116 protein-coding genes, 2 pseudogenes and 1 riboswitch are annotated in these 104569 nt (G+C 37.7%); of the genes and pseudogenes, 28 read left to right on the top strand and 90 right to left on the bottom strand.

Annotated elements, in window-relative coordinates:
• The first annotated feature begins 97 nt into the window (after nucleotides 1–97).
• The gene (ligD, locus tag AR328_RS18285) at nucleotides 98–1381 is read left to right on the top strand and encodes a DNA ligase D (RefSeq protein WP_082677313.1); all 1284 of its coding nucleotides are present in this window, start codon (nucleotides 98–100) and stop codon (nucleotides 1379–1381) included.
• A gap of 19 nt (nucleotides 1382–1400) precedes the next feature.
• Here ligD and AR328_RS23340 read toward each other — a convergent pair whose 3' ends face one another.
• The 4 genes from AR328_RS23340 to ribE all read right to left on the bottom strand — a co-directional run bounded on the left by AR328_RS23340 (nucleotide 1401) and on the right by ribE (nucleotide 5166).
• Nucleotides 1401–2648 carry an EAL and HDOD domain-containing protein gene (locus AR328_RS23340; RefSeq protein ID WP_066299431.1) on the bottom strand — a complete coding sequence of 416 codons (1248 nt, stop codon included), beginning with the start codon at nucleotides 2646–2648 and terminating at the stop codon, nucleotides 1401–1403.
• Between the two features lie 146 nt (nucleotides 2649–2794).
• Nucleotides 2795–3265, bottom strand: coding sequence for a 6,7-dimethyl-8-ribityllumazine synthase (ribH, locus tag AR328_RS18295; RefSeq protein ID WP_066299441.1), 471 nt, complete (start codon nucleotides 3263–3265; stop codon nucleotides 2795–2797).
• Nucleotides 3266–3280: 15 nt separating this feature from the next.
• Nucleotides 3281–4474: a bifunctional 3,4-dihydroxy-2-butanone-4-phosphate synthase/GTP cyclohydrolase II gene (locus AR328_RS18300; RefSeq protein ID WP_066299445.1), complete on the bottom strand. Its 1194-nt coding sequence runs from the start codon at nucleotides 4472–4474 to the stop codon at nucleotides 3281–3283.
• 38 nt (nucleotides 4475–4512) lie between these two features.
• On the bottom strand, nucleotides 4513–5166 hold the full coding sequence (gene ribE / locus AR328_RS18305; protein WP_066299447.1) for a riboflavin synthase: 654 nt from the start codon (nucleotides 5164–5166) through the stop codon (nucleotides 4513–4515).
• A 116-nt stretch (nucleotides 5167–5282) separates the two neighbouring features.
• Nucleotides 5283–5428: riboswitch (FMN riboswitch) on the bottom strand.
• Nucleotides 5429–5561: 133 nt separating this feature from the next.
• On the opposite strand from ribE, the gene AR328_RS18310 reads away from it, so the two are divergent.
• Nucleotides 5562–6389 carry an EcsC family protein gene (locus AR328_RS18310; protein ID WP_066299449.1) on the top strand — a complete coding sequence of 276 codons (828 nt, stop codon included), beginning with the start codon at nucleotides 5562–5564 and terminating at the stop codon, nucleotides 6387–6389.
• A gap of 33 nt (nucleotides 6390–6422) precedes the next feature.
• Here the strand turns inward: AR328_RS18310 and AR328_RS18315 are convergent, their stop codons facing one another.
• The 6 genes from AR328_RS18315 to AR328_RS18340 all read right to left on the bottom strand — a co-directional run bounded on the left by AR328_RS18315 (nucleotide 6423) and on the right by AR328_RS18340 (nucleotide 10360).
• Nucleotides 6423–6992 (bottom strand): peroxiredoxin family protein, encoded by a 570-nt coding sequence (locus AR328_RS18315; protein ID WP_066299451.1) that lies wholly within the window; start codon nucleotides 6990–6992, stop codon nucleotides 6423–6425.
• A 105-nt stretch (nucleotides 6993–7097) separates the two neighbouring features.
• Nucleotides 7098–7877, bottom strand: a complete 780-nt coding sequence (locus AR328_RS18320) for a hypothetical protein (RefSeq protein WP_066299453.1) — start codon at nucleotides 7875–7877, stop codon at nucleotides 7098–7100.
• Between the two features lie 159 nt (nucleotides 7878–8036).
• Complete coding sequence (locus tag AR328_RS18325) at nucleotides 8037–8813, bottom strand: ABC transporter permease (protein WP_066299462.1); 777 nt, start codon at nucleotides 8811–8813, stop codon at nucleotides 8037–8039.
• A complete protein-coding gene (locus AR328_RS18330) occupies nucleotides 8810–9715 on the bottom strand; it encodes an ABC transporter ATP-binding protein (protein WP_066299464.1) in 906 nt (301 codons plus the stop codon). The genes AR328_RS18325 and AR328_RS18330 overlap by 4 nt, the downstream gene beginning before the upstream one ends.
• Complete coding sequence (locus tag AR328_RS18335; protein WP_066299468.1) at nucleotides 9715–9915, bottom strand: PLDc N-terminal domain-containing protein; 201 nt, start codon at nucleotides 9913–9915, stop codon at nucleotides 9715–9717. The genes AR328_RS18330 and AR328_RS18335 overlap by 1 nt, the downstream gene beginning before the upstream one ends.
• A 121-nt stretch (nucleotides 9916–10036) precedes the next feature.
• A complete protein-coding gene (locus AR328_RS18340; RefSeq protein ID WP_231735000.1) occupies nucleotides 10037–10360 on the bottom strand; it encodes a DUF4870 domain-containing protein in 324 nt (107 codons plus the stop codon).
• 257 nt (nucleotides 10361–10617) lie between these two features.
• Between AR328_RS18340 and AR328_RS18345 the strand changes: the two genes are divergently transcribed.
• The 4 genes from AR328_RS18345 (at nucleotide 10618) to AR328_RS18360 (ending at nucleotide 14119) form a co-directional block, all read left to right on the top strand.
• The gene (locus AR328_RS18345) at nucleotides 10618–11397 is read left to right on the top strand and encodes an undecaprenyl-diphosphate phosphatase (protein ID WP_066299473.1); all 780 of its coding nucleotides are present in this window, start codon (nucleotides 10618–10620) and stop codon (nucleotides 11395–11397) included.
• Nucleotides 11398–11432: 35 nt separating this feature from the next.
• A complete protein-coding gene (locus AR328_RS18350) occupies nucleotides 11433–12023 on the top strand; it encodes a DedA family protein (RefSeq protein ID WP_066299476.1) in 591 nt (196 codons plus the stop codon).
• 107 nt (nucleotides 12024–12130) lie between these two features.
• Nucleotides 12131–13255, top strand: coding sequence for an amidohydrolase (locus AR328_RS18355; protein ID WP_066299853.1), 1125 nt, complete (start codon nucleotides 12131–12133; stop codon nucleotides 13253–13255).
• A 300-nt stretch (nucleotides 13256–13555) separates the two neighbouring features.
• Nucleotides 13556–14119 (top strand): GNAT family N-acetyltransferase, encoded by a 564-nt coding sequence (locus tag AR328_RS18360; protein ID WP_066299481.1) that lies wholly within the window; start codon nucleotides 13556–13558, stop codon nucleotides 14117–14119.
• A 73-nt stretch (nucleotides 14120–14192) separates the two neighbouring features.
• Here AR328_RS18360 and AR328_RS22920 read toward each other — a convergent pair whose 3' ends face one another.
• Nucleotides 14193–14351, bottom strand: coding sequence for a hypothetical protein (locus AR328_RS22920; protein ID WP_191969152.1), 159 nt, complete (start codon nucleotides 14349–14351; stop codon nucleotides 14193–14195).
• 219 nt (nucleotides 14352–14570) lie between these two features.
• On the opposite strand from AR328_RS22920, the gene AR328_RS18370 reads away from it, so the two are divergent.
• Nucleotides 14571–15929: an MATE family efflux transporter gene (locus tag AR328_RS18370; protein WP_066299489.1), complete on the top strand. Its 1359-nt coding sequence runs from the start codon at nucleotides 14571–14573 to the stop codon at nucleotides 15927–15929.
• Between the two features lie 47 nt (nucleotides 15930–15976).
• Here the strand turns inward: AR328_RS18370 and AR328_RS18375 are convergent, their stop codons facing one another.
• Nucleotides 15977–16750 (bottom strand): SDR family oxidoreductase, encoded by a 774-nt coding sequence (locus tag AR328_RS18375; RefSeq protein WP_066299491.1) that lies wholly within the window; start codon nucleotides 16748–16750, stop codon nucleotides 15977–15979.
• A 179-nt stretch (nucleotides 16751–16929) separates the two neighbouring features.
• Between AR328_RS18375 and AR328_RS18380 the strand changes: the two genes are divergently transcribed.
• Genes AR328_RS18380 through AR328_RS18395 form a run of 4 tightly spaced genes read left to right on the top strand, consistent with a single transcriptional unit; the run spans nucleotide 16930 to nucleotide 18489 of the window.
• Complete coding sequence (locus AR328_RS18380) at nucleotides 16930–17172, top strand: spore germination protein (RefSeq protein WP_066299494.1); 243 nt, start codon at nucleotides 16930–16932, stop codon at nucleotides 17170–17172.
• Between the two features lie 15 nt (nucleotides 17173–17187).
• Nucleotides 17188–17430 carry a spore germination protein gene (locus AR328_RS18385; RefSeq protein ID WP_066299501.1) on the top strand — a complete coding sequence of 81 codons (243 nt, stop codon included), beginning with the start codon at nucleotides 17188–17190 and terminating at the stop codon, nucleotides 17428–17430.
• A gap of 56 nt (nucleotides 17431–17486) precedes the next feature.
• On the top strand, nucleotides 17487–17963 hold the full coding sequence (locus tag AR328_RS18390; protein WP_066299505.1) for an Hsp20/alpha crystallin family protein: 477 nt from the start codon (nucleotides 17487–17489) through the stop codon (nucleotides 17961–17963).
• Nucleotides 17964–18009: 46 nt separating this feature from the next.
• Entirely contained in the window at nucleotides 18010–18489 is a 480-nt protein-coding gene (locus AR328_RS18395) for an Hsp20/alpha crystallin family protein (protein ID WP_066299506.1), read from the top strand.
• A gap of 50 nt (nucleotides 18490–18539) precedes the next feature.
• On the opposite strand, the gene AR328_RS18400 is transcribed toward AR328_RS18395, so the two are convergent.
• The 5 genes from AR328_RS18400 to AR328_RS18420 form a co-directional block, all read right to left on the bottom strand.
• Nucleotides 18540–19322: a CAP domain-containing protein gene (locus AR328_RS18400; protein ID WP_066299507.1), complete on the bottom strand. Its 783-nt coding sequence runs from the start codon at nucleotides 19320–19322 to the stop codon at nucleotides 18540–18542.
• 340 nt (nucleotides 19323–19662) lie between these two features.
• The gene (locus AR328_RS18405; RefSeq protein ID WP_066299515.1) at nucleotides 19663–21063 is read right to left on the bottom strand and encodes a sensor histidine kinase; all 1401 of its coding nucleotides are present in this window, start codon (nucleotides 21061–21063) and stop codon (nucleotides 19663–19665) included.
• A complete protein-coding gene (locus tag AR328_RS18410) occupies nucleotides 21060–21737 on the bottom strand; it encodes a response regulator transcription factor (RefSeq protein WP_066299519.1) in 678 nt (225 codons plus the stop codon). Before AR328_RS18410 ends, AR328_RS18405 begins: the two co-directional genes overlap by 4 nt.
• Before the next feature lie 177 nt (nucleotides 21738–21914).
• Nucleotides 21915–22898 carry a YncE family protein gene (locus tag AR328_RS18415; protein ID WP_231735003.1) on the bottom strand — a complete coding sequence of 328 codons (984 nt, stop codon included), beginning with the start codon at nucleotides 22896–22898 and terminating at the stop codon, nucleotides 21915–21917.
• Nucleotides 22899–22963: 65 nt separating this feature from the next.
• On the bottom strand, nucleotides 22964–23242 hold the full coding sequence (locus AR328_RS18420; RefSeq protein ID WP_066299528.1) for a hypothetical protein: 279 nt from the start codon (nucleotides 23240–23242) through the stop codon (nucleotides 22964–22966).
• A gap of 113 nt (nucleotides 23243–23355) precedes the next feature.
• Here AR328_RS18420 and AR328_RS18425 point away from each other — a divergent pair, with 113 nt between their 5' ends.
• The gene (locus AR328_RS18425; protein ID WP_066299535.1) at nucleotides 23356–23595 is read left to right on the top strand and encodes a DNA alkylation repair protein; all 240 of its coding nucleotides are present in this window, start codon (nucleotides 23356–23358) and stop codon (nucleotides 23593–23595) included.
• A 27-nt stretch (nucleotides 23596–23622) separates the two neighbouring features.
• Here the strand turns inward: AR328_RS18425 and AR328_RS18430 are convergent, their stop codons facing one another.
• From AR328_RS18430 to deoD, 7 genes are all read right to left on the bottom strand, one after another.
• Nucleotides 23623–24441: a hypothetical protein gene (locus AR328_RS18430; RefSeq protein WP_066299537.1), complete on the bottom strand. Its 819-nt coding sequence runs from the start codon at nucleotides 24439–24441 to the stop codon at nucleotides 23623–23625.
• 110 nt (nucleotides 24442–24551) lie between these two features.
• On the bottom strand, nucleotides 24552–25484 hold the full coding sequence (locus tag AR328_RS18435; protein ID WP_066299543.1) for a CobW family GTP-binding protein: 933 nt from the start codon (nucleotides 25482–25484) through the stop codon (nucleotides 24552–24554).
• Nucleotides 25481–25882: a hypothetical protein gene (locus tag AR328_RS18440; RefSeq protein WP_066299546.1), complete on the bottom strand. Its 402-nt coding sequence runs from the start codon at nucleotides 25880–25882 to the stop codon at nucleotides 25481–25483. The genes AR328_RS18435 and AR328_RS18440 overlap by 4 nt, the downstream gene beginning before the upstream one ends.
• A gap of 107 nt (nucleotides 25883–25989) precedes the next feature.
• Nucleotides 25990–26931, bottom strand: coding sequence for an LCP family protein (locus AR328_RS18445; protein WP_442854464.1), 942 nt, complete (start codon nucleotides 26929–26931; stop codon nucleotides 25990–25992).
• Between the two features lie 151 nt (nucleotides 26932–27082).
• The gene (locus tag AR328_RS18450; RefSeq protein ID WP_082677319.1) at nucleotides 27083–28495 is read right to left on the bottom strand and encodes a S41 family peptidase; all 1413 of its coding nucleotides are present in this window, start codon (nucleotides 28493–28495) and stop codon (nucleotides 27083–27085) included.
• Between the two features lie 201 nt (nucleotides 28496–28696).
• Nucleotides 28697–29542 carry a M15 family metallopeptidase gene (locus AR328_RS18455; protein ID WP_066299557.1) on the bottom strand — a complete coding sequence of 282 codons (846 nt, stop codon included), beginning with the start codon at nucleotides 29540–29542 and terminating at the stop codon, nucleotides 28697–28699.
• Nucleotides 29543–29678: 136 nt separating this feature from the next.
• A complete protein-coding gene (gene deoD, locus AR328_RS18460; protein ID WP_066299559.1) occupies nucleotides 29679–30383 on the bottom strand; it encodes a purine-nucleoside phosphorylase in 705 nt (234 codons plus the stop codon).
• Between the two features lie 151 nt (nucleotides 30384–30534).
• Here deoD and AR328_RS23345 point away from each other — a divergent pair, with 151 nt between their 5' ends.
• Both AR328_RS23345 and AR328_RS22925 read left to right on the top strand, forming a co-directional pair.
• Nucleotides 30535–30663, top strand: a complete 129-nt coding sequence (locus AR328_RS23345) for a hypothetical protein (protein ID WP_269433530.1) — start codon at nucleotides 30535–30537, stop codon at nucleotides 30661–30663.
• Between the two features lie 17 nt (nucleotides 30664–30680).
• Complete coding sequence (locus AR328_RS22925; protein ID WP_197414494.1) at nucleotides 30681–30827, top strand: hypothetical protein; 147 nt, start codon at nucleotides 30681–30683, stop codon at nucleotides 30825–30827.
• Between the two features lie 23 nt (nucleotides 30828–30850).
• Here the strand turns inward: AR328_RS22925 and AR328_RS18465 are convergent, their stop codons facing one another.
• Nucleotides 30851–31159: a YodL domain-containing protein gene (locus AR328_RS18465; protein ID WP_066299563.1), complete on the bottom strand. Its 309-nt coding sequence runs from the start codon at nucleotides 31157–31159 to the stop codon at nucleotides 30851–30853.
• Between the two features lie 247 nt (nucleotides 31160–31406).
• Between AR328_RS18465 and AR328_RS18470 the strand changes: the two genes are divergently transcribed.
• On the top strand, nucleotides 31407–32264 hold the full coding sequence (locus tag AR328_RS18470) for a glycerophosphodiester phosphodiesterase (protein WP_066299569.1): 858 nt from the start codon (nucleotides 31407–31409) through the stop codon (nucleotides 32262–32264).
• Nucleotides 32265–32328: 64 nt separating this feature from the next.
• Here the strand turns inward: AR328_RS18470 and AR328_RS18475 are convergent, their stop codons facing one another.
• Complete coding sequence (locus AR328_RS18475) at nucleotides 32329–33099, bottom strand: sporulation protein (protein WP_066299578.1); 771 nt, start codon at nucleotides 33097–33099, stop codon at nucleotides 32329–32331.
• Between the two features lie 180 nt (nucleotides 33100–33279).
• On the opposite strand from AR328_RS18475, the gene AR328_RS18480 reads away from it, so the two are divergent.
• A complete protein-coding gene (locus tag AR328_RS18480) occupies nucleotides 33280–34275 on the top strand; it encodes a 2-hydroxyacid dehydrogenase (RefSeq protein ID WP_066299581.1) in 996 nt (331 codons plus the stop codon).
• 75 nt (nucleotides 34276–34350) lie between these two features.
• Here AR328_RS18480 and AR328_RS22375 read toward each other — a convergent pair whose 3' ends face one another.
• Entirely contained in the window at nucleotides 34351–34524 is a 174-nt protein-coding gene (locus AR328_RS22375; RefSeq protein WP_082677315.1) for a YozD family protein, read from the bottom strand.
• A 184-nt stretch (nucleotides 34525–34708) separates the two neighbouring features.
• Between AR328_RS22375 and AR328_RS22690 the strand changes: the two genes are divergently transcribed.
• Nucleotides 34709–34876, top strand: a complete 168-nt coding sequence (locus tag AR328_RS22690; protein WP_156422751.1) for a hypothetical protein — start codon at nucleotides 34709–34711, stop codon at nucleotides 34874–34876.
• On the opposite strand, the gene AR328_RS18485 is transcribed toward AR328_RS22690, so the two are convergent.
• From AR328_RS18485 to rsgA, 13 genes are all read right to left on the bottom strand, one after another.
• The gene (locus AR328_RS18485) at nucleotides 34873–35577 is read right to left on the bottom strand and encodes a hypothetical protein (RefSeq protein ID WP_066299583.1); all 705 of its coding nucleotides are present in this window, start codon (nucleotides 35575–35577) and stop codon (nucleotides 34873–34875) included. The genes AR328_RS22690 and AR328_RS18485 overlap by 4 nt on opposite strands.
• Nucleotides 35578–35838: 261 nt before the next feature.
• Nucleotides 35839–36060: a YozE family protein gene (locus tag AR328_RS18490; protein ID WP_066299589.1), complete on the bottom strand. Its 222-nt coding sequence runs from the start codon at nucleotides 36058–36060 to the stop codon at nucleotides 35839–35841.
• Between the two features lie 156 nt (nucleotides 36061–36216).
• Nucleotides 36217–36411, bottom strand: coding sequence for a hypothetical protein (locus AR328_RS18495; protein ID WP_231735009.1), 195 nt, complete (start codon nucleotides 36409–36411; stop codon nucleotides 36217–36219).
• Nucleotides 36412–36719: 308 nt separating this feature from the next.
• Nucleotides 36720–37004 (bottom strand): YokU family protein, encoded by a 285-nt coding sequence (locus AR328_RS18500; protein WP_066299592.1) that lies wholly within the window; start codon nucleotides 37002–37004, stop codon nucleotides 36720–36722.
• A 12-nt stretch (nucleotides 37005–37016) separates the two neighbouring features.
• On the bottom strand, nucleotides 37017–38441 hold the full coding sequence (gene ablA, locus AR328_RS18505) for a lysine 2,3-aminomutase (protein ID WP_066299595.1): 1425 nt from the start codon (nucleotides 38439–38441) through the stop codon (nucleotides 37017–37019).
• 210 nt (nucleotides 38442–38651) lie between these two features.
• Nucleotides 38652–40067, bottom strand: a complete 1416-nt coding sequence (locus AR328_RS18510; RefSeq protein ID WP_066299598.1) for a sigma-54 interaction domain-containing protein — start codon at nucleotides 40065–40067, stop codon at nucleotides 38652–38654.
• 101 nt (nucleotides 40068–40168) lie between these two features.
• The gene (gene ablB / locus AR328_RS18515) at nucleotides 40169–41026 is read right to left on the bottom strand and encodes a putative beta-lysine N-acetyltransferase (protein ID WP_066299605.1); all 858 of its coding nucleotides are present in this window, start codon (nucleotides 41024–41026) and stop codon (nucleotides 40169–40171) included.
• A 44-nt stretch (nucleotides 41027–41070) separates the two neighbouring features.
• Nucleotides 41071–42339 carry a peptidase gene (locus AR328_RS18520; RefSeq protein ID WP_066299609.1) on the bottom strand — a complete coding sequence of 423 codons (1269 nt, stop codon included), beginning with the start codon at nucleotides 42337–42339 and terminating at the stop codon, nucleotides 41071–41073.
• 42 nt (nucleotides 42340–42381) lie between these two features.
• A complete protein-coding gene (locus tag AR328_RS18525; RefSeq protein ID WP_066299612.1) occupies nucleotides 42382–43044 on the bottom strand; it encodes a 3-oxoacid CoA-transferase subunit B in 663 nt (220 codons plus the stop codon).
• Entirely contained in the window at nucleotides 43029–43721 is a 693-nt protein-coding gene (locus AR328_RS18530; RefSeq protein ID WP_066299615.1) for a CoA transferase subunit A, read from the bottom strand. The genes AR328_RS18525 and AR328_RS18530 overlap by 16 nt, the downstream gene beginning before the upstream one ends.
• A complete protein-coding gene (locus AR328_RS18535; protein ID WP_066299618.1) occupies nucleotides 43721–45076 on the bottom strand; it encodes an aspartate aminotransferase family protein in 1356 nt (451 codons plus the stop codon). The genes AR328_RS18530 and AR328_RS18535 overlap by 1 nt, the downstream gene beginning before the upstream one ends.
• 185 nt (nucleotides 45077–45261) lie before the next feature.
• Complete coding sequence (locus AR328_RS18540; RefSeq protein WP_066299624.1) at nucleotides 45262–45450, bottom strand: YjcZ family sporulation protein; 189 nt, start codon at nucleotides 45448–45450, stop codon at nucleotides 45262–45264.
• Between the two features lie 171 nt (nucleotides 45451–45621).
• Nucleotides 45622–46689 carry a ribosome small subunit-dependent GTPase A gene (rsgA, locus tag AR328_RS18545; protein WP_066299873.1) on the bottom strand — a complete coding sequence of 356 codons (1068 nt, stop codon included), beginning with the start codon at nucleotides 46687–46689 and terminating at the stop codon, nucleotides 45622–45624.
• 335 nt (nucleotides 46690–47024) lie between these two features.
• On the opposite strand from rsgA, the gene AR328_RS18550 reads away from it, so the two are divergent.
• On the top strand, nucleotides 47025–47789 hold the full coding sequence (locus tag AR328_RS18550) for a DUF4397 domain-containing protein (protein ID WP_066299625.1): 765 nt from the start codon (nucleotides 47025–47027) through the stop codon (nucleotides 47787–47789).
• A gap of 57 nt (nucleotides 47790–47846) precedes the next feature.
• Here AR328_RS18550 and AR328_RS18555 read toward each other — a convergent pair whose 3' ends face one another.
• The 5 genes from AR328_RS18555 to AR328_RS18575 form a co-directional block, all read right to left on the bottom strand.
• Entirely contained in the window at nucleotides 47847–48428 is a 582-nt protein-coding gene (locus tag AR328_RS18555) for a YpmS family protein (protein ID WP_066299626.1), read from the bottom strand.
• A gap of 2 nt (nucleotides 48429–48430) precedes the next feature.
• On the bottom strand, nucleotides 48431–49264 hold the full coding sequence (locus AR328_RS18560) for an SGNH/GDSL hydrolase family protein (protein WP_066299633.1): 834 nt from the start codon (nucleotides 49262–49264) through the stop codon (nucleotides 48431–48433).
• A gap of 120 nt (nucleotides 49265–49384) precedes the next feature.
• On the bottom strand, nucleotides 49385–49966 hold the full coding sequence (locus tag AR328_RS18565; protein ID WP_066299646.1) for an SCO family protein: 582 nt from the start codon (nucleotides 49964–49966) through the stop codon (nucleotides 49385–49387).
• A gap of 103 nt (nucleotides 49967–50069) precedes the next feature.
• The gene (locus tag AR328_RS18570; protein ID WP_066299649.1) at nucleotides 50070–51056 is read right to left on the bottom strand and encodes a nucleoside hydrolase; all 987 of its coding nucleotides are present in this window, start codon (nucleotides 51054–51056) and stop codon (nucleotides 50070–50072) included.
• Between the two features lie 100 nt (nucleotides 51057–51156).
• Entirely contained in the window at nucleotides 51157–52782 is a 1626-nt protein-coding gene (locus tag AR328_RS18575) for an ATP-binding protein (protein WP_066299652.1), read from the bottom strand.
• Between the two features lie 222 nt (nucleotides 52783–53004).
• Here AR328_RS18575 and AR328_RS18580 point away from each other — a divergent pair, with 222 nt between their 5' ends.
• Nucleotides 53005–53514 (top strand): PCYCGC motif-containing (lipo)protein, encoded by a 510-nt coding sequence (locus AR328_RS18580; protein ID WP_082677316.1) that lies wholly within the window; start codon nucleotides 53005–53007, stop codon nucleotides 53512–53514.
• Between the two features lie 80 nt (nucleotides 53515–53594).
• On the opposite strand, the gene AR328_RS18585 is transcribed toward AR328_RS18580, so the two are convergent.
• The 4 genes from AR328_RS18585 to ilvA all read right to left on the bottom strand — a co-directional run bounded on the left by AR328_RS18585 (nucleotide 53595) and on the right by ilvA (nucleotide 56425).
• The gene (locus tag AR328_RS18585; protein WP_066299658.1) at nucleotides 53595–53849 is read right to left on the bottom strand and encodes a DUF2535 family protein; all 255 of its coding nucleotides are present in this window, start codon (nucleotides 53847–53849) and stop codon (nucleotides 53595–53597) included.
• Between the two features lie 99 nt (nucleotides 53850–53948).
• Nucleotides 53949–54707 carry a twin-arginine translocase subunit TatC gene (gene tatC / locus AR328_RS18590; RefSeq protein ID WP_066299664.1) on the bottom strand — a complete coding sequence of 253 codons (759 nt, stop codon included), beginning with the start codon at nucleotides 54705–54707 and terminating at the stop codon, nucleotides 53949–53951.
• Nucleotides 54708–54783: 76 nt separating this feature from the next.
• Nucleotides 54784–54978, bottom strand: a complete 195-nt coding sequence (locus tag AR328_RS18595; protein WP_066299667.1) for a twin-arginine translocase TatA/TatE family subunit — start codon at nucleotides 54976–54978, stop codon at nucleotides 54784–54786.
• A gap of 178 nt (nucleotides 54979–55156) precedes the next feature.
• Nucleotides 55157–56425 (bottom strand): threonine ammonia-lyase IlvA, encoded by a 1269-nt coding sequence (ilvA, locus tag AR328_RS18600; RefSeq protein WP_066299670.1) that lies wholly within the window; start codon nucleotides 56423–56425, stop codon nucleotides 55157–55159.
• Between the two features lie 219 nt (nucleotides 56426–56644).
• On the opposite strand from ilvA, the gene AR328_RS18605 reads away from it, so the two are divergent.
• Nucleotides 56645–56881 (top strand): threonine dehydratase, encoded by a 237-nt coding sequence (locus AR328_RS18605; protein WP_066299674.1) that lies wholly within the window; start codon nucleotides 56645–56647, stop codon nucleotides 56879–56881.
• Between the two features lie 166 nt (nucleotides 56882–57047).
• On the opposite strand, the gene AR328_RS18610 is transcribed toward AR328_RS18605, so the two are convergent.
• The 6 genes from AR328_RS18610 to AR328_RS18635 all read right to left on the bottom strand — a co-directional run bounded on the left by AR328_RS18610 (nucleotide 57048) and on the right by AR328_RS18635 (nucleotide 62917).
• Nucleotides 57048–57530, bottom strand: a complete 483-nt coding sequence (locus tag AR328_RS18610) for a dihydrofolate reductase (protein WP_066299676.1) — start codon at nucleotides 57528–57530, stop codon at nucleotides 57048–57050.
• A 16-nt stretch (nucleotides 57531–57546) separates the two neighbouring features.
• Nucleotides 57547–58497, bottom strand: a complete 951-nt coding sequence (locus tag AR328_RS18615; RefSeq protein WP_442854466.1) for a thymidylate synthase — start codon at nucleotides 58495–58497, stop codon at nucleotides 57547–57549.
• A gap of 72 nt (nucleotides 58498–58569) precedes the next feature.
• Nucleotides 58570–59271 carry an anthrax toxin lethal factor-related metalloendopeptidase gene (locus AR328_RS18620; RefSeq protein ID WP_066299683.1) on the bottom strand — a complete coding sequence of 234 codons (702 nt, stop codon included), beginning with the start codon at nucleotides 59269–59271 and terminating at the stop codon, nucleotides 58570–58572.
• Nucleotides 59272–59454: 183 nt separating this feature from the next.
• Nucleotides 59455–60066, bottom strand: a complete 612-nt coding sequence (locus AR328_RS18625; RefSeq protein WP_066299684.1) for a TerD family protein — start codon at nucleotides 60064–60066, stop codon at nucleotides 59455–59457.
• 96 nt (nucleotides 60067–60162) lie between these two features.
• A complete protein-coding gene (locus AR328_RS18630; RefSeq protein WP_066299686.1) occupies nucleotides 60163–61275 on the bottom strand; it encodes a toxic anion resistance protein in 1113 nt (370 codons plus the stop codon).
• A 4-nt stretch (nucleotides 61276–61279) separates the two neighbouring features.
• A complete protein-coding gene (locus AR328_RS18635) occupies nucleotides 61280–62917 on the bottom strand; it encodes a YceG family protein (RefSeq protein ID WP_066299690.1) in 1638 nt (545 codons plus the stop codon).
• A 243-nt stretch (nucleotides 62918–63160) separates the two neighbouring features.
• Here AR328_RS18635 and AR328_RS18640 point away from each other — a divergent pair, with 243 nt between their 5' ends.
• The gene (locus AR328_RS18640) at nucleotides 63161–63400 is read left to right on the top strand and encodes a hypothetical protein (RefSeq protein WP_066299695.1); all 240 of its coding nucleotides are present in this window, start codon (nucleotides 63161–63163) and stop codon (nucleotides 63398–63400) included.
• Here AR328_RS18640 and AR328_RS18645 read toward each other — a convergent pair.
• From AR328_RS18645 to AR328_RS18705, 13 genes are all read right to left on the bottom strand, one after another.
• On the bottom strand, nucleotides 63397–64206 hold the full coding sequence (locus tag AR328_RS18645; protein WP_066299697.1) for an HAD family hydrolase: 810 nt from the start codon (nucleotides 64204–64206) through the stop codon (nucleotides 63397–63399). The genes AR328_RS18640 and AR328_RS18645 overlap by 4 nt on opposite strands.
• Nucleotides 64206–65321: a cysteine protease StiP family protein gene (locus AR328_RS18650; protein WP_442854465.1), complete on the bottom strand. Its 1116-nt coding sequence runs from the start codon at nucleotides 65319–65321 to the stop codon at nucleotides 64206–64208. The genes AR328_RS18645 and AR328_RS18650 overlap by 1 nt, the downstream gene beginning before the upstream one ends.
• 1 nt (nucleotide 65322) lies before the next feature.
• The gene (locus tag AR328_RS18655; protein WP_066299700.1) at nucleotides 65323–66696 is read right to left on the bottom strand and encodes a phosphoribosyltransferase family protein; all 1374 of its coding nucleotides are present in this window, start codon (nucleotides 66694–66696) and stop codon (nucleotides 65323–65325) included.
• Nucleotides 66623–67834: an HpcH/HpaI aldolase/citrate lyase family protein gene (locus tag AR328_RS18660; protein ID WP_066299702.1), complete on the bottom strand. Its 1212-nt coding sequence runs from the start codon at nucleotides 67832–67834 to the stop codon at nucleotides 66623–66625. Before AR328_RS18660 ends, AR328_RS18655 begins: the two co-directional genes overlap by 74 nt.
• 99 nt (nucleotides 67835–67933) lie before the next feature.
• Nucleotides 67934–68704 (bottom strand): TerC family protein, encoded by a 771-nt coding sequence (locus AR328_RS18665; RefSeq protein ID WP_066299705.1) that lies wholly within the window; start codon nucleotides 68702–68704, stop codon nucleotides 67934–67936.
• 154 nt (nucleotides 68705–68858) lie between these two features.
• Nucleotides 68859–69440, bottom strand: coding sequence for a TerD family protein (locus tag AR328_RS18670; RefSeq protein ID WP_066299707.1), 582 nt, complete (start codon nucleotides 69438–69440; stop codon nucleotides 68859–68861).
• A gap of 86 nt (nucleotides 69441–69526) precedes the next feature.
• Nucleotides 69527–70132: a YpjP family protein gene (locus AR328_RS18675; protein ID WP_066299709.1), complete on the bottom strand. Its 606-nt coding sequence runs from the start codon at nucleotides 70130–70132 to the stop codon at nucleotides 69527–69529.
• Between the two features lie 19 nt (nucleotides 70133–70151).
• Nucleotides 70152–71333, bottom strand: a complete 1182-nt coding sequence (locus tag AR328_RS18680; protein ID WP_066299875.1) for an LL-diaminopimelate aminotransferase — start codon at nucleotides 71331–71333, stop codon at nucleotides 70152–70154.
• 370 nt (nucleotides 71334–71703) lie between these two features.
• Entirely contained in the window at nucleotides 71704–72480 is a 777-nt protein-coding gene (locus AR328_RS18685; protein ID WP_066299710.1) for a class I SAM-dependent methyltransferase, read from the bottom strand.
• Between the two features lie 60 nt (nucleotides 72481–72540).
• Nucleotides 72541–72975, bottom strand: a complete 435-nt coding sequence (locus tag AR328_RS18690) for a BrxA/BrxB family bacilliredoxin (RefSeq protein WP_066299714.1) — start codon at nucleotides 72973–72975, stop codon at nucleotides 72541–72543.
• Nucleotides 72976–73059: 84 nt separating this feature from the next.
• Nucleotides 73060–74187 (bottom strand): conserved virulence factor C family protein, encoded by a 1128-nt coding sequence (locus AR328_RS18695; protein WP_066299717.1) that lies wholly within the window; start codon nucleotides 74185–74187, stop codon nucleotides 73060–73062.
• 130 nt (nucleotides 74188–74317) lie between these two features.
• Nucleotides 74318–76195, bottom strand: coding sequence for an ABC-F family ATP-binding cassette domain-containing protein (locus AR328_RS18700; protein ID WP_066299882.1), 1878 nt, complete (start codon nucleotides 76193–76195; stop codon nucleotides 74318–74320).
• On the bottom strand, nucleotides 76192–76836 hold the full coding sequence (locus AR328_RS18705; RefSeq protein WP_197414495.1) for an HD domain-containing protein: 645 nt from the start codon (nucleotides 76834–76836) through the stop codon (nucleotides 76192–76194). Before AR328_RS18705 ends, AR328_RS18700 begins: the two co-directional genes overlap by 4 nt.
• Before the next feature lie 206 nt (nucleotides 76837–77042).
• Here AR328_RS18705 and cysK point away from each other — a divergent pair, with 206 nt between their 5' ends.
• From cysK to AR328_RS18725, 4 genes are all read left to right on the top strand, one after another.
• Nucleotides 77043–77969 (top strand): cysteine synthase A, encoded by a 927-nt coding sequence (cysK, locus tag AR328_RS18710; RefSeq protein WP_066299720.1) that lies wholly within the window; start codon nucleotides 77043–77045, stop codon nucleotides 77967–77969.
• A 282-nt stretch (nucleotides 77970–78251) separates the two neighbouring features.
• Nucleotides 78252–79094: an ABC transporter ATP-binding protein gene (locus AR328_RS18715; protein ID WP_066299725.1), complete on the top strand. Its 843-nt coding sequence runs from the start codon at nucleotides 78252–78254 to the stop codon at nucleotides 79092–79094.
• The gene (locus AR328_RS18720; RefSeq protein ID WP_066299732.1) at nucleotides 79027–79779 is read left to right on the top strand and encodes an ABC transporter permease; all 753 of its coding nucleotides are present in this window, start codon (nucleotides 79027–79029) and stop codon (nucleotides 79777–79779) included. Before AR328_RS18715 ends, AR328_RS18720 begins: the two co-directional genes overlap by 68 nt.
• Nucleotides 79780–79809: 30 nt before the next feature.
• On the top strand, nucleotides 79810–80817 hold the full coding sequence (locus AR328_RS18725; protein WP_066299735.1) for an aliphatic sulfonate ABC transporter substrate-binding protein: 1008 nt from the start codon (nucleotides 79810–79812) through the stop codon (nucleotides 80815–80817).
• A gap of 67 nt (nucleotides 80818–80884) precedes the next feature.
• Here AR328_RS18725 and AR328_RS18730 read toward each other — a convergent pair whose 3' ends face one another.
• The 4 genes from AR328_RS18730 to AR328_RS18745 all read right to left on the bottom strand — a co-directional run bounded on the left by AR328_RS18730 (nucleotide 80885) and on the right by AR328_RS18745 (nucleotide 85145).
• Nucleotides 80885–81730, bottom strand: coding sequence for a DegV family protein (locus AR328_RS18730; protein ID WP_066299741.1), 846 nt, complete (start codon nucleotides 81728–81730; stop codon nucleotides 80885–80887).
• A 96-nt stretch (nucleotides 81731–81826) separates the two neighbouring features.
• On the bottom strand, nucleotides 81827–82705 hold the full coding sequence (locus AR328_RS18735) for an amidohydrolase family protein (protein WP_066299748.1): 879 nt from the start codon (nucleotides 82703–82705) through the stop codon (nucleotides 81827–81829).
• 212 nt (nucleotides 82706–82917) lie between these two features.
• Nucleotides 82918–83445, bottom strand: a complete 528-nt coding sequence (locus AR328_RS18740; protein WP_066299751.1) for a hypothetical protein — start codon at nucleotides 83443–83445, stop codon at nucleotides 82918–82920.
• Nucleotides 83446–83456: 11 nt separating this feature from the next.
• On the bottom strand, nucleotides 83457–85145 hold the full coding sequence (locus tag AR328_RS18745; RefSeq protein WP_066299754.1) for a formate--tetrahydrofolate ligase: 1689 nt from the start codon (nucleotides 85143–85145) through the stop codon (nucleotides 83457–83459).
• 184 nt (nucleotides 85146–85329) lie between these two features.
• Between AR328_RS18745 and metA the strand changes: the two genes are divergently transcribed.
• Nucleotides 85330–86238, top strand: a complete 909-nt coding sequence (gene metA, locus AR328_RS18750; protein ID WP_066299760.1) for a homoserine O-acetyltransferase MetA — start codon at nucleotides 85330–85332, stop codon at nucleotides 86236–86238.
• Nucleotides 86239–86280: 42 nt separating this feature from the next.
• Here the strand turns inward: metA and AR328_RS18755 are convergent, their stop codons facing one another.
• The 16 genes and pseudogenes from AR328_RS18755 to AR328_RS18835 all read right to left on the bottom strand — a co-directional run bounded on the left by AR328_RS18755 (nucleotide 86281) and on the right by AR328_RS18835 (nucleotide 102497).
• Entirely contained in the window at nucleotides 86281–86973 is a 693-nt protein-coding gene (locus AR328_RS18755; protein WP_066299765.1) for an AIM24 family protein, read from the bottom strand.
• On the bottom strand, nucleotides 86970–87674 hold the full coding sequence (locus AR328_RS18760; RefSeq protein ID WP_066299769.1) for a class I SAM-dependent methyltransferase: 705 nt from the start codon (nucleotides 87672–87674) through the stop codon (nucleotides 86970–86972). Before AR328_RS18760 ends, AR328_RS18755 begins: the two co-directional genes overlap by 4 nt.
• 462 nt (nucleotides 87675–88136) lie before the next feature.
• Nucleotides 88137–88562: pseudogene (gene mntR / locus AR328_RS18765) on the bottom strand (transcriptional regulator MntR); the annotation flags it as partial.
• A gap of 198 nt (nucleotides 88563–88760) precedes the next feature.
• Complete coding sequence (locus tag AR328_RS18770) at nucleotides 88761–90914, bottom strand: DNA topoisomerase III (RefSeq protein ID WP_066299782.1); 2154 nt, start codon at nucleotides 90912–90914, stop codon at nucleotides 88761–88763.
• Nucleotides 90915–91036: 122 nt separating this feature from the next.
• A pseudogene (locus AR328_RS23185) lies at nucleotides 91037–91285 on the bottom strand (glycosyltransferase family 2 protein); the annotation flags it as partial.
• A gap of 188 nt (nucleotides 91286–91473) precedes the next feature.
• A complete protein-coding gene (locus AR328_RS18780) occupies nucleotides 91474–91917 on the bottom strand; it encodes a MarR family winged helix-turn-helix transcriptional regulator (RefSeq protein ID WP_066299795.1) in 444 nt (147 codons plus the stop codon).
• 291 nt (nucleotides 91918–92208) lie between these two features.
• Nucleotides 92209–92841: an FMN-dependent NADH-azoreductase gene (locus tag AR328_RS18785; protein ID WP_066299798.1), complete on the bottom strand. Its 633-nt coding sequence runs from the start codon at nucleotides 92839–92841 to the stop codon at nucleotides 92209–92211.
• A gap of 393 nt (nucleotides 92842–93234) precedes the next feature.
• The gene (locus AR328_RS18795) at nucleotides 93235–94329 is read right to left on the bottom strand and encodes a GerAB/ArcD/ProY family transporter (protein WP_066299806.1); all 1095 of its coding nucleotides are present in this window, start codon (nucleotides 94327–94329) and stop codon (nucleotides 93235–93237) included.
• Between the two features lie 81 nt (nucleotides 94330–94410).
• Nucleotides 94411–95496, bottom strand: a complete 1086-nt coding sequence (locus AR328_RS18800) for a GerAB/ArcD/ProY family transporter (protein ID WP_066299808.1) — start codon at nucleotides 95494–95496, stop codon at nucleotides 94411–94413.
• Between the two features lie 32 nt (nucleotides 95497–95528).
• Nucleotides 95529–96740, bottom strand: a complete 1212-nt coding sequence (locus AR328_RS18805) for a Ger(x)C family spore germination protein (RefSeq protein WP_066299810.1) — start codon at nucleotides 96738–96740, stop codon at nucleotides 95529–95531.
• 20 nt (nucleotides 96741–96760) lie between these two features.
• Nucleotides 96761–98371, bottom strand: coding sequence for a spore germination protein (locus AR328_RS18810; RefSeq protein ID WP_082677318.1), 1611 nt, complete (start codon nucleotides 98369–98371; stop codon nucleotides 96761–96763).
• 155 nt (nucleotides 98372–98526) lie between these two features.
• Nucleotides 98527–99405 (bottom strand): metal ABC transporter permease, encoded by an 879-nt coding sequence (locus tag AR328_RS18815; RefSeq protein WP_066299813.1) that lies wholly within the window; start codon nucleotides 99403–99405, stop codon nucleotides 98527–98529.
• Complete coding sequence (locus AR328_RS18820) at nucleotides 99402–100337, bottom strand: iron chelate uptake ABC transporter family permease subunit (protein WP_066299815.1); 936 nt, start codon at nucleotides 100335–100337, stop codon at nucleotides 99402–99404. Before AR328_RS18820 ends, AR328_RS18815 begins: the two co-directional genes overlap by 4 nt.
• 5 nt (nucleotides 100338–100342) lie before the next feature.
• Nucleotides 100343–101098 carry a metal ABC transporter ATP-binding protein gene (locus AR328_RS18825; protein WP_066299818.1) on the bottom strand — a complete coding sequence of 252 codons (756 nt, stop codon included), beginning with the start codon at nucleotides 101096–101098 and terminating at the stop codon, nucleotides 100343–100345.
• Between the two features lie 8 nt (nucleotides 101099–101106).
• Nucleotides 101107–102033 (bottom strand): metal ABC transporter solute-binding protein, Zn/Mn family, encoded by a 927-nt coding sequence (locus AR328_RS18830; RefSeq protein WP_066299821.1) that lies wholly within the window; start codon nucleotides 102031–102033, stop codon nucleotides 101107–101109.
• A gap of 179 nt (nucleotides 102034–102212) precedes the next feature.
• Nucleotides 102213–102497, bottom strand: coding sequence for a hypothetical protein (locus AR328_RS18835; protein WP_066299826.1), 285 nt, complete (start codon nucleotides 102495–102497; stop codon nucleotides 102213–102215).
• Between the two features lie 343 nt (nucleotides 102498–102840).
• Here AR328_RS18835 and cspD point away from each other — a divergent pair, with 343 nt between their 5' ends.
• Nucleotides 102841–103041 (top strand): cold-shock protein CspD, encoded by a 201-nt coding sequence (gene cspD, locus AR328_RS18840; RefSeq protein ID WP_009791749.1) that lies wholly within the window; start codon nucleotides 102841–102843, stop codon nucleotides 103039–103041.
• A gap of 55 nt (nucleotides 103042–103096) precedes the next feature.
• Here the strand turns inward: cspD and AR328_RS18845 are convergent, their stop codons facing one another.
• Together AR328_RS18845 and AR328_RS18850 are read right to left on the bottom strand one after the other, a co-directional pair.
• Nucleotides 103097–103279 (bottom strand): zinc-finger domain-containing protein, encoded by a 183-nt coding sequence (locus AR328_RS18845; protein ID WP_066299832.1) that lies wholly within the window; start codon nucleotides 103277–103279, stop codon nucleotides 103097–103099.
• 28 nt (nucleotides 103280–103307) lie between these two features.
• On the bottom strand, nucleotides 103308–103964 hold the full coding sequence (locus AR328_RS18850) for a reverse transcriptase-like protein (RefSeq protein ID WP_066299839.1): 657 nt from the start codon (nucleotides 103962–103964) through the stop codon (nucleotides 103308–103310).
• Between the two features lie 105 nt (nucleotides 103965–104069).
• On the opposite strand from AR328_RS18850, the gene AR328_RS18855 reads away from it, so the two are divergent.
• Entirely contained in the window at nucleotides 104070–104456 is a 387-nt protein-coding gene (locus AR328_RS18855; protein WP_066299846.1) for a reverse transcriptase-like protein, read from the top strand.
• The last annotated feature ends 113 nt before the right edge of the window (nucleotides 104457–104569 follow it).

The following is a 104569-nucleotide window of genomic DNA, read 5'->3' on the forward strand; positions in this document are numbered from 1 at the left end:
TTTTTTGTACAACAGATTATTATGGAAGATACCATTGGTTTATAGCCATTTGGATAATATTTAAATAGTTATGTACGTTTATTTTATGTAGATACTTATGAAACAGGAATTTAATAAATGGGAGGAAGGGAAAAGAACATCATTATGGATCAAATATAAGAATTGGAAATATGTTTCTTGTTTCATTACTGCTTATGAAAAAACGAACGGTTATTTCTATGCTGGCGTTTTTCAAAATAATCAAGTTCATCCAATTGGACAATTTCTATTCGGATTGAAGCCGGACGAAAAAAAAGCCCTATTTGAAACGATTAAGGCAAATAAAATAAGTGAAGATGATCAATTTTTTTATGTCGAACCTGGAATATGTGTGGAAGTGAAATATTTAGAAATTTATGAAGAGCAGATGAGGGAGCCCCACTTTCACAGATTCCGCTTTGATCTAAAGCCTGAGGATTGCAAGTTTGAACAATTTATCCAAAAGCAGAAAAATTTGCCTTCAGATATTGAAGTGACACATCCTGACAAACCATTATGGGAAGATCCGCCTATACAGAAAATCGATTATATTCATTATTTACGAGAGATTTCTCCGTATATGCTCCCTTTTCTCAAAAATCGTCTCCTAACTGTGATCCGTTACCCGCATGGCATTTTCGGTGATCCCTTTTATCAAAAGAATTGTCCTGAATATGCGCCTGAATTTGTAGAAACGAGCTTGTCTGAAGGCATTAATTATATCGTGTGCAATCATTTAAAAACATTTCTCTGGCTTGGAAATCAGCTCTCATTTGAATTTCATATTCCCTTTCAAACTATTAACAGTAAAGGGCCAAGTGAAATTGTTTTTGACCTGGATCCGCCATCAAGAAAAGAGTTCGCACTTGCTATTAAAGCGGCTCTATTAATCAAAGACGTATTAGACCAGCTTAAATTGATCAGCTTTGTGAAAATATCCGGGAATAAAGGGCTGCAAATCTATATCCCTTTGCCAGAAAATACGTTTTCTTATGAGGATACAAGATTATTCACCTCTTTTATAGCTGAATATTTAATTTCTAACAATCCCGATTCTTTTACAATTGAGCGCATGAAAAAGAACAGAGGAAACCGGCTTTATGTTGATTATATTCAACATGCAGAAGGGAAAACGATTGTTTGCCCCTATTCTCCACGCGGGACAAAAGAGGCTACGGTGGCGGCGCCCCTTTATTGGGAGGAAGTAAGTAAAACGTTAAGAGTCGAGGACTTTCAAATTCCGCATATTATGAAACGAATCAATCAGCACGGTGATCCGTTTAAAACATATTTTGAAACGAAAGATAAGCAAAATTTTGAACCTATATTGCAATTTTTAAAGAATAAAAAACCTGCCTTCTAAATAATGGCAGGTTTCCTTTTTATAGCGAGAATTTTTCCTCTGACACAAGTTCATTTGACCAGTTTAATGATTCTGCATACAATTTGAATAGATCTTTTTCATCAATGCTCATTTCTTTGCATTTTTCACTAATGACGTTCCACTGGGCAGTTTCCACAGCAAGAACGAGATCAAGAACATCCTTCAATTGATTTGATCGACCATTTAATGCGTCACAAATCTCTTCTTCAAGAGGAAGCTCCTTTAGTACCATGTTCATTGGCATCGATAAAATCGAATCCATGATGGAAAACATGCCTGTCATAAAATAACTTCGTGAAGGCGCCCTTTTCACTTTCATCTTTGCAATTTCTTCACATAATTTTGCTCTCGTGAGACTAATTTGAATGGTCTCTTGAGAAATTGATCTCTTCTCAATCGTTGATTCCCGCACAGCCAAAACATATATCCATTTCTCCAATTCAATTAAGCCTAGCAATACGACTGCTTGTTTAATCGAATTTATTTTTTGCTTAGGCCTAAATGCGGGGGAATTAATTAATTTTAATAATTTGTAGGATAAGGAAATATCCCTTTCAATCAGTTCTGTAATTCGATCAATACTCGGTTCATTTGTTGCAAAGTTTTGGATCATTTCATAGTAAGAGTGAAAATACGCTGGAATATCACGAGTAGATAAAATACTTGGCTTAGCAAAGAAATATCCTTGGAAATAGTGATACCCTCTTTTCCGAGCCTCGTTAAATTCCTCTCTCGTTTCAACCTTCTCAGCTACTAATTTCAGATTCATTGACTTTACAATCCATTCAATTTTCTCACGCATTTCAGCTGTAGTGGAAAGAAAATCGACTTTTACAAAATCCGCATATTTAAGAAGATCATATGAATATTTATTTTCTTCATTGAAAACAAAATCATCCAATGCAATCTGATAGCCCAATTCCTTCAGCTCTTTACAAATTTCCACTAATTCAGCACTTGGTTCAATGGATTCCAAAATTTCAACAACTATTTCACGCGGTCGAAAATAAGTAGGAAGCCTAAGTTTAAGCAGTTTTTCAGTAAAATTAATAAAACAAGGCTTACCATTAGAAAGCTTATCAATCCCAATATTTAAAAAACTATTAACGATCAGTTCTGTTGTCGCTTGATCACCGTCAATATTAGGAAATGCATTCACTTTCTCATTCCTGCGATAAAGAAGCTCATATCCGAATACTTCTTCATTAGCATTTAGAATTGGCTGCCTCGCAACAAAAACCTCCATATATTACCTCCGACAATACTACATAATATATAATTGTCACTATTGTATACAAAAATTTTCATTTAGTTTGTCGAAATATGCAAAAATTGAAAATTTTTATGTTTATTTAACGTTTTAAAGCGCAAACAGAAAATCGCAATCAATTTTTATTGAGAAATTTGTTTATATAAATTACCCATCTCAATAGCACCGACCGCTGCATCCCAGCCTTTATTTCCAGCCTTAGTACCTGCACGTTCAATTGCCTGTTCAATCGTATCAGTCGTTAATACGCCAAATATAATAGGGATTCCGCTCTGCATTCCGATTGAAGCAACCCCTTTAGCAACTTCATTACTAACAAAATCAAAGTGTGGTGTTGCACCTCTTATCACTGTACCTAATGTAATAATCGCATCATATCCACCAACTTCAGCAAGCTTTTTCGCTGTTAATGGGATTTCGAACGCTCCTGGAACCCAAACTACAGTTACATCCTCTTCCTTTACACCGTGTCGTTTAAGGGCATCCTCAGCACCAGTTAATAATTTTCCAGTAATAAATTCATTAAATCTTCCTACGACAATCCCAATCTTTAATCCAGTCCCGACTAAATGTCCTTCAATTACTTTTTTCATTATTCATCTCTCCTATTAAAATTTTAATAAATGGCCAAGCTTCGTTTGCTTCGTTTTTAAATACGCTTCATTTTCAGTTTTTGCAGGCATTTGCAATTGGACACGTTCTAAAACCTCTAACCCATACCCTGCCAATCCGGCAATTTTCCTCGGGTTATTTGTTAAGAGCCGCATTTTTTTCACACCTAAATCCCGCAAAATTTGGGCTCCAACTCCGTAGTCACGTAAATCATCGCCAAAACCAAGCTTATGGTTTGCCTCAACCGTATCATACCCCTCTTCTTGAAGCTCGTAAGCCTTCATTTTGTTAATGAGGCCAATTCCTCTGCCCTCTTGCCTCATATAAAGAAGAATGCCTTTCCCTTCCCTTTCTATTTGGGCCAATGCGGCTTCCAGCTGAGGTCCGCAGTCACATCTATTCGAACCGAAAACATCTCCAGTAAGACATTCCGAATGAACTCTTAATAGAATCGGCTCGTCTTCGCTAATTTCGCCTTTTACTAAAGCAACATGTTCCTTGCCATCTAATTTACTCGTATACCCAACAGCTCTGAAACTTCCGTAAACTGTCGGAAGCTGGATTTCAGCCTCTCTATTTACTAGAGAGTCATGTTCAAGTCTGTATTCAATTAATTGTTGAATCGTAATCATTTTTAGTTCGAATTTTTTGGCGATAATCTCTAAATCCTTTACACGGGCCATTGTGCCATCATCCTTCATGATTTCACAGATGATCCCCGCCGGCTTCGCACCTGCAAGACGTGCTAAATCGACAGCAGCTTCCGTATGTCCTGCTCTTCTTAAGACGCCACCATCCTTTGCAATTAAAGGAAAGATATGGCCAGGGCGATTAAATTCATCTGGATGTGCATCATCTTTCAGCATTTTTTCTATTGTAAACGCCCTCTCAAAAGCACTGATACCAGTAGTTGTTTCTTTATGATCAATCGATACAGTAAATGCTGTCCCTCGGCTGTCCGTATTCTTTTCCACCATCGGAATAAGGTCAAGTTTACTTGCCAGCTCTTTAGAAATCGGAGTACAGATGAGTCCTCTTCCTTCTTTCGCCATAAAATTGACTGTCTCTGGGGTTACATACTCGGCAATCGATAGAAAATCTCCTTCGTTTTCCCTATCTTCGTCATCACAAACAATAATGACTTTTCCTGCTTTCAAATCTTCTAATGCTGCCTCTATTTCACTGAACATGCTTTCCCTCCTGCTTGCCTATTTAATATGAAAATAATTTAAAGAAAACCGTTTTCTTTTAAAAAGTCCTCAGAAATTCCTGTATTCTTTCCTTGATTAATTTGTTCCTTTGTCACGAATGAATACAGATATTTGGCGAGCATATCAAACTCAAAATTGACAATATCCCCAACTTGCTTTAGTCCAATTACCGATTCCTTTGCAGTAAGGGGAATAATCGAAACTGTCACCGATTGTTCAGTAAGCCCAAAAATTGTTAACGACGTTCCATCAATGGCGATAGACCCTTTCATTAATTGAAGATGGCTAAATGAACTTGGCACTGATATTTCAATATAAATAGCATTTTCATTTGCTGTCTTTTTCAGTATTTTTCCTGTGCCATCCACATGGCCAGTCACGAAATGGCCGCCGAAACGTCCATTTGCACCCATAGCTCTTTCAAGATTAACCTTGCTCCTTTCCTTTAAAGATGACAAGGAGGTGCTTTTAAACGTCTCTGGCATAACATCTGCGGAAAAGCCGTCATGATTAAAATCGGTCACAGTCAGACAGACGCCATTAACAGAAATACTGTCGCCAAGCTTTAGGTCATGCATAATCTTTGAGGCTTTAATCGTTAATTTAATCGAATTTCCAATCTGGGCAGATCTTTCAACTGTGCCTAATTCCTCAATAATTCCTGTGAACATTTAATTTCCTCCTTTCATTTGAATTTCTCCAGAAAAAAACCCGTACAAATAATTGTACGGGGCATAATAACATAGCAAAATAAACGTAAAGAAAAGTCTTTTTTACGCAAGCTTGTCCATTCCTTCTCCCATCCAGACTTTAACTGTCGGCTTTGGATTTACACCAAATCCACCGTTTTCAATATTGAAACCGGGTCACGGACTAAGAGGATCTTTCCTCATCACCGCCGGTTGGGAATTTCACCCTGCCCCGAAGGAATATTATTCGATTATAGAAAATAGTAACATGGGTTATAAAAATAAACAATTTTCTAGTACTCCAGAGTGTAAATTGAAACTTTATTACTTATATAACGTATATGTATGTATCAAAAAACGGGAAGGATTATGCAAAAATGGAGACTAAGGAGCAATTACTTATTGAATTAAAAAAGAGTGAAGACTGGGAAAAAGCGCAAAATGACTTATGGTTTTGGGAAAAGCTTGGCAGACTGCCATTTAAGCTATTGGACAAGTTCACACCCGCTTTCCTACAGAAGAAAATCGGGGTCATCCTTGATGAGCTTGGCCAATACATTCAATCTGGTGGAAGGTATTTAAGCTCTGTTTCCTCCATTAAGTCATATTATCCTGACAAGCAAATCAATCAATTAGAGGATGTCCACTTAATTGCTATTACTGAAATGGATGCTGCTGTCACAAAACTGACGAGTAATCGGAAACGGCTGGCTACTGTTCAAGGAGCGAGCACAGGGGTTGGCGGTATTCTAACCTTGTCACTAGATATTCCCCTTCTTCTTGGGATCCAGTTAAAAACCCTTCAAGACATTGCAATTTGCTATGGATACGATCCAAAAGATAAAAAAGAAAGAATGTATATGGTAAAAGTCCTGCAATTCGTATCTTCTGATATCGTTGGGAAAAAGGCTATCCTGCAGCAGTTATCCTTAATCGACTCGCCAAATGATCATGCCAAAAGAGAAGTGATTTCAGAAATTCAAGGATGGCGCGAGGTTGTGTTTACTTATAGAGATCAAATTGGCTGGAAGAAACTGTTTCAAATGATCCCTATTGCGGGACTCTTATTTGGTGCCTTTATTAATCGCTCTGCAGTGAATGATATTGCCGAGGCAGGAATGATGCTCTATCGAAAACGCAGAATTAATGGGAAATTAGCAGATATTTCAGTAGAAAATGGGAAAAACTGCATTGCCAATGAATAGCAATGCAGTTTTTTTATGTCGTTCTCTATTCTTCTAAGGCAAGCGTTGTATTAGTTTTTCCATCGCATCTTCGTCAACTGCCCCTAACACTTTTTTACGGATAATACCATCTGAATCGATAAAAAAGCTTGTTGGGTAGACCATGATGCTGTAATCACTAAATGCTTGTCCTTTTTCATCAAGCGGAATTGTAAAGGTTAATTGATAATCGTCCACAAATTGATCAACATCATTTCTGTTTTTTTCAGATGTTGTTACATTTACACCAAGTATTTCAAATCCATCATTTTTATATTTATTATACAGCTTTTCCATATGCGGCATTTCTGCCTTACAAGGAGGGCACCAAGTTGCCCAAAAATTTAACAGCACCTTTTTCCCTTTATAATCGCTAAGTGTTACTGTATTCCCATTTAAATCCGAAAGGGTAAAATCAGGTGCCCTTTTGCCTTCCTCTATACCCGTTTGAATCGTTTCAGGATTTTCAAGTTTTTCGTATTTCTGATTAAAGTTCGTAACAATCCCTTTATCCTTGAGAATCATTTTATCAACAATAAATAAACACAGTACGATTATGCCCACAATTAGCAGAAACTTTTTCATGCTACACCTCATAACTAATATCTTGATGCAAAATCTCTACTGATTAATATACTATATTAGCCTATAAGAAACCATTTATCTGCATGAGGGGACTGTTTCATTCTATTAGTGATTCGAACACCGCAATAATTTAGTTAAGATGGCATACATCAACAGCTTGTCCTTTGACGATAATGATTGTTCAAATGTAAAGATTGGCGTATTTGGGTCTTTAAATCGATTTCCCCATTCCAATGGCATCCAGCCCTTTCGAAACCTGCCAAAAACACTATTACTATGAATAAACTGATAGTCTGTAAATGATGATGACTGTTTCACTTGGATCCTCTTATTCCCCTTTTCAAAAACATATACTGATTTGGATTTTGAATAATTGTAATGAATGGTTGAAACGGTATTTAAATCGGAATCTAATATTTTTATCTCCTTGTTCTTCAAAATAAAGCTGCCTACTAAGTGATTGGCTTGATCATAAATACCATACCTTTTTTTGAATAGTCCATCTATAAAGTATGGTAAAAACCAGCGAAATGTCCAAAAATTCATATCCCTTATTTCACCAATTTGCTGTCCATTTGAATGAAAGATTAGCATTTTAAGTGTAGGAGCTGGCAGAAATGTAATAAGAACCTGATTCTCATCTAGTAAACGATGATTTTCGACTGCCTCCTGCATAAATATTTCTTTCGTACGCTTATCATTTATTAAATAAAACTGGTAGCAAATAAAGCTATAAATTAAAAATGGGATCATAATGATCATCACTTTTCCATTTTGAACGATAGTTATCCCGTAAACGGCAAGAAAAAACGGAGGGATAAGTGAAGCGAGGCTGGCATTTAAGGAACTAGCTGCTGCTTTTTGATAATATTCTTGTATATTCATGTCCAAATAATCTCCCAACATAAATAAAAGGAAATTCCTTCCTAATAAATGGTTTTTATGCAAAATTAATAGAGTCTCTTTCTATATCTATTAAATTTCTCCGGGAAACATGATTTCTTTTGTGAAAAAAACAAAAAGAATCCAAAAAATTGGATTCTTCTATGCAAGTTCTTTTTTTCGAAATATACGAATGCTTGCTGCTAGCATTAAAATAATAAAAATTATTGCAACAATCATGGATGGGAATGTCTCTTTGGGAGCTCCCCCGTAGAACAGCAATTGACTTGTATAAGCCGGAAGCTGAACGGGACTCCAATCTAACCAATTAGCGAATAGACTATTAATGATACTAAGTAAGATGACAGTTATAAGTGAGACAAAACCAACAGCCCCAGGGGATTTTAAGATTGAATTAAAGAGAACAGTCACCGTTAATACAAATGACAACCAGATTCCGTTTAAAAAGAATGACTGCATAAAATCAGCAAAAGGAACTGTTTCAAATAAAATGATGACATAATACCATGATGCTAGATAGCCTACAAAAAAAGAAACCCATAGTAAAGCAATAGCACCCGCCCATTTTGCCGTAATAAAAGAGGTATAAGAAACTGGTTTTACCAAAATTAAGCCTGCTACACCGCTCTTTCTTTCTCCAGCGATCAAGCCCATTGAAGTTAAAACAATAATTAAAACACCTAAAGTGTTAAATTGACCAAGGATTGAAACCATAACCTCTGAAGCAGATGGTACGGGAAGCTGAATAACTGCCCCTTCAGGCAATCCTCCTAAAGCATCAAGGATTTGAGGCATGTAATATACTGTTAATGGTTCTTTGACCGAAAGCAAAATAAAGACAAGTGGAACCCAAACCCATTTAAAGTTTCTTGACATTTCAACCATTTCTTTATTAAAAAGAGCCATCCACTGGTTCATTTTTGCACCACCTTCATAAATACATCCTCTAGACTAGTTCTGCTAATCTCAAACTTAATTAATGGCAAGTTTTTTTCGATAACCTCTTTAAGAACAGCCTCTTTTGTCCTTTCAACATCATCGGATACAATACTGATGATGTTCCCTTCCACTGAAACAGATAATGCTAAACTGGAAAATTCCTGTGCAAATTCATCAGCCTTCCCGCGGAATACTAGCTCAATCTTAGCCTGCTGATGTTTTTCACGAAGCTCTTCCATCGTTCCAGATTCGATTATTTCCCCATTATGAAGAAATAGAATTTCATCACAAACCTCTTCTGCATCATTTAGAATATGTGTGGAAAAAAGAATGGTCGTTTCCTTTTTCAGCATGTCAAGAAGCTCGAGCACTTCCCTGCGGCCAAACGGATCAAGAGCAGATACAGGTTCATCCAGCATAACTAATCTGGGCTTGTGAATGATGGCCTGTGCAATCCCTAACCTCTGCTTCATTCCACCTGAGTATTTGCCAACCCGGCGGTTCTTCGCTTCAGCAATACCGACCATTTCAAGAAGCTCAAGCGTACGTTCTTTTGATTCACTTTTTGGTAATCCAGCTAATTTCCCTGCATACTCTAGAAATTCCCTGCCTGTCATCCATTCGTAGAAAACTGGATGCTGCGGAAGATATCCGATCCATTTTCGAAAATCCGCCCCTTTCTCAAGTCCATCAAAGACGATGCTGCCAGAGGTTGGCATCATTAGGCCCGAAAGCATTTGCAAAGTGGTCGTTTTTCCGGCACCATTTGCTCCGAGCAGAGCTATACACTTTCCTTTTGTTAAAGTAAAATCCAATCCTTTAATGACTTCAAGGTCTTTAAAGTTTTTTTTCAGTCCTTTAACTGTGACAACTTCTGGCATTAATGATTTCTCCTTCCAATAATGAAATAGAGAATAGAGCCGATTAGATTTCCAAATAAGATAATAAGTGCCCACATCCATTTCGGTCCGTTTGTTTTTTCAATGCGGACTAAATCAATAACAGCAATCACCAATAAAATAAGCTGTATCACAATTATGGGAGCAATAATTGCCCAATTAATACTTAGTAATGATTCCATGTTTCATCTCCTCCTCAGTGAGTCATTATTTTGTTTCCAGCTATAAGACGTCTAAGTTCAGAAATCGTTCAAAAAAAATAAAAAAAGTCTAAGAGATTTATAATCCCCTAGACTTCATGCATTATCGAAGAATTCTAAATACTAACGGAATGCGGTATTCCTTTCCTTCGTAAGCTTTTACTGCACCAACAATTGTAAAAATAAATCCAAGTACACCTACAATCCAGATCGTAACGAAACCGATTAGAACAATCATTAAGATTGAACTGATCAAGGCGTACGCGGCATAGGAAATCACAAAGTTAAAATATTCTTTCCCATGATTATCAATAAAGGCTGATTCGTTTTTCTTTAATAACCAAATGATTAGCGGCCCAACAATCGTTGTAAAAAAACTTGTAACATAAATGGCTGTCGCTAATAATCTTTCATCCTGTGATGGCATGATTCCATCCCCCATTTCAAATTTTTGAAGAAGTTTAGAGCACATATCAATAATTCCTCTTATGTTACTATTTACGCCTTAGCTGCAAAAATGTTTCATTTTATTTCACACATTTTTTATTGCTTAACCATTAGATTCCATTTTCAGTTCTTGTTTAGGACAAGATGAATACAATTTGTAAAGACAACCTCTATTGCTACTGACAAAAGAATCTTATTCATTAGGTTGTAAGTTTGTTTAAAGGGTGATGCCATTTGATGTCAAAGATTGAAGCTTTTATTTTAGGGATAATCCAGGGTCTAACCGAATTTCTGCCTATTTCGAGTACGGGGCATTTGTATTTAGGGAGGCACTTATTTGGATTGGATGAGGCTGGCCTCTTTCTAGATACGATGCTGCATGTCGGGACATTGCTTGCTGTGCTTGTTGTATACAAAAACGAACTTCTACAAATTATAAAAAATCCTTTTGGCAAGCTTTCGATGCTGCTAGTCATTGGAACAATTCCTGCAGTCATTGTTGGCTTTTTATTTAGTGATTTATTTAACTCCATCTCAAAGTCTGGGATTACGATTGGCTGGGAATTCTTATTCACTGGGATCATTCTTTGGTTTGCTGACCGAATTCGTAATGGGGCAAAGAAAATGGAGAGTATTTCGTATGGGGATGCATTATTTATCGGTACATTTCAAGCGGCGGCCATCTTTCCTGCTGTTTCAAGGTCAGGCCTTACGATCGCGGCAGGGCTATTTAGAAAACTGGATAGAGAAACAGCCGCTTATTTCTCATTTTTATTGTCTATACCCGCGATAGCTGGCGGTATTGTCCTTCAATTTGGCGAGATGCTTTCCGGCCGCACGGAAGCCATTTCCTTTGGAAGTTTATTTGTCGCTACTCTGTCTTCTGCAATCTTTGGGTATATGGCAGTTGTCTGGATGATCAATTTCTTAAAAAGAAAATCACTCAAAATCTTTGCTGTTTATGTTTGGGTTCTTGGCTTCTCCATCATCATCCTTCAAATGACTGGGATTTTCTAATGATTCCGATTTGAAGTTATAAAGGGGTTTTCAAGTTGAAAGAGTTCGTCCTTTCTATTTTTGACATGTTATCACAGCTTGGTTATTTTGGAATTGCTCTTGGTCTAATGGTTGAAGTCATACCAAGTGAAATTGTCTTGAGCTATGGGGGTTATTTAATAAGCACTGGAAAAATTCATTTCTGGGGTGCTCTAATCGCTGGTGTTGTCGGTGGAACCTTTGCGCAGCTTTTTCTATATTGGCTTGGGGTTTATGGCGGAAGGCCCGTGCTGGATAAATACGGGAAATTTCTATTAATCAAAAAATCTCATTTAGATGCTTCAGAGGAATGGTTTAAGAAATATGGAACAGGTGTCATATTTACAGCTCGATTTGTCCCTGTTATTCGACATGCCATTTCTATTCCTGCTGGCATTTCCAAAATGCCTTTGTCTACCTTCACCTTATATACTGTAGCAGCAATGATTCCTTGGACCGTTTTATTTTTATTATTAGGAATGGAGCTAGGAGACCATTGGAGGGATATTAAAGACTATGCAAAGCCCTTTTTGATGCCCATTATCATTATTGCATTTGCATCGATTGGAATTTACTTCCTTTATAAAAAACGCCAAGAAAAGAAATAAACTTCCTTTGCCGCTCCATGCGGTTTTTTCTATTGAATATATTATTCCTTATTATGATGATAGTTGTTAAAATAGATAAAAAAAGATTGATGCCAGAAAGGAATACTATGACAAAAATATTATTGAAAAACGCCAATGTGTACCCGGTTACAGCCTCTGCGTTTTATGGCGATGTTTTAGTGGAAAACGGGAAAATTGCCGGAATCGGAAAAATAGATGTTTCAGGTCCAGATGTTTATGTCATCGAATGTCATAACCATTATTTATTTCCAGGGTTTATTGATGTTCATACACATATTGGCCTGTATGATGAAGGGACAGGCTGGGCAGGAAATGATGCCAATGAAACGGCTGAGCTCATGTCTCCCCACGTTAGGGCAATGGATGGCGTATACCCGCTAGATCCCGCATTTTCTGATGCAGTAAAATATGGGATTACTACCGCTCATATTATGCCCGGCAGTGCAAATGTTATTGGCGGAACAACTTCTGTGATTAAAACAGCTGGGAAGAATATTAAGAAAATGCTTGTTCAGGAAACCGCAGGGTTGAAAATTGCTCTTGGCGAAAATCCGAAGCAAATTCACAGCCAGGGAAATAAAGACTCCATCACCAGAATGGGAATTATGGGAAAGCTTCGGGAAGTATTCTATGAGGCTGCAAGTACAGATCAGCCTGAATCATTACGAACCGCTCCCATTATTCAAGCTCTTAAACGGGAAATTCCTGTTCGGGTTCATGCCCATCGTGCAGACGATATTATTTCTGCTGTTCGATTTGCAGAGGAATTTAATCTTGATTTAAGGATTGAGCATTGTACAGAAGGTCATCTCATTGCAGGAGAATTAGCTGACCTTAATTTAAAGGTATCAGTTGGTCCAACTTTAACAAGACGTTCGAAGGTGGAGCTTAAGAATAAAACGTGGAAAACCTATCAGGAACTGACGAACCATGGGGTAGAAGTTTCCATCACAACTGACCACCCTTATACACCTATTCAGTATTTGAACTTATGCGCTGCTATCGCCGTTCGGGAAGGTTTATCAGAGCAAAAGGCTTTGGAGGGAATTACCATTCTTCCAGCGAAAAATCTCCGAGTGGACAAGCAGCTAGGCAGTATTGAACCCGGAAAGGATGCCGATTTAGTCCTTTGGAGCCATCACCCCTTTCATTTTCTTGCAAAACCAAAATGGACAATGATAAACGGTGTCTTCGAATATACGGAATCGTAAAAAATGTAGAATTTTACTGTTGAAACTTGTTGAAAAAAATTCACAAAATACCTATTCCCTTTTTTATTTTTTTTTAGTATTATACGATAGTAAAATAGTTTTTTATCAATTTTGTAAGATGAATTTTTATATCGGAAACGATAGAATAGGGAAGGCAAATGGTGCGCCACCAGTCATACTGGTTCTAGTGGGTTCGATTCCCACCCCGAAATTTTTTAGCAACATACAAAAAATTTCGAGGGTGGACCGTAATCTCTATTTGGCATGGAGAAGGACTGTCCTCTAATTGGAGGGATAACCTTGCTCAAGAAACGTGATTTTCAAGAATGCCACAGTTTGTATGACTTAATGACACATCCTGATGTCTTCCCATTTGTGCGTCAAAAAGCTTATTGTTATGATGAATTTGTCTTTATGACAAAGCAAACGATCGAAGCTGAAGAACGTGGTGAACTCATTTCACGAACAATACTTGATGAGTGGGGAGCTCCGATTGGAACGATTAATTTGTTTGATATTGAAGACAATGCTGGCTTTTTAGGCACTTGGCTAGGAAAGGCATACCATGGCATGGGCTACAATAAATTAGCAAAGGACGCTTTCTTTCACGAGCTCTTTTATGAAACAGGAATTGACACGATTTTTATGCGGATTAGAAAAGAAAATATCCGTTCACAAAAAGCAGCCGAAAAGCTTCCCTATGTGATTCTTGCCAATGAGTCAAGAAAATCGGTTTATGAACAGCTGAATCTGAATGGGTTCATTTATAATTTGTATGAAATTCCTAAAGATTTATATACATTTGAAGTTCTGCGGCATGGAACTTCTACGGATCAAGGTTCAACACATTTATTGGAAGCTTAATAATAGCAAAAAGCCAATGGAAACCGTTGGCTTTTTGCTTTTTTATTATGGCTAAATTCAATATGCCTATCGTTTAGTCTGTAACTGTTGAATCCATTTCATCCGATTTTTCACTTATTCCCATTTGCCCCATTAGTTCTTCTAATTCTTCATTTGTGAGTGTTTCAAAACGACCATCATGAAACAATACTTGTGTCTGATTTGGATTAATCCTGTTTAAATCAAAGCTCATATTTTCCCACTCCTTATCATTAAGATAAAAGCAATTCTTTATCACATATATTTCGCAAATTAATCCTATTTCATTCATGATTTTTAAAATTTCACATAATTGAAAAATCATTATGCCAAACTAACGACAATACGGATTCCACTTTGTTTTTAAGATTATTTTTAACGGGAATATGATATAATTTCTTTTTTGAACTTAAATTTGGAAGAGGAATCAAAAATGAATCAAACATTTACTAAAAAAGAAAAACTAAAGCAATTGCTAACAATATTAATTCCGATTTTGATTACTCAGCTTGCTATGTATTCGATGAGTTTCTTTGACACGATGATGTCAGGTCATTATAGTTCAAAGGATTTAGCAGGAGTTGCAATCGGTTCATCGCTTTGGATGCCTGTTTATACGGGGCTAAGCGGAATTTTATTATCGATTACGCCTATTGTCGCCCAGCTTATTGGGGGAAGAAAAAAAGGGGAAGTAGCCTTTTCTGTCATTCAGGGGGTCTATCTGGCTGTAATCATGGCCATTCTTGTACTAATTTTGGGTGGCATTGCCCTTAATCCGGTATTAAATGCGATGAACTTAGAGGAGATCGTACATTTGAAGGCATATGGCTTTTTAGCAGCACTAGGCTATGGGATGGTTCCGCTATTCGTGTACAGTGTACTTCGTTCATTTATCGATGCATTAGGGAAAACACGTGTATCGATGTTTATTACATTAATGGCCTTGCCTATAAATGTCATTTTTAACTATTTGCTAATTTTTGGAAAACTCGGATTTCCTGAGCTAGGCGGTGTGGGTTCAGGCTATGCAACGGCTATAACCTATTGGGTGCTCTGTATTATAGCCTTTATTATCGTCCATAAAGCTGTTCCTTTTTCTTCATTTGGGATCTTTCAAAAGCTTTATTCTATCTCTTTTGCAAAATGGAAGGAAATCCTTGTCATCGGGGTTCCTATTGGCTTCGCTATCTTCTTTGAAACGAGTATATTTGCTGCAGTCACCCTATTTATGAGTAAGTTTAGCACAGCAACCATTGCCGCCCATCAGGCAGCATTAAATTTCGCTTCCTTCCTTTATATGGTGCCATTAAGTGTTGCGATGGCTTTAACTATTGTGGTGGGATTTGAAGTTGGGGCAAAGCGATACAAGGATGCGAAGGAATATAGCATAATCGGCATATCCATTGCCGTATTTATTGCTTCTATAGGCGGGTTAATATTATTTTTTACCCGCTCAGAGGTTGCCGGTATTTATTCAAATGATACGGAAGTGATCAATCTTACCGCTCAATTCTTAATCTATGCAATCTTTTTCCAGCTTTCTGATGCCATTCAAGCACCAGTACAAGGAGTATTAAGGGGATATAAAGATGTTAATATTACTCTGATTATGACTTTAATATCCTATTGGGTCATTGGTCTGCCCTTCGGATATTTTCTGGCGAATTTCACGAACTGGGGAGCATACGGCTATTGGATTGGCTTAATTACCGGCTTGGCTGCTGGGGCAATCTGTTTATCAAGCAGACTTGTGTTAATTCAAAGGAAGCCACAAAAGCTTAAAGGAGCATAAGTAGACTACAGATGGGGATCGATCCGGTTCCCCATCTTTTTATTGATTTAATTTCTGAATATCTTTCCCAAAACATCCTTTCCACCGGTTACGGGGATGATGCTGCCTGTTATAAAGTCGGATTTTTCATCGATTAGAAATGTAATGACTCTTGCAATATCCTCACCGGTTCCAGGTCTGCCAATTGGGGTATCGTCATTCATGACATCTGCAGCTTGAAAAATCTCTTTTTCCTTCCAATCGTTTGTGATGTCGCCTGGACAAATCATATTAGCAGTAATTTGATGTTTAGCCTCTTCAAGTGCAATCGTTTTAGTTAATGAGGCAGCACCGCTTTTTGCGGCAGCAAATGCAGATCTGTAAATCCAGCCTGGTGCCGTCTCAACCCGGTCAAAGCCAATGGAGATAATTCGGCCCCATCCTTTTTCCCTCATTTCAGGCAATAATAATTTACATAGATAAAAAAGAGCATTTAAATTTCCATTGATGATGTAATTCCATTCACTAATTGAATAATCGGTTAATACCTTTCTTTCATGCATATAGGGACCGGCATTATGGACTAATATATCGATGCTTGAAAACACGGACAAAGCCTCATTTATAACCTTTTGGCATTCCGCTAAATTTGCGATATCGCCGCCGATGGCGATATTTTTTGTTCCAAATTTTTTAGATAGTTCTTCGGCAAGTGAGACAGCTTCCGCTTTGCTTTTTCGGTAATTGATTACAAGATGAACATCATTTTCAGCCAGCTGATACGCTGTTCTTTTGCCAATGCCTGTTGCTCCCCCTGTTATTAAAGCTGTTTTTCCTCCCACAGAATTACCTCGCAATTCCTTTTATTTTTAAACCCTATATAATCAATATACTATTAAGAACAAATAGGTTATGCAAATGAAATGAAAATCAAAATGCCTATACCCATTTATTTTATTAACGATTAGGCGGGTACCTGCATACCTTAAACCATACGAATGAAAAAAAAGGAAGTGTAAAGATGCAAACAGTTATCAACATATTTAGCTTAAAGGTAAACAGTGTTGCTACTAACGGATCCATTACTATTGGAGAAGCATTTTACAATTCCCCAACCGCAAATACGAAATCACAGGGTCAAAATTCATCCTTTGGCGATTATGCTCCACCGACTGCAGCGATGGAAAATGTATTTATTGATCCAGATGTTAATGATCAAGGGGACATTGCCTCTGTTTCTCCGGTCAATGCCAACCAAATATAAGGATAGTGAACCATTATGCCTTTCCAAATTAATATTTTTAATATAAAAACAAACGGAATTAACAATAATGGAAACATATCACTTGGTCCTACCATTCATAATAGCCATACTGCCAACTCTAAGTTTTTCGGTGCCAACATTGCTTTTGGCGACTTATCCCCTACTACATCGTTTTCTTCAAATATTGTAGGCGATGTAGACGTTAGTGATCAAGACCAAATTGCAAACCCATCTTTACCTGTACAAAACCAGATATAATCATTTGTTAATGAAGGTAAGCATTTCTAATGCAGCTACGAAAGGAGGATTGCTCCATGTTCCCCTGGAACCTTTTCCCATTTAATAAAGATATGAAAAATATGATGAAACAGATGAAGCCGGATGAAATTGATAAATATGTCCAGAATATGATGAATCAAATGTTTCCGCAGGGTATGCAAGGGATGATGCAGCCACAAAGCTTTATGCCTGGCTTTCAAAACGATGCAAAACAAAGCCCTCCATCATCTTCTTCTCTTCCTTCAACCGTTTTTGAGACACATGATAATGTTTTTGTAAGAATTCCGATAAAAAATGAGCAATGGCTAAAGGATATGCGAATTTATCATACTTCCAATCAGATGATCATTGACCATATACCTGATCTTGAAGATAAAACGACCATCATACTTCCAGCTCTTGTGAAAAAAAAGGGATCTACTGCGTATTTTAAAGACGGAATGCTGGAAATAAAAATACCGAAAAACGTTGATATGCAATACTCAGAAATTGATGTTACAGAAATCTTATAATCATGAAAAGGGATGAAAGTAAAAGAAAATGGAAGGAGGAGATTCTGTGGAGATTGAAAAATTGAAACAATGGCTAGATTTAACAAAACAATATCAATCACAAGGATTTTGGAATGAAATTTTTGATCATAACCAGGCTCAAGCAACAGAAGAACTGGCATCTAATTTTTTTTCAAATCAGGATATTTTCCCGCGTTGTGATATGTATGGAACTGATGAATGTATAATCGTTGAAGCAGAGCTTCCAGGTGTCGAAATTGCTGATATTAAAGTATTTCTTCAGCAAAGTGAGCTTATTTTAAGGGGAGAATGTAAAACTGTTAGACCATCATTCAAGTATTATTTAAAGGAAAGACCTAATAGAACTTTTGAAAAAAAGATAACAATACCTGCAGTCATTAATAAACATGAAATCCAGACTCAATTTGATAAAGGAATTTTATCCATTATCCTTCCTTTTAATTATAGTGATGATGAAAACATCCCTATCATGGTAAATAATGATGAATCAGCACCTATAGGTTAAGGATATGAAAAAAAGAGCAGTTAGTCTGCTCTTTTTTTCATGATTATATATTATTTTCCAATAAATTGTTGTGTCCAGTAGTTGCCTTCTGCCACATATCCTACACCGATATGTGTAAAGCTAGCATTTAAAATGTTTTTACGGTGACCATCACTGTTCATCCATGCGTTAACAACTTCTTCAGGAGTGCGTTGTCCCATTGCAATGTTTTCACCTGCTGAACGGTAAGTGATTCCGAATGACTTCATCATATCAAATGGTGATCCGTAAGTCGGGCTATTATGATCAAAATAACCTTTGTTTTTCATATCTAATGATTTTGCGCGAGCAACCTTGCTTAAGTTTACATCAAGCTGTAATGCAGGAATGCCATTTTTCGCACGCTCTTGGTTTGTAAGTTCAACCACTTTTTGCTCATAAGCACTTACAGATGAAGAAGCAGGTGTTGTTGGTGCTTTAGCTTGTTGTTGCTGTACAGGCTGTTGTACTGGCTTTTGTTGTACTGGTTGTTGTTGAACTGGCTTTTGTGCTGCTGGTTGCTGTTGTACCGGCTTTTGCTGAACTGGCTTTTGTACCTGTTGTTGCTGTTGAACTGGCTGTTGAACAAATTGATTATTAAAGCCATTCATATTCCATTGAATATTGTAGTTCTTAAGATATTGTTGCAGAGTGCTATTAATTTGATCATAGTTTATATTAGTAGGTTGTGAGTAATAAACTTTTACTTGTTGAGGCGTTGGGCAATTGGATGCTGCATCTGCCTTATTCACCACTGGATTTGAAACTAGTAATGCTGCCGCTGCTGCTACTGAAAATAACATTTTTTTATTCATCTATTAATTCCTCCCTGATGTGAGTTATTTATGTGCTGTCTTCCTTGCACAATCATCATAACACACGGTTTTTTGTAATATTTCTGGGGGGATTTAACAATTACCTTGTACATGAATAATATAATGCTAGATTAATCACATGAATCTATCAAAAACCCTATAGTTAGCAGGTTTATAAAAAATAGAGTGGAGGATATTTACTTGGATAAATTCTCCTTTAAAGGGAACTACCATAAAGTTGCTCCATAATATTGCTAATAATTCGGTGTTGACAGGTTTTTATGGAGGGAGTTTGTTTTACTATTGTTACAAAAGTGTTACACATATGAAGGATTTATAACTATAGATCGATAATTGGAAGAATAATCCTAACAGTCGTCCCAGTTCCGAGCTCGCTTGTGATCATTAGCTTTCCTCCATGGAGATGAACAATCTTTTCGACAATCGCAAGTCCTAAACCTGTTCCTCCATCCTTTCTTGTCCTTGCCTTATTCACTCTGTAAAATCGTTGCCTTATTTTATCAATATCTTCGGCCGGAATTCCTATTCCTGTATCCTTTATTTCTATACAGCAGTCATCCTTTATTCTATATAGATTAAGACTGATTTCACCTCTATCAGTGTATCGGATGGAATTGTCCATAATATTTTGGATGACCTGTTCAATCCGGCCTTCATCTCCATTAATAATAATATCCGGATTGAGCCGATAATGAAGGTCTATATTCTTATTCTTCATAATGGGTCCATACTTTTGCAGAGAGTTTTCAATAATTTGTGCAAGTGGAAGCGGCATTTTTTCCAAATGGAATTCATCCGAGTCCAGTCGAGAAAGTTCAAGAAGATCGCCAACAAGCCGTTCCATTCTTCCTGATTCGCGATGAATGATACGAACATAACGATCATGATCTTCCTTTTTGGCAATCCCAGAAATTAATGCTTCACTATACCCTTTTACATAGCTTATTGGGGTTCTAAGCTCGTGGGAGACATTGGCGAGAAACTCTTTTTTTCTTTCATCTTCGCGTTGAATGGAGGAAGCCATATGATTAAATGCATGGGCAAGCTGCCCAATTTCATCTGTTGATTGATTGTCGATCTTGATTGAATACTCTCCCTTTGAGACACGCTCAGCAGCAGTCTTCATCTCAAGCAACGGTTTGGTGAGCCTTCGGACAAGGATCGTTCCGAGAGATATCGCAATAATTAAAAATAAAATGGCTGCAATCATCCATAAATACGCAAAGTCTGTCGTAACCTCTGAAATTTTTGCTAGCGGTATATATAAATAAATAATTCCTTCAAGTCTTGGTTCATCCAATAGAGGAATAACGACAGCCATAATTTTCCGATCAAACCGCTCCTCATAACCAACCTTATGTACTGCTTCACCTTTAAGCAGCTGTTCTCTTTCTTTCCCGCTAATCAATGCCTCATAATCGATATCAAAAGGTAAACAGGCACTTAGCTCCCTAGGATTGCTGACAATAAAAATTTCTGATTCAGATTTTGTTCCATACCATTCGATTTTATCTTTTAATTCCTCTGTTAAAGGTCCCCCATCATATTCGCTTGCCAAACGATTTCCTTCCTCTATTAATGAAGTCTCTACATTATTTACATATAGCTTTTCATAAAATAAATAAGAGAGGAGATAGGAATATATAATCGTAATTAAAATGGCTGCTGTAATGGTGAGCCATAGTTTTTTTGTCAAACTATCGCTAAAATTAAACTTCATTGTACAGGCACCTCAAATTTATAGCCTATTCCCCATACAGTCTGTATATAATCCCCGACGCCAAGCTTCATTCTTAATGTTTTAATATGTGTATCAACCGTTCGAAGACTTCCTATATAATCGATTCCCCAAACAAAATCAAGAAGCTGTTCTCTGCTCAAAGCCTGTGATTGATGATCAACGAAACATAGCAGAAGTTCGAACTCCTTTAATGTTAAAGAGATACTTTCCCCTTCAACTGATACTTTTCTCGCCAACCGATCAATAATTATTTTTCCAACTTGGATATATGAGTCAGTTTTTGTTATGCCACTTCTTCGCAGTACAGCATGAATTCTTGCGACAAGCTCACCTGGGCTAAATGGTTTAACTAAGTAATCATCACCACCAAGCTGGAGGGCTTGCACTTTGTCCCATTCTTCCCCTTTAGCTGATAGGAAGATGATCGGGATATTATATTTTTCTCTAATCCTTTTACAAACCACATATCCATCTTCGTCAGGCATCATAATATCAAGAATAATTAAGCTTATATATGTATCCTTTAAGATCGCATATCCCTCCTGCCCATTAGACGCAGAAAAGCAGTGAAAGCCTGAATTCTCCAGATACATTTCAACTAGATGCCTCATGTCCTCCTCGTCATCAATGATAAGGATACTTAGCTTCTCCATTACTTTCTCTCCCTTATTGTCTAGCTCCAGAGCCTAGGGTCTCGCCGACTAAGAACGCCACGTCCTGTGGCAACGTCGGCACTAGTACGTCCTGTACGTCGGAGGTCATAAGCCAATCCAACAAGAAGATTAAAGTACAATCTTCTCGTTGGCTCGTCTTATGCTTGTCGACCCTGTTCAAGGCTCTTCCGCTTTTCTTAACACGATTTGAAACGGCCCCTTTCCTACTTGTATTGTTTTGATTATTTCTAGGGTAGAGGGATCTACAAGATGAATATCATTGCTGTCATAGCCAGCTATCAGTAAATATTGATCGAGTAAAGCCATTTCAAAAGGATTTGCACCAATAATTTTAGAATTGACTACTTTTCCTTCCATATTTAATTTGTAAAGCGTGCTAGTACCATGGCTTAGTGCAAATACATGATGATTATATTCCAAAAAATTCACAGGCATCGTTGGGGCCGGGATTTTGTATTTTAACTCAGCCGTTTCTGAATTGTACACATGAATATCCTTTTCAACCTCATCACCAGCACCGTGTCCGCCAATCCATAGCTCATTTCGATTATCATTTAGCAAAGCTCCCGCGGCTGCTGGGTGGATCTTATAGCTCGAAACATTATTTGTGTTATGCAAGTCAATCACAGTTAGTTTTTCCTTACTGAAGCTTAATACATAAAGTTTTTTATCCTTTTCCGATTCAAGAATCGTTAATGGATTACTTTCTGTTCTAATTTGTGCTTTTTCTTCGCCATTCACATTAAATAATCGGATTTTAGCAAGATTTTGATCCACTAACGCAATATAGGAATTAGTCTGAAGCAGCTTCCCATTGACTATTCCTTTACCAGTTTTCCAGCTATCTATCTTTTTTCCGGCTTTAAGTGAAAATAAATCAACTGTCTCAACCTGTTTTCCAAATAGTAATATTTTATCTCCGTCCGGAAAAATAACGGCGCCTGTATAAGGCTTCTTAAGCTCCCAATCGGTAAGCTTTTTCATATTCTCCATATTAATGAAAGAAACAGTCATATCCTTAATATTGACCGTTGCAGCAATAGAAAGATCTTCTTGAATGGGTGGAATCTTTTGATTCGTGCAAGCTGATAATAATATGGCTGTCACAAATACAAGCAAAAATCGGAATAATATAGGCACAATCTTCCCCTCTTATAATCTTTTTTTAAATATTATATGGCCTATATGTGTTTAATCTGTGAAGTTCATTTTGAAGATTGAACGCTTTTTGTGAACTCCATAAGCTCTAGATGCAATTGAACTAAAGCGATTTTACTTTCGTCAGATAACTCTGATTCGATGATTCTTTTTGTTGCCAAATAATACTTTTCCAGTAATGATTTTCGAACTCTTGGATGAGCGTTTTCATCCTTCAGTTCCCTGACAATAGCTTCCTTTAATATTAATTCCGCAGACTCGTCAGCTAAAAGGGATCGATTTTTCCATAACTTCCGATATTCATCTAATAAATATTGATAATTCATGATTACCTCACCGTCTAATTTTTATTAATTGGTCTTCATCCTTCCATTTTTACATAAAAAAACATGGATATGCAAAAAATAGTTGAAATGATGTTGAAGGGAGATTCGTTAAATTGAGTACACCATATTGCTGTCCGAATTGTAAAACAAACAGGAGCCGCTTTAATATTATCAGACAGATTCCACAACCCGTTAAACTCGACCCGCACACAGGTGATATTGTTGAAGAATTTACAAGCGAAAATTTAAGCCCCTTCCATATGGCATACAAAGGTCCGGAAATCAAAGTACAATGTGGTTCCTGCGGATTAGTTGAAGATGAAAGAACATTTATTAAGTTTGGAGAAAGATAAAAAAACTTGAGGCTATCTCAAGTTTTTTTATTGTAAATCCTCCATAAACCGAACGGTATCTATTTTCCACACATCCGCATGTGAAAAACGCACTAAATATATGTTTCCATTAAAGCTTTTTCTTCCTTTATTTCGAATAATCATATCTATTTCTACAGGGACCTCTAAGTTTAATTCATCAGCCAGATCTTCGACAGGTAAAATCGCCATCCGGTTCAAATTAATATTTTCTATTCTCTTGAGATGCCTTTTCCCTTGCAATTCCTGCAGCGAAAAGGCAGAAATAATGCTAGCATCCTGCTGTTTATACCCTGCTATATATGCACTTATTATTTCATAAGGGTCAGCATTGCCCGCGTATTCATTAAGCTTTCCAGCTGCTTTTAATATCATTAATTTATGCGATAGATCCATAAAGTTTGTCCGATGTGTCGTACTGCCATAAAAATGAATACAAAAGTGGCCGGGAAAGTTATTCTCCAAAGCCCCAGCTCCGTGTGGCATCCCATGCATGGAGGCTGCAATCCATTGCCCTTTATGAATAACGATTATCGCTCTCCTCTTCCAGCTCCATTTTCCATCATAAATTTCCTTCATTATTTTTGTTTCTTTTGATGTTAATGGCTGAACATCAGCATGATGACTGCCGGCTCTTCTTTGTACCTTAAATTTTTTGCCTGACTCTACATCCATGACCGTGAATTTTGAGTACTTAGGCAAAATCTTATTAACTTGATCCCACGGGAGCATTTCGATTTGATCTCCCACCATATTTTCTTTTGCTTGAACATTTGTATCATACGTACATGCTGATAAAAACAGTAGAAATGCAATGAAAAACTTCATTTTCTCCACTCAATTTCTTAGTTTAGTTTCTTATTCCTCTAAGAAAGTCTTCCAAAAAATCAGCCCATGTATTCATTTTCAAACAAAAAAATCGTGTTCATTACACGATTTCATGAGGAGCTTGTTTCTTTTTTCTCTAATATTTCCAATTGGCTTTCTATCTCCTGCCAATTAATCTTTTCGCCGATAAACACTAGGTTAAGGGGCATATTCATATTTTCCTGCAAATAGATAGGCATGCCGTATGAAAATTGAAAGAGAAAAGGATATTTCGAATAGGAAAATTTAATATACCCTTTAATCCGGTACATCGTATCAGGAAGATTTCTCAAAAAGTTTTCGAATTCATCATGATCAACTGGCTTTTCAAACTTATAAACAAAAGAGCTTAACTTTAAATCCTTCTTTACATGTGAATTCACTGAACTGCCTTTTGTACTAAATGATAAGTTCTGTATATTCGCGATTGGTACTTTTGAGAATGCTGTTAACACGGAAAAAGCATGTGAATTTAACGCCTGTATTTCCATTGTTAGTTTTGCTTGCTCTGCTTCAGTTAATTGATCGGTTTTGTTTAACAAAATTAAATCGGCATGCCGGACTTGTTCCATTAATAATTGCTGTACTTGAGGACTTAATATTTTCCTGTTAAGCCATCTCATTCCATCAACGACTGATATAATACCTTTTACATGAATTTTATCAGCGAATAACGGAGAGAGTACTGCATCTAATACTTCAACCGGGTGGGCGGCGCCTGTTGCCTCTATATAAATGACCTCAGGTTTTTCAATCACTAGCAGCCCTTGAAGCTGAGCCTCTAACTTATCCTGAATGGAGCAGCAAATACATCCATCCAGCAGTTCTTTAAGTGGGACATCCTCTTCAATTGCATCTGAGTCAATTGATACCTTTCCGAGTTCATTCATCATAACTGCTACTTTTCGATTTTGCTTCTTTTCCTCGATTAATAGCTGTTTCAATAAGGTTGTTTTTCCGCTTCCCAAAAACCCCGCCAAAACATATATTTCCGTCTTCATCATGTAACTTCCCGCTCTCTCCTATGATCTTCATAGATTTCTATGATCATTTCTTGTAATTTTTTCTCTAAAGCATACATGTTTAAATTCATTAAATATCCTACTGGATGAAACATTTCCATCTTGCATTTCCAAATCGGAATATAGCCATTAGGATAATATACCCCATTTTTTTCTACACCTATTTCTAAATAGGACTGATAGCTATCTAAAAATAAATCTTCCTTTGATGCAGATTTTCCTTTTTTTTCACGAACTAGCTCAATCATTAACGATTCAGACAGTATACGAAAATCGCCTTCATACTTTCCTTGAAGCATACTTCCCACATTTTCGCATTGTTCCTCAATTCTAGCTACCTCTTGCTTAATCTGTTCATTAAGGTGAACAATTTGTTTCAAGAAATCACCTCTTCACACTATACCTAAAGACACATTTTATCTGATTTGCTTAAACGTTACAATTGTAACGACCTGATAATAGGGAAAGCGGGCATTAGCCCGCTTTTTTATTTTTCATGTAAAAAACCCTTAATTGCTGCTTCATTTTCCACAAAATCCAATTGTAAAACGGATCCTGCATGCCGATAGTGTTTATTTTCAAAGCTATTCGAAATCGGTACTCTTAATGTTTGAATATCATTAACTGGATTTAAAAGAAAGCTGGCACCAAGGGAAATGGCCTCATCGAATTTCAAGTCGGTTTCAACGTGATGCATCGTGTGCTTAATCATTTCTGGGAATTTTGCAATTCCATCAATAGTGGCAAATTGTTTAAAGGCTTGATCCTTCAATGAAATGAGAACCTCCTGCTGTCTATTCACCCTTCCAAAATCACTCATTTCATCATGCCTAAATCTTACGAAGGACAGAAGCTCTTCACCGTGCAGTTTTTGCTTTCCTGGCTTTAAACTCAAATTCATATCGTCAATCATTGCTTGAGAAACCTCAACCTCAAGACCATCTGGCGCAATCGTGTTCATCATGCTAATAAATCCTTTAAAATCAATGACGGCCATATGATCAATAGTTACTCCGAAGTTTTGTTCAACCGTTTGTTTAAGCAAATCCTTCCCGCCTAAATAATAGGCATGATTGAGCTTGCTATAAGTCATTGGATGAATTGGAATTTTCACATAGCTATCTCTCATTAAGGAAACAAGTTTAATTTTTTTATCTGCTGGCTCATATCGAGCAAGCATAATCGTATCTGACCGTGAATTTTCTTCTCCCCTGCTATCAACGCCAATTAATAAAAAATTCTTTGGCTCTTTTGCCATTTTTAACGGCTCTGATGGAATTGGTGGAATGTTTTTTTCAATTACTTTTTCTATCACATTCATCGGTCTAGGATGACTATCTTCTTTATAGTTTCTTTCGAAGGAAAAGGACGTACATGCGGTTAGAACACCACAAAGGAAAAATAAAATGATCCATCGTTTAATCAACACATCACCTCTTTACATAGAGCACATATATTACAAAAGTGGAGCAAATCTTAGACTGCCTTAATTTCATTGTTGGATTGTAGGAATGTTTCTATACCCGGTGTGTTTTTCTAATGCAAAAAAGCACTCTCAGCTGAAAGTGCTTTTCACAAAATTATTTATTTCCTAGCTGTTGCTTCAATATTTCCGAGGCTTTTTGAATTTGGGTATCATTTTTATTTAGCATTTCTCTTACATTTTCCATTAATTTCACAGTTGAACTTCCGGCTAATACACCGTCGACCTCAAGATTTTCGGCAGCCTGGAATTTTTCAACTGCAGACTTTGTTTGTTCATCAAAGAATCCATCTTCTCTCCCTGGGTCAAAGCCAATCGCTTTAAGCATTTGCTGAGCAACCTTTACTTGTGGAGAAGAAGAGCTTAACTTTAATTCTTGATCCGGATCAATGACAGGCAATGAAGCATAATCTGGCAGAGTTACTTCATAATCAGGATTAATCCCTTTTTTATGTATCCAATTGCCATTCGGGGTTAACCATTTCTCCGTTGTAAATTTCAAGTTGGATCCATCTGCAAAATCCTCTGCACGCTGCACCGTACCTTTTCCAAAAGACTTTTCGCCAACTAAAGTAACATTTGCTGACTCTTTCACAGCACCAGCTAGAATTTCAGAAGCGCTTGCGCTTCCTTTATCAATGACAACAACTAGGGGAATATTTGGGCTTTTTGACCCTTTAGACTTAACTTCCTTTCGATTTCCATTTCGATCCTCAACTTGGAAGATGTTTTTCCCTTCAGGTACAAAAAGACTGGAAATCTCAATTGCCCGTTCTAAAAGGCCGCCAGGATTATGCCTTAAATCAAGTACAATTCCCTTCATTCCTTGACCTTGTAATTCATTTAACGTTTCGATTAATTCCTTTGTCGTATTTTCGGAAAAAGAAGTGATTTGGACCTTTGCAATGCCATCCTCTAGCATCTCGCCATATACAGTCTCAATCGGAATCGTATCACGAATAATCGGAACAGATAACGCTTCCTCCATACCCGGTCTTTGAATGGACAGCTCTACCTTTGTCCCTTTTTTCCCTCTTATTAAAGTAACTGCCTCTGTTGCACTCATTCCTTGAATACTCTTTCCATCAACCGAAAGTACTTTATCATTCGGTTTTAAACCAGCCTTTTCAGCTGGAGAGCCTTTAATTGGAGTCACAATAACAATGAATCCACCTTGCTCCTGTATTTCAGCACCAATTCCTTCAAAAGACGAGGAGATACTTTGATGAAAGCTTTTTGCCTCATCTACTGTCATATAATCCGAATAAGGATCATCGAGCGCATCAACCATGCCATTTATGGCGCCATTGACTAATTTATCTTGATCAACTTCCTGAAAATAGCCGTTGTTCAATGTATCAAATGCCGCATATAGCTTTTCAAATTCTTTACGGTCGAAAGCACCTTGATCTACAGCCTTTTCGTTGCCAAAAGCAAGTGCAAATGCTGTAACCCCTACTGATAAAAAGACAATTGCAAACACGAGCATGACAAAATGGAAATTTTTCATGCGGATAAAGCCTGCATGTTTAACCGGTGGTTCTTGATTGACATCTTTATCTTGCAAAACCTCTCACCACTTTCATTACCAAAGTTTCTCTGTGAAATCCTTAATGAATAGAATACCATTACTCTAATAAAAAGCACAAAGAAAATACATAAAACGAATATTAAAAATAAAAAAGAAGTCAGACAACGTCTGACCTCCCCACTAGATTTTCTTCACAATTTCAAAGTATTCTTCTAATGTAAGCTGTTTATCAAAAATTACAGCTGCGGCTTCCTTCCCTACATACCGGAAATGCCAAGGTTCAAATTTATAACCGGTGATTTCTTCCTTCCCTTTAGGGTAACGAAGGATAAAACCAAATCGATGGGCATTTTCAGCAGCCCATTTTCCTTCCACCGTTTCACCAAATTGCTCCGTTAATTCAAAGTTAGCACTTTGACTGGATATATCCATAGCTAATCCCGTTTGATGTTCGCTGCTTCCTGGAATGGCTACCGCCTGTATGGCCTTTTCCTCACCGTATTTGCTTACTTCTGCATCAAAAACGGCCCTCTGCCTGTCAAATGAACGATATCCAGATACGGCGAATAAATGTATATCTATCTTCTTTGCTTCTGTAAACATTGCTTCAAGCGCTTTAGCTGCTTCGTCCCGTAAATAAGCTTTTTCAATATCTTGTTCGCCAAAGGAAAACAAAACAGCTGGCATGATTAAATCCGCTGGGGCATACCCATCCGGAAGAGAAAATTGTTTGTTTACTAAAACCATATGATTCGTTGGATTTTGAATAATCCGCTTTCCATCAACAGTCATTATTTCATTAAAATAATTTGCTTCAAGAGAAGGAATTTCACTTTCCTTACTGTTATCCTTATTGGCGCTTCCGCCTTCCTCTTCCTTAACCGTACCTTTTTCTGGTTGCTTGATTTCATCCAATGCTTTCTCTTCCTTTTGCAAAAAAGGAATCTTCTCTAAATATGGCTGAATCTGATTGCAGCCTGAAAGCATAATGGACGATAAAGCGGTTAATACAACAATCTTTTTCATTTTTTCACCTATCTTTGATTACTTTTACCGCCTATTATTTTAACATGAAAAAGAGGTTTTTTCAGAGATAGTTTTTTACCATATTTTTTTTAAAAAAAGAACCGGTTCATACTTTCGAACCAGTTCAATTCTATTTTTATTCTTTTATCGCGGCTTCTAGAGCCACTTCAATCATTTCATTGAAAGTTGTTTGTCTTTCTTCAGCAGTTGTTTCCTCGCCGGTTAAAATATGATCGCTAACCGTTAAGACTGACAATGCTTTTCGATTAAATTTCGCCGCTAACGTATAAAGAGCCGATGTTTCCATCTCAATAGCCAAAATTTGATATTTTGCCCACTTTTCTAATTCAGAATTATCGTTGTAGAACATGTCAGCTGTAAATACATTTCCGACTTTAAGCTGAAGTCCTTTTTCCACGCCTGCATCATAAGCGCGTTTCAGTAAATCAAAATTAGCTGTCGGAGCAAAATCGACGCCGCCGAATGTAATCCGATTCATTTGAGAATCTGTTGATGCGGACATCGCCAGGATCACATCCCGCACCTTTACATCCTTTTGCATAGCCCCACAAGTACCGACACGAATTAAATTTTGAACATTATAGCTCTGCATCAGTTCATTAATATAGATGGAGATTGATGGGACCCCCATACCTGTTCCTTGAACAGAGATTGGATGGCCCTTATATGTACCTGTAAACCCAAACATATTTCGAACTTCATTATAGCATTTTGCATTTTCTAGAAAAGTTTCGGCAATATATTTTGCACGCAACGGATCCCCAGGCAAAAGGACTGTTTCAGCTATCTCATTTTCTTTCGCACCAATATGTATACTCATTCATTAAGCCTCCCAAATTTTCTCGAAGGGTAAAAAATCCCTACACCACTATATCATAATATATCCCAGCATTAAAACGTTCTATTCCTTCAGCATGTTTTTTGGGCTTACGGGAAAGCTATCTTTAGCCGAATTTAGGAGGTGTTGATTAGTGGCACAGGAAAAAATCAGTAAAAAACTTAGACAGGCTGTTCAACACGCGAATGAAACAAACCCAACATCAAGATCAAATACTGAGCCTAATACATCTAAAACGGTAAAAACAATTAGTAAGAATTAGAGGGGAGCGCTTCGCAAATGGGTAAAAAACATCGAAATCGAATCAATTCACCCAAAAAAAATAATCATATTCCGAAAGAAGCTATTATCGCCGAACAAGAAGCTCACGGGAAAGAATTCACTGCTCAAGGAAGGAAAAATGGTCCTGGTTCAAACATTGAATAAGGAGAGCATGCGCTCTCCCCCAACTACCTAATATGAATACGATTAATCTGCTGCCATCCACCCGGTTTTAATTGAAAATAATATTGCCCTTTCCGCCCTTCATCAATATACAAAATATCCCCTGTTGAAATAAATCTTCCATTAAAATCACTAGGTATTCGGTCATGAACATTAAATGTCGAAAAGACTGAATAGATGCATTCATCATGGTCAGATGCCTGCACCGTTAATCGGTAAACTTGTCGATACCCTTTGCTTTGTCGAAATTCAGGCGTTTGAAATATCGTGACATCGTATTTCTTCTTTTTTATCCTAGTTAATTCTTTTATCATCTTTATTCCTCCTCAAGAAATAATTTATTTCCCATGTATTGATAAGATGGAATATTTTAAGTAAAATATAATTAAATATTCAAACATTTCAGATAGCCTACACTTTCTATTGGATACTCCCTTTGTCGTTTCCTTCATCAAAAAACTACTACTTTTGTCGAACAAAAGGATATTTCTAAAGAAAGCGCTTACATATCAGGAGATAGTTTCATATAATATATAAAAACATGATAAAGGGGGCTTTGAAATGATCCTAACTTCGCCTATTAAAAGACCTGTTTTAACCTGCATCTTTCTCGGTCTTTGGTTAGTGACTTCTAACATATTTTATTATCTGCAGCCACTTCATCCATTCAAGTCTATTGCTCATCGGGGTGCCTCCTATTATGCTCCTGAAAATACAATAGCTTCCTTTCAAAAAGCGGTTGATCTTGGTTTTGATTATATAGAGCTTGATGTAAGACTTAGCAAGGATGAGCAGCTAGTTGTTATTCATGATGAAAATGTTAAAAGGACTACTAACGGAGTCGGTTATATCGGTGATTTGACAGTGAAAGAATTGAAAATGCTTGATGCAGGATCTTGGTTTTCTAAAGATTTTAGCGATGAAAGAATTCCACTGCTTGAAGAAATACTCTATCTCTTTGGTAAAAAAATTGGCATTTTAATTGATGTAAAGTCTCCTGATAAACAGCCGGGAATGATCGATATTCTATCAAATATATTAAACGACCATATTCAAAATGGGCTGGATCCTGAAACAGTAAAAGTTCAATCCTTTAATTTTAATGAGCTGAAACAATTAAAAGAACTTGTACCTGATATCGCAACTGGACTATTATTGAACAAGCCTTTAGATTTACTGCAATTGGCATCATATCGGCCTTATGCCTCTTTCCTATCTATTCATCACCAATTATTAACGAAAGCCTTTATAAGTAAGGCGCAATTACTAGGGTTTGATATTTTTTCCTGGACAATTAAGAAGCAATACCAATTTCCAATTATGCAGCGATTAGGCGTACACGGCATTATTTCTGACGAAGAATTTAGAAAGCCGAGCTACAAGTTTACTAGTTTTATTTCTCCCGTTATTAAAGAATAGAATATTTTCTCAAAAAAAATGAGCCCTGTCTTTGATCATAGGTCTCATTTTTTTGTGTATTAAATTATGAGTATTGCTGAATAATCGATTGAATTCTTTGTTGCATTTGCGGCATATCCGCCCGGTTGACAGAGAATCGCACATGGGTTTCATCCATGTTGAGTGCCTCGGCAAATAGGCTTCCTAATCCTCTTACTTTCCTGTCAACCTGCATTAATATTTCAATTTCATTGCTTGAAATTCGGAAAAAGGTAATTTCTAATTCATCCAAACGCCCGCGGAATGGACCGGAGGATGGGACAAATTCAAATTCCTGAATAAATGGCAATCTGCTGCGAAAACGGCTAGATGCGTATTCACATTCTGCTTCCCTCAACCGAAAGCCTAAACTGCTTATTGCTTGAAATACGGAATCCATAAGGTCGTTCGGTACAACTCGAAGATAATCTTTATCTGTAGGATCAACAGCATTTTTAATATCCAGACCTGTCGAAACCCATACCTTAGCCTTTCCGATCGAAAGTGGAGTATCTAATGGAAGGATGAAGGAAAATGGGATTTCTTTACGTTCATTAGCCCTGAGATTAAATGATGCAGTAATTTGAAAACGGTCAACTAAGCCTGTGACTGTGTACTTTTTATCATCTGACTCCTTCAAATAAGTTGTGTGAATTGACAAGTAAATAGCATCAATCTTTTGTTCTACATTTCCTCCCCGAATTTCAACAACCCCTTTAATTTCACCGCCTGGAGTGACTGTATCCTGAACTAGCTTCGTATCGACCTTTGCTGCCCCAATTCCAACACTTGCCAAAACTTTATTAAAAAATGACATTCCATTCTCCTCCTTTATTAAGTAGCTCAATCAAGAATAATACGAAACATTTATTTTAAAGGTTTCATAAATTAAAAATTATTTCGGAAATCTTTTATAACAACCAACATGATTGATTGGGTAATGTTACAATAATGATAATTGAGCAAAATATTCAATAAATTCTTTTATAGATTGGAGATGATCTTTATTAACAAGAAGCTTTTTATTACGCGAAAGCCTCCTAAGCATGTGTTAGATTATTTAAATGAGAACTTTCAAGTGGATATTTGGGATTCAGAGGATGAGGAAATACCAAGAGAGAAATTACTTGAAATTATCCATCAATATGATGGTTTGCTTAGTTTACTTACCGAGAATATCGATAAGGAAGTGCTGGATCAAGGCAGCAACCTTAAAGTAATTAGCAATTTAGCTGTCGGCTATAATAATATTCATGTAGAGGAAGCTAGTCTTCGTGGAATCATGGTTACAAATACACCCGGTGTATTGACTGAAACGACAGCTGATCTTACATTTGCGCTTCTGCTTGCAACTTCAAGAAGATTGATTGAAGCTTCCAACAGCTTACGTGAAGGAAATTGGAAAACATGGTCGCCCATGTATCTAACTGGAATGGATGTAAATGGATCCACATTAGGGATTATTGGTTTAGGCGAAATTGGAGCAGCTGTAGCTAGAAGAGCGAAAGGCTTTAATATGAACATTTTATATAATAGCAGAACACCTAAGCCGTTATTAGAAGACGAACTTGGCATTCAATATGCTGACCTCTATACATTATTGCAAACATCGGATTTTGTTTGTGTACTTACACCCTTTACTAAACAAACTAAGAATATGATCACATTAAAAGAATTGAAACAAATGAAAAAAACCGCGATATTAATCAATACAGCGAGAGGCGGCATTGTAAACGAAGCGGATCTCGTACAAGCTTTATCGGATGGAATGATTTGGGGTGCGGGACTGGATGTTTTTGAGCAGGAACCCATCCCTACTGATCATCCCCTGTTACAGTTCACCAATGTTGTCACTCTTCCACATATCGGAAGTGCCAGTATTCAGACGAGGACGAAAATGTGGGAGCTTGCCGCGAGAAACTTAACAGATGGCTTACAAGGAAAAAAGCCTCCTAATCTTGTGAATCAAGAGGCCTATCAATCAAAGGAATAGATTTTTCATTATGTAATACAATATAATTTTCGCTTTTAGCTAAAAATGACGAGAGCTCTCGTCATTTTTTCTATATTAGTCTTGGTCAATTTCTTCATCGATAATGCATTTTTGCAATAAATAATCAAAAACGATATCAGCTAGTTCCTCTAATTCATTTTCAGCAGGCACAAAACCTCTTCTTGTTAGCTCATGAAAGAAAAAATCTGCTATTTCCTCCGTATCAATAATAACCTCAATTTCTTTCATAGCATCGCCCCCTTTTTAGAGAATGTATGATGTTCTCCTAAATTTCATGCTAACATTAGTCATTTTCAAGTAAGCTCTTCCTTTAAATTTATTTTTTCCTCTGACATTTTTATTGGTGACAAGCATATATATGACCTTAAGAAAAAGTTTTGGTGCTTAATACTATCATTGGAGGAGAACATATATGAGTATTTCTAGATTAGCTGCAGCAATTAAAGAGGATGTAAACAATGAGGATAGCATCATTATTCAATGTTACGGTCTAGTTTTAAAAGGCATGTTTAAAATCATTCTATTTCTGGGTGTTCCCTATCTTGCCTATCTATTATTCATGTTTGGCCTTCAAGGCTAAACGGTGCTCTTTCCATCATTACTGGAAATCTGTTTTAGTTTTCTGACAATAACCCGCATAATATGTTTATATTCCTCATCTCGAAACATTTCATATAGAATTCGGTAGTCATTATATATATCTAATAAACCATCAATCAATAGTTTTCTTTCACGAATACTAGCCAGTATTTCTTTTTCAGTTTTTCGGAAATTGGGGGCCGCTCCTTTTTGTTCTAATGATGTAGGCAATTTTTCTTTTTTATTCAGCAAATATAACAGCCCTAGCTTTTGGATGAAGGCATCTGCGCTTTCTGCATCAGCAACAATGGTTAATTCCTCTTCCCCGGCCTCCAGCCATTCACCATCGCTAATTCTCGTGAGCTCATATATGATATCCTCCCAAGCATCTTCCTTATAGCGCCAAATCTCTGTCCGGAATCCTACTACCTTAAACAGATCTGATCCATAGCCTTTGACTTGAACTAAATCGCCGAAAAAGTATTTGTATTCTATATCGATATGCTCCTTCTCGATGATTTCTCCTTCAAACTCGGAAAGCATTTTGAGACTGGACTCCATAAAAAGCCCTTCACTTTTATTCACCTCATATACATACATCCCATCAAGCCATTTAACATCTGTTATTTTCCCAACTGTTCCATATATAGTGATCACGACTGTATCACCGATATTATATTTTGACTTTTTCCTATCGCTCATTTCCTCCATCCTTCCAGGTGTGAGTCGTGAAATTTAATTACGATATTATATGCAAGGATAGGAAAAATCGGTCCGTATTAAGGAAAACTGATTAAAAATGAATAGAAAGCGGATTGCCAAACTCCCAACCCAGAATTTAAATGTCGTTGGCTTTATTTCTCTGCGCTGGTGATTACTTCGTACATCAAGGCTTGTTCAATAAAACCGACGACTATTTAGTTTTTACACAAAAAAAAGGCAACCCCAAAAGAGTTACCATGCCTATCCTTCTGATATTATATATAATTCCCATGCTTCATCAAAAACTGCCATTCCGTCCATGTATCCGCCATTTAACTCTAAATATAAGGTAATTTCATGATAATCTGATGATGTCTTTGGAAAGTCGTGATCTAAGTATGCGTGATTAGCAAAACGGCTAATCCGATCCTTAGGGGATGGATGCCGATATTTCATTAAAAAATGGTAAAATGTTTTTGCCATAATGACCGCCTCTTTAGAAATAAAATAAATGATTGCTTATATATCGTATTCATACTATACGCGATAATCGGAGTTTTCGTCCACAAAAAAAGCAACCCAATTAGGTTGCTCTTCCTATGTGTATATTAAGTTATAACTTCTAAGCTGATTAAGCAGTTATTGATAGCGTGATGATTTAGCTAATTCAGTCAGAATCCAAATAATATTAAACATTAATATCGCCACGGTAATCGGAACAGCCTGCAGCCAGTTTTTCCCATAGTTTTCTTTGATCACACCAGCATAAAATCCACAGAAAAATAAAGCAAACATAGCAACTGCAAGCATAACCATTAAAGTTAGTTGCATCATACTTACTTCCTCCCTAAGTAAATGAATATCCCCTATATTCATTATAAAGAGAGAGGAAACGAAGTTTGTGAATAAAACGTGAATTCTTTGTGAATTATGATATAAATCACAATTACGTAAAGAGACTTTTGATTTGTTAAATAGATGATGGAGAATGGATAGTGATGTGTGGAGAAAACTTCATAGTGCTCGTTTTTACTGGATCTCCACCAAAATGCGTGTAGGAGAACCTGTTAAAAAAGGATATCTAAAAGTTATATGACAAAAGGCACCCATTTCAGAGTGCCATTCATCCATTAGAAAACTCACTAAGAAGAAAAATCAAAATAATTTCTTTTCAATAATCTAGGCTGCGCCATTAAATTTGTAAATGTGGTTTCTTGGCCGATTTCCTTTGTATTGATCAGAAATAATTGGTCATCAATTTCTTTCACTAGCTGATCTGTTTGGTATTCCATCTGACAGTCCCGACAAAAGACGGTTGGGACCTCACTAATTTTTATCGCTCTTGAACCATCGGGCAGTTCCCAATAAACATCCCCGTTTGCGGTTTTGATCTTTTCACTATCACACCAGGCACATGTTTCCTTCACGATATTCCCCCCTTATTCACTGGCAATTGCTTTTATATCTGAATCAACAGGTTTTGGCTTCACTTGCTGCGCCATGAACTTCTTCTCTTTTAGCTGATCCCGTTTTTCCCGTTTATCTTTTAACGATGCATGTGATGGATCATGCTCATATTTTTCTCGGCGCTCAAGTCGTACTAAACCTTCTGGTACTAGGTTAAATTTCTGATCATTCATCAATCCAGCAATCCCCACATTCGATTGTTTCGCTTCCATATCTGGATAAATTTCTTTGAAGTATCCCTCCGCACGCCCCGGCACATAGTTCTCTGGTTCTGGATAAGTCGTAATTACCCCCTCAAAATTTCGAAGCACTACCTTATTAGCACTTTGCGAAATTAAATAGTTAGGCTGAAGAGCTATTTTTCCACCGCCTCCAGGTGCATCGACGACAAAGGTAGGTACGGCATAACCTGATGTGTGCCCGCGCAGTCCTTCAATAATCTCAAGCCCCTTTGAAACCGGAGCACGGAAATGGCCGATTCCTTCGGACAAGTCACATTGGTAAATATAATATGGACGGACTCTAATTTTTACGAGGTCATGCATGAGTCTCTTCATAATTGGTACACTGTCATTTATTCCAGCCAGTATGACAGATTGATTGCCTAGTGGTACACCAGCATTGGCGAGCATTTCACAGGCCCTTTTCGAATCCTCTGTTATTTCAATTGATGTATTGAAATGAGTATTCAGCCAAATCGGGTGGTATTTTTTCAAAATATTGCAGAGGTTTTCGGTAATTCTTTGTGGAAACACAACTGGCGCTCTAGTGCCAATTCGAATAATTTCAACATGATCAATTTCGCGCAGGTTTCTTAATATATATTCCAAAATATTATCATTTATCAAAAGCCCGTCGCCGCCAGATATGAGAACATCTCTAACCTGTGGCGTATTTCTAATATAGTCGATCGCTGTATCCAGCTGTTTCTTAGGGACGCCCATTCCAATTTGTCCGGAAAAACGGCGTCTCGTACAATAGCGGCAATACATAGAGCATTGATTAGTCACAAGAAAGAGAACACGGTCTGGATAACGATGCGTTAGTCCGGGAACTGGGGAGTCCTCATCTTCATGGAGCGGATCCTCCAGGTCATACTTCGTTTTGTAAATTTCCTGTGAAATGGGTACTGATTGCATCCGAATCGGGCAGCGTGGATCATCTGGATTCATTAATGAAGCATAATAAGGTGTAATATTTAAGGGAATAGTCTTCGTAGAAATTCTTACGCCTTCCTCTTCCTCAGGTGTAAGATTAATAACCTTCTTTAAATCATCAACCGTACGAACAGTATTTGTTAATTGCCATAACCAATCATTCCATTGCTCCTCAGTAACATCCTTCCAAAGCTCAATATCCTTCCAATGACGATCAGGCTTATATAAAAATGATTTCATCGTACTCCTCCTCAAAAAATGTCTTATTAACAATTATGCAAGTACTGTGCCAAATTAGAAATTCCTCATACAATTTATGCCTAATTCGCTTAATACGTCCTGTATTAATAAGGCTTTGAGGTATTGATTTTTTTTAAGGGGGGAATTTTCCAGGAAAAAAGGCAAGAAAAAATGCCGAAAATCCGGCATTTATTAAGGAGATGATTAAGGCTAGTAAACCTTATTTATTTCGAGCTTGATCATCTTGTATTGTAAGGTTTGTCTGGGAATGTCCAAGAGCTTTGCAGCCTGCTTAACATTCCCATCTGTTTGCTTAAGAGCGTCTAGAATAAGCTTTTCTTCCAGCTTCTGCAAATGATCTTTTAACGATAAGCTATGATTTTTCTCGTCTATTTTCAATGTGCGGAGGTTTTGCTTCATCATTACAGGGAGGTCATCCGTGGTCAGCAAATCTCCTTCACAGACATTCATCATGTATTCAATGGCATGCTTAAATTCCCTAACATTCCCCGGCCATTTATAGGCAAGGAATTGTTCAAGAACTTGATTGTCAGCACCTTTAACTGTTTTCCTTAATACCTTATTAAACGATGAAACAAAGTGGTCGAGAAGATGTATAATATCCTCTTTCCTTTCTCTTAGTGGAGGCAATCTGAAGGTTAATACATTTATTCGATAGAAAAGATCACTCCTAATTTGCTGATTCTCCATAGCTTTTTGAGGGTGGATATTCATTGCAGCAATAATTCGAACGTCAACAAAGGTACTCTCTGTACTTCCAACCCTTCTCACATGCCCATCTTCCAAAACACGGAGAAGCTTTGCTTGGAGCTCAATTGGCATCGTATGAATTTCATCTAAAAAAAGCGTGCCACCATCAGCAAGCTCAAATAAGCCAGAACGGTCAACAGCACCAGTATAACTGCCTTTAGATGTACCGAATAATATGCTTTCCAGCAATGATTCGGGAATGGCCGCACAGTTCTGAGCAATGAATGGACCGTTTGCTCTTAAAGATACATGGTGAATTCCTTGTACAAATAATTCCTTTCCAGAGCCGCTTTCACCAAAAACCATGATAGGGGAGTCTGATTTTGCCAGCTTCTTAGCCTCATTTTTAACTTCATTAAGCTCAGGACTCACAGTTAAAAGATTGTCCAGTGTGTATTGTGTGCTGCTTGAAGATTTTCTTTTGCTCTTCGAAGCAGTCTTCATCTGTTTCTGTAAATCAATCAAGCTCTCAGAAAGGAGCTTTAGCCTGGAATAGTCTTTTGCTATTTCAACAGCCCCAACTGTTTTCCCATTTACTCTAATAGGCAATGTTGTATTGATCGTATCGATTTGGCGGCCATGGGCATTGACATATGACTGTGATTGATTATAAATGGGCTTATTTGTTTTGATGACTTTTAATAGTGTACTTGTCTGTTCAGTTAATGAAGGAAATGCCGTTAACAGCGGTTTTCCTAATACTTCATCTACATTCATTCCATCATGCTTTGCGGCAATTTCATTATAATAAATAGTTTCCCCGTCTATATCTACTACATGGATTCCCTCATCAATTCCATTTAATATCGCAGAGAGAACCTCTTTTGATTTCACATGTATTTCAGTGATCCTCATCCCCTCCCTGCTAATATATATGTTCAAGTGCCTAAAATTAGGCTTTTTGCTGCCGAAAACATGGCATTTTCTTTTTACAACACCTGAGAATCATATAAAATTCATCTATTTAGAGATAGGTCCTTCACCCATACATTCATATCTTCAAGTTTGTCAAAAATATAGCAATTATTAGTCAGCCTGCCCCGATAGCAGTAGCCAAGCTGATGAAGTGCTGCATTCATTCCGAACGATAAAGCCCTTGCAATTGAATAGGCACAATACACCCCATTAGACTTCAATTCATTTTCAAGCTTTTCTAATAAAATTTTCATGAGACCATGTTTTCGATGTTGAGGCAATGTTGCACAATCAGTTACTTCTGCATTTTTGTAAAAGTCATTCACTTCAGCAGATGCAGCACTGACAACCTTGCCATTGATCAGGAAGCCATAATAAATTGTTCCTTCCTTCATCGTTTCAATAATATATTTTGGATCATTAAGCGGTGTTGGATAAATTTGAAACACTTCTTCATAAAGAGCTGCAAGAGGTTCCGCATCTTCTATGGTTAGCTTTTTAAGAATATATTCCTGTGGCGGTTTCACTGGCTTTAAGTATTGTTCAAGCTTCATAACGTTGTCTGATATGGAATCTTCTTTAAGCCACTGAACGCTTGTCCTTCTCTCGGTTGTATAATATTTGCAGAAAAAATACATATCAGAGCCTAGAAAATAGCCGTCAATCATCGCTTCACACATATAACCGCACTTCATCAGCAAGGGGAATTGTTCACTTCTTCCTTTCAGAATCAATTTTTCCGCTTGCAGCTCTTTTGCCATTTCTTCAGCTTTTTCTGCTCCTTGCAAAACATCTCCATATAAATCATCTACGCGGATTCGTTTATTAAACAAATCTATATAAACCTTCATCGTAAAGTTCTCATTCTTAATCAATTGCACATCCGCAATTGATTCCATAATCCATCCCTCATTTCATTAAAGGGGCCCAGGGGACCCCTCTTTTATTCTGTTTCCTCATTAATCCCACACCAATTAATGATTGATAAGGCAATGATTTCTGCCGCTTCAAATATATCATCTATGGAAATATACTCATTTACATCATGAGCGGCGGCAGTTACTCCTGGACCAAATACAACGACAGGCGTGTTGCCTACAACAGATAGGATTCCGCCATCGGTTCCCCAAGGAGATGCCTCGATAATCGGTTGTGTTGTTTTTACTTGTTCGAATGCATCTGAAATTGTTTCCATAAGAGGATGTTTATCTTCTAAATTCCCTGGCAGCCATCTGCCGCCAAACCATTCGACTTTCGGCGGATTTTCACTTAGCCACTGATCGTTGCTGACCACTTCCATTAAGGCATCTGCCAGCTCATTCTCAGCATCTGCCATTTGTTCATGTGGAGCGACACCCATTCTTCCTTCAATGACCGCTATGTCAGGGACAGAAGATGGCCATTCACCGCTGTGAATTTTTCCAATATTAATCGGAATGGGGATCGGGATATGTTGATATAGCGGATCTGTTATTTTCTCATTTCTTCGTTTCTCTAATTCTTGTAATTTATGAATGACGAGCACCATTTTCTCTATCGCACTAACCCCTTCATACCTAGTCCCGCCATGCGCTGAACGGCCTTTTACTGTAATGCGAAACCACATCGATCCTTGTTGTTTTGGAAAGAGCTTCATATTTGTCGGTTCAGGGATTATGGCACCATCTGCCTTGTACCCTCTTAACACAGCTGCGAGCGTTCCAGCCCCGCCGCTTTCTTCTTCAATGACACTTTGAAAAATCACATCCCCTCTAAGCTGAACCTCCAGATTGATTATAGCCTCTATGGCGAGAAGCAGTGCCACAGAGCCCCCTTTCATATCAGTTGATCCCCTGCCATATAATTTACCATTTTCAATATGGCCACTAAAAGGGTCGTGGTTCCAATCCTCCCGGTCTCCCTCTGGGACTACATCGATATGTCCATTTAATATGAGTGACCTTCCTCCGCCAGATCCTTTTAGGACCCCAACCACGTTGGGATTTCCTGTAAAATCCTTTCGATCAGAACAGAATTTAGGATGTTTCATTAGCTGTTCATCGCCAATTTCCCAAATATCAACATGGAGACCGAGCTCTCTGCATTTTTCAATGATGATCGCCTGAGCCTTGCTTTCATTTCCACGAATGCTGCCTTCCTGAACAAGCCTTTGAAGGAGGTGAATTCCTTTTTTTCGATTTTTCTGCAGCCATTCCTTTATTCCCCCTTGCATTCCACCACTCCTCTCTATCGTACCAAATTCCGCCTATTTTGGTTAATCTATGATTCTAAGATGATCGCTTATCTGAAATTCACAGTCCGTTTTCATTTTTATTTCATCAATTGTGTGTGGTGAGAATATTTCGGTTAGGATTAATCCCTCTGTCGTCACTTGAAAGGCAGCCATCTCTGTAATAATGATGTCAACACAGCTTGAAGAGGTTAACGGAAGGGAGCACTTCTTTACTATTTTTGCTTTTCCATGCTTATCCGTATGACTCATGACGACAATCACTTTTTTTGCCTTCTGCGCGAGCTCCATTGCCCCGCCCATTCCAGGTACCTTTTTCCCTGGAACGATCCAATTCGCTAAATCGCCTTTTTCACTTACTTCTAAAGAACCAAGAATGGTCATATCCACTCTTCCCCGCCTAATCATGCCAAAGGAAATGGCACTATCACAATACGATGCACCTTCGATAACGGTCACCGGAAACCCGCCTGCATTACAAAGATTTTCATCCTCCTCCCCCTTCACTGGGCTTGGCCCCATCCCAGTGATGCCATTTTCCGCATGAAAAATAACATTCATTTGTTCAGGCAAAAAATTTGGGACAAGAGATGGAATGCCAATACCTAGATTCACGACCATTCCATCTTTGATCTCCTCTGCAGCACGCTTGGCAATTTTATTACGTATTTCTATTCCCATGCCCATTTCCAATTCACCCCTTTAGAAGGAACAATATAATCAACAAAAACCCCTGGTGTAACCACTTCATCCGGATCAAGGCTTCCAACAGGGACAATTTCCTCCACCTCGGCAATTGTAATATTTCCTGCCATTGCGACAAGAGGATTTGTATTTCGTGCACTTTTATCGTAGATTAGATTGCCGAACGAGTCTGCTTTTTTTGCAAATACGATGGATACATCGCCTGTTAATGCCGTTTCGACTATATATTGTTTACCACCAAGAATGACTGTCTGTTTATTGCTGGAAACCAATTCATTATCCATTCCAATGTCTGATAGAATTCCACCTAATCCTACTCCGCCAGCCCTTATTCTCTCCGCAAGAATGCCTTGTGGTGAAAATTCGACCTCAAGTTTTCCTTCTGTCATTAATTGACCGGCAACAGGATTTGATCCAATATGAGAAGCAATAATTTTTCGTACTTTCCCTTGGCTGACAATTTTGCCTATCCCAATATGAGGAAATCCAGTATCATTCCCAATCAGTGTAAGGTCCCTAATTCCCTTTTCTAGAATTCCATCAATTATTGTTGGAGGAGAGCCGATTCCACCGAAGCCGCCGAACAGGATGGTCATTCCATCAGTGAAATACTCTAATGCTGCTTCGATCGATATTATTTTTTTGAAGGAGTTATCCATTACTCACATCTCTCCTCAGTTGGTAAATATTTTTTAGCAAAAGCTTCAAAAGTGGTTTGCAAACGCTTTAGTAATTCATCTATTTCTTGGAAAGTAATCGTAAGAGGAGGTGCTAATAAAACCGCATCGCCATTCATCCCATCAATGCCGGCGCCTGCCGGATAGATAATTAGCCCGCAGGTTTGTGCCAGCTGGATTAAATTTTGCGTAAATAGAAGGGATCTCGGGAAAGGCGTTTTATCTTCAGCGTTTTGGACAAATTCCAACCCAACCATAAGCCCTTTCCCACGAATATCTCCAATAAACGGGAAGTTTTCTTGTAATTCGGCTAGTTTTTCCATTAAGTAATTCCCTTTTTGATCAACCTCTTTTATAATTTCGTTTTTATCTAAGTATTCAAGAACTGCAAGGGATACTGCACATGACTGGGGGTTTGCACTTAAAGTATGTCCGCTCATGACGATTTTTGACCCGGAGAGGATGGGCTCCATCACCTTTTCACTGACTAAAGCAGCGGCTATTGGAGCATAGCCAGCACCCATTCCTTTTCCTAATGCAACAATATCCGGCTCGATGCCCCAATGCTCACAGGCTAACATCGCACCCGTTCTGCCAAAGCCGGTCATCACTTCATCCGCAATAAAAAGAATCCCGTTTTTATCACAAATTTCTTTAATGACCTTATAGTAGCCCTTAGGCGGGGTAATGGCTGCACCAGAAGCGCCAATGATTGGTTCGGCAATAAAAGCTGCTATATGATCAGCACCGATCCGCTTTATTACAGTATCAAGCTCCTGTGCACAGACATACCCACAATCTGGCGCCTCTCGATTATATGGACAGCGATAACAATAGGGGGGATGAATAACTGGAAAATCTTCAAGAAGCGGAATAAACCTTGCTCGTCTGCCTGTATGACCAGACATAGATAAAGCACCTAAAGTAATCCCATGGTAGCTCATCCACCTCGATAATACTTTCGTCTTTGTCTGGACCCCCTTTTCCTGCCAATATTGAATAGCAATTTTCATCGCCGTTTCCGTTGCTTCTGAACCGCTATTTACAAAGAAACACCAGTTCAAGTCTCCAATCGTTTGCTCGGCAATTTTTCGTGCAAGATTCTCAGCAGCATCACTCGTAAACTGCGACCGATAGACAAATGAAACCCGTTTAGCCTGCTCATGCATGGCATCAATAATTTCCTTTACCCCATGACCAATATTGGCTGTAATGGCTCCAGATGACGCATCCAAATATTCCTTCCCTTCTTGATCGTATAAGTATATTCCTTTGCCATAATCAATCACTGGATATTCATTTTCCAGCACTGGTTTTATTAAATTGGACTTATTCATAAGCCCTCCCCCTCCATCCAATTGAGAAAGCAATTTCTTATCTTTAGGACAATACTAGATTATATGAGGAGAATGTTTGAATCTTTCATGGAGAAAACGAAAATAAAATAAGTAGATAGAAACGGGGATGCAAAATAAAAAAGACTGCTCCGAATCCGAAGTCAGTCTTGATGATATTAGATATCTTAACAGAAACTGCAGCTGGCACCAATGATGATTAATAGAATAAACAATACAACAATTAGCGCAAAGCCTCCACCAAAGCCACAACCGCCGCCTACAGGATAACCGTATCCAGGACCAGCAAAGGCACCCCCTACAGGATAACCGTATCCAGGATAGCAAGGATCATACCCACAGCCACTTCCATACATATTCCTTCACTCCTCATCTTTTTAAAGGCATTTTTCCATATTACCTTATGAAATGGGAGCTTGACCTGTACGGGTATTTGCCTAATTTTCCAAAAGTTACACATTAGATTAAAGGAATAACCTCCAAAATGCAGAAGAGATCTCATGTTCTGAGATCTCAATAACTAACCATTAATACATTTTCCTTTTTGACTTTTTCATGTTTATGTTAATGCTTTTCCAGCGTTTCTTCTCTTCCAGCTGCGCGCGCTGATCTTGTTTTCTTTCTAAATAAGCCAATTCCCTTTGCAGCTTTTTGTAGCTCGCAAGACGATTGCTATCGAGCAAACCGTTTTTAATTGCAAGTTCAACAGCACATCCTGGCTCTTTCGTATGGCTGCAGTCCCGATACTTACATTGCTCGGCTATCTCTTCAATATCTGTAAAGCTTTCCAATAATCCATCAGCACTTTCCCAAAGCTGAAGCTCTCTCATACCCGGAGTATCAATTAAAACTGTTCCCCCTGGCAGCAGAACTAACTCACGATGGGTTGTCGTATGGCGTCCCTTATCATCATCTTCGCGAATTTCCTGTACCTTTTGCTTTTCGGCACCTAACAGATAATTCGTTAAAGTTGATTTGCCGACACCTGATGAGCCGAGCAGAGCAATAGTTTTCCCCGGAAGAAGATATGGCTGTAAACCTTCCATTCCTTCTTCCTCGAGCACACTGACCGAAACAATCGGTACACCCATTGCAATTCCTTCAACTTCAGATAATTTTCCTTCAATATCATTACATAAATCAGCTTTCGTTAAAACAATGACTGGATTTGCCCCGCTTTCCCATGATAGAAGCAAATATCTTTCGATTCTGCGTAAATTTAAATCATCATTTAAAGAATTCACAAGAAATATTGTATCGACATTCGTTGCGACGATTTGCTCTTCAGTATTTTCACCGGCAGCTTTTCTAGAAAATTTACTTTTTCTTGGCAACACATGATGAATGGTGCCACGACCTTCATCATGGCGAGCTTTCAAAACAACCCAATCGCCAACTGCGGGATAATCTTCTCTTGAACCTGCCATATATGCAAACTTTCCAGCCACTTCACACAATAATTCGCCTTCCTCAGTCCAAACCCGATACATTCTTTTATGTTCAAGCGAAACGCGTCCTACTGAATAGCCCTCTAGTTTGAAGGCTTCAAATGCCTTTTCAAAAAAATCATTAAAACCAATTAAATTTAAATTCAAGTTTTCTTCCTCCATGCAAATAAAATATAAAAAAACCATAGGCACCACAGCCCATGGTTTAATAAGCATAGAAAAAGAACTTTCCTATCACATTAAACAGATTTAAATTGGGCTGTGCAAATATTTACGACAATGAGATTACTTACAATTAATAATTTTGTCATTGCACTTCACCCGCCTTTCAACTAATTAAGTTAATTATATGGAACTTCCAACCATTTGTAAAGTGTTTTCAACTATATCTTAAAGATTGAAAAGTACATGTAGGTGACACCAACCTATGCCCTTCCGCATAACTTATTGACGTATACACCATCTAGATAGGAGCGAGGGGTATGTCCCGAAATCAAAATTATTATGATTTTTTACAAAAGGCAAGTTTATATGACCTGCTTGCAAATTATTATAAATATATAAATCCTTCCAGCCACATTGCCTATTATCAGAAGCATTTACAGTATATGAATTTGGCAGCTCAAATGATGCGTACTCAACCGATGCCGAACCAACAAGATAGTAATCTTTCAGGAAAAGTACGTTTCATTCATGCTTCCATTGATGCCCCTAATGTAGATATATATATTGATGGCATCCGGATATTAAAGGATTTCTCTCATAAAGATGTAAGTAATTATCTTTCTTTGCCTGTTGGCAAACATCAAGTTGACATTTATCCGTCAGGCAATATGGTTTCGACTGTCCTAAGCCGAAAAATAATGATTGAGCATGGAAAACATTATACCTTTATTCCTTCTGGGCATGTAAAGAACATGAAGTGGCTTGCCCTTGAGGACGATCCGCGTGTGCCTATAGGTGGAACAAAGATTAGATTCATTCATCTTTCTCCTGATGCACCTGCTTTAGATATCGCTGTTAAGGATAGAGATGTCATTTTTTCTAATATATCCTACCGTAAATATACTAGCTTTCTCGGACTGCATCCAATGACAGTGGACCTTGAAGCAAGAATTGCTGGTTCCACTAATGTTGCCTTGCCCATTCCACAACTGCAATTAATGCCAAATAAAGCTTATTCCATCCTCATCATTGGTTCGATTACGAGCGAGCCTGGACTTGAAGTAGTCATCATTAATAATTAAAAAAGCATAATGCAAAGGTAGACCTGCCTTTGCATTATACTTTTTGATCGATGTATCTTATTTAATTGGTACGAGCAGCGTGAAACGAATATCATCATTTTTTAAATCGAATTCATCAACCTTTACATGAATATCACTTTTCAATTTCATTTTTTGTAATGAAACATAGATTCTTTCCTCGTTTGGCTGTATCGTAACCCAATTGGGCACTTTATATTTATCCTTCACAAACTTTAAAACATAAGACACTGGCAATTGAAGCTGACCGACGGATATTGATTTCTGCTGTAGAAGTATATCCCCATTATCTAAAGCAATCGGTTCAAATGTTAGCTTCATTTGAATTTCCTGACTAAATACTGGCAGAGACCCATATAACTCTACTTCATTATTTAAGAAAATTTGGTAATCAATTGGCCCGGTTAATCCTTCCTTGTCAAGATAATGGTTGATCACTTCGTTTAAGTCTGCCTTGTCTGTCTGGATTCTAAATGGTACATGCCCCTTTAAATCAATGTTTTGAGGTGAATATTGATCATCTTTAACAGGAGTATTTACGACCGCCATTAACACCGCGATGACAATTATGTTAATCACCAGTAAAAGGAAAAAGAGTTTTTTCCATTTCTGTTCCTTCAATTTCAATTCTCTCCATTCCCCACTGTGTAGAATCTCTCTGTTAGCTTAGTTAATGCTTCTTCTTTCAATGTATCATAAACCCTGCCGGCAATAAGCTCATAGCCTTTATCATTTGGATGGAAGTAATCTGTATATAGTAGATCCTTCGCATTTTTTTGAAAAATATCATCAATTTCTACAAAAAACGTATTTGGATATTTTTCAAGGGTTTCTTTACTTGCCGTATTCCATTCATCCACAATTTCATTAATTTCATTAATATTAGCAAACCATGAAATAAACGGGTTATATAATCCAACCAAAACAATAAGGCTATTAGGATTTTCCTTACGAATCTTAACGAGTGTATCATCCAAATTATTTTTAAATAGTTGGTTTTGTTTTTTAAAAGCCTTCATGTTTAAACTTGAAAAGTTTTCACGGACGACCTTCATCATATCATTCCCGCCTATTGTGACAATGACGATATCTGCCTCACCAATTGCAGTCTTTACCTTACTCGAATCTAGCCTTTTTAAGAGCTGATCAGAACGATTCCCTTTGACACCAAAATTATAAAACTCTGCATCACTTATTCCCTTATCATTTTCTAATTTTTCCTTTAAGTATGGAATATAGCCACCTCTATTTGTACTGTCCCCTACACCTTGAGTTAGTGAGTCTCCAGCAGAAACAATTGTGATATCATGGGGAATAAAATCATCAGCCGGCATATTTTTTGCCGTCAGAAAGGTTTGTTTTGCTTGATTTAGTTTGCCAATTTCCGAAGAGGAATGAATATTGCATGAAGCAAGAATTAGTATGCTCATTATGAACATGGGGACTATGAATTTCATGTAATCACCCGCCTTTTTAAAATCGCAGAAACATTAGAGGTGGGGGTACGTTTATTTACCGTATTGCTTATTATAACACGTTCATCTTTATTCATGACAAAAAAAAGACCTATGAAAGGTCTATTGTAAAGTTTTTATGTCATTAATAATTTCTTCAAAAGGGATGTCTTCAAGGCCAGAATATAATTTCATGATCTTACCTTCTTGATTCACTAAATAAAAATATGTCTGGTGAATAACATCAGGGTTATTTACAGGCTTTTTAACTATGGTTTTAAAGTTATCCATAGCAAATTTCTCAATTTCCTCTTGTTTATATCCAGTTAAAAAGTGCCAATTACTAAAATCAACATCAAAATGTCCTGCATAGGTCGTTAATACCTCTGGGCTATCGATTTCTGGATCTACACTAAAGGAAACAAACTCGATATTCTCGATTTTCTCTTTCTTCACCAAGTCCTGCAGCTTAGCCATATTAAAAGTCATTGGCAAACAAACGTCAGGACAGTTCGTGTAGATAAAATCGGCAACCCAAACCTTTCCATTTAAATCCGACAGTCCTAAGGAATTATTATTTTGATCCGTAAAAGTAAAATCGGCAACTGGCCAGTTTTTGGCATCTTTTATTTCACTGCCGCCACAAGCCGACAGAATAAAGACTGTTATGACCGATATGATGATTGTTATGAATCTAGATTTCATTTCTGTATCCGCTCCTCTGCATATTCGAACCTATTCTAGCAGACGGAAGCGAAAGAAGAAAGAAAAAAATATGGCAAACCTGTGACATTATACTGATGCGATTTTATGTTTCCTGAATTCCATCTATTGGCTTTCTCATTATGTCATAGAATGATCTAATAAATGTTGAATAGTTAAACTGAACAGCAACCTTATGAATTTTATATTCCTTTGATTCTAAATCAGGCTTTTTCCGAAAATCACCGATGCTTTCTCCAAACGCAATTCCTTTATCAATAACGACTTGGATAGGAACCTCAGCATATTTTATATCAGAGCTTTCCAGTAATGCCCATAAGGTGAAAACATCATGTAATGGACTTCCGCTAATGCCAGGATTTGATTTTTGGTAGAAGGAATAATAATAATCGACCATTGGTTTTATTAAAAGGCCAATTTTATTATTAGTTGAAAGGTAATATTGATGAAGCGAATCAATAATTGCTGGAGTAATAATCGCGGACATTGTTACATCTAATGGAAAAAGATGAATCTTCTTATGAGCATTATTTATTAATATTTTTGCTGCGTAAGGATCACCATAAAAATTTGCCTCTGCAATTGGCGTCACATTCCCTGGAACATTAAAGGCCCCGCCCATAATGTAATAATCATTTACCGTTTCCATTAGCCGCGGGGACAAAATAAATGCTGTTGCCAAAGAGGAAAGTCTGCCAACATTGACAATCGTGATGTTATGTTTGTACTTTTCAATTAACGTTTTTACTTCATGAAAATTTTCAAATAAATTTTCATTTACCTGCATATTAGGCAAAATGGGACCTAGCCCTTCAAGCCCGTGCACTTCTGGAACATATTTAGGCATTTCACCTGTCAGCGGCAGTTCCGCCCCGCCGAAAATCGGGATATTTCTAATACCTGTTACTTCCTGCAAATATGCCGCATTCCGGATCGCATCTTTTCTTGAGACATTTCCATAATCTGCTACTATTCCAACAATATTAATTTCCTCGCAAAAATAAGCAAATAGGACTGCAACAATATCATCGATTCCAAAATCGCTAAATAGAAGGACATTTTTCACCCTCATCATCAATCCCCCCTGCTATTTATCATATTCACATAGCTTGAATAATTAGAAAGAAATATCCAATTTTCTGGGTAAAATCAAATTCAAGGATTACTTTTCGTTATTCTGCATGATCATCCACTAAAGGAATAAAAATCTTGAAGGTTGTTCCCTTCCCGTTCTGACTTTGCACTTCAATTTTCCCTTTCATTCTTTCGATGATTTGGTAACATACCATTAATCCGATTCCTGTTCCTTTCTCCTTTAATGAGTAAAAAGCCGTCCCTAATCGTTCCAGTTCTTCCGCACTCATTCCAATTCCTGTGTCTGTTATTTCAAAAACTCCGTACTTCTCATCCTTATATACCGTAATACTTAATGTACCTCCGACCTTCATTGCTTCAATACCGTTCTTCAAAATATTAATTAGTACTTGCTTTAACTCGCTATTATTCCCTTGAATAAAAACTCCTTCATTCAAATTGGGAACAACCGTAATATTTTTTGACATCATGGCATAAGAATTCATCAGGTCAAGTACCTTTGAAGCTGTTTCGGATGCATCCACCTTTTCGGTTTGTTCAATATCTGGCTTCGCTAAAGAGAGATAGTCATTGATAATCGTTTCAGCACGACTCATTTCTTCGATCATTAATCGGATATACATACGCTCTTCATCGCTCATTTGGTCTTTCGCCAAAAATATTTGCAGAAATCCTTTGACAACCGTCATTGGATTTCTTATTTCGTGGGCAACAGAGGCTGCCAGCTGACCAATTGCGTTCATTTTTTCCGCCCTTTGAAGTTCACGCAGGATTTTTGATTTATGTAGGATTTGTTCCATTTCATCAATAGCTTCATCAAATCTGTGCATCGAGACTTGATTTTTTTGAATTGTTCCAAGCTCCACCGAGGTAGCAGATAAACGATCGAAGAGCAATGATAGCTGACTCGTCATATTATTAAATCGTTCGGCTAAAATCCCCAAATCAGCTTGATTTTGAGACTTTAATTTCACATTGAAATTTCCGTTGCTCACTTCATTAAACCCTGCGATTATTTCATTAACCGGATACAATACTTTTTTCAAACCTCTTTTTAATATTAAATATCCACTTATTGTTATCAGGAGTAAAATGGCAATTAAATAGGCTGAAAACTTATATTGGTATTTCGTGATAAGTTGTGCATCAAGATCATAGCTGATTACCCCTACAACCTCAAAATCTTGTCCAAGTATTGGAACAAAAGCCGATACCCAATGTCCATAATGATCCTCGTATACATCAGTAGATATAACTTTTTTTGATGTGACAGCTTTCTTAAAACCGTCTAAATACACCTTTTCTGCCTCATGATAAGAAAATGGCAGCAAACCAATCTTCTTATAGCTTTCCGAAGCTGCCAGAATAAAAAGTTCCTCTTCATTCATAACATCCGGTGATAGAAGCATCGCATTCGAATAAGGTGCCTTCTCATTTACAAGCGACAGCTTTTCAGTAATATTTTGAAATATAGGATGTTCTGCATTTCTATCCTCATTAATCCTTTTAATATCGTTCGCATTGAAAGTAGTACTCCATAATGTTGACATATCAGCAACACGATATTTCATCTGTTTTTCCATCTGGTTTGTTTGTAGGATTAAACTTATTCCAGCTGTTATAACAACTAGAATTAAACTTATTAAAAACGAGAATAGAAAAACTTTTCTGGACAAAGGTAAATTATTAATGTGATCTTTCATAAGTCAGTCCCCGAATCCTGGTATTCTCAAACATTTAATCTTTTCGACAAAGATGAACATAATTCCTCTAAAGTCTTGCAATTATTACAAGATATGCGTACTACTACCTATTATATATGACAAATCAATGAACCATGGAGATCATTTTTAGATTTCTAAATAAATTATGATATAGTGGAATGGGTAGAAACGTGTATAAATAATGAGAATTAAGGTGATTTGATGAGGATTAAATTAATTGCATATTTCCTAACCGTTGCAGGCATTCTTTCCCTATTAACGGCCTGCTCATCCAAACTGGAAGAATCAGCAGGTACAAAGAAGGATGAGAGTACTCATACGTTTCATGCAGAAAACGGCGATATGCGCGAATTGACAAAATCTAATGAAGTGCTTCCGGATTTTCTAAATGAAAAGCCCGAGCAAATGCAAATCATATACGGGGCAGCTGCCAAGCACAAGGATTTATTAGAGGCTATTCCATGTTATTGCGGATGCGGAGAATCAGGAGCTCATAGAGATAATTATGATTGTTTTGTATATGAAAATAAACAATCTGGTGAAATTGTTTGGGATGACCATGGGACGCGCTGCGGCGTTTGCTTAGAAACAGCTGCTGAAAGCATTATTCAATATAAGGACGGCAAATCAGTAAAAGAGATTCGCCAATACATTGATGATAAGTATAAAGAAGGATATGCAGAACCAACTCCTACCCCTTTTCCAAGCTAAACTAAGGCCTAAGCGAATGTCGCTTAGGTTTTTTTAAAAATAAAAGAGTACCAGCTGCTAAGCCGATACTCAAAAATAGTTCAAGCGTTATTCTTTAACTCTGGAGTCTTAAATAGTTCCTTATACACTGGCCATTTTAGGACTCTTTTTAAATACTCTCGAAAAGAGTGATTCTTCATTGCTTTCTTGGAATCCTTAAAGATGGATGTCATGAAAGTTTGCAAACGGACTTGAATCATGAAATAAAATGGGCTATTTCTCTCTAATACAGGAATTTCCGTAATCTTAACCTTCTGTCCAACAGCATTTTTGAACTCCAGGCTTTTAAATAGCAAAATATCAATCCTCTTTTTTACCCGTTTGACTATATTATACACGAATTTAGGTCTCGAAAGGTGTCTAAAAATGTGTATATGAAAATATTTTTTCACAAATTAGTTTTCGTCTAGAGGTTCATATTCACTTTGTTCTTCCAATTGCTTTTCTTTCTTTAATTTGCGCTTATAGACAATTTTTGATAAGTTGATGCTAATTTCATATAAGAATAATAGCGGAATGGCTACAAGGAAATCTGACATAAAGTCAGGCGGAGAAATAACAACTGCAATTACAATAAGAACAAAATATGCATATTTTCGAATTTTCGCAAGGGCATATGGGTTAAGTATTCCTAATGATGTCAAGAACATGACTACAACCGGCAATTCAAACAAGACTCCGAATGGCATGGTCATATGCATAATAAACCGAAAATACTTTTCCGCAGTGAAATTCGCTTCCAGCATCTGTCCTCCCAAATCAACTAGAAAGCCCAACACTGTCGGTAAAATAACAAAATAGCCAAAACAAAGACCAACGATAAATAAAATAAATAAGGCAGGAATATATGAGAGTGAAATTCTTCTTTCTACCGGACTTAAAGCTGGTTTAACAAATAGCCAAATTTGCAAAGCTAAAACCGGGATTGTCGCTGCAATGGCAACAACAGATGCAATCATAAAGTAAACCCAGATAATATCACTTGGACCAAGTACAATAAGTTTCACATCAAGGTCGCGGACAAACCAATGATAAATTTCTTCCACATACATGAAACCTGCTACAAAGAAAACTAAAAAGGCTGCTATCGTTATAATTAACCTTTTCCTTAATTCATCCAAATGCTCAACTAAGTTCAGTTCTTTATCTTCCATTTTCTTCTCCTGAAAATACTATGTTTGGAATAACGGCAAAAAGACGAAAAAAAGGCAAGACATTCATCTTGCCATCTTATTTAAGCGTTTTTTTCTTGTCATCCTCTAATTCTTCCATCACGTCACTTGTTAAATCACGAGTAGACTTCTTAAATTCCCTAAGTGTTTGACCGAAAGCACGGCCGATCTCAGGTAATTTTTTTGGGCCAAATATAATTAATGCCAAAACAAGAATTAGAATTAATCCAGGAACTCCGATGTTTGAAAGCATAAACATCCTCCTCAAAATAACTTACTGATAAACCTAAATTTAATTATAGTGCTTTTTACAACGCTTGTGGTAAAGAATCAAGAAAGTTCATATTTAGTTCACAAAACGCTATACCTATTGCCACTATAAAAAGCTTATAAATCTGTTTACCAATTTCATTATAATATTGGATGCTATTTTAAACAAGTAAATGGAAAAGATTACTGTCTTTATTAATGTCTGTATAGGCAAAACCTTTTTTATTCATTCTTTGGATTAAACCAGGATAATCCTCTTTATTCTGCAGCTCAATGCCTACTAGAGCAGGACCATTATCCTTATTATTCTTTTTCGTATATTCAAATCTTGTGATATCATCATTAGGCCCAAGCACCTCATCAAGGAACTCGCGCAAAGCACCCGCACGCTGTGGAAAATTAACAATAAAGTAATATAGCAATCCTTCATACAAGAGGGATCTTTCCTTCATCTCCTGCATTCTGCCGAAATCATTATTTCCTCCGCTAATGACACAAACAATATTCTTCCCTTTAATTTGGTCCTTATAGAAATCAAGTGAAGCAATTGGCAAAGCGCCTGCAGGCTCTGCAATAATCGCATGTTCATTATATAATTCCAGAATCGTTGTACATACTTTCCCTTCAGGCACGAGTAGAATATCATCAACAAATTCTTCGCAAATGTCAAAAGTTTTTTCTCCGACACCTTTGACGGCAGCCCCGTCAACAAATTTATCAATATCATCTAGTAGAGTTACAGATTTATTCTTAATAGATTCATTCATAGATGCTGCACCTTCAGGCTCAACACCAATCATTTTCGTTTTAGGAGAAATACTTTTTATGTAAGTACTTATCCCAGACATCAATCCGCCCCCGCCAATACTAGCAAAGACAAAATCGATTGGCTCCTCGCTGTCATTCAATATTTCAACTGCCACAGTCCCTTGTCCAGCTATGACCCTTTCATCGTCAAAAGGATGGATAAAGGTCCGGTTTTCTTCTTCTGCACATTTATTGGCTTCTGCATAAGAATCATCAAATGTATCACCAACTAAGATGATATCAACAAAGCCGCGGCCAAACATTTCTACCTGGCTCACCTTTTGACGCGGTGTCGTTGTCGGCATGAATATTTTCCCTTGAACACCTAAATGTCTGCATGCGTATGCTACACCTTGAGCATGATTGCCCGCACTTGCACACACAACACCATTTTTTGTTTCTTCTTCACTTAATGACTTAACTGAATAGTAAGCGCCTCTAAGCTTAAATGATCGGATGTGCTGCAAATCTTCCCTTTTCAAAAACACATTACACTGATATTTTTCAGATAGACGCTCATTTCTTTGCAATGGTGTATGGGCGACGATATCCTTCAGCTGTTGGTATGCAATAAGAATATCCTCCAATTGCACCCATTTTTTCTTCAAAACTTTCTGTTCCATATTGTCACCTTCACTTATTACGATTTAATTTTTCTATTATACCACTTGTATACGTGATTACAACCCATATATATTAAATTTTTTTATTTTTCCGATATTAATTGAATAGCAATCTTGAAATTCATCATATAATAACCAAAGTAAATTTTTTTCATATGAGGATGGTATCGATTATTTCTGATTTACTGAATTTGGTATGATTAATAGGGGGTGGGGCAAATGGAGTTTTCATTATGCAGCCTTGATTGTGCATTGCCTGTAGAAGTGACGTTAGATGAGGATAACGGGCGGTATATGATCAAGAAGAGCGATTCGAGCGGGGAATTTTTCAACACTCCCAACGAGCTCATTCTATGGGTTAAATGTAATTTCTCCGCTGATGAATTTTGCGATCCAATGGAATTTCAGGCAATGGTCAAAAAATTGACGGATTATTTAGTCAACGTTGATGTGTAGGAATTAATTGCAGAACCTGTGTCCGCAAACAGATGAAATAAACCCATTTTCGTGCAATTAACGGAACTAGTGTCCGCCAAGCTAGTTGAGTTTTTGACAATCGCGCAAAAAAGTATAAAAAGAGCATTAGACACTATATTAATAATGTCTAATGCTCTTTTTTATATTATTTCCTTACATATGTTCTAAAGTAGTAATCATATGGATTCTTTGAATCTTTCATCCCTTTTTCTTCTGAAATCAAATTCCATTCATTTTCGTTCACTTCAGGAAAAAAGGTGTCTCCCTCAAAAGCTTCATCAATATAAGTAACGTACATCTTATCTATAAGAGGCAATGTTTGCTTAAATATTTCTTCCCCGCCAATAATTAAGTATTCATCATCCAACTCTTGAAACTTTCTCAAACTGTCTAAATCATTAATGATCTCGACACCTTCAAACTTAAAGTTGTTTTGGCGTGTTAAGACAATTGATTTCCGGCCCGGAAGAGGTTTACCAATTGATTCAAAGGTGTTTCTCCCCATTATCATTGTCTTGCCCATCGTAGTCTTCTTGAAAAAAGCTAAGTCATTCGGAAGATGCCATGGCAATTGATTCTCTTTGCCGATTAATTTATTTCTGTCATGAGCAACAATTAATGATAACATAATGTCTCAACCTTTCTTATACCGCAACAGGAGCTTTGATTGGTGGATGAGGGTCATAGCCTTCAATCTTTATATCTTCCATTTCAACGTCAAAAATAGAGTCTACATTAGGACTTATGATTAATTTCGGTAACTCTCTTGGCTCTCTCGCCATTAGCGTCTCTACTTGCTCAATATGATTGAGGTAAATATGTGCATCCCCAAGTGTATGAACAAAATCACCTACACCTAAACCGCATTCATGAGCAATTAAGTGTGTCAGCAAAGCATAACTGGCGATATTAAACGGAATGCCTAAAAAAACATCTCCACTTCTTTGGTAGAGTTGACAGGATAGTTTTCCTTCCGAAACATAGAATTGAAACATCGTATGGCATGGAGGTAGCGACATGTTTTTAATGTCATGGACGCTCCATCCACTGATAATATGTCTTCTGGAGTTTGGGTTAGACTTGATATCTTCTACCACATTTTTGAGCTGGTCAATCGTTTCCCCTGTAGGAGATTTCCAAGCTCTCCATTGTTTGCCGTAAATATCACCTAATTCCCCATATTTATTGGCAAACTCTACATCTTCAAGAATTCTGCTTTTAAAAATTTCCATTTGTTCCTTATAATGCAGTTCAAATTCTTTATCTTCTAAAGCTCTTAAACCAAAGTTTGTCATATCCGGACCATTATAATCTGAGCTTTCAATCCAATTTTTGAAAGCCCATTCATTCCAAATATTATTATTTTGCTGTAAAAGATAGCGAATATTTGTATCTCCTTTTATAAACCAAATAAGCTCACTAGCTACCAATCGAAAAGGAACACGCTTAGTTGTTAAAAGCGGAAAACCTTCGCTTAAATCAAAACGCATTTGATAACCAAACACGGAAATTGTTCCTGTTCCCGTTCTGTCTTCTTGTTTGACTCCATTTTCAAGCACATGCCTGCAAAGCTCTAAATATTGTTTCATTAACATCCAACCTTTTCTATTCATACATGGTTACTATTCTATAACAAACGATCATCTATAACAAACGATCACTTTTTCCTAATTTAAATCTTTTATAAATTGATAGGTTTCCGGTGCTTTATCTTTTAAAAGCCTGTTTGATTCACTATCCAAATAAAAATAAGCAAAGGCCTCTGCAAAATACTCCTCAGGAAAGGTCAAAAAATAGTCTTGATTGGGAAATAACCTTGGACTTTCAAGCTTCCAGGCAGAAAGAAATTTTTGATTGTAGCGGATTCCATTATAAACAAATTTATCTATCGAATGGGCAAGCTCATGCAGCTCTAAATTCACAGAGCCATGGCCCTTTCCTTTTTCACTAGAACCAATCTTCACTAAAACGGTTTTTGATCCGCCGATTCCTGGTACGTCATCCCAAGTCGTTTGACTTTTGTACCCTCTCGGAATTACCCCGGATAAATATTGGGCTGTTGGATTGTCCGTTAATTTGCCGACAAAGAGCTTTAGTTTAATATCCTCTTTAGCTATTTTTTTCAACAGAAAATAAGGTAAATGGTCAACCCTTTCGATAATTTCAGCTGCTTTAAGCTCATCGAATGGGTCAATCGGAAGGATAATAATACTTCCGATTAAACTTGGAGATTGGAGAACAAGGGATTGGTGAAGAAGAGAATTATTCGGGTAATTCGCCAATTGAATACCGCCCATTGCCGCCTGCGAACTGCCCATTAAAGAAAGGGTAAGAGTCATTAATATACACAATGCCAACATTCTTTTCATCGCAGACTCCCCTTCCCAAATACTTAAGGAAAACTTCTAAACTATCTAACTCTTTAAATTATACCATACGAAACTATCAGCATTATATAATCGAAGTCTAGTAAAAATTTGGAAGTAGTTTTAAAAGGGTAGAAAGTTGAAAAAGCCCTGACAAAAGTGCCAGGGCTCATTACCATCTATAACTTAAGAATAGGAACGAACAATATCAGCTAAGCCAGGTGAGGAAGTGCCTGTTCCGACTGCAGCGAATTTCCAATCTGCTCCGTGACGGTAAATTTCACCAACAACTAAACATGTTTTGCCGTTGTAATCATCTGTCAAATTGTAATGAATCATTTCTTGTCCATTTGCAGAATTCACAATACGAATGAATGCGTTTTGGATCATTCCGAAATGCTGTTTTCGCTTTACACAGTCATAAATATTAACAACAAATACAAGTTTATTGACTTGAGCTGGGACACGGCTTAAATCGATTAAGATTTGCTCATCATCACCGTCTCCATCACCTGTCAAGTTATCTCCTGTATGCTGAACACTTCCGTCTTTGCTTTTTAAATTGCCAAAGTAAATGACGTCACTGTTATTTCTAATTTTATCATTGTCACCTAACATGATTACGGAAGCATCACAGTCAATATTTGCCCCGCCGCCACCGCCGAATAGTGATCCTAATAATCCACCGCCGCCGCGGCTTTGTACTGGGTCCCAGCCAAGTCCTACCAAAATTTTTGATAAGCCTGGATTTCCTTTTGTTAAATCAACACGTTGACCTTTTTGTAAATTAATTGCCATGTTTTCACCTCATTAATTATTTGATCTATTATTAGATCTTTGGCATTTCTTCTATTATTTTTTATATTGCACATGTAAGTAGTATGCGCTTGCTGGTTAGCTTCCTTGATGTTTAATTTTTTTAAAATTATCTTGAAGCTGTTCTAGTCTTCTTGTACCTTCTGCACGCATACGTTTGTTTTCTTCTTCGATTGCTTTCGTTTCCTGCATTCCCTTAATAATAATATTCCAGGATTCCTCAATCGTTTCAATCTTAATGCTTGGTGCTCCAGCCAGTCTAGCAATATCTGCGCTTTGCGAGGAAATATTTTGGGCATTGCGAAGGAGCATTTCATTCGTTCTTCTATCAAGCTCATTCATAGAATCTGCTACTAGTTTTTGACGCTTGGCAGCAACCGCTTGAATTAATCCGTTTTTAAAGATTGGAATCGTTGTAACAAATGCAGAATTAATCTTTCCGATGAGCTTTGTGTTTCCTCTTTGTAATAAACGAATCTGCGGTGCAGTTTGGAGTGAGACCATTTTTGCCATCTCCAAGTCGTATACTCTTTGTTCCATTAGATCAATGGCATTTCTTAATGTGTCTAGCTGCATGGAAGCCATTTGATCACCTGAAGCCGTTCTTGCTTCAAGCGGTGGAAGCTGATTCGCTTTCAGCTCATCGATCTTCATTTGTCCGGCAACGGCGTATTTTTCCAATGTTAAGTAGTATTGATAGTTTTGCTCGTACATTTGATCAAGCATTGTTGTAGAGTCGACCATTTCACCTTGATATTTTGATATTTCCACATATACCTTATCAATTTCTTGGCCCATCGTCTGATATTTTCCAAACAGTTTATCAATCAGCTTTTCGCCTTTTTTGAAAAGCTTTCCAAATAAACCGCCGGATGTCTTTTCGAAGTCTTTCTTATCAAACTTATCCATGATTTTGCCGAGCTGCTTTAATAATTCACCTGAATCCTCAACTTTTGTTGATCTCATATTACTTAATATTTGATCAGAGAAGCGTGAAATTTGAGTAGCAGGCTCTTTCCCGAATTCAAGAATTTGGATTTGATCTCTCTCATCAATAGACCGAGCTAAATTTTGCACCTCAGGGTCATTTCTAAGAGCAAGCTTAATTTCCGACGCTGATGCTTCAGTAAGCTTATCCTCTTGTGTTTTATTCAAAGTAAGATCTAGATTTGTCTGCTGCAATTGATTCATGACATCAGTCTCCCCTTAAATTTTTAAATATTCCTTTTACCTTTTTTAACAAGGAGGGTTCTTTAAATTCCTGTTCAAAGACAACATCCTCCAGCCAATGCACATCATATAACCCATCCTCGATAAAGTTTTCTAAATCATTATGGCCCGGCGGATTGTAGAGTACAATGTCAATTCCAAATTGATTTAAAAGCAGTAACAATGCTGCATCCGTTCTTGTCATTGTCCCATTGAGTTCATTGTTATAGAGGATGAGCTTCGGCACGTCCTGTGAATAGTCAAACTTTTGCAGCAACTGCAATAAACTGGCAGGAATCTGCATGCCTTGTGTAAACAAATAGGTTTTCAATTCCTCCGCCTTTTCGTGATGGATCGGTTTAATATATGGACGTGCACATATATTTCGAATGGCTGTCGCTATTCCATTTTGTAACCCCGTTGGCAAGTGCTGATATTTCCAGTAATGGGCCGTGACCATTTTATGGGGATCAAGCAGCCCATCATTACCGAGGGCATTGCGATAATGAAAACGAAAATCATTGTTCACATTATTTGTAAATGGGAATCTTCTAATTAAAAGACTCTCGTCGAACTCTGAAATTAACTGTAAGCGGTCCCAATACTCCTTGCGATTTTTACTTACACCTTGTACCTTCGCAAAAATGGAGGGAATTTTGACTAGTCCGTTTTTCACTTCAAAATTGGGCCGTACCATTGCCTTTTCTTTAATTAAAATAAAGAGCTCATCGTATGTTGTTTTCAGTGTGACAGATAGCGGCGTGTAATCCCGAAGCTGCCATGGTTTATAAAGACCTGACCCTTCATGATTTAATATCGATTCAATCTCTCTTGAAGCCCTGTATGCAACGGTAGCCGAGCGTCTCCTCTTCTCGGTTGGAAATCTCTCTGGCTGCTTTCTCTCAGGATAGCTGTATACAAATGATCCTTCTAGCCCCTCATTCCAGCCATTTAGCCAATCGCTCCCGGATGGCGAGAAAGAAACAAGATCACACCCTAATTCCATTAAGTAATAAAGGAAGTATTTATGGCTCTTATTCGTTTCTCCGTACCATAAAAATTTCGGCATCGCTTTTTCGAGATCGATATGATTCCAAATTTCTCCAAGATGGTTAAACGTCCATTTGATGATATCGACTAGCACTCTTCTCAACTCTTGACTATTTAACCCTTCAGACTCCTCTGTTGAAAACATCTGCATTACCGAAATCATCGCTTCCCTTGTTTTCCTGTGCAATGAGGGAATATCAGATTTTAATAATAGCTGTTCACCGTCAAGAAATGCCACAAAACGGTTAATTGACAGCTTTTGCTCCCTGTTAATATTCAGCACCTTTTGGATGGCTTGAAAATGATGATTATCGATTGATTTATCAAGTGCCTCTTCGCTTATTAAAATAAGGTCAGCCTGCTCTGTATGGATTAAATCATAAAGACGGTTATAATACTCATCTTCATCTAAAGGAACACCTAAAAAGCGGGCAACTACTTGAGCTAAATGAATAGTGCTTTGCTCAATATAAAATTGCGGCCTTTCCTTTAATGGCTTTTTCAAAGTACTCAACCAGTTATCAATTGATACTGGCAATAAATTCGTTTTGATTTGATGATATGAATGATTCATTTTATTTTCCCTTCCCTTTGCTAGCGAAAGATGGTAATAGCATGTATAAATTTCTTAATAAGCAGAAAAAATATGAATATGTAAAGTTATTACCATCATATCACACCTGAAGAGGTTTTCTAAAACGATTCCATCTATATTCCAAAAAATCTTCGAATGAAATTCATCTTACTTTTAACCCTTTCACCCTTTTTCTCGTCCCTGCATATGTTTAAGTACGTCGAATAATAGAAGGTGAATAAATTGCGATTTCTATTTAGAAGGGCGAAATACCATTTACAAGAATCAGATTTAGAGCCAGTTGAAACAGTTTTAGGTTCGGGATATTTTGTAATAGTAGATTTGTTTTTTTGGTCATTACTGATTACATTTATGACGATGTCTCTTCATTTCTCATTAGTATGGGGTTCTATCATCTTTTTTACTTCATACATGTTTGGAGGAGTCTTATACATGACTTTAAGAAAGTGGCTTGGGGATTAGCCGTTAATCGTTAAACTGGATATATCCTTTAATATTTCAGTTAAAATTTCTTCCCCAGCCTTTACTCCTCTTTTATTAGTAAATATATAGGGAGCGTCCTCAATATTCTCATTGGCCAATTCCCCATGCGATGGAACAAATGGAAAATCACATTCTTTTAAGAAATCATGATCTAGCAGTGAATCACCTGCCCCATAAACGGTTAAGATTCCCTCACGCTCTTTAATAAACTTAACGGCTTCGCCTTTGCTTATTGGATTTGGCATAAAATAAAGCTTTCTCCCCTGTAATGAAACTCTCCAGCCAGATTCAGCCGCCTTATGTTTCAAGTTCATGATTTCTTCCAGGCTTAAGTTTTCTTCAAGAATATAATAAAAGAATAATCCTTCCGCCCTTTTTATTGTTCCCGGTATATTTAATAGTTGCAAGTCCTCTTCCATTTCCTTGATCGGCTTGGATTCAGTTTTCAGACGCTCCTGAATTAATCTTTGCCATTCAATTAGGGGATCTCCATTATAAATGATATTGGCACCATTTGACGTAATTGCATATGTTAGTGGAATGCAGCTCGAAAATATAAAGATTCGATTAAATTGATCCCATGTTCTGGTCGTTACAGGAACAAACAACATTTGGTCTGCAATATGGCGAAGAGCTTCCGCAGACCTTTTTGTCATAAACGCTACTTCCTGATCTGCTTTTCTCTCCACTCCGATTAAATCGCTCACTTCTGTTTGATTAAAGTCTGCCAGAGCACGCTCTGAATAAATAAGTGTACGATCTAAATCTGACGCAAACATTTTCATTATTGCATTCCTACCTTTTTAATTAATCCGCAGCAAGTATAGCTCATCTCCGGATAATGAACAATTTCTACATTTCTTTCTTTTGCAAGCATTAATATATGTCTGACATATGGACTTTCCATATCCTTCATGAGAATTTTCCAAGGCACTCTTCTTAATAAAACCCTTGTCGTTTCTCCAACACCCGGCTTAATATAATTCGTATTCTCAATATTAAATTCATCTTGCATTTTCTGCACATCTTGCATACCTTGAAAGGTTGCCTTCTCATGGTGCTTAAGCAGGTATGACGCAGATTTGGCAGCTTCCCCGTAAACAGCGGGAAATTCATTCGTAATTACATCTAAATACTCATTGGAAACATCAGAATCAGCTAAATCCTGATAAAATTTTGCTCCGTGAAAATCATAGGGACCTATAAGTTCTTTATTTAGTACTGTGCGGCTAACTAATCCAGAAACTGTTGAATTTAAACACGCACTAGGAATTAAGAAATCCTCTCTAGTCCCATAAATAGTCGAACAATGCCCTGGATCTGCGAGTACAGCGAGGCTATCATCAAGAACAACTCCATATTTCTCCGAGATATTCTTACAAGCTTTGATTAATTCAAGCGAAATGGCCCCTTTACCCGTCCATCCATCAATAAATTGAATCGTTTTACCCGGATGTTTTTCTAAAATATATTGAATAGCATTTTCATCCAAACCTTTATCGCGGATGATTGAAACACTATAATGAGGTAAATTTGTATGATATTTTCCCTCAATATAGCGTTTGATCAAGATCCCGACAGGAGTTCCGGCCCTTGCCAATGATACTAGAACAGTATTTTCTCCTTTTAACTCGTAAATTTGCTCGGCAGCAATCCCTGTGCATAAAGCAACTTTTAGCTTGTATTCAAGCAATGTTTCGTGAAATAATTCCATATAATTGGCTGGCGGCTGATATTCAATTGGCAATGTTTCGCTGTAATGCTGACCTAACTGAATTTGCTTTTCCCGATTATCAATCGAACCCTCCAATTGAAAATGGCTTAAATCCTTCAAAAGAAAAATTACGTCATTTTCCGAATATGATCCAAATTTCGTTATATTTTTTATTGAACTATTCAACTCATAAACCTCCATTAAAGAATACTATTTTTATGTCTTTAATGTTTGTCTTTTTCAATTCATTAAGGAATGGCTGCAATTCTTCCTCCGATACCGCTCTTTCAAAAAATACAAACAGATCATCATATACATTTGGGGGGATATTATAAACATATTGGTTCACTTTCCAATCATCTGGATTAGGGAATGATAGACCAAATGCAGCTCCATACGATTGACGATTTTCTACATAAATAGGGCTTCTAGTAGTAGAATGGTAGCTGACGCCATTACCCATATAAGAAGCGATCCTCATCGGCATATACATAAATTCGCCTGTTCCAAGGCAAAGCGTGCTTCCCCCTGATCGATAACTACTTAAATACCTTCCCACACCCTCCATTGACTGATTCCATTTATGATTTGTCTCAGAGTTTATTCCGAATCTGCCTGTTTCTTTTACGTAAGGAATACTCTTTACTTCCCCTTCTAATGATATAGACGAATAGTTAAAAGCTGTAGTATGTTCAGGGAAGATATCGTGAAGCACAATCTTTTCTACTGTTTGGGAAACGGATGAATCTCTTGGTGGTGAAGGTGTTCGATGTTCAATATCCGGGGAACCAATTGCCTTCATGAATCCTTTAAGCAAACATACAGATTGAATCGTGATTTTTAGTTCCTCTTCAAGCTCCTTGTATAAAAGCTGATTCTCTTCCGAACGCCAATCCAAAATTGACACAACTGTATACCTTTCACGCGGAAACTGTTTTTGTATGGAGCGAATAATATTTATGGCCGTTTTTCCTGTTGTCATTTCATCATCGACCAAGATAACTTCCCGCTGATTATTTAATAGTGATTCATCGATATAACAACGGTGAGAGGTTGCATGGGAATGCTCCTCCTCAAAGGTTATAACAGGTTCAATTTCTACAAGCTTTTCCCTCGTTGTATGGAAGAAATCTGCTTTTTGGAAAAATTGATAAAAGGCATGTCCGAGTGCCGTTGCCGTCTCTGCAAAACCGATAATCACTGGATTTATTTGTTCATCCACAAAAGGCTGTTCTTCAAAACGATCTGAACCATTATTAAACAAGGAAACTAGCTTTTCCCTTAATCCTGTTTTTTCACGATCTGCCATCTCTAAATAACGATTTGCCAACAATGCCCCTATCAACATTCCCATTCTGGGCTCAATAGGGGTATGCTTTCCTAAAACCTTGCTAACAAATAAAAAGGATCGCTTTTTATTAATTCTTGCTGCCATAATAAACAATTCATCGAGTGGCAGCTCATATGGATTGTCAGTTATCTCAATTTCAACGCTTAACCGGTTGAGGATCGGAAGCGTAAATTTCGTTTGTGAGCAAGTCGATGTAAGTGTATTCTTCATTTAGCACCCCGTAAACTTCAGATTTTAATAGAATTTTTTGCGCCCAATAGTAATGTGGTTTAATTTCATTCATTTTATTAGAGAACTTACTTTTCATCACACCGATTTTCCCATCAGCCTTATCAATAATATTCTTTGCGTCAAGGTATTCTTCGAATGATACTGTATTTAATGCCTGTACCGGTCTAATATGGGTAGGGTGAATGATTGTTTTACCTGTCAAACCATTCGTAATATCCATCAATATTTCTCTGATCAGCCCGTCCATATGTTTATCAATTAATTCTGAGCGAAAATGAATGCCATCCTGACCAAATTTCTCACGAAAAGGTGTCTGTCTTAATTGGGGCTTTAACATCCTTTCCTTTGAAGAGAAATACTCCCATACAGGGCCTGAAATTACATAGGGATGATCAGAGCGCAAGAAAATATTAACGATATCAGAAATGCAATCGCGAATAACGGCAATATCATATACAGTCGTATCCGAATTTCTGCGTATGCCATATAATCCGCAAAAATCAGTGGCCCCGATTCGTATATTTAGAATGAGATCCTCATATTGGTCTACTAAATATTTTATAGCCATTAGCTCATCAAGTCTTGTTTCTTTTTCAATAACCTTTTTCGTTTCTAATATCGGAAGTGCAAACAGTCGATGGCCTGCATCATTAAGCCTTCTGATTTCCTCTAAAACTAGCTTGTCCTTATCGGGAGAAAATTTCGGTATGACGATGCCCGTTAATAAATCCAAACCTTTTTCAATACGATTAATTAATCGCTTTAGCTGTTCATAACTGCGAATACGGATAAACATTAATGGCAGGTCATCCTCTATTAAAAGACCTTTCTCCATATCTTCTTTTAAATTTCTTAGTTCCTGTATAAGCATAAGCTCAGCAAGTTCTACTTCCTCGTCTCCGATTGCATCCTCTAAGCAAATAACCATGGAGGTCAACCCTGAATGTTTTTTCGTTAGGAGGTCCTGATGAATATTTGGACGGGTTGCCGGCATATAAAGCGTTGCCCCCAGCGCATTAGATAGGATGTCTTTCCTAGAATTTCGTGTAAACTCTTGAGGCTTTTTATAAAAGATTTCATTGCAATGAAAATCGCTAAGGTTTGTAAATAATCTCATCCCTGTTTGCTCCGTTTCCAATTAATTAACAAACTTAAAATAGGTAAAAAGAAAGGGAGCGGACATTTGTCTGTTCCCTAGAGTTTATATAGTAATCTATTATTCACCAGCAGCTGCAGCCTTCTTTTTGTTCATGAAGTGAATAACGAAAGTTGCTGCAAATGTGATTAATAAGATGATAAAGAAAACAACATGGTGTATATGAATGCCAGCTACACCCAATAGCATTTTAACAGAGATGATTAGAATTAGAACATATGCTGATGTTTCAAGTTCTGGTACTCGGTCAATAAGCTTTAGGAATACACCTGCAATTCCACGCATCATTAAGACGCCAAGCATACCGCCTAATAATAATACCCAGATTTCCTGACTGACTCCGAATGCAGCTAATACACTGTCAACAGAGAAAGCGATATCCATTAATTCAACTGCAACTACAGTTCCCCAAAATGTTCCAAAGAGACGAATTAATAATCCGCTTTGATTCATTCCTTCAATTTCATCTTCATCTGCTTCGGCTTCTTTCTTCTTGTCAATAAAGTATTTAATAGCTAGCCAAGCAAGATATCCGGCTCCTAATATTTTTACCCACCATAGCTTGATTAAGAAAACGCCAATACCGATTGCGATAAAGCGGAAAACATAAGCCCCTAATAAACCATAAAAAAGTGCTTTCTTCCGTTGTTTCTCAGGTAAATGCTTTACCATTACTGCAAGAACGAGCGCATTATCTGCCGATAAAAGCCCTTCTAAAATAACAAGTGTTCCTATTAATCCCCAGCTAACTGGGTCTGATAAAACTTGAACCCACATTTCCCAATTAAAAAACTGGGAATAAGTGTGTAATATACCTTCTAATATCGTCATTCTTGATTGTTCCTCCCGAAAATGTCTAGTTTTTGTGTGTAGGATTATTCACATTTTAACTGATAAGAGGATATGCAGTATACAGCCTATTAGCAAAAGGAATGAACTGCCAGCATATCCAATGGAAAATTTCACTAATAATTACGATCTTGCATTAGCCAACCTGCAATCCGAAATCTTTTGCTAATGCAGCTAGGCCGCCTTGATAGCCGCTTCCAATTGCATTAAATTTCCATTCGCCATTATGTCTGTATAATTCACCCACTACAATGGCTGTTTCTATTGAGAAGTCTTCCCCTAAATCATAGCGGATTAGCTCCTCGCCGGAATCTTCGCTTATAATCCGAGCATAAGCATTGGAAACCTGGCCAAAGTTTTGATTGCGAGCTTCTCCATCATGAATGGTAATTGTGAATGTGATGCGCTGCACATTAGCTGGAACATTCGCTAAATTAACTTTAACCTGTTCATCGTCGCCATCACCTGCACCAGTACGGTTATCACCTGTATGTACAACAGAACCATTTCCGCCATTCGTATTGTTATAAAATATAAAGTCGCTATCAGATGCTACTTTTCCATTATCGCCTAGCAGGAACACGGAAGAGTCCAGGTCAAAATCATTCCCGCCATCATATTTATTTACATCCCATCCTAAGCCTACAACCACTTTTGATAGTCCAGGATTCGTTTTTGTTAAATCTACTTTTTGCCCTTTTGATAAACTTACAGCCATTTTATTACCTCCAAAAAAAAGAATATGTTTTATTTACGATGCATTTCGAAAAAGGTTTCAATATACTAAAAAAATTTTCGTTTTATTTAGCTCATCCACTTCGGCGGAGTATTTTTGTCCCAATAAATACTTCCGAGCTCATGGTGTGTTTGAAATTGGTCATGATGTGTATGGTAGTGAAAGTTAAACCAATATCCTTGCTGTGGAGGCTGATCTCTTCTAACATGGAAACGAATAATATCTTCACTAGTCTTTTCATTACTAATATTAAAAATCTTCTCTGAGTGACCTTTGCCAGGGCTTTCAGTTACTGTTAAATTGGCCAACTCTTCTTCAGGGTATTGTGCAGCAACGTTTATTATCGCCTTTGCAATATTAGGTAAGATGACCTCAGTAAATTCATTTTCAATGACAGGTTTAATCCTTGCCCCAAACTTCGTATAGGATTGGGTTTCGGCTTCCATAAGCATGTGACTAATAAATTCCTCTTTACTAATATACCCAACAGATTCATCTGCCAATGCAGAATGATCAATTACACTTTTATCTTCCGATGAAGCATCAAAAATATCTTTTTTCGATGTTTTTACTGCATTGGAATCATCATAAAGAAAAGCTTGTGAAGGTGAAACCAGTCCAAAGGTTAAAATGGTTACCATGACAACAAGTGATTTACGAAGCCAATGAGGCATAGATTAAACCCTCCTACCGTTACTGATTCGTAACTTCTTCTAATATCCCTGACTGCTTAATATTGCGAACCGCTTCTTTTAATTTTTCTTCTGACTGTACAAGAGCAATTCTCACATAACCCTCTCCCCAAGATCCAAATGCATTTCCAGGAGTGACGACTACATTTGCACGATTTATTAGTTCAATGGCAAATTCCTTTGACGTAAAGGACGCAGGAACTTCTGCCCAAACAAACATAGAAGCTTTAGGCTCACTGACATTCCAGCCAATTTCCCGTAAGCCGTCCACTAGAACATCTCTTCTATTCTTATAGATCGCTCGCAGATCATTTAGGAAATTTGATTCATCTGTCAATGCCTTTGCAGCTGCAGCCTGTATCGGAAAAAACACACCGTAATCCACATTTGACTTAAAATTGGCAAGCATCGTAATAATTTCTTGATTTCCTGCCGCATAAGCAATTCTGCAGCCAGCCATGTTAAAGCTTTTTGATAATGAATTCATTTCAATACCGACATCCATCGCTCCGTCAACTGACAGAAAGCTAATTGGCTGTTCATCATAATAAAGTTCAGAATAGGCAAAATCGTGTAAAATAACGATATTGTATTTTTTCGCATAGGCGATTGCCGCTTCAAAGAAAGCTTTCGTACCCATTGCCGGAACAGGATTCCCTGGAAAATTCAATATCATTAACTTTGCTTTTTCACTTATTTCCACAGGAATTTCGGAAAAGTCAGGAAGAAATTGATTTTCCTTTTTTAATGGCATCGGATATAATTTCGCTCCTGCCATACTAACCCCTGTTTCATATGCAGTATACCCCGGATCAGGTACGAGCACATAATCACCAGGATTACATAGGACCATTGGGAAATGGACTAATCCGTCCTGAGACCCCATTAAAAGTGAAACATTTGACCTTGGATCAAGCGACACACGAAAGCGTCGGTCATAATAGGCGGCTACTGCTTCGTGAAAATCATCAGTCCCTTTCATCGTATAACCATATAGATTAGGGTTCTTCGCTAATTCAGCAATCGTTTCCGTCACAACAGACGGCGGCGGAGTATCTGGACTGCCCACGCTTAAATCCACAATCTCTTGTCCTTCTGAAAGCTTTAATTTTTTGTAATAAGCTAATTCTGAAAAGATACTTTCCTGAAAAGAATTCATTCTCTCTGCCATTGTTATTTTCATCATTCATGTTTCCCTCTCTATTTAATTACGGTATCAATGCTATTATTCTATTATACTTGCTTTTACGTAGAAAAGGAAAAATGGTTTTTAAATTTTTTTAAATCATAAAAATTATGGCTTAGATTTTCACTAAGCAAGAGAATTACAAGTAATAAGCTTGTATAGTTGCAATTATTTTCGGGAATAGTATACTGAAAATTCCATATAACTTAAATAATATCAGTGAAAGGGGATATTCCTGTGGATTTGTCACTTGTCATCACATTCATTATTTTTCTTATGCTAGGGTATTTTGTTTATTTAGCCATCGCAGATTAATGGCAAAACGAAAAGGAAGGGAGTATGTGAAAATACTTCCTTCCTTATTTCATCAAGTTTTAATTAATACTCCAAAATGAAACTTGGAGGATTTTCTTATTTTTACGTCAAAATGAAACTTTTCAAATCTAGAGCTTCGAAAATGATCCTTCAAAACGACCCGTTCCTTTGCGACTCTTAATGCCTCGTCTATTAATTTCTGAGTGATATCCTCGTAGACGGCAAACCGGCTTAGAGCCTTTATCCCGTCAGATTCTAGAATATGCTCTTCAAACATCGGATCAAAATAAACAATGTCATAGGACTGATCAGGAAGACCTTCGAGATAGGATAGGGAAAGCCTATTTACAACCTCTATTTGCTTCATAGCTTCATTCATCGCAGGAATCTCCGCATCCCAAGATTTCAGCCCCTTATTAACCATATAAGCCAAAAAGGGATTTGCTTCTATTCCCGTTACTTTCCCTCTATTACCTGCTACGAAGCTTGCCACTATACTATCTGATGCAAGTCCTAATGTGCAATCAAGAACTGTTTTCCCAGAACATACGGATGCTGCCTCAATAAAAGGATCATGTTCTCCTTTCATTATCCTCTTTATTCTGAACATGGCTGAATTCGGATGAAAAAAGAATGGCTCCTTTTCACCGAGCGGGTAAAGCTCAAGTCTCTCTTTCCCGACAACGATACAATCATCTTTTTCAATCTTTTGAATGGCCGCAACAGAACGCTTTTTTCTCTCAATATATTTACTGTCTAATTCCTTTGCTATACTGATTGCATAGGCAGTCATGTCTTCATTAGTTCTGCCGGCTGTTGTAATAATCATCTCAGTCACCCGTATCTAATAAAGAAAAGGACGTCAAAAGACATCCTAATCAATCCGTATTTAACAATTAGCTTCAAATGCAGAAAGTAGATTTTCCATAATTGTTTCCATGGAATGGTCTTCAATATCATGACGATGAATAAAATGAACCACTTCTTTCCCTTTTAATAAAGCCATTGATGGTGAAGATGGCTCTAATCCGTCAAAGTATTCTCTCATTTTCGCAGTCGCATCTTTTTCCTGCCCAGCAAAAACAGTAACCAAATGATCAGGTTTTTTCTCCGTTCTTAGCACAGCTTGAGTTGCTGCTGGACGAGCAAGCCCTGCTGCACATCCGCAAACTGAATTGACAACGACAAGTGTCGTTCCTTCAACGTTTTCCACGAATTGCTCAACCTCTTCAGCTGATAATAATTCCTTGAAACCGGCCTGTACAAGCTCTTGTCTCATTGGTTTAACCATTTGCTTCATATATTCTTCATAAGCCATTGACATCTTAAAAACATCTCCCGTTCATCAATTAATATGGATACGATACTATAATCTATGCTAACTTTCAAAAAGAACGAATATATAATATTAATTCTTTCTTGCTTCCGTCATTTGCTTCCAAACAGATCCTTTTGCTTCTTCTCCTTGCTCGATTCTTTCGATAGCAAGTTTTATTTGCATACTTACCTCAAATTCCGGATCATTTTCAGCAGCTTTAAGGGCAGGGATAGCCATTTCATCTCCTGCCTCATAAAGGAACATCGCTGCACGCCAGCGGACAAGCTTGCTGCTATCTGTTAATGCTTCCATCATTTCTGGCATGGCTTCTTTAAAGCCTAAATCAGAAAGACAGTCGCCAGCTGTTCTTCTGACAGTGACCGTTTTGTCTTTCAAAGCCTTATACAGAAGAGGCAAAACTTGTTCATCTTCAATCATTCCTAAATAAACGGTTGCTAATCTTCTAATAGAAGCCTTTTCATCCTGCAAAGCTTTTTCCAACACTGGCAAATCAGATATTTCAGGATCATCCATTTGTTCAAGCTTCTGGTAACGGATGCGCCAATCTTTGTCATCCAAATCGTTTAGACTCACTTTAATTCGATTGGGTACAAGCTTTTGATTGCTTTTTTCAGGACTTTTAGATTGCTCAACTAATTGATTAAGCCGGCTATCCGGATAGGCTGCCATTAACTCTTCAACAACCTCATTCCCTACTTGATCAAATTCACCATAGCGGACTCCTACTTCAATCCATTTACGAACTAGTACGACATTATCCTCTTTTGACTGCGCTTCGGAAAGTGCATTCATAAACACTTCCGGCAGTCCAAAACGTCGTTCTTCCGAGCCGTCTGTCAGCTTCACTTGCATGGGAATCTCTTTATATTTTTGAACAAATACTTTGATTTCACCAAAATGGTCATTCGTCTTCGGCCGATCTTCATTTTGAGCTTCTGCCGATTCACCGAATGCGACTCTAACTTGAGGAAGAATTTCCTTCCAATCATATTTAGCGTTTCTTTCCACCGCTAAAAAGTCTGCTACATGATATACACCTTTCACTCCATCAATAATAAGTATCTGTTGAATAATCTTTGGTGCACCCTCACTGTTTTCCTTTTTATAATTATTGCTTTTCCCCATTGGCAGCTCTTCATCCAAAATAACCTTCATCGTATTCGGACTTGGAGTGGGTTCTATTGATAATATCTTCACGGCAAAATCACCCTTTACACTATAATCAGCATCTTAACTACACTAATATTAACATAAAGTGGTGATAAAGTAGGCATTTGCAAGCTTGGAACTTAGCTGGAGATGCCTTTATCGTGTTAAAAATAGATGATTATTCTACAAGCTCAGAAAGATATGTCCAGCGCTCAATCAAATGTTCAAGTTTTTCGTTTAATTCTGCTTCCTCATCCATGAGTTTTTGTGCTTTTTCAAAATCGCTGCCCGTGTTTGCCATTTCTTCAGCAATTTGTTCAATCCGGGCTTCAACTTCAGCGATTTTCTCATCAATTCCGTCCCATTCTCTTTGCTCATTATAACTAAGCTTTTTCTTCTTCGGTTTTTCCCTTTCCTTCACTACTTGTGCTGCCGCTTTTACTTGGATATTGGATTTCTCCGCTTCCTTTTCTAGATATTCAGTGTAATTCCCATAGAAGGAACCGATAAACCCATTCCCATTTAAGATGAGCAGCTGATCAGCGACTTTGTCGAGGAAATAACGATCATGGGATACAGTGATGACAACACCTGGAAAATCTTCAAGATAATCCTCTAAAACCGTTAAAGTTTGGGTATCAAGATTATTTGTCGGTTCATCAAGCAGCAGAACATTTGGCTCAGACATTAAAATTTTCAATAAATATAACCGGCGTTTTTCTCCTCCAGAGAGCTTTCTGATTGGTGTCCCATGAGTATAAGAAGGAAATAAAAATCTTTCCAGCATTTGTGCTGCGGAAATCGTCTTCCCATCCGAGGTTTCAACAACTTCTGCCGTTTCCTTTAAATATTCAATCATGCGCTTATTATCATCCATATCTTCGCTTTCCTGTGTATAATAAGCGATTTTCACGGTCTGGCCGATAATGACCTCGCCAGAATCTAAAGGGATTTTTCCAGCAAGAACGTTCATAAGTGTTGATTTTCCAGAGCCATTTTTACCGATAATGCCCATCCGATCTCCTGGCTTCACGAGCAAATCAAAATCATTTAAGATGACTTGATCTCCATATTTCTTTGTGGCAGATTTCAATTCAAAAACCTGCTTTCCGAGCCGGCTGCCGCTTAATGACATGTCGAGTTTTTCGGACGATTTCACAGAAGCAAGCTCGTTATCTAAGCTTTCAAATCTCTGTATTCTCGCTTTTTGCTTCGTTGTGCGCGCTTTTGCTCCCCTTCTAATCCATTCTAATTCTCTTCTATATAGATTTTTTTGCTTTTCAATGGTTGCCGCGTCATTTTCTTCGCGAATCGCTTTCGCTTCTAAGAAGGCCGCATAATTCCCTTTATAGCTATAAAGCTTTCCGCCCTCCAGCTCAAACATTCTGTTCGTTACTCGATCAAGAAAATAACGATCATGGGTAACTAACAAAAGTGCGCCTTGATATCTGCCTAAATATTCTTCAAGCCATTTGACGGAATCATAATCAAGATGGTTTGTAGGCTCATCAAGAATAAGCAAATCTGGAGACTGAATTAAGCTTTGTGCAAGAGAAACCCTTTTCTTTTGTCCGCCAGAAAGCTCTCCAATTTTTTTATTAAAGTCTTCAATTCCAAGCTTCGTTAAAATAGATTTTGCATTTGTGCTTGCATCCCAAGCATTCAATGCATCCATTCTCTTCTGCAGATCAAATAGTTTTTCTTGAAAAACTTGATTTTCAGGGTCAATGTTCATTTGGACTAGGGCCTGCTCATATTCTCTTAGCAAAACAAGAACTGGGGCATCACCGGCAAAGACTTGATCTAAAACAGTCATTTGATGGTCCAAATCAGGCTCTTGTTCAGAATAAGAAATCGTATAGTCCTTTGGCGCCACGATTTCTCCAGAATCAGACAAATCTACTCCTGCAACAATTTTCAATAGGGATGACTTCCCTGTCCCATTTACACCGATTAAGCCTACCCTGTCTTTTTCCGATATGGTAAACGAGATATCGTTAAAAAGCTCTTTCTCCCCATACGTCTTTGTAATATTTTCAACTGAAATCATTTTCATGATTGACCATTCCATTCATTAAAAAATTCTTCTAGATAGTTTTCCATCAATTGATGGCGTTTTTCCGCTAATTCTTTTGCAGTTTCCGTATTCATCAAGCCTTTCAGCTTTAGCAGCTTTTCGTAAAAGTGATGAATGGACGATGACTTCCCTTTGCGATATTCCTCTTCACTCATTGTCTCTCTCACCTGAAAATCAGGGGAATAAATGGGCTGGCCCTTCTTTCCGCCGTACGCACAGGTTCTCGCAATTCCGATCGCACCGATTGCATCTAATCTGTCAGCATCCTGGACAATTTCGGCTTCAATACTCGTTAATTCTGATTTTTTTCCGCCTTTAAAAGAAATGGTTTCAATAATCTCGATAATTTGATCTCGAGCTTTTTGTTCAAGTTCAAGAGTTTCAAGAAATTCGAATAATTTTCTCTCCCCTTCTTCTTTAGAAGCGTTTAGCTTTTCATCAGGAACGTCATGAAGCAAGGCTGCCATTTCAATAATAAATCGGTCACCTTTTTTTTCCTTTTCACATATATTTAAAGCATTTCTGCGAACCCGTTCAATATGATACCAATCATGGCCTGTACAATCTTCTCCAAGAAGTTCTCGTACAAAGCTTTCTGTTTCTTGTATAATTGCTTGCATAATAACGCCACCTTCACTTATCATCAAGAACCATTTTACCATGAAGGAAGAGGATAGTTAAAAAAATTACGCAGCCGTGCATGGCTTCCAAAGAATAAAAATTAACGTTTTGTTTAATCCTTAGTAAAAAGGTATGGTTAATACGATATCAATCTGGTAATATATATAAAAATGATCATGTTCAAAAAATGAATGCAGGTGAGACGATGAAGGTTGTAAATAATATAGCAGAATTAATTGGCGAAACCCCATTAGTTAAGTTAAATAGACTGCCTTCCAAGGATGGAGCAGAGGTTTATGTGAAACTTGAGTACTTTAATCCAAGCCGCAGTGTAAAAGACCGGGCAGCTTACAATATGATTGTCCAAGCGGAAAATGCCGGACTATTAAAAAGCGGTGCAACCATTATTGAGCCGACTTCGGGAAATACAGGGATTGGTCTTGCGATGAATGCCGCAGCTAGGGGTTATCGTGCGATTATTGTTATGCCTGACTCAGCGACAGCAGAAAGAATCAATATATTAAAAGCATACGGAGCTGAAGTGGTGCTAACACCAAGTGATGAAAAAATGCCGGGAGCTATAAATAAAGCTAGAGAAATCGCGGCTTTCACACCAAATAGCTTTGTGCCCATGCAGTTTGAAAATGAAGCAAACCCAAATATTCACCGAAAAACAACAGCCATTGAAATCATTGAGGCTATGGAAGAGAACGGGAAGAAGCTCGCTGCGTTTGTTGGAACTTCGGGAACGGGCGGAACGATTACAGGTACAGGCGAGGAATTAAAAAAATATGATCCTTCTATAACTGTACATGTTGTGGAGCCCGCAGGTTCACCCGTATTATCAGGAGGCAAACCTGGTAAACATAAGCTAGTTGGCACGAGCCCAGGCTTCGTCCCTCCGATTTTAAATACGTCAGTGTACGATGAAATTTTTCAGATTAAAGATGAAGAAGCATATGAAACGGTAAGAAAGCTCGCTGCCCTAGAAGGAATTTTACTCGGCCCATCCGGCGGCGCATCTGTATTTTCAGCCCTTGAGGTTGCAAAAAGATTAACACCGGCCGAAACCGTTGTTTGTATCGCTCCTGATACAGGTGAACGATACTTATCAAGTGATCTTTTTGAATAAATAATCAAATACGCCTTGGCGTATTTGCGCCCAGATTTTTATCGAGCTTGCTCGATAAATTTCCATTAAAAAATCTGAGGCATCCGCCGGAGGCTTTAATTTTATTCAGCCGGAGTATGTACGCTTACTGAATTGGATACTTGTTAATTATCACGCAACTTACCGAAGTGGTAGACTTATGCTGAATAAAATTAAAACGGGATGTTTCATTCATCCCATTTTCTTAACACCCAAATCCGATTAATTTTATACGAATAATTATGATTATGTTGAGGTGAACTCATGTACCTAACAATAGGTAACATTAGTAAAAGTTTTACAAACGAAAAGAATGATAGAGTCAAAGTTTTAGATAATATTTCCTTAAACATTGAAAAAGGCAGTTTTATTTCGGTTGTTGGCCCTTCCGGATGCGGTAAATCGACTTTGCTTTATTTGATTGCAGGGCTGGAAAAAGCAGATGAGGGCGAGATCAAAATGGATGGGAAAAGGGTAATTAAACCTGGTCCAGACAGAGTAGTTGTTTTTCAAGAGGCTGGTTTATTTCCTTGGTTGACCGTGCTCGAAAATGTAACTTACGGCTTGCTGTTGAAAAAAATCCCGAAAAAACAAGCAGAAGCGAAGGCACTTGAAATATTAAAAATGGTTCATTTGAGCCGCTATACGGATTCCTATCCCCATCAGCTTTCCGGCGGGATGAAGCAAAGAGTTGCCATTGCACGCGCATTAGTGATGGAGCCGGATATATTACTTATGGATGAACCTTTCTCCGCCCTTGATGAACAAACGAGAATGGTCCTTCATAAGGAGCTGCTTGACATCTGGCGTAAAACAAAAGTTACGATTCTCTTTATCACACATAATATTCGGGAAGCTGTATTACTATCGGAAAAAGTTATCGTGTTTGCCACCCGACCGGGAAAAATTAAAGAAATCATTACTGTTCAGTCGGCTAAAGATGGAGTTATGCCAGACAGTGTAACATTACACTCCGAACAAAGAATCTTGTCAATTTTAGAAGTGGAAATAGAAAAAGTGCTGAAGGAGGAAATGGGTGATGACTACAGCTTTAAGGCGGACCGGCTTCATCGCGATCATCGCGGCGATTTGGGAAATCACATCTAGATTTTCAGGTCTTCCCTCGTTTATGTTTCCGCCGCTGACGCAAATATTCGAAACAATGTTTAATGGGATCGTAAACGGTCAAATAACGGCAGCCATTGGCGTTAGCTTCAGCAGAATTTTAATTGGCTTCTTGATTGCCATAATTTTAGGCACATTCATGGGTTATTTGATTTGGAAGTATAAATTCGTTGAAGATACACTTGGATTTTTAGTGACGGCGCTTCAGTCGATCCCAAGCATCGTGTGGTTTCCGCTTGCGATTATCTGGTTTGGACTGAATGATTTTGCCATTCTTTTTATCGTCACAATTGGTGCTACGTGGACAATGACAATCAGTGCCACGAGCGGATTTAAAAATGTGCCAAAGCTATATCAGCGTGTGGCTAGGACATTTGGCTCCACTGGCTTTCATTTTATTCGGACAGTCATTATGCCTGCTTCTGTTCCGCAATTACTATCAGGTCTCCGAATTGCATGGGCTTTTTCGTGGAGAGCATTAATGGCTGGTGAATTGCTTGGAGCAGGCGGTGGACTTGGAAAACTATTAGAAACAGGAAGATCACTTGGACAAATGGATCTTGTCATATCTGTCATGATTGTCATCGCCATCATTGGAACGATCATGGATAACATTGTTTTTGTTCGGCTGGAACGATCGGTTCAGACAAAATGGGGAATGAATTAACCACCAAAATGAGAAAAAGGAGTTGGAATCATGTTTAAGAAACTATTAATTGCTGTAAGTGCCATTTTAATTATTGGGATTATGAGTGCGTGCGCACAGAACGGAAAAGAAGCAAATTCAAATTCCGAGGATCAGACTGTCAAAATTGGCTACTTCCCCAATTTGACTCATATTGCTACAATCGTTGCTCTTGAAAATCAATACTTTAAAGATGAATTTGGAGAGAATGTCAAAATTGAAACAAAGACAGTAAGCAACGGCGGCTTGTTTATGGAAGCGATGACGACAAAAGCGATCGATGTAGGAACGGTTGGCCCTGGTCCACTGCTTAACTTTTATGTAAAAAATCCTAAATTCCATATTGTATCTGGTGCTGTAAATGGCGGAGCAGTACTTGTAGCCAATGATGGGAGCGATGTCGAGCAGCTTTCAGACCTTGATGGAAAAAGAGTAGCTATTCCGGTCATTGGAAGCACACAGGACGTTATGTTAAGAAAGGCACTGAAGGATGTTAACCTGAATACAACAACTAACGGCGGAACAGTTGAACTCCTTGCAGCTGCTCCGGCAGATACAGCTACACTCTTCGTCCAAAATTCAGTTGATGCGGCAGCAACTCAAGAGCCATGGGGTTATTTTCTAGAAACGCAGGCAAATGGAAAGCTATTGCTTGACTGGGACCAGTTTGCTTGGGGCAAAGAATCAACAAATACAGTAGTCGCAGCAACTGACGAATTCTTAGAAAATAAAGAGCTTGTTCAAGCTTATTTAACTGCTCATAAAAAAGCGGTAGCCTTTATTCAAGAAAACCCAGAAAAATCTAAAGAACTAGTTATCAAGCATATTAAAGATTTAACAGGAAAAGAAATAAATAAAGAAGAAACAGATGCCGCTTTTAATAGACTGCAAGTAACGACAGATGTGAATGAACAAGTAATTCAAGAAATGGCCGATATAAGTAAAGAAGCTGGCTATATACCGAGTAACAATATCGATGGACTGATCAATCTAAAGCATCTTCAAGATTTAGGAAATTAAATGGTAATAAAAAAGCTGTCCGTTAAGAAACCTACTTCTTCTTGGACAGCTTTTTTAGTAATAAGTTCTAGTCTAATCCATTAAACCAGCTAATACCAAGCGTATTCTCCCCCGCATGTACACCAATGGCTGCACCTAGTGGATACGGCTCAAATTCAATTTCTGGAAACTCCACAATTAGCTCATCCTTCCACTTTAACGCTTCTGATTCATGTAATCCGTAAAGCAGGTAAGCTTCTTTTATTGGTTTTTGCTGATGGGCTTTCCTAAGCAGTTGAATCATTTTATCCTTCGCTTTTTTGTCACTTCTAACCTTTTCATTTGTACTTAATGCCCCATCAATAATGGCAATGATTGGAATAATATTCAGCATACTTCCGAGAAAAAATTGCACTCCGGACATTCTGCCGCTTCGATGAAGCTGTTCGAGACTGCCGATTCGTACATAAGTCTCATTCGTTTCACGTAACTTCTCCAAGCTTGATTTGATTTCTGCTGGTTCCATTCCCGATTCAGATAATTCAATCCCCTTTTTGACAATTCGGGTAAGAGGATAAGTTAAGACTTTCGAATCAATCGTTATTACGTTTGCATCCACAAGCTGTGCAGCCTGCTCACTTGAAGAAGCGGTCCCGCTTAATTTGCCAGAAATATGAACAGAGAAAATAACATCATACTTTTCACCAAGCTTTTCATATAAATCTTTAAATGCGCCAATGGAAGGCTGCGATGTTTTCGGCGGATTTTTTAATGTTTTTAAACGCTCATACAACTGTGCAGGCTCTAAATCCACCTCCAAAAATTCTTCCTCATCCAGCAAAATTGTAACCGGTATCGTATAAACATCTGGAGATTTCAGCAGTTCCTCTTCTAAATAAGCAGTACTGTCTGTAACCCATGCTATTTTAGTCAATATTTTTCCCCCTTATTGATTTTTATGTAAAAAGGTTGAAAGGGCTGGACTCATTCATCAGCGTCCCTTTCAACAAAACCTTTGTTTTCAGTTAAATTAGACTTTCTGAGCTAAGCTTGTTTGCAGCAAAAACGGTTTAATTTTTGGGAAAACCTTTAAAGCTGTATTATAAAAAACATCTTCATGATGCTCTTCCGGGATTAGTTTTTTGATAAATTCAATATATGGACCAACGGGAACGAGCGGCCAATCTGTGCCAAACAGCAATTTATGATAGGAATCAGAAAAGACGAGCGCATGTCTTAAATGATCTAAAAACCTGCCTTCACTTTTGCTTATAAGCTCCTTTTCTGTTCCAACAAGTAAACCAGATAAATCGGCATAAACATTTGGATTTTTATAAATGATCTCCGCTCCAGTTAATGTCCAAGGGTCGCCAAAGTGAGCCATCATAAACGTCACATTTCGATGCTTTACAGCAACTTCATCAATCGTTAAAGGATGGGAATATTTTAACAGCGCCCTTTCCGAATATGTGTCGCCGGTATGAAAAACAATTGGCAGGCTATATTTTTCCGCCAAAAGGTAAACAGGTTCATACACTTCATCATACGCATAAAAAGGATAATAGCCTAAATAAATTTTCATCCCAACCACATTTGGCTTCTGAATCTCTGACTCAAGCCTAATTAAGGCCTGTTCATTCAAATCATATGGGTTAATTCCAGGACAATAGACGATTTGTTCAGGAAGAGTCTTAGCTAGATCAAGTCCCATTGGCGTCTGTGCGTGATAATCAGGAAAACCCATTTCAGGCGTTTCGGTTACCCCCATAGCAATGCTAAGAACGACATTGGCCTTTTTATATTCTTCTATATAGCCATTATATGAGTAATCAACAAAAGATAGCTCTTTTGCTGTTTGGTGAAAGGATAAAATATCTGAAAAATGAATATGTGCATCAATAATTTTCATATTAACTCCCTCTTAGCAACTCAAAAAAAAGTTTGCTAGATTTCTTAATCAAGGAAACTAAAGCTTAACCTTATAAATTTGCCTTCTGCAAATAGTTTACTTGAAATGCTTCTTTATTCATATACCCTTCTGAAATTTTCTCTAGGTACTTTTTACTAACCTAATTAAATTTCCGCAAAAAAGCTCTGCCTAAGTATGGGCAGAGCTCAAGGTTATTTTATTATAGTATTCAATCGATCAAGACTTTCGATCATATAATCCGTCATTGTGACTAAATCATCCATTTGATCCTCAGTGACTAGCCTGTTAAAGTTAATGATCGTTTCATTCTTGATCCAATCATCATTTACGAAAGGGTCACAAATGATAGATTGCTTTATTGTTCTTTCATGTCCCCAAATTTCTTTAAGCCCGGCTTCAATCTGTTGAAAAATCTTAAGATCATTCGGATGCATCGTTAGGAATTTTATAAAAACGTGACAGCCGGACAATCGATCGGATTGAGCTGCTGGCAAAAGCTCAGCAGCCAAGTTTTCTAGCCCAGCTTCCATGATAATGGAGCAATGAATATGCTCCACATCATGTTGAATAGAAAAGGTAACTTCATACCGCCGGGAAAGCTTTGCGGTATTGATGAAGTCATTTCGATCGATAATGATAATGTCCCCGACTAAATCACGATCATAAAGTGCTCCCTCAATGACAACCTTCATATTTTCAAACGCTGTCGGATCAAACATGTAATTATCTATTAGAATAGTCCAATTGCATTGCCATTCTCATCTACGTCCATTTTTAGAGCTGCTGGCAATTTAGGCAATCCTGGCATTGTCATCACATCTCCGGTAAGTGCGACAATGAATCCGGCACCAACAGATGGCTTAAGCTCTCTAATCGTAATGGAGAAGCCAGTTGGGCGGCCAAGCTTAGCAGGATCATCTGAAAGAGAATACTGTGTTTTGGCCATACAGATTGGCAAGCTGCCCCATCCAAAGCTTTCGAAGTCTTGAAGCTGCTTCTTCGCTTTTGATGAAAATTCAACTTTTTCAGCACCGTAAACCTTTTGTGCAATGGTCAGAATTTTATTTTCTAGAGTGTCTGAAAGATCATATAATGGCTCGAAGTTGTTTTCTTGTTTTTCAATAACTTCAAGAAGCTTGTTGGCAAGATCTACGCCGCCTTCGCCGCCTTTTTCCCAAACTTCTGTTAATGAAACAGGAATACTGGACAGACTGCAAAGATCCATTAACGCCTTTACTTCATCCTCAGTATCTGTAATAAATTTATTAACCGCTACAACAAATGGCAACCCAAAGCCTTCAATAGTTTCGATATGCTTCTTTAGATTCGCAAAGCCTTTTGTAAGGGCTTGTACATTTTCATTTCCCAGCTCAGTTTTTGGAACGCCTCCATGCATTTTTAATGCACGAATTGTCGCTACAATAACAACTGCCTCCGGCTTGATGCCAGCACTTCTAGATTTAATGTGAAGGAATTTCTCAGCACCCAAATCAGCGCCAAATCCACCCTCTGTAACGACATAATCACCAAGTTTAGAAGCAGCAGTTGTTGCGATGACACTATTACAGCCATGAGCAATATTAGCAAATGGGCCGCCATGAATAAAGGCAGGTGTATGCTCAATCGTTTGTACCAGGTTTGGTTTAACTGCTTCTTTTAGAAGCATAGTTAACGCACCTTGAACGCCAAGATCTGCAACCGTTACAGGCTGTTTATCATAGTTGTATGCAAAGACCATCCGGCCAAGTCTTTCCTTCAGATTTTTCAAATCAGTAGATAGGCAAAGTACAGCCATGATTTCTGATGCCACAGTAATATCAAAGCCATCTTCACGAGGCACACCTTGAACAGGACCGCCTAATCCGATTACCACTTTTCTCAAGGCCCGGTCATTCATATCAAGCGTCCGCTTCCAAACAATTCTTCGTGGGTCAATGCCAAGCTGATTTCCCTGCTGTAGATGATTATCAATGAATGCTGCAAGAGCATTATTAGCAGTCGTAATGGCATGAAGATCACCAGTGAAATGAAGGTTAATATCTTCCATCGGCAGAACTTGAGAATAACCTCCTCCTGTCGCACCGCCCTTTACACCCATCGTTGGCCCAAGTGAAGGCTCTCGCATTGCAATGATTGCCTTTTTGCCAATTTTAGTAAAAGCATCTCCAAGGCCAACAGTTACAGTCGATTTCCCTTCGCCGGCAGGGGTAGGATTTATAGAAGTAACAAGAATGATTTTTCCACTTTGATTTGTTTCAAGCTTTTTTAATGCGGCTGTTGATAATTTAGCTTTATATTTTCCAAAAAGCTCCAGATCATCTTCTTGAAGACCGATTTTTGCCGCAATTTCCGTTATTGGATTCATTGGTGATTGTTGAGCGATTTCAATGTCTGACTTTACAACTGGTTTAACATTCATTTTTTATCCCCCTAAGCATCACAATTATGTAAACGTTTACTACCTTAACATTGTACCATTTATTTTATTTTTAGTAGAGTATTGAATAAAAAGTTTTTATTTTCAAGCTTTTTAACCATTGCTACAGACGTTTTTCATCTTTATAATAGATTTTAATTGAATTTTCTAACAGGGGGATGATGATTTGCCTATTAAGATTCCAAAGCTTTTGCCGGCAAGAGAAATTTTAGAAGAAGAAAATATATTCGTTATGGATGATGATCGTGCTCTTATGCAGGACATTCGACCTTTAAATATACTTATTTTAAATTTAATGCCAGAGAAGGAAAAAACAGAAGCCCAGCTATTAAGGCTTTTAGGAAATACACCGCTGCAAGTCAATATTTCTTTTCTGAGGACAGCTACACATGAATCTAAGAACACAAGCCCATTGCACCTCGAGCAGTTTTATACTACCTTTTCGGACATTAAGCACCGAAAATTTGATGGCATGATCATTACAGGTGCTCCAATTGAATTGCTCCCATTTGAAAAAGTGGATTATTGGGAGGAGCTTTCTGAAATTATGGATTGGACGAATAGCAATGTAACTTCTACCTTACATATATGCTGGGGAGCCCAAGCTGCATTATTCCACCATTTCGGCATAAAGAAATATGAGCTATCAGGAAAATGCTCTGGTGTATACACTCATCAAGTCCATGATCGTTCAGAAAAGTTGCTCAGAGGATTTGACGATGCCTTTCTAGCTCCACATTCTAGATATACTGATATATTCATAGAAGAGCTGGAAAACCATCCAACATTAAAATTGCTTTCTACATCTGAAGAAGCGGGACCATTTATTTTGAGTGCGAATAATGGGAAACAAATAATGATTACAGGCCATTTAGAGTATGAAGCAGATACATTAGCTGAAGAGTACAGAAGAGATGTACAAAAGGGATTGGATATTCATGTTCCTGAACATTATTTTCCAAACGATGACCCTTCCAAACAGCCGTTAAATAGATGGCGCTCTCATGCCCATTTATTATTTTCAAACTGGCTGAATTACTATGTATACCAAGAAACTCCATATGAGTGGGATTAGAACAGAAAGCGGGAGCTCCCCCAAAAGGGTGCTTCCGCTTTTCTAAGATTGCTGTGAATAGTAAACTTCCTCAAACGGCTGAACGACAACAAATCCATTGCCTGAAAATTTCATTTGAATGGATTCGCCGCTTCCTCTCCCCAGGAAAGTTTTGAAAGAAATATCAGTCACAAATTCAGGCTGCAATGTCCCTGACCATGCAACAGTTGCATTCGGGTCTGTAAATACTGGATTATCAGGAGTTACTAGCAAGGTTAAAGGCTCATAATGCGAGGTGATGGCAACCATCCCAGTCCCTTCTAGACGAACATTGAAGAGCCCGCCTGAAAGCATTCCTGCCACTCGTCTCATTAACTTAATATCCCAGCTGATAGATGGCTCAAACGCAAGTAAATCATTTCCGTTCACAAAAATAGAATCTCCCTGCAAATGTAGGACAGAGATTTTTTTCCCTTGATCGGCTAAATATAATTTTCCGTTTCCTGTCGCTTTCATTAAGGAAGTGCCTTCTCCGGTTAATGCTTTTTTAAACATTTTCCCAATTCCGTGTTCAAGAATGCCCTCCCGTTCAAATTTAATATTGCCTCGGTAGGATATCATAGCTCCAGTTTTTGCCCAGATTTGATTATTTAAATTAATCTCTAATATTCTTGGTGTTTCAAGCTCAAATAACCCTTCCCCTTTATCCTGCTGCTGAGTTGACTGTACAAAATCATGAATTGAATAACGGCTCATTTGTCTTCCTCCAAATCTTTCTTCCCATTTTTCAACATAAAAACCCACATAAATGAAAGGGATTGCTTTAATTCTATCGATAAGGACCCTTTAGGAAGCTGTTCAGCCGCGCGCTTATACACGCCAAGCTCGCCAACTTTATGCCAATCATTCTCTTCTGCTAGTTTCTCGAATTCCCAGGGCATCATCGTATTACATATTACCTTTTCCCGATATAGCCGCATATAACTATTTACTCTTGGCGCAGCAGTTGGCCCAAGAATGCCAATGCAGGCGAATCCCCCAGGCTTTACAGCTCTTTGGGCTTCCATTAAGACCTTTAGAGGATCCTCGGTCCACTCTAAAGAGTTAATCGCCATTACAGCATCTAAGCTATTATCAAAAAAGGGAAGGGCAGAAATATCTCCTTTCATAAATTGTGATCGATTATGCTGATTTATTTCCTTTGCTCTCCCAATCATTTCATCGGAAACATCAATTCCTGTAACCATATATCCAGCTTCGGATAGCTTTAATGATCCGAAACCATCTCCACAGCCAAGATCACCTACAGAACCGCCGGAAGGAACAAATTCTGCAAAAAATGGCGGGATCTCTTTTCTGCTGCCACTTTCCCACATTTCTTTGCTCATTGAATTCCAGCTAGTGGATTTCTCATCCCATTGTTTCTCTGCCTCTTTACTCCATTCAAAATTTTGCATAATCCCCCTCGCTTTCACACAATTTAGAACTGAACAAATAAAATAAATGTCTCTCCTTTATTATTTCTCTATTAAGAATACGAATCCTTTGTTTAAAAATACAATACTTGAGAAAAATAAGACTATTCAAAGGAGGAGAAACTTTTGTTAGAAGAACAGCTAGTCGCTGTACACAGAAATTATTATGGAGATATTATAAGTTTTAAAACGTCAAATTGACGAATCATTTCCTATCAAAAAGCTTTACAAGAGGCGGAAATTGGTCAGATAACGGGAGTGAATATACAAAATGGCCAGGATGGACATTCTTCCATCTTAGTGCCTGAGACTTCCATATCTTTTCATGACTGGCCTGAAATGTATTAAAGGACCTGCATCATTGGCAGGTCCTTACTATTGCTCTTGGGCTAACTTTTGTTCTTGGTCTTCCTCTTGTTCTTGATTTTGTTCTTCCGCTGCCTCTTGCTCTTCCTCTTCGTTTTGTCTTTGAATCTCTCTTAACGCTTCAACCCGCTCGGCATTCTCATCAAAATACTGAACGAGATCGCCGATTCTGTCGATTGCATCCCAGCTTAAATGATGTTCAATCCCTTCAACATCGCTGTAGATATTTTCTTCTTTTACTCCAATTAACCGAAGCATCTGCTCCAGCAAATCATGCCGAAATACAAGTCTTTTTCCAATCTTATTGCCTTTTGAAGTCAGACTTAAACCTCTGTATTTTTCATAAACTAGATATCCATCTTTATCAAGCTTCTGAACCATTTTTGTAACAGAGGAGGGATGTACCGCGAGAGCTTCTGCTATATCTGAAACACGGGCATAGGTTTTCTCGGCAATTAACATGTAAATCTGTTCGATATAGTCTTCCATACTAGGTGTTGGCATCGAATACCCTCCCATATGAACTGGCCAAATATCTTTGTCCTATTTTTCGTATACTTCATTATATGAAAATGACAATGCAAAGTGCCTATTTTTAAAGGCAGCTGTCAAAGTTAATATCATATAAATATCTTAAGGCCTCTAAAAAGTTTACTACATTCATCCTAGTGAAACAAGGAATTCAGGCGGCTAATGTTTACTCTATTGGTTCTGAAACGAAAACTTTACTCTCTTTTCCTTATCATCCCACATTAGTTTTGCCGAAAAAGTTTTTTCCTTGCCTTTAAAACCTTCGATTAATTCTGTCGCGCTATCCTGGAGCAGCTGCTTAACAATCTTTTGTGTGATGGATTTTCCCATTATTTTTTTTGAGATAGTAAAATTACATTTCGTTTTACTAAAATTCGTACATCCATAAAACTTGCCTTTATCAATGACCTTGCCTTCACAAAATTTGCACTTGCCAATGGCAGTTGCTCTCTTTTGATTCGATTTTCCAGGTGTGAAGCCATCTTTATCTTCTTCATTGAATGCCCATTCCCCGGCATTTTTTACAGATGCTTCAATAATATGCGAAACCATTTTATTTGTCTGCTCCATAAATTGCTTTGGGGAGGCCTCACCATTTGAAATGTCTTTAAGGCGCTGCTCCCATTTGGCAGTCATCTCTGGAGAGGCAAGAATTTCGGATCCAATGGCACCGATTAATATGTTTGCCTTCGGTGTTGCATATACTAGATTTTTATTGATATCAATATAATTTCGGTCTTTCAACATCGTTATAATGCCTGCTCTTGTTGCTTCTGTTCCAAGGCCTTCTGTTTTCATCAGCACTTTTTCCAGCTCTTTGTCTTCTATATGCTTGCCTGCAGTCTTCATGAGTGTAATAAGCTGACCTTCTGTGTATCTTTTAGGCGGCTGTGTTTTACTTTCTTTTACCTCTGCCTTTATCACATTGCCTTTTTCTCCTTTTTGCAATAGAGGCAATTCTGGTTCATTGTCTTTTTCCACCTGCGGAATGACCTTCCTCCATCCCTCTTCTAGCTGAACCTTCCCCTTTGATAGAAATTTAGCTCTCCCTTCAACGAGTGTTTTTACGGTCGTATATTCGGTGACAGCCTTACCATAATTTGCAGCAATAAGACTCCGCACAATTAAGTCATACAGCTTTTTTTCATCAGGAGAAAGCTTTTCCATGTTCGGTACTTGCTCAGTAGGAATGATTGCATAATGGTCTGTTACTTTTTTGTCATTCACATATCTTTTATTAGAAATAAGTGAATTGGTCGGCAAAGGGAAAAAGGCTTGATAATCACTGATTCGTCCGATTTTATTCAGAGTTTCCGGAAATAGCTCAGCTTCCCCTTTTGTCACATGTCTCGAATCAGAACGCGGATAAGAAACGATCCCTTTTTGGTAAAGCTTTTGTAATACATCTAACGTTTTTTTCGGAGGCAGCTTAAAGCGGCGATTTGCTTCTGCCTGAAGTGATGATAAATTAAATAATAGCGGAGGAAGAAATTCCTTTTTTTCTGCCTGAACTTCTGCAACCTCCGCTTCTTTATTTTGGCAAAAAGCAGCGATTTTTTCGGCAAGCTCCTTTGTCTTTATTCGCGTCTCTCCGTCATTTTCCCATTTTCCCATATATTTTTTTCCATTTATTTTGAATTGGGCTTGGACTTCCCAAAAAGGTTCTGAAACAAAGCTCTGAATCTCGTTTTCTCTTTTGACAATTAAGGCAAGAGTCGGTGTTTGCACCCTTCCTACTGAAAAAACATCAGAAAAGCCTTGCTGCTGGAGAAGAAGACTATATAGACGGGAAGCATTCATCCCAACGACCCAGTCAGCACATGCTCTCGTATATGCCTCATAATAAAGGTTACGGGTTTCTGATTCTTCCAGTAATGATTGGAAACCATCTTTGATGGCTTTTGGGGTTAACGAGGATATCCAGAGCCTTTTCATCGGAAGCCTTGATTTAGTCAGACGGAGAATGTTTCTAATAATTAATTCTCCCTCACGCCCTGCATCCCCAGCATGAATGACTTCAGTCAGCTTGGGATCTGAAAGGAGATTTTTTATGATGTAAAATTGCTTTGCTTTATCTTTCGTCACTTCATATTCAAATTGTGATGGTGTAATCGGCAGTGTATGTAGTGACCATTTCTTCCATGCGGAATCGTATTTTTCTGGTGCTGCCAGCTGACAGAGATGGCCTACTGCCCATGTCACATAGGCTCCTTGGGGAAAAACATCATTTGGAAATATTTCGACAAACCCTTGGTGCTTCTTCATTTTAAAAACGGAAGCCAGTGTCACTCCCTGATCAGGCTTTTCCGCAATAATAAGTTTCATCTCTTGCTCACTTCCAATTTGGATGATAATTTTAGACAACTATATTAATACTACTGAATCAGCGAGCAAATAACTAGACTTTAATCAAACAGTTTTCTAATTATTAATTTATAGGAGCATTGCTACCAAACGCGTTTAAATTTAAATAGCTCTTGTAAATAACCCCAAATGGAAATCGGAGACATGATCATCTGATAGCAAAGAATAAATAAAATAAATCCTAATTTGTTTTTTCTTACATTTAGGTGAAGCTTTTTAAATACATAATTTTTCTGATACATATAAAGCAATCCATAACTAATAAAAGTTAAAGGCAAAACTAATAGAGTCATAGGACCTACAATCCAGAAAAATCCAAAGAAAGCTAGAATTCAGCTGCTTCTTTACTCACCTTTAAACTCATCTATTCACCGCTTTCTAAGAATAATAAACTTCTTATACTTCTAAAACAACTTATTCTCAAATAAACTCAATTGAAACAATGGTTTAGTATACCAGAATTTTGAAAATAGCTTCTTCAATTCGATAAGTTGATTAATCAAGTGATAACCTAAAAAAATTACTTTGGCGGTAATTCTTTTTTTAGGCTATGTTTATGGACACGAGTCATCAGTTTGTACAATGTTTTGGTTTCTTCTTCATTTAAAACCTCATCAAAAAATGACGATTGAAACGCAAGTTGAGCTGGCATTGCCTCATATAAAATTGCTTCACCTTTCTCAGTGAGATTGATCGTTTTCGTTTTCCAATCTTGCTTGCGTATAATGTAGCCTTCTTTCTCAAGTCGTACAAGCATACGGGAAATACCGCCTTGCGTAACTGTTATTTTATCGGCTAACTCCATTTGCGTGAGTGGCTGGTATACCTGTATTTGCACGAGCACATCAAATTGTGCTGTTGTTAAATCAAAACGTTTCAAAAAATCATTCGATAAGTGGTTACTGTAGTTAGTAAAACGCATTAAGCGTAACCATATTAAAGACCCCATCGTATTATTACGCAAATGGTTTCCCTCCCCTACATGAATCTTGTTATCACTTTACCACGAAACTGATAAAAAATCAAGCTAGACGCAAGTATAAAGGAACAAAGGTTGGGATACTTGCCCAATGCATGTACACAATGTAGAACAGATAAAAAATGATGCTTCCATTACTAAGAAAGCATCATCTTTTATTTTTTGCTGGTTTCATACCAATAGAATCAAACCAGCCCCCTGTACCTTTTAAGCCATAGCCTCCAAACCATGGAGTAAAATCTAATTCCAAATTTTACTCCTTTTTATTATGAAAAATTATACTAGTACTGCTGATAAACCTTTTGCTACATTTTCTACTTTTGCTAAACCTTCGGCAATTATCGTTTCGGCTTGAGCAGGCATTGCAGCATGACCTTCAATAATCACTTCATCAAGAAGCTTCATACCGAATACTCCGCCGCATACATTTTTAATATAAGTAGCAGCCATTTCCATTGGTGAAGCTTCTGGTGATGAATAAATGCCACCGCGAGCACTTAGAACAACAAATTTTTTGTCAGTTAATAATTGTACTGCATTGCCATTTTCATCATATTTGAAAGAGAATCCAGCTTGGTAGATATAGTCAATGAAAGATTGCAATTTAGCTGGGATTGTTAAGTTCCATAATGGGAATGCGAATACAACTACATCTGCAGCTGTTACTGCATCCATTGCTTTTTGTTTTGCAGCCAAAATACGTTTTTCCACGTCTGTCATTTCTTCACCAGACGCAACCTTACCGAAAGCGCTGAATAAGTCTTGACCAAGGTAAGGCATATCTTCTGCAAACACATCGTAAGTCGTTACGTTTACACCTTCAATATTATTCATGAAAGCTTCATACATTTTAGTTGAAACTGCTTCTGATGCTGGACGGTTGTTTGCTTTTACTACTAGAATATTCATTATGTTATAAGTCTCCTTTAGATGTCTTTGATTTAATTATCTCGAATTAATAATATATTAAAATATCAAAATGGTCAACAATTCAATCTTACTAATTTTTATCCAATTTTTGGCGCATAATAATATCATTAATTTATTAAGGGGAGTATTGATGATTAAAGTATTAGGCATTTTTGTTCTCTTATTATTTTTAACGACCTCACTTAGTGTTTTTTTAGATCTTCTTTTGGGATTTCCACTCTACCACGCAATGTTCCATTTACTAAATCCATTTTGGGTAATGGAACCAGGAGAGTATATTATGGTTATCTTTCTTTTTTTATTAACAATTGGGCAACAAATCTTGTTTAAAATAAAAAATAAAGCTAACAAACAGAACTCGTCTAGTTAGCTTTATTTATTAAACAGCTTACGAATCATTGAAACAGCAAACATCAATAAAGGAAGGATCACCAAAAATGGAATATAAAGGTATCTCGTTGTAATTGTTACACCTTCATATAAATGCTCTGAATAATCTGAGGCCATAATCATCGATAAAAAGGTGATTAATACTGCCATTGGCAAAATAATTTGCTGCTGATTTTTTACTTTAAACAAATCGGTTGTACCAACAACAACAAAATAATAAAAAATGGAAAGTTTAAAAAACATCGTAATCAAATTCGTATAAACAACAAGAACATCGATTCGCTGGATAAAATCAAATAGATTTACTTTTGCAATAGTTGATAGTAACGGGAAAGTGGCATTCTCAGCTTGTTCGATACCGAGGACGCCGATTTTTATAGCGGTTGTCCAACTTAAGACTAATCCGCTTGAAATTAAGGCAAACAGCCATACTTTCTTTACTGATTGGGGCCGATTTAGAGAAGGGATGATCATCGCAAATACAATCAATTCTGCAAAAGGATAAACAGTCGTTAACGGAAAGGCTGTCTTTAAAATGGGCTTCCAGCCATTTTCAAGTATCGGCAGCAAATTTGGCAATGTAAAATTACCTGAAACTAGTATTAATAAATTTCCCGCTAAACCGATTACAATCAAGACAACAATAAATACTTCTGCCGTTCTCGCTAATACTTCAATCCCTAAAAAAAGCACATAGGAAACTGAAAGAATCATTAATATATTAAGAACCAGTAACGGTGTTTTCGGCATTGTCGATGAAAGGAGCAAATCCCCAAAATTTCGTAAAGACCGGGCAGCATCGTATATAAATAAAACAACATATAACAAGCCAATCATCCACCCGAGATATTTCCCAAAAATTTTTCTAAGAACCCCAGTGAATAGCAGATTTGGATATTGGCGAAAGATAAAATAGTAAATAAAGAATAGTGCAATCGCGCCGCATAGGCCGACAAGAATTGCTAGCCAAGCGTCCTTTTTGGCTGTCATTCCATAATTAATGACGATCGCACTCCCCATTTCAAATAAAAACATGAGTGCAAATAATTGAATGGCACTAATTTTTACCTTCTCCATCTCTTTAGTAGCCCTCCTTTCGTTACCTGATCTTCACGTAGTAATCGAAATAGGAAAATCAGTCTACCTAGCTTAATTTTTTTACCGGTTTCTAAGCAAAGTAACGAAAACCATCAACAATGGAATGACTACAAAAAGTGGAATATAAAGGACGTAAGGGATAATGTCTAATCCTTCTTCAATATGTTCCGAGAAATCTGCAGCGATGGTCATTGATAAAAAGACGAGAATAATCGCAATAGGCAAGATGATCTGTTGATGACTTTTTAAATGGAACAAATCAACGATTCCAATTAATGCACAATAAAAAAAGATCGATATTTTGAAAAACATTGTAATAAGAAAAGTAAAGACGACAATCACATCGAGTCTTTGAATAAATTCTAGCAGATTGACTTCTGCAATCGTTGATAATAACGGAAATGTCGATCGCTCTACTTGTTCAACTCCAAGCACGACAATATTTATACTTAATGTATAGCTTAATAAAAGCCCGCTTGAAATTAATACAGACAGCCATACTCTCTTTACTAATTTTGCTTGATTTAAATATGGAAGCAGCATCGTAAAAGCGATAATTTCCCCGAAAGGGAAAAAAGTCGTTAGCTTAAATGCTGTCGTTAATACTGGTTTCCAGCCATTTTCAAGAAACGGCAGCAAATTTTGCACATTGATATTCCCTGACAGAAAGATGACAATGTTTCCTATTAACCCTAAAGTGATTAAGATCACAATAAATACTTCGGATGTCCTAGCTAAAACTTCAATTCCTAGATAAAGGACATAACAAACCGCGAGAACCATTAAAATATTAAGGGCTAATAACGGTGTTTTTGGCATCGTTGATGAAAGCAATAACTCGCCGAAATCACGCACATTCCGGGAACCTGCATACAGAAAGAAAACAACGTATAATAAACCAACTACCCACCCAACATATTTGCCGAATATTTTTCTCGTAAAGCCAGTTAATGGCAAGGCAGGGTACTGACGAATTAAAAAATAATAAATAAAAAATAAGACAATGCCACCGAGCATTCCTAGAAGAATAGAAAGCCATGCATCTTTTTTGGCACTAATTCCAAGAGCAACGACAAGCGCACTCCCAAGTTCAAACAAAAACATGAGAGTAAATAGTTGTATGGCGCTAATTTTCGCTTTCTCCATTGTTTTTAGTCCCTTCATCCCAAGTCAGAATTTCATTTTATATATGATTTTGTTCGCAAACCAGTACGACGGATAAATCCATTTACTTCGAGAATAACTTCTGTCTCGGGGAAAATTTCATCATTCCATTTTCCCTTCAAACTTTTCCATAATTTCGGATCCTTACGATTGACGTATTCACCAAAACGAAAAATATCGGTTTTCGCCTCTTTCGCAGCTTCTAATGCCATCTTAACTTCCTCTTTAATTTCCTTTTCCATCTGTTGTTCAAGTACTTCGATGGTTTTATAGTTACTAAGATCAATCGGACAATGAACTTCTGAAATGCCTCCCTCTCCTCTTACTGAAAGATGAATAATTGGCTTATTATTAATTATTTTTACTTTTATTTTAGATTTGGCGCGAACAAGTTCAACGGCTATCCCCTTTTTTTTCTCTGGACAATTTAAATTAATAATCGTGGATTTCAATTCATTATTGATCCATGTAGCGCCGCGAGCAGCATTTCCATCCAACCATTTTTCGAGTTTCCCATCTTTAAAGATCGCAAGTCCACTTATCTCTATATTTGTCTTTGGGGTTATGAGTTGTACATTCGTTAATTTGTTCCCGGCTTTCGGGTTTCCATTAATTTGAATCCCAGTTAAAATAGCCGCTCCTTCGTTTAATTGTTTAATGACTTGGTCAGCACGAATAGACGAAAACTCTCCCCAGATTTTTTTTGTCGATTCTAAGCCGCCAACAATTTTGGCGGCGGGAAGAGGTTCGAGCGGTGTTGATATTTGCAGCAATGTCTTTGCGGAGTAATTTTTGACGATTAATACAGGGAAAAGCTCCCGGAATTGACCATCACGTTCAATTAAATCAAATATATCTTGAATGCCAGTTTTTCTTGCCACCCCCTCCCCAATCACCATCAATTGAACATGAGGAAAAAAAAGTTCCTGTGGAGATTGCGGTGAAATTTTTCGTAGTGCCTCTGCAATTGTGCTGCCTGTAGCTGAAAGGGTCGTCACGGGAGAAGCTGGATTACTCATTCCTTTCCCTTGATTACCAATTTGTCCTTCATTAATAATTTGGACCGAAACACGGTACCTGTTCTCAATATCTTCCTCATCATCTCCTTCATCAATGCCAATCATACTTACGATATCCAAGTCCTGTAATTCGGCACGATCCCAACAGCCTGATACAAGGACCGAAGATAAAATAAAAAAAAACAGGATGATAGATTTATGTTTCATTGGCTTCCCTCTCTCACTCGTTATCCTTTATTTCTCTGTGAAGGGCCTCGATTTTGTGTAGGATCTGTCCTCTTTATTCTTATTTGACTAACTAAACGAGGACGTTTAGACAATAATGGCATCGGTAAACGAATAATTGTATCTTTCCAATCTGCGAAAATAAGCGGTGCATAAGGAGCCAAATAAGGAATCCCGAAAGAACGGATACTGCATGTATGAGCGACTAACATAATGACCGCAAGACCAAGCCCATAAAGCCCAAATGTAGCGGCAAAAATCATCATGATGAAACGCAATAATCGGGAGGCATTCATCATTTGATTGTGAGGGATCGTAAAACTTGAGATTGCTGTCCCTGCCACGACAATGACCATCGCACTTGAAACAATTCCCGCTTCAACAGCTGCTTGTCCGACTACGAGTGCGCCAACAATCGAAACTGCCTGCCCGACTGGCCGCGGCAGCCGAACACCAGCTTCCCTTAACACTTCAAATGTAAATTCCATCAGAAAAGCCTCAATAAATACAGGAAACGGAATTCCTTGCCGCTGAGCTGCCAGTTTTACTAATAAAGTGGTTGGAATCAATTCTGGGTGAAACGAAATAAACGCGATAAACAGACTTGGACCTAAAATAGTGATGATAAATGCAATGGTTCTTAGAAAGCGCCAAAAACTAGCAATAATCCAATGTACGTGATAATCTTCAGCTGCCTGAAAAAATTGTGTCCACGTAGCTGGTAAAATCATTGGTTCGGGTGTGCCATCCACAAAAATAGCAATTCGGCCTTCCAACAACTCTCCCGCCACAACATCCGGGCGTTCTGTATTTAACACAGTAGGCCAAATAGTCCATATATCATCTGAAATCCATTCTTCAAGTGCATTAGAACCATCCAACTCATCTGCTTCGATTTTGCCAATCCGCTCCTTCACTTCGGTAAGCAGCTTGTCATTGACTAACCCTTTCATGTAGATGATGCCAATATCTGTTTGAGTGATGTTGCCAAGCTTCATCGTTTCCATCCATAAATTTGGGCTTTTAATTCTTTGACGAACCATAGCTGTATTCGTGATTAGCGTCTCTGTAAAGCTATTTTTTGGCCCCCGAACAGCAGATTCTGTCATCGGTTCGGTAATTGCTCTCATCTCTCCGCCTTGTGCAGAGCATCCAATTGCTTGATTCCATCCATCGATCAATAGAATCGTTTGTCCTGATAATAGAGAAAGGATTAGTTTATTCCAATCCCTTATTTCCGAAATCCCCCCGATTGTTAAAATATTATCTTTGATGTTAGATACTACTTGTTTCAGTGACTCTGGGCCAACGATTCCATCATCAAATTTTCTATTTTCCATTAATCGTTCTAAGATTAAACTGCCAATGAGTTCCTTATCTGCTAAGCCATTTATATAAAGCACGGCTACTTTATGGTGAGAAGGTTTACCCATTTTAAACTCACGAATCGCTAAGTCTCCGCTGTTACCGAGTGCATTTCCGATATTCACTAAATTTTCATCTAATTGATCACTAATTTCTTGGTTAGTTGGAGGGAGATTTGTTTCTTCATATTGGCGTACTTGTTTACTTTTTTTGGCATTTTTAAATAATCGATTCAGTGCATTGTTCATCCCCAACACTCCAAGTTCATGATGTTACTTGTTTCACCACTTAGCATGCGTCGATTTCCAGTAATTAATGTATTTGAGATTTATCGCCAAATAAAAATTATGAATATAAACTTATTGAATAAAAAGAAGCCCTTCACCTAAGGAAGAGCTTCTTTTTATTCGGTTTTCAGTTTTTTGTTAGCTAATTTTTTCGTAATGAATCCTTTCGGAGGTGAAAATAAAAATACGAGTGCAAATAGAATTCCATTCATGGTAGCCATGCTTCCTGAAATGGATACATCTTGCCAGCTGGCTAAATAGTACCCAATAATGGCTGCACCTACTCCGAAAATGGCACTTAATAATAGCATCATACTTAATTTATCTGTTAATAAATAGGCAGATGCACCGGGTGCAATGAGCATTGCAACAACTAAAATGGCGCCAACACTATCAAATGATGCAACTGTAGTAATCGATACCATCCCCATCAATAAGTAGTGGATCAGCAAAACTGGAATGCCAATGGCTGCAGCCATGCTTGGATCAAACGAGGTTATTTTCAATTCTTTGTAGAATAACAGAATAATAATTAAGTCGATGATAAGCACAGCAGAAAGCATTAAGAACGCTTTTGGCAATTCTGGCAAAGGGCCCCATTGCACAAGATCCCAAGGGACAAATGTGATTTCCCCCATTAAAGCGTGATCAACATCTAAATGGACATCTCCGGCATACAAGGTGATAAGGATAACCCCGACTGCAAATAGAAAGGTGAAAACGACGCCAATTGACGCATCCTCTTGAATCCCTGAGCTATGAAAAACTTGAACAAGGAAAGCAGTCAATAAGCCTACAACTGTCGCGCCAATTAGCATATACATCCCGTTCATGCTCTGGCTAATAATGAACGCTAGGACGATGCCAAGAAGTACAGTATGGCTAATCGCATCTGCAAGCATGGAAAGCTTACGCAAAATGAGAAAGCAGCCAGTAATTCCGCATGCAATGCCGGCTAGTGAAGCAACAATTAATATCCATCCTTCATAGCTCATGATAGGCCACTTCCTTTTTGCCGATGCAACATTTGCTTTTCTCTTATTTGCTTATCACGAAGAATTCTTTTTATCCTTTTCGTTACAAAGCCTCTTTGAGGCGCAAAAAGCATAGAAATGAGAAACAATGCTGTAGCAGTAACGACAATAAATGGTCCTGTTGCTAAGCCCTCTCTAAGTGTACTTATCAAAGTACCAGCCATTCCAGATATAGCCCCGAAAACACCAGAGATGACAACCATTTTCCCAAGCGATTCCGTCCAATATCGTGCAGCAATCGCTGGTGTAATTAATAACGCAGCCATTAGTATAACTCCGACAGCCTGTATGCCAATCACGACAGCCGCTACTAATAATGTCAGAAAAAGAAAATTCAAGAAACGAGATGGAAGCCCCAATCCGATTGCGAATTCTGGATCGAACGTTAATACTTTTAACTCTTTAAAAAGCAAGGCCGTTACTAAAATTAAAACAGCAGCCGTACTAGCCATAATCTTGACATCATTTCCTACTAGCGAAGCCGCCTGGCCAAAAATAAAATCACTAAGCCCGCTCTTATTTCCGGACGGAGACTGAGCCACCTTTGTTAATAATACAATCCCAAATCCAAAAAACACCGACAACACTAAACAAATAGCCGCATCCTCTTTCAAAATGGAGGCTGATGTAATGAATTGAATACAATAAGCTGCCAGGAGTCCTGTGATCGTTGCCCCAATTAATAATGCTACAAGTGATTTCTCTCCTATAAGCAAAAATGCAATGCATATTCCCGGTAAAGCAGCATGTGCGACCGCGTCCCCTATCAAACTTTGTTTTCTTAGGAGTGCTATGCTGCCAAGAACACCACTCGCTATTCCTAGTAACATCGTACCGAGAAGTACCCACTGTGTATTTGCATCAAGCAGGAGCAGTCTTAACATGTCATTCATTAGAATCACCCCCGATGCGTTTCCGCGACTATTTGACCTTTTTCTAAAAACGTCAGCTTTCCGCCATATGTCCGATGAAGATTTTCAATTGTAAATATTTCTTCTGTTGTTCCAGCAGCAATTACTTTTATATTCAGTAGAATCACATGGTCAAAATAGTCCTTCACTGTCTGCAAATCATGGTGAACAACAAGAACGGTTTTTCCCTGATTTTTCAATTCATTTAAAAGATCAATAATGGCTCTTTCCGTGGCTGCATCCACCCCAACGAATGGTTCATCCATAAAGTATATCTTTGCATCTTGGGCAAGTGCTCTAGCGAGGAAAACCCTTTGCTGCTGACCACCAGATAACTGACTTATTTGCCTGTCAGCATACTCTTCCATACCGACCTTTCTTAAACATTCTTTTGCATATTCAATATCCTTCTTTCCCGGCCTTTTAAACCAGCCAATATGTCCATACCGCCCCATTAACACAACGTCAAGTGCATTAGTAGGGAAATCCCAGTCAACAGATCCTCTCTGCGGGACATACCCAACAATCTTATCTTTTGGACTATATAATTTTCCGTAAATTTCCACATTTCCCGAGGTTTTTGGTATTAATCCTAACACGGCTTTAATCAATGTAGATTTCCCTGCCCCATTCGGCCCGATAATGCCAATCAGCTTTCCTTCCGGCACCTCAAATTGAACATCTTCTAATACAGGTTTCTTTTGATAAGCAACGGTTAAATTCTCCACTTTGACCGGATTCATATTCTCACCTACTTCATTGAATTTACAATTGTGTTTACATTATGTTTATACATGCCAATATAAGTACCTTCTTCGGTTCCCTCTTCACCCATCGCGTCTGAGTAAAGCTCTCCCCCAATTTTCACTTCATGGCCCTTTTTCTTTGCCCCTTCAATGACCGCATTAATGGAACGTTCGGAAATACTTGACTCAATAAACACGGCTTTAATATTTCTAGTAACCAATAACTCTACTATTTTTTGAACATCGCCAAGCCCATATTCTGAATCAGTACTTAAGCCTTGTAAGCCTTCTACTTCCATATTGTATGCCGCACCAAAATATCCAAAGGCATCATGTGCTGTCACTAGGACTCTTTGTTCGGAAGGAATTTTCTCCATTTCGGCAACAGCAAATTCTTTTAACTCTTTTAATTTATTAAAATACTCCTGTGCATTTTTTTCATAGTAAGCTTCATTGTCAGGATCCGCTTTTATGAGGCCATTTTCAACTTCCGTTAATGCCTTCTGCCATAATTCAATATCAAACCAAATATGCGGATCGATGGCACCTTTCCCATCTGCCTTCAATAATAGGTCTTCTTCCTTAAGCGAATCACCAATCGCATAAGTTGGTTTATCTTTATTCATTTTCTCGAGGACATCGAGCATTTTCCCTTCTAAGTGAAGCCCGTTATAAAAGATTACATCTGCTTTTTGCAGCTTCCCAATATCCCCTTGTGTAGCTTTATAAAGGTGAGGATCAGTTCCTGGCCCCATCAGACTTTGTACGTCCACCTTGTCACCGCCGATGTTTTTTACCGCATCAGCTATTTGGCTAATCGTTGTTGTTACAACGAGCTTGTCACCACGTTGATATCCATTTGAAGAGTCAGATGAACAAGCGCCAAGAATAATTAATGATAATACAAGCAGCATCCCTAATAATTTTTTCATTAATCTTCACCTCTTTTATTTGAGTGTATGCACGTTTATTCAATAAGTGCACATATCTTTGATATATACACCAATTTTTCATCCATATATAAATGTTGCCTTAGTACAACATTTTAAACCGAATCATAAAATTGTCAATTATTTTTCCAAAAAAAAAACGGCTTTCGCCGAATTAATTTTTATTTATACGGTTTAATTGTTAAGTTTTCTTGAATATACCATCTATCCTTACTGACAATATTGGAGATTGTTAATATAAGGGAAGGGATTTTCTCAACATTAAATACAATTAATCCAATTTGATCATTCATAATGATGAAAGACTCTCCATGTGGAAAAGATGGGAGCTGCTTGCCCAAGTGAGCAATAGAGCTAACGATAATTTGTTTAATTTCCGGCTCTATTTGGACATGAGGAGAGAATCTTAATATCCAATCATCTTTATCAATCGAAAATCGGTACATGCTCTCACCCTCTTTTGAGTATTGCTTAATTAATAATAGATATGAAAAATGATTAATATTATGAATTAGTGAAAAGTTTTTTTTCGTGTTGAATGAAAACCTTTTTTCAGAATATCAATATGAATTTTTATTAAATTTCAGAAATATTTCAAATATTTGATAGTTTTTATGAAATTATCCCCAAATTCCTTGACTGAATCGGTACATTCGTGTATATTAAAATCATCATTTAACAGAATATATTTCCGTTATTTCTAGAAATATCTGCTTTGTATTTTGTTGGGTGGTAATATTTATCTTGGACACAAAAAGTGTCTTGAAAGGCTTAGGAGGCAAAGTTAACATGCAAAACGGTAAAGTAAAATGGTTCAACAATGAAAAAGGATTCGGTTTTATCGAAGTAGAAGGCGGAGATGATGTATTCGTACACTTCACAGCTATTCAAGGTGACGGATTCAAATCTTTAGAAGAAGGCCAAGAAGTTTCTTTCGAAATCGTTGAAGGAAACCGCGGACCTCAAGCAGCAAACGTTGTAAAACTATAATTTTATAAATAATCAGGCTGGCAATCATTTTGCCAGCCTTTATTTATGTTTAACGTTAAGATTTAGAAAGCTTGCTCCCGGTAAGCTTTATTTGTTCCCCTACTGTACATTTTGTAATGCAAAATCTGTGGGCATATCTTTTACCCTTTTCGTCTTTATGAAGTTTATGCAGCAGACAGCCTTGACAATAGGTGATCATTAAATCCTCTACCTCGTCAAATATTTGCTTTCTTTTCAATTCACGCCCACCCCTTTCATCAAGTCACCTAAATGACTTGCATCTTACTATTAATCATTTTCCCTTCAAGCGCTTGTGTGGCAAGCTTATCCGCTTCTTTATTTTCTGTTCTTGGGATTGGGGAATATCTTGCATCAATTGAAAGCTTCTTTATTTTTTGTTCAATTCGATCAAGCCATCGATTTAAATTTTCTTCAAAACATGGCCATTCTCCTTTAAGCTGCATTAATACTCCTTGTGAATCCCCTTTAAATTCGCAGATCATATGGTGCACACCCATTTCTTCAAGCAAGTTTAATGTAAAGTAAAGAGCCGCATATTCAGCTTCATTATTATTCTCAATTTCATGAAAGAGTTCATTTGCACGAATGCGATATTTCTTCTTCCCTTGTTTATAATAAATGACCGCACCAAGTCCAGCCTGAAAAGCGGCTTTATTAAATCCTCCATCAAAGTATACGGTTACGTCGTGTGGATCTTCCTCAATTTCGGTAAGAAGCTTCCGCATTTCTTTCGTCGTCCATGATGTCCCCATTTCATCATGATAGAGAATATCTCTTCCTTTTCCGCTCTTCTCAATATCCTCTCCCACTAATAAAGCCACTTCGCCATCTAGCCAGTCAGACTGAAAGACTACTCCGTCATTCCCTTTTATTTTATAAGTCCACTCCAATTTATATTTCATTTTTTTCAGCCTTTCTTAACTTACACATTATTGGTACACTTATTTTATCTTACCCTGTTGTCGGTCAGAATAAAAATTTTCTGTTTAAATTTGGAGGAAGCTTGTTTGATTGAAGTATACATTGATGGTGCGAGTGCGGGCAATCCCGGGCCTAGCGGTGCAGGAATTTTTATAAAAGGAAATGGTCTCATTGAAAGATATTCCATACCGCTTGGCCAAATGGAAAATCATGAAGCCGAATATCATGCATTTATTAAAGCGCTGGAGATCTGTATTGAAAAAGGATATCGAGTCGTTTCATTCCGGACTGACTCCCAAGCTGTTAATCGAGCCATTGAAAAGGAGTACGCCAAAAAGGGCTATGCCTCATTACTCGAAACAGCTCTGAAATTAAGCAGGCAGCTTGATCTCTTTTTCATGAAATGGGTCCCTAGTACTGAAAATAAGGCAGCAGATGAATTAGCAAGAGCAGCCATACGAAAAAATAAATAAGGACGAAATGGATACTGTGAACTGCCCCCTGTCAAGTAGACAGTGGTAATAATAAAATTGATCTAAGCGGCTTTAGCTCTATATTCCATAGGGCTAAGGCCGTTTAATCGTTT

The sequence above is a fragment of the Bacillus sp. FJAT-29937 genome, from assembly GCF_001509555.1.
GTDB lineage: Bacteria > Bacillota > Bacilli > Bacillales > Cytobacillaceae > Cytobacillus.

Coding starts and splice junctions, on each gene's coding strand:
- AR328_RS18720 (WP_066299732.1), top strand. CDS start 79,027: ATGACTACAGCTTTAAGGCGGACCGGCTTCATCGCGATCATCGCGGCG.
- AR328_RS18525 (WP_066299612.1), bottom strand. CDS start 43,044: ATGGGCATGGGAATAGAAATACGTAATAAAATTGCCAAGCGTGCTGCA.
- AR328_RS18435 (WP_066299543.1), bottom strand. CDS start 25,484: ATGATGAAGACGGAAATATATGTTTTGGCGGGGTTTTTGGGAAGCGGA.
- AR328_RS18325 (WP_066299462.1), bottom strand. CDS start 8,813: ATGAACCAGTGGATGGCTCTTTTTAATAAAGAAATGGTTGAAATGTCA.
- deoD (WP_066299559.1), bottom strand. CDS start 30,383: ATGAGTATACATATTGGTGCGAAAGAAAATGAGATAGCTGAAACAGTC.
- AR328_RS18535 (WP_066299618.1), bottom strand. CDS start 45,076: ATGAATAAGTCCAATTTAATAAAACCAGTGCTGGAAAATGAATATCCA.
- AR328_RS18405 (WP_066299515.1), bottom strand. CDS start 21,063: ATGAAGTTTAATTTTAGCGATAGTTTGACAAAAAAACTATGGCTCACC.
- AR328_RS18830 (WP_066299821.1), bottom strand. CDS start 102,033: ATGAAAAAATTATTAGGGATGCTGCTTGTATTATCATTAATTATTCTT.
- AR328_RS18340 (WP_231735000.1), bottom strand. CDS start 10,360: ATGCCATCACAGGATGAAAGATTATTAGCGACAGCCATTTATGTTACA.
- AR328_RS18770 (WP_066299782.1), bottom strand. CDS start 90,914: ATGAAACTTATTATTGCGGAAAAGCCTGATCAGGGAGTGACACTGGCT.
- AR328_RS18740 (WP_066299751.1), bottom strand. CDS start 83,445: ATGTTTGATCCGACAGCGTTTGAAAATATGAAGGTTGTCATTGAGGGA.
- AR328_RS18550 (WP_066299625.1), top strand. CDS start 47,025: ATGTCCCGAAATCAAAATTATTATGATTTTTTACAAAAGGCAAGTTTA.
- ligD (WP_082677313.1), top strand. CDS start 98: ATGAAACAGGAATTTAATAAATGGGAGGAAGGGAAAAGAACATCATTA.
- AR328_RS18330 (WP_066299464.1), bottom strand. CDS start 9,715: ATGCCAGAAGTTGTCACAGTTAAAGGACTGAAAAAAAACTTTAAAGAC.
- AR328_RS18815 (WP_066299813.1), bottom strand. CDS start 99,405: ATGAGCTATGAAGGATGGATATTAATTGTTGCTTCACTAGCCGGCATT.
- AR328_RS18540 (WP_066299624.1), bottom strand. CDS start 45,450: ATGTATGGAAGTGGCTGTGGGTATGATCCTTGCTATCCTGGATACGGT.
- AR328_RS18690 (WP_066299714.1), bottom strand. CDS start 72,975: ATGTCAATGGCTTATGAAGAATATATGAAGCAAATGGTTAAACCAATG.
- AR328_RS18800 (WP_066299808.1), bottom strand. CDS start 95,496: ATGGAGAAAGCGAAAATTAGCGCCATACAACTATTTACTCTCATGTTT.
- AR328_RS18755 (WP_066299765.1), bottom strand. CDS start 86,973: ATGAGCCGTTATTCAATTCATGATTTTGTACAGTCAACTCAGCAGCAG.
- AR328_RS18655 (WP_066299700.1), bottom strand. CDS start 66,696: ATGAAGAATACACTTACATCGACTTGCTCACAAACGAAATTTACGCTT.
- AR328_RS18450 (WP_082677319.1), bottom strand. CDS start 28,495: ATGAAAAATTTCCATTTTGTCATGCTCGTGTTTGCAATTGTCTTTTTA.
- AR328_RS22920 (WP_191969152.1), bottom strand. CDS start 14,351: ATGAGCTTTGATTTAAACAGGATTAATCCAAATCAGACACAAGTATTG.
- AR328_RS22925 (WP_197414494.1), top strand. CDS start 30,681: ATGGGTAAAAAACATCGAAATCGAATCAATTCACCCAAAAAAAATAAT.
- AR328_RS18680 (WP_066299875.1), bottom strand. CDS start 71,333: ATGAAAATAACAATGGCAGAGAGAATGAATTCTTTTCAGGAAAGTATC.
- AR328_RS18700 (WP_066299882.1), bottom strand. CDS start 76,195: ATGAAAATGATTTCAGTTGAAAATATTACAAAGACGTATGGGGAGAAA.
- cspD (WP_009791749.1), top strand. CDS start 102,841: ATGCAAAACGGTAAAGTAAAATGGTTCAACAATGAAAAAGGATTCGGT.
- AR328_RS18760 (WP_066299769.1), bottom strand. CDS start 87,674: ATGCAAAATTTTGAATGGAGTAAAGAGGCAGAGAAACAATGGGATGAG.
- AR328_RS18380 (WP_066299494.1), top strand. CDS start 16,930: ATGCAAACAGTTATCAACATATTTAGCTTAAAGGTAAACAGTGTTGCT.
- cysK (WP_066299720.1), top strand. CDS start 77,043: ATGAAGGTTGTAAATAATATAGCAGAATTAATTGGCGAAACCCCATTA.
- AR328_RS23340 (WP_066299431.1), bottom strand. CDS start 2,648: ATGGAGGTTTTTGTTGCGAGGCAGCCAATTCTAAATGCTAATGAAGAA.
- AR328_RS18610 (WP_066299676.1), bottom strand. CDS start 57,530: ATGTTATCATTAATTGTTGCTCATGACAGAAATAAATTAATCGGCAAA.
- AR328_RS18370 (WP_066299489.1), top strand. CDS start 14,571: ATGAATCAAACATTTACTAAAAAAGAAAAACTAAAGCAATTGCTAACA.
- AR328_RS18615 (WP_442854466.1), bottom strand. CDS start 58,497: ATGTTAATGAAACAATATTTAGAGCTTTGCAGGCATGTGCTTGAAAAT.
- AR328_RS18320 (WP_066299453.1), bottom strand. CDS start 7,877: ATGAATATACAAGAATATTATCAAAAAGCAGCAGCTAGTTCCTTAAAT.
- AR328_RS18400 (WP_066299507.1), bottom strand. CDS start 19,322: ATGAATAAAAAAATGTTATTTTCAGTAGCAGCAGCGGCAGCATTACTA.
- tatC (WP_066299664.1), bottom strand. CDS start 54,707: ATGGAAGATAAAGAACTGAACTTAGTTGAGCATTTGGATGAATTAAGG.
- AR328_RS18300 (WP_066299445.1), bottom strand. CDS start 4,474: ATGTTCAGTGAAATAGAGGCAGCATTAGAAGATTTGAAAGCAGGAAAA.
- AR328_RS18510 (WP_066299598.1), bottom strand. CDS start 40,067: ATGAGGATCACTGAAATACATGTGAAATCAAAAGAGGTTCTCTCTGCG.
- ribE (WP_066299447.1), bottom strand. CDS start 5,166: ATGTTCACAGGAATTATTGAGGAATTAGGCACAGTTGAAAGATCTGCC.
- AR328_RS18530 (WP_066299615.1), bottom strand. CDS start 43,721: ATGGATAACTCCTTCAAAAAAATAATATCGATCGAAGCAGCATTAGAG.
- AR328_RS18725 (WP_066299735.1), top strand. CDS start 79,810: ATGTTTAAGAAACTATTAATTGCTGTAAGTGCCATTTTAATTATTGGG.
- AR328_RS18355 (WP_066299853.1), top strand. CDS start 12,131: ATGACAAAAATATTATTGAAAAACGCCAATGTGTACCCGGTTACAGCC.
- AR328_RS18670 (WP_066299707.1), bottom strand. CDS start 69,440: ATGGCTGTAAGTTTATCAAAAGGGCAAAAAGTAGATTTAACAAAAACG.
- AR328_RS18595 (WP_066299667.1), bottom strand. CDS start 54,978: ATGCTTTCAAACATCGGAGTTCCTGGATTAATTCTAATTCTTGTTTTG.
- AR328_RS18785 (WP_066299798.1), bottom strand. CDS start 92,841: ATGAATATTCTAGTAGTAAAAGCAAACAACCGTCCAGCATCAGAAGCA.
- AR328_RS18675 (WP_066299709.1), bottom strand. CDS start 70,132: ATGCCTCATTGGCTTCGTAAATCACTTGTTGTCATGGTAACCATTTTA.
- AR328_RS18580 (WP_082677316.1), top strand. CDS start 53,005: ATGAGGATTAAATTAATTGCATATTTCCTAACCGTTGCAGGCATTCTT.
- AR328_RS18520 (WP_066299609.1), bottom strand. CDS start 42,339: ATGCAAGGGGGAATAAAGGAATGGCTGCAGAAAAATCGAAAAAAAGGA.
- AR328_RS18455 (WP_066299557.1), bottom strand. CDS start 29,542: ATGAAAAAGATTGTTGTATTAACCGCTTTATCGTCCATTATGCTTTCA.
- AR328_RS18335 (WP_066299468.1), bottom strand. CDS start 9,915: ATGGAATCATTACTAAGTATTAATTGGGCAATTATTGCTCCCATAATT.
- AR328_RS18570 (WP_066299649.1), bottom strand. CDS start 51,056: ATGAGGGTGAAAAATGTCCTTCTATTTAGCGATTTTGGAATCGATGAT.
- AR328_RS18850 (WP_066299839.1), bottom strand. CDS start 103,964: ATGAAATATAAATTGGAGTGGACTTATAAAATAAAAGGGAATGACGGA.
- ablB (WP_066299605.1), bottom strand. CDS start 41,026: ATGGAATCAATTGCGGATGTGCAATTGATTAAGAATGAGAACTTTACG.
- AR328_RS18685 (WP_066299710.1), bottom strand. CDS start 72,480: ATGATTATTACAACAGCCGGCAGAACTAATGAAGACATGACTGCCTAT.
- AR328_RS18480 (WP_066299581.1), top strand. CDS start 33,280: ATGATCTTTATTAACAAGAAGCTTTTTATTACGCGAAAGCCTCCTAAG.
- AR328_RS18420 (WP_066299528.1), bottom strand. CDS start 23,242: ATGAATTATCAATATTTATTAGATGAATATCGGAAGTTATGGAAAAAT.
- AR328_RS18825 (WP_066299818.1), bottom strand. CDS start 101,098: ATGAATCCGGTCAAAGTGGAGAATTTAACCGTTGCTTATCAAAAGAAA.
- AR328_RS18310 (WP_066299449.1), top strand. CDS start 5,562: ATGGAGACTAAGGAGCAATTACTTATTGAATTAAAAAAGAGTGAAGAC.
- AR328_RS18635 (WP_066299690.1), bottom strand. CDS start 62,917: ATGAATCATTCATATCATCAAATCAAAACGAATTTATTGCCAGTATCA.
- AR328_RS18485 (WP_066299583.1), bottom strand. CDS start 35,577: ATGAGCGATAGGAAAAAGTCAAAATATAATATCGGTGATACAGTCGTG.
- AR328_RS18390 (WP_066299505.1), top strand. CDS start 17,487: ATGTTCCCCTGGAACCTTTTCCCATTTAATAAAGATATGAAAAATATG.
- AR328_RS18810 (WP_082677318.1), bottom strand. CDS start 98,371: ATGAACAATGCACTGAATCGATTATTTAAAAATGCCAAAAAAAGTAAA.
- AR328_RS18620 (WP_066299683.1), bottom strand. CDS start 59,271: ATGAAAAGAATGTTGGCATTGTGTATATTAATGACTCTTACCCTTTCT.
- AR328_RS18495 (WP_231735009.1), bottom strand. CDS start 36,411: ATGATGCAACTAACTTTAATGGTTATGCTTGCAGTTGCTATGTTTGCT.
- ablA (WP_066299595.1), bottom strand. CDS start 38,441: ATGAAATCATTTTTATATAAGCCTGATCGTCATTGGAAGGATATTGAG.
- AR328_RS18410 (WP_066299519.1), bottom strand. CDS start 21,737: ATGGAGAAGCTAAGTATCCTTATCATTGATGACGAGGAGGACATGAGG.
- AR328_RS18735 (WP_066299748.1), bottom strand. CDS start 82,705: ATGAAAATTATTGATGCACATATTCATTTTTCAGATATTTTATCCTTT.
- AR328_RS22690 (WP_156422751.1), top strand. CDS start 34,709: ATGAGTATTTCTAGATTAGCTGCAGCAATTAAAGAGGATGTAAACAAT.
- AR328_RS18630 (WP_066299686.1), bottom strand. CDS start 61,275: ATGAATCAATTGCAGCAGACAAATCTAGATCTTACTTTGAATAAAACA.
- AR328_RS18745 (WP_066299754.1), bottom strand. CDS start 85,145: ATGAATGTTAAACCAGTTGTAAAGTCAGACATTGAAATCGCTCAACAA.
- AR328_RS18625 (WP_066299684.1), bottom strand. CDS start 60,066: ATGGCAATTAATTTACAAAAAGGTCAACGTGTTGATTTAACAAAAGGA.
- AR328_RS18315 (WP_066299451.1), bottom strand. CDS start 6,992: ATGAAAAAGTTTCTGCTAATTGTGGGCATAATCGTACTGTGTTTATTT.
- AR328_RS18465 (WP_066299563.1), bottom strand. CDS start 31,159: ATGATAAAAGAATTAACTAGGATAAAAAAGAAGAAATACGATGTCACG.
- AR328_RS18705 (WP_197414495.1), bottom strand. CDS start 76,836: ATGCAAGCAATTATACAAGAAACAGAAAGCTTTGTACGAGAACTTCTT.
- AR328_RS18665 (WP_066299705.1), bottom strand. CDS start 68,704: ATGACGATATTAGAAGGTATATTACACACTTATTCCCAGTTTTTTAAT.
- AR328_RS18715 (WP_066299725.1), top strand. CDS start 78,252: ATGTACCTAACAATAGGTAACATTAGTAAAAGTTTTACAAACGAAAAG.
- AR328_RS18805 (WP_066299810.1), bottom strand. CDS start 96,740: ATGAAACATAAATCTATCATCCTGTTTTTTTTTATTTTATCTTCGGTC.
- AR328_RS18560 (WP_066299633.1), bottom strand. CDS start 49,264: ATGAAATTCATAGTCCCCATGTTCATAATGAGCATACTAATTCTTGCT.
- AR328_RS18820 (WP_066299815.1), bottom strand. CDS start 100,337: ATGAATGACATGTTAAGACTGCTCCTGCTTGATGCAAATACACAGTGG.
- AR328_RS18660 (WP_066299702.1), bottom strand. CDS start 67,834: ATGAGATTATTTACAAACCTTAGCGATTTTCATTGCAATGAAATCTTT.
- AR328_RS18385 (WP_066299501.1), top strand. CDS start 17,188: ATGCCTTTCCAAATTAATATTTTTAATATAAAAACAAACGGAATTAAC.
- AR328_RS18795 (WP_066299806.1), bottom strand. CDS start 94,329: ATGGAGAAGGTAAAAATTAGTGCCATTCAATTATTTGCACTCATGTTT.
- AR328_RS18490 (WP_066299589.1), bottom strand. CDS start 36,060: ATGGCAAAAACATTTTACCATTTTTTAATGAAATATCGGCATCCATCC.
- AR328_RS18565 (WP_066299646.1), bottom strand. CDS start 49,966: ATGAAATCTAGATTCATAACAATCATCATATCGGTCATAACAGTCTTT.
- AR328_RS18475 (WP_066299578.1), bottom strand. CDS start 33,099: ATGTCATTTTTTAATAAAGTTTTGGCAAGTGTTGGAATTGGGGCAGCA.
- ribH (WP_066299441.1), bottom strand. CDS start 3,265: ATGAAAAAAGTAATTGAAGGACATTTAGTCGGGACTGGATTAAAGATT.
- AR328_RS18605 (WP_066299674.1), top strand. CDS start 56,645: ATGGAGTTTTCATTATGCAGCCTTGATTGTGCATTGCCTGTAGAAGTG.
- AR328_RS18430 (WP_066299537.1), bottom strand. CDS start 24,441: ATGAAGTTTTTCATTGCATTTCTACTGTTTTTATCAGCATGTACGTAT.
- ilvA (WP_066299670.1), bottom strand. CDS start 56,425: ATGGAACAGAAAGTTTTGAAGAAAAAATGGGTGCAATTGGAGGATATT.
- AR328_RS22375 (WP_082677315.1), bottom strand. CDS start 34,524: ATGAAAGAAATTGAGGTTATTATTGATACGGAGGAAATAGCAGATTTT.
- AR328_RS18345 (WP_066299473.1), top strand. CDS start 10,618: ATGTCAAAGATTGAAGCTTTTATTTTAGGGATAATCCAGGGTCTAACC.
- AR328_RS18470 (WP_066299569.1), top strand. CDS start 31,407: ATGATCCTAACTTCGCCTATTAAAAGACCTGTTTTAACCTGCATCTTT.
- AR328_RS18575 (WP_066299652.1), bottom strand. CDS start 52,782: ATGAAAGATCACATTAATAATTTACCTTTGTCCAGAAAAGTTTTTCTA.
- AR328_RS18835 (WP_066299826.1), bottom strand. CDS start 102,497: ATGTACCGATTTTCGATTGATAAAGATGATTGGATATTAAGATTCTCT.
- AR328_RS18645 (WP_066299697.1), bottom strand. CDS start 64,206: ATGAAAATGTTTGCGTCAGATTTAGATCGTACACTTATTTATTCAGAG.